The sequence below is a fragment of the Actinomadura atramentaria DSM 43919 genome, assembly GCF_000381885.1.
Lineage (GTDB): Bacteria > Actinomycetota > Actinomycetes > Streptosporangiales > Streptosporangiaceae > Spirillospora > Spirillospora atramentaria.
Map to the genome: position 1 here is coordinate 1 of NZ_KB907224.1, position 114237 is coordinate 114237.

101 protein-coding genes are annotated in these 114237 nt (G+C 75.8%); 34 read left to right on the forward strand and 67 right to left on the reverse strand.

Going from position 1 to position 114237, the window contains the following annotated elements; genetic code table 11:
- Positions 1–215 precede the first annotated feature (215 nt).
- The 6 genes from G339_RS0128710 to G339_RS40950 form a co-directional block, all read right to left on the reverse strand.
- On the reverse strand, positions 216–2333 hold the full coding sequence (locus G339_RS0128710; protein WP_019634517.1) for a glycosyltransferase family 39 protein: 2118 nt from the start codon (positions 2331–2333) through the stop codon (positions 216–218).
- On the reverse strand, positions 2330–4507 hold the full coding sequence (locus G339_RS40940) for an ArnT family glycosyltransferase (RefSeq protein ID WP_084693472.1): 2178 nt from the start codon (positions 4505–4507) through the stop codon (positions 2330–2332). Before G339_RS40940 ends, G339_RS0128710 begins: the two co-directional genes overlap by 4 nt.
- 5 nt (positions 4508–4512) lie before the next feature.
- Positions 4513–5811, reverse strand: a complete 1299-nt coding sequence (locus G339_RS40945; RefSeq protein WP_019634519.1) for a glycosyltransferase — start codon at positions 5809–5811, stop codon at positions 4513–4515.
- A 70-nt stretch (positions 5812–5881) separates the two neighbouring features.
- A complete protein-coding gene (locus G339_RS0128725) occupies positions 5882–7384 on the reverse strand; it encodes a sensor histidine kinase (RefSeq protein ID WP_240489929.1) in 1503 nt (500 codons plus the stop codon).
- A gap of 7 nt (positions 7385–7391) precedes the next feature.
- Positions 7392–8114 carry a response regulator transcription factor gene (locus tag G339_RS0128730; protein WP_019634521.1) on the reverse strand — a complete coding sequence of 241 codons (723 nt, stop codon included), beginning with the start codon at positions 8112–8114 and terminating at the stop codon, positions 7392–7394.
- A 99-nt stretch (positions 8115–8213) separates the two neighbouring features.
- Positions 8214–9482 carry a hypothetical protein gene (locus G339_RS40950; protein WP_019634522.1) on the reverse strand — a complete coding sequence of 423 codons (1269 nt, stop codon included), beginning with the start codon at positions 9480–9482 and terminating at the stop codon, positions 8214–8216.
- Positions 9483–9606: 124 nt separating this feature from the next.
- On the opposite strand from G339_RS40950, the gene G339_RS38250 reads away from it, so the two are divergent.
- Positions 9607–10128, forward strand: a complete 522-nt coding sequence (locus tag G339_RS38250) for a GNAT family N-acetyltransferase (protein WP_019634523.1) — start codon at positions 9607–9609, stop codon at positions 10126–10128.
- A 14-nt stretch (positions 10129–10142) separates the two neighbouring features.
- On the opposite strand, the gene G339_RS0128745 is transcribed toward G339_RS38250, so the two are convergent.
- On the reverse strand, positions 10143–10967 hold the full coding sequence (locus tag G339_RS0128745; RefSeq protein ID WP_019634524.1) for an ABC transporter permease: 825 nt from the start codon (positions 10965–10967) through the stop codon (positions 10143–10145).
- Positions 10964–11941, reverse strand: a complete 978-nt coding sequence (locus G339_RS0128750; RefSeq protein ID WP_019634525.1) for a daunorubicin resistance protein DrrA family ABC transporter ATP-binding protein — start codon at positions 11939–11941, stop codon at positions 10964–10966. Before G339_RS0128750 ends, G339_RS0128745 begins: the two co-directional genes overlap by 4 nt.
- A gap of 101 nt (positions 11942–12042) precedes the next feature.
- Between G339_RS0128750 and G339_RS0128755 the strand changes: the two genes are divergently transcribed.
- The 3 genes from G339_RS0128755 to G339_RS0128765 all read left to right on the forward strand — a co-directional run bounded on the left by G339_RS0128755 (position 12043) and on the right by G339_RS0128765 (position 14247).
- Complete coding sequence (locus G339_RS0128755; RefSeq protein WP_026341867.1) at positions 12043–12762, forward strand: TetR/AcrR family transcriptional regulator; 720 nt, start codon at positions 12043–12045, stop codon at positions 12760–12762.
- A gap of 138 nt (positions 12763–12900) precedes the next feature.
- Positions 12901–13812, forward strand: coding sequence for an RNA polymerase sigma factor SigJ (gene sigJ, locus G339_RS0128760; RefSeq protein WP_019634527.1), 912 nt, complete (start codon positions 12901–12903; stop codon positions 13810–13812).
- 51 nt (positions 13813–13863) lie between these two features.
- The gene (locus G339_RS0128765) at positions 13864–14247 is read left to right on the forward strand and encodes a DoxX family protein (RefSeq protein WP_019634528.1); all 384 of its coding nucleotides are present in this window, start codon (positions 13864–13866) and stop codon (positions 14245–14247) included.
- Positions 14248–14253: 6 nt separating this feature from the next.
- On the opposite strand, the gene G339_RS35665 is transcribed toward G339_RS0128765, so the two are convergent.
- Positions 14254–15402 carry a site-specific integrase gene (locus tag G339_RS35665; RefSeq protein ID WP_019634529.1) on the reverse strand — a complete coding sequence of 383 codons (1149 nt, stop codon included), beginning with the start codon at positions 15400–15402 and terminating at the stop codon, positions 14254–14256.
- A gap of 336 nt (positions 15403–15738) precedes the next feature.
- On the opposite strand from G339_RS35665, the gene helR reads away from it, so the two are divergent.
- Positions 15739–17904, forward strand: coding sequence for an RNA polymerase recycling motor ATPase HelR (gene helR, locus G339_RS0128775; protein ID WP_019634530.1), 2166 nt, complete (start codon positions 15739–15741; stop codon positions 17902–17904).
- A gap of 9 nt (positions 17905–17913) precedes the next feature.
- On the opposite strand, the gene G339_RS0128780 is transcribed toward helR, so the two are convergent.
- From G339_RS0128780 to G339_RS0128795, 4 genes are all read right to left on the reverse strand, one after another.
- Positions 17914–18456, reverse strand: a complete 543-nt coding sequence (locus tag G339_RS0128780; protein ID WP_019634531.1) for a YciI family protein — start codon at positions 18454–18456, stop codon at positions 17914–17916.
- Positions 18457–18549: 93 nt separating this feature from the next.
- On the reverse strand, positions 18550–19323 hold the full coding sequence (locus G339_RS0128785; protein WP_019634532.1) for an ABC transporter permease: 774 nt from the start codon (positions 19321–19323) through the stop codon (positions 18550–18552).
- Complete coding sequence (locus G339_RS0128790) at positions 19320–20270, reverse strand: daunorubicin resistance protein DrrA family ABC transporter ATP-binding protein (protein WP_019634533.1); 951 nt, start codon at positions 20268–20270, stop codon at positions 19320–19322. Before G339_RS0128790 ends, G339_RS0128785 begins: the two co-directional genes overlap by 4 nt.
- Positions 20271–20291: 21 nt before the next feature.
- Positions 20292–20954 (reverse strand): DUF4097 family beta strand repeat-containing protein, encoded by a 663-nt coding sequence (locus G339_RS0128795; RefSeq protein ID WP_019634534.1) that lies wholly within the window; start codon positions 20952–20954, stop codon positions 20292–20294.
- Between the two features lie 225 nt (positions 20955–21179).
- Here G339_RS0128795 and G339_RS0128800 point away from each other — a divergent pair, with 225 nt between their 5' ends.
- The 3 genes from G339_RS0128800 to G339_RS35670 all read left to right on the forward strand — a co-directional run bounded on the left by G339_RS0128800 (position 21180) and on the right by G339_RS35670 (position 23481).
- A complete protein-coding gene (locus tag G339_RS0128800; RefSeq protein WP_019634535.1) occupies positions 21180–21911 on the forward strand; it encodes a helix-turn-helix domain-containing protein in 732 nt (243 codons plus the stop codon).
- A 107-nt stretch (positions 21912–22018) separates the two neighbouring features.
- Entirely contained in the window at positions 22019–22888 is an 870-nt protein-coding gene (locus G339_RS0128805; protein ID WP_019634536.1) for an MBL fold metallo-hydrolase, read from the forward strand.
- Positions 22888–23481, forward strand: coding sequence for a TetR/AcrR family transcriptional regulator (locus G339_RS35670; RefSeq protein ID WP_019634537.1), 594 nt, complete (start codon positions 22888–22890; stop codon positions 23479–23481). The genes G339_RS0128805 and G339_RS35670 overlap by 1 nt, the downstream gene beginning before the upstream one ends.
- A gap of 45 nt (positions 23482–23526) precedes the next feature.
- On the opposite strand, the gene G339_RS0128815 is transcribed toward G339_RS35670, so the two are convergent.
- Positions 23527–24255 carry a dienelactone hydrolase family protein gene (locus G339_RS0128815; protein WP_019634538.1) on the reverse strand — a complete coding sequence of 243 codons (729 nt, stop codon included), beginning with the start codon at positions 24253–24255 and terminating at the stop codon, positions 23527–23529.
- A gap of 174 nt (positions 24256–24429) precedes the next feature.
- Positions 24430–25545, reverse strand: a complete 1116-nt coding sequence (locus G339_RS0128820) for an FAD-dependent oxidoreductase (RefSeq protein ID WP_033324677.1) — start codon at positions 25543–25545, stop codon at positions 24430–24432.
- Positions 25546–25580: 35 nt separating this feature from the next.
- On the opposite strand from G339_RS0128820, the gene G339_RS0128825 reads away from it, so the two are divergent.
- Positions 25581–26267, forward strand: coding sequence for a TetR/AcrR family transcriptional regulator (locus G339_RS0128825; RefSeq protein WP_026341868.1), 687 nt, complete (start codon positions 25581–25583; stop codon positions 26265–26267).
- Here the strand turns inward: G339_RS0128825 and G339_RS0128830 are convergent, their stop codons facing one another.
- Positions 26268–26999, reverse strand: coding sequence for a VOC family protein (locus G339_RS0128830; RefSeq protein ID WP_026341869.1), 732 nt, complete (start codon positions 26997–26999; stop codon positions 26268–26270). It lies immediately after the preceding gene.
- A 61-nt stretch (positions 27000–27060) separates the two neighbouring features.
- Positions 27061–27792 (reverse strand): aldo/keto reductase, encoded by a 732-nt coding sequence (locus G339_RS0128835; protein WP_240489930.1) that lies wholly within the window; start codon positions 27790–27792, stop codon positions 27061–27063.
- Here G339_RS0128835 and G339_RS0128840 point away from each other — a divergent pair.
- Both G339_RS0128840 and G339_RS35675 read left to right on the forward strand, forming a co-directional pair.
- Positions 27748–28644 carry a helix-turn-helix transcriptional regulator gene (locus tag G339_RS0128840; protein ID WP_026341870.1) on the forward strand — a complete coding sequence of 299 codons (897 nt, stop codon included), beginning with the start codon at positions 27748–27750 and terminating at the stop codon, positions 28642–28644. The genes G339_RS0128835 and G339_RS0128840 overlap by 45 nt on opposite strands.
- 349 nt (positions 28645–28993) lie before the next feature.
- Positions 28994–30142: a hypothetical protein gene (locus tag G339_RS35675; RefSeq protein ID WP_157408075.1), complete on the forward strand. Its 1149-nt coding sequence runs from the start codon at positions 28994–28996 to the stop codon at positions 30140–30142.
- A gap of 211 nt (positions 30143–30353) precedes the next feature.
- Here G339_RS35675 and G339_RS0128855 read toward each other — a convergent pair whose 3' ends face one another.
- Both G339_RS0128855 and G339_RS0128860 read right to left on the reverse strand, forming a co-directional pair.
- Positions 30354–30560, reverse strand: coding sequence for a tautomerase family protein (locus tag G339_RS0128855; RefSeq protein ID WP_019634544.1), 207 nt, complete (start codon positions 30558–30560; stop codon positions 30354–30356).
- Between the two features lie 71 nt (positions 30561–30631).
- Positions 30632–31366, reverse strand: a complete 735-nt coding sequence (locus G339_RS0128860) for an SDR family oxidoreductase (protein WP_026341871.1) — start codon at positions 31364–31366, stop codon at positions 30632–30634.
- A 111-nt stretch (positions 31367–31477) separates the two neighbouring features.
- Here G339_RS0128860 and G339_RS0128865 point away from each other — a divergent pair, with 111 nt between their 5' ends.
- Complete coding sequence (locus G339_RS0128865) at positions 31478–32173, forward strand: TetR/AcrR family transcriptional regulator (RefSeq protein WP_019634546.1); 696 nt, start codon at positions 31478–31480, stop codon at positions 32171–32173.
- Between the two features lie 25 nt (positions 32174–32198).
- On the opposite strand, the gene meaB is transcribed toward G339_RS0128865, so the two are convergent.
- From meaB to G339_RS0128960, 19 genes are all read right to left on the reverse strand, one after another.
- A complete protein-coding gene (gene meaB / locus G339_RS40700; protein ID WP_019634547.1) occupies positions 32199–33410 on the reverse strand; it encodes a methylmalonyl Co-A mutase-associated GTPase MeaB in 1212 nt (403 codons plus the stop codon).
- Positions 33407–33814, reverse strand: a complete 408-nt coding sequence (locus G339_RS0128875; RefSeq protein ID WP_019634548.1) for a cobalamin B12-binding domain-containing protein — start codon at positions 33812–33814, stop codon at positions 33407–33409. The genes meaB and G339_RS0128875 overlap by 4 nt, the downstream gene beginning before the upstream one ends.
- Positions 33811–34746 carry an alpha/beta fold hydrolase gene (locus G339_RS0128880; RefSeq protein ID WP_019634549.1) on the reverse strand — a complete coding sequence of 312 codons (936 nt, stop codon included), beginning with the start codon at positions 34744–34746 and terminating at the stop codon, positions 33811–33813. The genes G339_RS0128875 and G339_RS0128880 overlap by 4 nt, the downstream gene beginning before the upstream one ends.
- On the reverse strand, positions 34743–39389 hold the full coding sequence (locus G339_RS37205) for a type I polyketide synthase (RefSeq protein WP_019634550.1): 4647 nt from the start codon (positions 39387–39389) through the stop codon (positions 34743–34745). The genes G339_RS0128880 and G339_RS37205 overlap by 4 nt, the downstream gene beginning before the upstream one ends.
- A 45-nt stretch (positions 39390–39434) precedes the next feature.
- Complete coding sequence (locus G339_RS35690; RefSeq protein WP_157408076.1) at positions 39435–41045, reverse strand: MFS transporter; 1611 nt, start codon at positions 41043–41045, stop codon at positions 39435–39437.
- 46 nt (positions 41046–41091) lie between these two features.
- Positions 41092–41691: a helix-turn-helix domain-containing protein gene (locus tag G339_RS0128895; RefSeq protein WP_019634552.1), complete on the reverse strand. Its 600-nt coding sequence runs from the start codon at positions 41689–41691 to the stop codon at positions 41092–41094.
- Between the two features lie 52 nt (positions 41692–41743).
- Entirely contained in the window at positions 41744–43087 is a 1344-nt protein-coding gene (ccrA, locus tag G339_RS0128900; protein WP_019634553.1) for a crotonyl-CoA carboxylase/reductase, read from the reverse strand.
- Between the two features lie 4 nt (positions 43088–43091).
- Entirely contained in the window at positions 43092–44906 is a 1815-nt protein-coding gene (locus G339_RS0128905) for a condensation domain-containing protein (protein WP_026341873.1), read from the reverse strand.
- The gene (locus tag G339_RS0128910) at positions 44903–46468 is read right to left on the reverse strand and encodes an AMP-binding protein (protein WP_019634554.1); all 1566 of its coding nucleotides are present in this window, start codon (positions 46466–46468) and stop codon (positions 44903–44905) included. The genes G339_RS0128905 and G339_RS0128910 overlap by 4 nt, the downstream gene beginning before the upstream one ends.
- Complete coding sequence (locus tag G339_RS0128915) at positions 46465–46716, reverse strand: phosphopantetheine-binding protein (RefSeq protein ID WP_019634555.1); 252 nt, start codon at positions 46714–46716, stop codon at positions 46465–46467. The genes G339_RS0128910 and G339_RS0128915 overlap by 4 nt, the downstream gene beginning before the upstream one ends.
- Complete coding sequence (locus G339_RS0128920) at positions 46713–47975, reverse strand: condensation domain-containing protein (RefSeq protein WP_019634556.1); 1263 nt, start codon at positions 47973–47975, stop codon at positions 46713–46715. The genes G339_RS0128915 and G339_RS0128920 overlap by 4 nt, the downstream gene beginning before the upstream one ends.
- On the reverse strand, positions 47975–49615 hold the full coding sequence (locus tag G339_RS35695; protein WP_019634557.1) for an acyl-CoA dehydrogenase family protein: 1641 nt from the start codon (positions 49613–49615) through the stop codon (positions 47975–47977). The genes G339_RS0128920 and G339_RS35695 overlap by 1 nt, the downstream gene beginning before the upstream one ends.
- Complete coding sequence (locus G339_RS35700) at positions 49602–50300, reverse strand: FMN-binding negative transcriptional regulator (protein WP_019634558.1); 699 nt, start codon at positions 50298–50300, stop codon at positions 49602–49604. The genes G339_RS35695 and G339_RS35700 overlap by 14 nt, the downstream gene beginning before the upstream one ends.
- A 16-nt stretch (positions 50301–50316) precedes the next feature.
- Positions 50317–50733, reverse strand: coding sequence for a methylmalonyl-CoA epimerase (gene mce, locus G339_RS0128935; RefSeq protein ID WP_026341874.1), 417 nt, complete (start codon positions 50731–50733; stop codon positions 50317–50319).
- On the reverse strand, positions 50733–52031 hold the full coding sequence (locus tag G339_RS0128940) for a lysine N(6)-hydroxylase/L-ornithine N(5)-oxygenase family protein (protein ID WP_019634560.1): 1299 nt from the start codon (positions 52029–52031) through the stop codon (positions 50733–50735). The genes mce and G339_RS0128940 overlap by 1 nt, the downstream gene beginning before the upstream one ends.
- Positions 52028–53884 carry an asparagine synthase (glutamine-hydrolyzing) gene (asnB, locus tag G339_RS0128945; protein ID WP_019634561.1) on the reverse strand — a complete coding sequence of 619 codons (1857 nt, stop codon included), beginning with the start codon at positions 53882–53884 and terminating at the stop codon, positions 52028–52030. Before asnB ends, G339_RS0128940 begins: the two co-directional genes overlap by 4 nt.
- A 38-nt stretch (positions 53885–53922) precedes the next feature.
- On the reverse strand, positions 53923–55368 hold the full coding sequence (locus G339_RS35705) for a methylmalonyl-CoA mutase family protein (RefSeq protein WP_019634562.1): 1446 nt from the start codon (positions 55366–55368) through the stop codon (positions 53923–53925).
- 1 nt (position 55369) lies between these two features.
- Complete coding sequence (locus tag G339_RS0128955; protein WP_084693481.1) at positions 55370–56356, reverse strand: diiron oxygenase; 987 nt, start codon at positions 56354–56356, stop codon at positions 55370–55372.
- Between the two features lie 428 nt (positions 56357–56784).
- Complete coding sequence (locus G339_RS0128960) at positions 56785–57708, reverse strand: zinc-binding dehydrogenase (protein ID WP_240489932.1); 924 nt, start codon at positions 57706–57708, stop codon at positions 56785–56787.
- 97 nt (positions 57709–57805) lie between these two features.
- Between G339_RS0128960 and G339_RS35710 the strand changes: the two genes are divergently transcribed.
- The 6 genes from G339_RS35710 to G339_RS0128990 all read left to right on the forward strand — a co-directional run bounded on the left by G339_RS35710 (position 57806) and on the right by G339_RS0128990 (position 64445).
- Entirely contained in the window at positions 57806–58426 is a 621-nt protein-coding gene (locus G339_RS35710; protein ID WP_019634565.1) for a TetR/AcrR family transcriptional regulator, read from the forward strand.
- 207 nt (positions 58427–58633) lie between these two features.
- Positions 58634–60895: a cytochrome P450 gene (locus tag G339_RS37210; protein ID WP_019634566.1), complete on the forward strand. Its 2262-nt coding sequence runs from the start codon at positions 58634–58636 to the stop codon at positions 60893–60895.
- Between the two features lie 95 nt (positions 60896–60990).
- The gene (locus G339_RS0128975; RefSeq protein WP_019634567.1) at positions 60991–61779 is read left to right on the forward strand and encodes an RNA ligase family protein; all 789 of its coding nucleotides are present in this window, start codon (positions 60991–60993) and stop codon (positions 61777–61779) included.
- On the forward strand, positions 61763–62884 hold the full coding sequence (locus G339_RS0128980; protein WP_019634568.1) for an AAA family ATPase: 1122 nt from the start codon (positions 61763–61765) through the stop codon (positions 62882–62884). Before G339_RS0128975 ends, G339_RS0128980 begins: the two co-directional genes overlap by 17 nt.
- A 72-nt stretch (positions 62885–62956) precedes the next feature.
- Positions 62957–63706, forward strand: coding sequence for an SDR family oxidoreductase (locus G339_RS0128985; RefSeq protein WP_026341877.1), 750 nt, complete (start codon positions 62957–62959; stop codon positions 63704–63706).
- A gap of 154 nt (positions 63707–63860) precedes the next feature.
- Complete coding sequence (locus G339_RS0128990) at positions 63861–64445, forward strand: GNAT family N-acetyltransferase (RefSeq protein ID WP_019634570.1); 585 nt, start codon at positions 63861–63863, stop codon at positions 64443–64445.
- Here G339_RS0128990 and G339_RS0128995 read toward each other — a convergent pair.
- Positions 64429–65115 carry a phosphatase PAP2 family protein gene (locus tag G339_RS0128995; RefSeq protein WP_019634571.1) on the reverse strand — a complete coding sequence of 229 codons (687 nt, stop codon included), beginning with the start codon at positions 65113–65115 and terminating at the stop codon, positions 64429–64431. The genes G339_RS0128990 and G339_RS0128995 overlap by 17 nt on opposite strands.
- 216 nt (positions 65116–65331) lie before the next feature.
- Between G339_RS0128995 and G339_RS0129000 the strand changes: the two genes are divergently transcribed.
- Positions 65332–66351 (forward strand): alpha/beta hydrolase, encoded by a 1020-nt coding sequence (locus G339_RS0129000; protein ID WP_051107994.1) that lies wholly within the window; start codon positions 65332–65334, stop codon positions 66349–66351.
- 123 nt (positions 66352–66474) lie between these two features.
- Here G339_RS0129000 and G339_RS0129005 read toward each other — a convergent pair whose 3' ends face one another.
- From G339_RS0129005 to G339_RS0129020, 4 genes are all read right to left on the reverse strand, one after another.
- The gene (locus tag G339_RS0129005) at positions 66475–68226 is read right to left on the reverse strand and encodes a fatty acyl-AMP ligase (RefSeq protein WP_019634573.1); all 1752 of its coding nucleotides are present in this window, start codon (positions 68224–68226) and stop codon (positions 66475–66477) included.
- Between the two features lie 57 nt (positions 68227–68283).
- Positions 68284–69255 (reverse strand): acyl-CoA desaturase, encoded by a 972-nt coding sequence (locus tag G339_RS0129010; RefSeq protein ID WP_033324691.1) that lies wholly within the window; start codon positions 69253–69255, stop codon positions 68284–68286.
- Between the two features lie 149 nt (positions 69256–69404).
- The gene (locus tag G339_RS37215) at positions 69405–70481 is read right to left on the reverse strand and encodes a hypothetical protein (RefSeq protein ID WP_019634575.1); all 1077 of its coding nucleotides are present in this window, start codon (positions 70479–70481) and stop codon (positions 69405–69407) included.
- A gap of 87 nt (positions 70482–70568) precedes the next feature.
- Positions 70569–71228, reverse strand: a complete 660-nt coding sequence (locus G339_RS0129020; RefSeq protein ID WP_205625659.1) for a TetR/AcrR family transcriptional regulator — start codon at positions 71226–71228, stop codon at positions 70569–70571.
- Positions 71229–71304: 76 nt separating this feature from the next.
- Between G339_RS0129020 and G339_RS0129025 the strand changes: the two genes are divergently transcribed.
- From G339_RS0129025 to G339_RS0129035, 3 genes are read left to right on the forward strand one after another with little or no spacing between them, the layout of a single operon-like run.
- Entirely contained in the window at positions 71305–72306 is a 1002-nt protein-coding gene (locus G339_RS0129025) for an ABC transporter ATP-binding protein (RefSeq protein ID WP_019634577.1), read from the forward strand.
- 32 nt (positions 72307–72338) lie between these two features.
- Complete coding sequence (locus G339_RS0129030; RefSeq protein WP_019634578.1) at positions 72339–73121, forward strand: ABC transporter permease; 783 nt, start codon at positions 72339–72341, stop codon at positions 73119–73121.
- A gap of 53 nt (positions 73122–73174) precedes the next feature.
- The gene (locus G339_RS0129035) at positions 73175–75748 is read left to right on the forward strand and encodes a hypothetical protein (RefSeq protein WP_026341881.1); all 2574 of its coding nucleotides are present in this window, start codon (positions 73175–73177) and stop codon (positions 75746–75748) included.
- Between the two features lie 35 nt (positions 75749–75783).
- On the opposite strand, the gene G339_RS0129040 is transcribed toward G339_RS0129035, so the two are convergent.
- From G339_RS0129040 to G339_RS0129060, 5 genes are all read right to left on the reverse strand, one after another.
- Positions 75784–76806, reverse strand: coding sequence for a DUF5996 family protein (locus G339_RS0129040; protein ID WP_019634579.1), 1023 nt, complete (start codon positions 76804–76806; stop codon positions 75784–75786).
- A 1-nt stretch (position 76807) separates the two neighbouring features.
- The gene (locus tag G339_RS0129045) at positions 76808–77752 is read right to left on the reverse strand and encodes an NADP-dependent oxidoreductase (RefSeq protein ID WP_019634580.1); all 945 of its coding nucleotides are present in this window, start codon (positions 77750–77752) and stop codon (positions 76808–76810) included.
- A gap of 40 nt (positions 77753–77792) precedes the next feature.
- Entirely contained in the window at positions 77793–79295 is a 1503-nt protein-coding gene (locus G339_RS0129050) for an MFS transporter (RefSeq protein ID WP_019634581.1), read from the reverse strand.
- 412 nt (positions 79296–79707) lie between these two features.
- A complete protein-coding gene (locus G339_RS0129055; protein ID WP_019634582.1) occupies positions 79708–79902 on the reverse strand; it encodes a DUF3040 domain-containing protein in 195 nt (64 codons plus the stop codon).
- Positions 79903–79956: 54 nt separating this feature from the next.
- Positions 79957–81516 carry a glycoside hydrolase family 10-like protein gene (locus G339_RS0129060; protein WP_019634583.1) on the reverse strand — a complete coding sequence of 520 codons (1560 nt, stop codon included), beginning with the start codon at positions 81514–81516 and terminating at the stop codon, positions 79957–79959.
- Positions 81517–81720: 204 nt separating this feature from the next.
- Between G339_RS0129060 and G339_RS0129065 the strand changes: the two genes are divergently transcribed.
- Entirely contained in the window at positions 81721–82497 is a 777-nt protein-coding gene (locus G339_RS0129065) for a ZIP family metal transporter (protein WP_019634584.1), read from the forward strand.
- Between the two features lie 5 nt (positions 82498–82502).
- On the opposite strand, the gene G339_RS0129070 is transcribed toward G339_RS0129065, so the two are convergent.
- Entirely contained in the window at positions 82503–83309 is an 807-nt protein-coding gene (locus G339_RS0129070) for an SDR family NAD(P)-dependent oxidoreductase (protein ID WP_019634585.1), read from the reverse strand.
- Between the two features lie 77 nt (positions 83310–83386).
- On the opposite strand from G339_RS0129070, the gene G339_RS0129075 reads away from it, so the two are divergent.
- The 6 genes from G339_RS0129075 (at position 83387) to G339_RS0129100 (ending at position 88903) form a co-directional block, all read left to right on the forward strand.
- On the forward strand, positions 83387–84064 hold the full coding sequence (locus G339_RS0129075) for a spermidine synthase family protein (protein ID WP_019634586.1): 678 nt from the start codon (positions 83387–83389) through the stop codon (positions 84062–84064).
- Positions 84065–84186: 122 nt separating this feature from the next.
- Complete coding sequence (locus G339_RS0129080; protein WP_019634587.1) at positions 84187–84774, forward strand: biotin transporter BioY; 588 nt, start codon at positions 84187–84189, stop codon at positions 84772–84774.
- A gap of 156 nt (positions 84775–84930) precedes the next feature.
- The gene (locus G339_RS0129085; RefSeq protein ID WP_019634588.1) at positions 84931–86166 is read left to right on the forward strand and encodes an isochorismate synthase; all 1236 of its coding nucleotides are present in this window, start codon (positions 84931–84933) and stop codon (positions 86164–86166) included.
- A gap of 194 nt (positions 86167–86360) precedes the next feature.
- Positions 86361–87044, forward strand: coding sequence for a hypothetical protein (locus G339_RS0129090; RefSeq protein ID WP_019634589.1), 684 nt, complete (start codon positions 86361–86363; stop codon positions 87042–87044).
- Positions 87045–87172: 128 nt separating this feature from the next.
- Positions 87173–87655 carry a cation:proton antiporter regulatory subunit gene (locus tag G339_RS0129095; protein ID WP_019634590.1) on the forward strand — a complete coding sequence of 161 codons (483 nt, stop codon included), beginning with the start codon at positions 87173–87175 and terminating at the stop codon, positions 87653–87655.
- 6 nt (positions 87656–87661) lie between these two features.
- Positions 87662–88903 (forward strand): cation:proton antiporter, encoded by a 1242-nt coding sequence (locus G339_RS0129100; RefSeq protein ID WP_019634591.1) that lies wholly within the window; start codon positions 87662–87664, stop codon positions 88901–88903.
- A gap of 4 nt (positions 88904–88907) precedes the next feature.
- Here the strand turns inward: G339_RS0129100 and G339_RS0129105 are convergent, their stop codons facing one another.
- Together G339_RS0129105 and G339_RS0129110 are read right to left on the reverse strand one after the other, a co-directional pair.
- Positions 88908–89717 (reverse strand): Fpg/Nei family DNA glycosylase, encoded by an 810-nt coding sequence (locus G339_RS0129105; protein ID WP_019634592.1) that lies wholly within the window; start codon positions 89715–89717, stop codon positions 88908–88910.
- A gap of 43 nt (positions 89718–89760) precedes the next feature.
- Entirely contained in the window at positions 89761–90831 is a 1071-nt protein-coding gene (locus tag G339_RS0129110) for a fatty acid desaturase family protein (RefSeq protein ID WP_019634593.1), read from the reverse strand.
- A gap of 283 nt (positions 90832–91114) precedes the next feature.
- Here G339_RS0129110 and G339_RS0129115 point away from each other — a divergent pair, with 283 nt between their 5' ends.
- Positions 91115–91933, forward strand: a complete 819-nt coding sequence (locus G339_RS0129115) for a tyrosine-protein phosphatase (RefSeq protein ID WP_019634594.1) — start codon at positions 91115–91117, stop codon at positions 91931–91933.
- A gap of 73 nt (positions 91934–92006) precedes the next feature.
- On the opposite strand, the gene menD is transcribed toward G339_RS0129115, so the two are convergent.
- From menD to G339_RS0129160, 9 genes are all read right to left on the reverse strand, one after another.
- Positions 92007–93677, reverse strand: coding sequence for a 2-succinyl-5-enolpyruvyl-6-hydroxy-3-cyclohexene-1-carboxylic-acid synthase (gene menD / locus G339_RS0129120; RefSeq protein WP_019634595.1), 1671 nt, complete (start codon positions 93675–93677; stop codon positions 92007–92009).
- The gene (locus G339_RS0129125; protein WP_240489933.1) at positions 93674–94702 is read right to left on the reverse strand and encodes an o-succinylbenzoate synthase; all 1029 of its coding nucleotides are present in this window, start codon (positions 94700–94702) and stop codon (positions 93674–93676) included. The genes menD and G339_RS0129125 overlap by 4 nt, the downstream gene beginning before the upstream one ends.
- 90 nt (positions 94703–94792) lie before the next feature.
- On the reverse strand, positions 94793–95692 hold the full coding sequence (locus tag G339_RS0129130) for a 1,4-dihydroxy-2-naphthoyl-CoA synthase (RefSeq protein WP_019634597.1): 900 nt from the start codon (positions 95690–95692) through the stop codon (positions 94793–94795).
- Between the two features lie 105 nt (positions 95693–95797).
- Entirely contained in the window at positions 95798–96223 is a 426-nt protein-coding gene (locus G339_RS0129135) for a hypothetical protein (RefSeq protein ID WP_019634598.1), read from the reverse strand.
- A 1-nt stretch (position 96224) separates the two neighbouring features.
- Positions 96225–97637, reverse strand: coding sequence for a choice-of-anchor P family protein (locus G339_RS35720; protein ID WP_019634599.1), 1413 nt, complete (start codon positions 97635–97637; stop codon positions 96225–96227).
- Positions 97634–98338: an ABC transporter ATP-binding protein gene (locus G339_RS0129145; RefSeq protein WP_019634600.1), complete on the reverse strand. Its 705-nt coding sequence runs from the start codon at positions 98336–98338 to the stop codon at positions 97634–97636. Before G339_RS0129145 ends, G339_RS35720 begins: the two co-directional genes overlap by 4 nt.
- Positions 98335–99147 (reverse strand): ABC transporter ATP-binding protein, encoded by an 813-nt coding sequence (locus G339_RS0129150; RefSeq protein ID WP_019634601.1) that lies wholly within the window; start codon positions 99145–99147, stop codon positions 98335–98337. The genes G339_RS0129145 and G339_RS0129150 overlap by 4 nt, the downstream gene beginning before the upstream one ends.
- On the reverse strand, positions 99134–101059 hold the full coding sequence (locus G339_RS0129155) for an ABC transporter permease (RefSeq protein ID WP_019634602.1): 1926 nt from the start codon (positions 101057–101059) through the stop codon (positions 99134–99136). Before G339_RS0129155 ends, G339_RS0129150 begins: the two co-directional genes overlap by 14 nt.
- A gap of 7 nt (positions 101060–101066) precedes the next feature.
- Positions 101067–102464 (reverse strand): ABC transporter substrate-binding protein, encoded by a 1398-nt coding sequence (locus G339_RS0129160; protein WP_019634603.1) that lies wholly within the window; start codon positions 102462–102464, stop codon positions 101067–101069.
- A 179-nt stretch (positions 102465–102643) separates the two neighbouring features.
- On the opposite strand from G339_RS0129160, the gene G339_RS0129165 reads away from it, so the two are divergent.
- The 3 genes from G339_RS0129165 (at position 102644) to G339_RS40705 (ending at position 106472) form a co-directional block, all read left to right on the forward strand.
- Positions 102644–103825, forward strand: coding sequence for an AMP-binding protein (locus G339_RS0129165; protein ID WP_019634604.1), 1182 nt, complete (start codon positions 102644–102646; stop codon positions 103823–103825).
- Between the two features lie 58 nt (positions 103826–103883).
- Positions 103884–104915, forward strand: a complete 1032-nt coding sequence (locus G339_RS0129170) for a cation diffusion facilitator family transporter (protein ID WP_019634605.1) — start codon at positions 103884–103886, stop codon at positions 104913–104915.
- A 153-nt stretch (positions 104916–105068) separates the two neighbouring features.
- On the forward strand, positions 105069–106472 hold the full coding sequence (locus G339_RS40705; RefSeq protein ID WP_019634606.1) for an RNA polymerase sigma factor: 1404 nt from the start codon (positions 105069–105071) through the stop codon (positions 106470–106472).
- A 63-nt stretch (positions 106473–106535) separates the two neighbouring features.
- On the opposite strand, the gene G339_RS0129180 is transcribed toward G339_RS40705, so the two are convergent.
- Genes G339_RS0129180 through G339_RS41035 form a run of 3 tightly spaced genes read right to left on the reverse strand, consistent with a single transcriptional unit; the run spans position 106536 to position 108384 of the window.
- Complete coding sequence (locus G339_RS0129180; RefSeq protein WP_019634607.1) at positions 106536–107405, reverse strand: ABC transporter permease; 870 nt, start codon at positions 107403–107405, stop codon at positions 106536–106538.
- A complete protein-coding gene (locus G339_RS41030; RefSeq protein WP_338028956.1) occupies positions 107402–107947 on the reverse strand; it encodes an ATP-binding protein DrrA1-3 family domain-containing protein in 546 nt (181 codons plus the stop codon). The genes G339_RS0129180 and G339_RS41030 overlap by 4 nt, the downstream gene beginning before the upstream one ends.
- A complete protein-coding gene (locus G339_RS41035) occupies positions 107833–108384 on the reverse strand; it encodes an ABC transporter ATP-binding protein (RefSeq protein WP_338028954.1) in 552 nt (183 codons plus the stop codon). The genes G339_RS41030 and G339_RS41035 overlap by 115 nt, the downstream gene beginning before the upstream one ends.
- 99 nt (positions 108385–108483) lie before the next feature.
- Between G339_RS41035 and G339_RS35730 the strand changes: the two genes are divergently transcribed.
- Complete coding sequence (locus G339_RS35730) at positions 108484–108999, forward strand: MarR family winged helix-turn-helix transcriptional regulator (RefSeq protein ID WP_019634608.1); 516 nt, start codon at positions 108484–108486, stop codon at positions 108997–108999.
- A gap of 102 nt (positions 109000–109101) precedes the next feature.
- On the opposite strand, the gene G339_RS0129195 is transcribed toward G339_RS35730, so the two are convergent.
- The 4 genes from G339_RS0129195 to nirB are packed head-to-tail and all read right to left on the reverse strand — an operon-like array spanning position 109102 to position 113947.
- Positions 109102–109839: a sirohydrochlorin chelatase gene (locus G339_RS0129195; RefSeq protein WP_157408079.1), complete on the reverse strand. Its 738-nt coding sequence runs from the start codon at positions 109837–109839 to the stop codon at positions 109102–109104.
- Positions 109840–109843: 4 nt separating this feature from the next.
- On the reverse strand, positions 109844–111022 hold the full coding sequence (locus G339_RS0129200) for a uroporphyrinogen-III synthase (protein ID WP_019634610.1): 1179 nt from the start codon (positions 111020–111022) through the stop codon (positions 109844–109846).
- Complete coding sequence (nirD, locus tag G339_RS0129205) at positions 111006–111401, reverse strand: nitrite reductase small subunit NirD (RefSeq protein ID WP_019634611.1); 396 nt, start codon at positions 111399–111401, stop codon at positions 111006–111008. The genes G339_RS0129200 and nirD overlap by 17 nt, the downstream gene beginning before the upstream one ends.
- Complete coding sequence (gene nirB / locus G339_RS0129210; RefSeq protein WP_026341884.1) at positions 111398–113947, reverse strand: nitrite reductase large subunit NirB; 2550 nt, start codon at positions 113945–113947, stop codon at positions 111398–111400. Before nirB ends, nirD begins: the two co-directional genes overlap by 4 nt.
- Positions 113948–114237 lie beyond the last annotated feature (290 nt).

A 114237-nucleotide genomic window follows, 5' to 3' on the forward strand; every position in this document is an offset into this window, starting at 1 on the left:
CGGGGGTGGGCCGGGTGCTCTGCCCACCCGGCCCACCCCCGCAACCCTGCCCGCACCGGCCGCCCCCAACCCCGCACCCAGCCTCGCACCGGCCGCCGCCGGACGCGCCGCCGCGCCCCACGGCAGGTCAGGACCCGATCAGGACCCGATCAGGACCCGATCAGGACCCGATCAGGACCCGATCAGGACCCGATCAGGACCCGATCAGGACCCGATCAGGACGCGGTGAGGTCGTACAGGGTCGTGCCCGCGACCGTCCGGGCCGTGAACGACCGCTCCACCCACTCCGCGATCGAGCGGGCCGCGTCGCTGCCGCTGGACGCGCGCCCCGCCGTCCCCGACCCGCCCACGAAGTAGTGGACCCGCCCCGCGGCGACCAGCCGCTTGAACTCCGCCAGCGTCGGAGCCGGGTCCGTGCCGTTGAACCCGCCGACCGCCATCACCGGACGGCCGCTCGCCAACTGGTACCCCGCCGCGTTGTTCGACCCCACCACCGCCGCCGCCCACCGGAACGACGACGCGTCCCGCCGCAGCAGCGCGGTGACCCGCGCGTCCGGCGTCGCCGCCGACAGCAGGCCCCCGCCGAAACCGCCCGGACCGCCCCGCCCGCCGGCACGGCCGCCCTGACCCGCGCCCGCACCGCCGGGCCGCCCGCCCGGCTGAACGCCCGGCTGGACGCCGGGAGGACCGCCGCCGAACGCCGCGCCCGGCCCGCCCCGCTGCCCGCCGCCCGGAGCACCGCCCGGCCCGCCGCCGAAACCGCCCCGGCCGCCCCCGCCCGCGCGCGGCCCGAACCCGCCGAAGCCGCCGCCGGTCGCCGGGCCCGCCGTCACGATCGACCCCGAATGCGGCGTCGCGGCCGTCTGCACCGCGTACGCCACCGGACCCGCCAGGCACGCCACCGCCGCCAGCGCCGCACCGGCCGCCGCGCCCCACCGCGCCCCGCGACCGGCGCCCGTGCCGCCCGCCGTGCGGGGCAGCGCCACCGCCAGCGCGAGCGCCGCCGCCGTTCCCGCGACCGCCGTCAGCGGACGCAGCCACGGATGCCACTCCGGCGTCCGGCCCAGCAGCACCCACGCCCACGCCGCCGTCGCCGCGACCGCCACCGCCGCCGCCCCGGCCGCGTGCGGGGACCGCCGCCGCTCCCACACCGCCGCGCCGCCGATCCCCACCAGCGCCGCGACCGCCGGGGCCAGCGCCACTGTGTAGTACTCGTGGAAGATCCCCCGCATGAGACTGAACACTCCGCCGGTGACCAGCAGCCACCCGCCCCACAGCGCCAGCGCCGCCCGCACCCGGTCCGTGCGCGACGCGCCCCGCACCGCCCACAGCCCCGCCGCCAGCAGGACCAGCGCCCCCGGGACGAGCCACGACACCTGGCCGCCGACCGCCGGGCCGAACATCCGCGCCCACCCCGCGTCCTGGTCGGTGTTGCCCAGCCCGCCGGTCTCCGCGCCGCTCAACCGGCCCAGCCCGTTGTAGCCCAGCGCCAGCTCCAGCACGCTGTCGTGCTGCGACCCCCCGATATAGGGGCGCGAACCCGACGGGACGAGCGCGACCGCCGCCACCCACCAGCCCGCCGCGACCACCAGCGCCGCACCGCCCGCGACCAGCCGCCCCACCCGGCCCCGCGCCCGCCCCGGCCCCGCCGCCAGGTACACGGCCGCGAACACCGGGACCACCAGGAACGCCTGCAGCATCTTCGCCATGAACCCGCAGCCGACCAGCGCACCGCACGCCACCACCCACCGCGCCCGCTCGTCCTCGCACGCCCGCAGCAGCGCGTACGCCGCCGCGACCAGCAGCAGCACCAGCAGCGCGTCGGGGTTGTCGAAACGGAACATCAGCGCCGCGACCGGCGTCGTCGCCAGCGCCGCGCCCGCCGCCAGCGCGGGCAGGACGCTCGCGCGCGTCCCGCCCAGGACCCGCCGCACCGACGCGTACAGCACGCCCACCGACGCGACGCCCATCAGCGCCTGCGGCACCAGCAGACTCCACGGGTTCACCCCGAACAGCCGCGCCGACAGCGCCATCGGCCACAGCGCCCCCGGCGTCTTGTCGACGGTGATCGCGTTGCCCGCGTCCGACGACCCGAAGAAGAACGCCGTCCAGTCCTGCGACCCGGCCTGCGCCGCCGCCGCGTAGAACGCGTTCGCCCACCCCGACGCCCCCAGATCCCACAGGTACAGCGCCGCCATCGCCGCCAGCAGCACCGCCAGCGCCGGACGCGCCCACACCGGGTCCCGCGGCGCGCCCCGCGCCAGCCGCGCCAGCCGCGCGCGGCGCCCGGGGGACGGGCGGGCCGGGGCGCCGCGCCGCAGCGTCGCCGTCACGACGCCCCCAGCCGGTACAGGCCCGCCGACGAACCCGCCGAACCCGAGGAACCGGTGTCCTGGGAGGTTCCGCCGTACTGCGACGCCGGGACGGCCGTGCCGTGCGCGCGGACCCACGCCGTCACCGCGTCGTTCCCGCCGTCCGGACCGAACCCGCCGCCCAGCAGCACGAACTTCACCTGCCCCGACGCGACCAGCCCCTGCAGCTTCGCGACCGTCATCGCCGGATCGGAGCCGGTGAACCCGCCCATCGCGATCACCGGACGGCCCGTCCGCAGGATCACCGACGACGCCGACTGCGCGCTCGACACCGCCACCAGCCACCGCGCCGAACCCTGCTCCCGCTCCAGATACGACACCATCGCCGAATCCAGGCCGCCGCCGGGACCGCCCCCGAACCCGCCGCGCCCACCACCCGGCCGCATCCCACCGGACGGGACACCACTCGGCGCGTTCCCGGACGCGTTCCCGGAGGCACCGCCGGAAGCACCGCCCGGCGTCCCGGAGGCACCGCCCGGCATACCGCCGGCCGCGCCACCCGGCGCACCGCCGGGCATGCCGCCCGGCCCGCCCGGGAACCCGCCGCGCGTTCCGCCGCGCGACGGGCCGCCGCCGGGGAACCCGCCGCCCGACGACGGCCCCGCCAGGGGATTGGTGCCGTTCACCGGGGACGCCGCCGCCGCGACCGCGTACGCGCCCGGCCCCGCCAGCCCCGCGAACACCGCCGCCGCCAGCGCGCCCGGCACCACGACGTGCCACACGCCCGGCCGCAGCCCCGGCAGGTACCGGCCCGCCAGCAGACCCAGCACCGCCGCGACGGCGGCGGCCGCGACCGCCCACCGCAGCCACGGGTGCCACTGCGGCGTCCGCGCCAGCAGCGCGAACGCCCACCCGCCCGTCACCGCGACGCACACCGGCACCGCCCACGCCCACCGCGGCCGCCGGTACAGCGCCGCCAGCAGCGGCACGCCCGCCCCGCACAGCGCCGCGACCGCCGGGGCCATCGCCGTCGAGTAGTACGGGTGGAACGTCCCCTCCGCGAAACTGAACACCGCGAAGTGGACCGCCAGCCACAGCCCCCACAGCAGCAGCGCCGCGCCCCGCAGGTCCCGGCGGGGCCGCCACGCCAGCGCCAGCGCCCCCACCAGCAGCGACAGTGCCGCCAGCGGCAGCAGCCAGGAGATCTGCCCGCCCAGCACGTCGTTGAACAGCCGGCCCGCGCCCGGCTCCCCGCCGAACCCGCCGCTCTGCCCGCCGCCGCCCGGCCCGGACCGGCCGAAGATCCGGCCGAGGCCGTTGTAGCCGACGACCAGGTCCCACACCGTCCCGTCCGTGCTGCCCCCGATGAACGGACGCGACCGCGCCGGGATCGCATCGACCAGCAGCGTCCACCACAGGCTCGACACCGCCAGCACCGCGCCCGCCGCGACCAGGTGCGCCAGCCGCCGCCAGATCCCCGGCCGCGCCGCCACCAGATACACCGCCGCCAGCGCCGGGACGACCAGGAACGCCTGCAGCATCTTGGTGTTGAACCCGCAGCCGACCAGGAACGCCGCCAGCAGCAGCATCCGGACCCGGCCGCCCGCCACCGCGCGCTGCGCCGCCCACGCCGCCCCGACCAGCAGCAGCACCAGCAGCGTGTCGGGGTTGTTGTCCCGGTCGATCGCGACCGTGATCGGCGTCAGCGTCAGGACCACCGCCGCGGCCAGCGCCGCCGCCGGGCCGAACGCCCGCCGCACCGTCTGGTGCAGGACCGCCACCGACGCCGTCCCCGCCAGCGCCTGCGGCAGCAGCAGCGACCACGTCGAGAACCCCAGCACCCGCGCGAACAGCCCCTGGACCCACAGCGCCATCGGCGGCTTGTCGACCGTGATGAACGACCCCGCGTCCAGCGACCCGAAGAAGAACGCCTTCCAGCTCTGCGTCCCGCTCTTCACCGCCGCCGAATAGTAGGCGTTGGCGTCCCCGCCGCCCGGCAGATTCCACGTGTACAGGGCGCACGCGACCGCCAGGACCGCCCACAGCGCCGGACGCGACCAGCGCGGATCGTCCGGACCCCCCAGCAGCAGCCGCCGCACCCGCGACCCTGGGCCCGCGCCCGGACGGCCCACCGAACCCGACCGCGAACCCGACCGCGCCCCCGACCGTGTTCCTGTCAGCGTTCCCGTCAGCATTCCCGTCACGCCATCTCCCCGGTCTCGTCGCCCTCGGTCCGGGCGGCCTCCGCCGCGCGCGGCCGGAAGATCCACACCCGCATCAGCAGGAACCGCGCCAGCGTCGCCGCCGCGTTCGCCGCGACCAGCGCCGCGACCTCCACCGCCCGCGGCGCGCCCGGCGCCGCCGCGTGCAGCGCCGCCAGCCCCCCGCTGCTCAGCGCCAGCCCCAGCAGGAACGCCAGCCCGCCCTGGAGCTGGTGGCGCAGCGCCCCGCCCGGCCCCCGCACCCCGAACGTGAACCGCCGGTTCGCCGCGGTGTTCCCCACCGCCGTCACCACCAGCGACAGCGCGTTCGCCGCCAGCGGCCCCATCACCAGCCGCAGCAGCACGAACAGCACGAGCTGCGCGGCCGTGCTCACCGCCCCGATCACCGCGAACGCCGGAAGCTGCCGCGCCATCCCCGCCGGCAGACCCGCCGGAAGCCCCGCCCCCGCGGCGGCGTCGGGCGCGGCGGGGCGGCGGCGGACCGGGGCGGCGAACCCGCCCGACGCCATCCGCCGCGCCACCCGCGCCATCCCCCGCAGGTCGTCGCGGGCCGTCCGCCACACGTCCACCCGGCTGTCGGGGTCGTCGACCCAGTCCACCGGGACCTCGTGGATGCGCAGCCCGTTGCGCTCGGCCAGCAGCAGCAGCTCGGTGTCGAAGAACCACTCCTGGTCCTCCACGCGCGGCAGCAGCGCCTGCGCGATCTCCGTCCGCGCCGCCTTGAACCCGCACTGCGCGTCGGTGAACCGCGCCGCCAGCGCCGTGCGCAGCAGCAGGTTGTAGCAGCGGGAGATCACCTCGCGGCGCGGGCCCCGCACCACCGCCGCGCCCCGCGTCAGGCGGCTCCCGATCGCCAGGTCGCTGTGCCCGGAGATCAGCGGCGCGACCAGCGGCAGGAACGCGTCCAGGTCCGTGGACAGGTCCACGTCCATGTACGCGACGACGTCGGCGTCGCTGGCCCCCCACACGTGCCGCAGCGCCCGGCCCCGGCCCTTGCGCTCCAGCCGCACCGCCCGCACGTGCCGCAGCTCGGCGGTCATCCGCTCCGCCACCCACCAGGTGGCGTCGGTGCTGGCGTTGTCGGCGATCGTGATCCGGAACGGGTACGGGAACGACCCGTCCAGATAGGCGTGCAGGCGGCGGACGCTGGCCTCCAGCACCCGCTCCTCGTTGTGGACGGGGACGACGACCTCGACGAGGCGTTCCCGGCGCTCGTGCGCCCGCGGCGGTCCGGGCGGCACGTCCGGCGTGCCGCGCTCGGTGGTCAGGTGGCTCATGGGGACCACGCTCGGCGGCCGGTCTGGGCCGCCCCTGAGCCCCGCGTTAACGCCCCATGAGAATCGGGGATCAGGGGGCGGGTTCGGCCGCCGACCCCGGGAACACCGCCCGCACCAGCGTCCCCCCGCCCTCGGCGCGCTCCAGCGCGACCCGGCCGCCCGCCTCCGCCACCACCCGCGCCACGATCGACAGGCCCAGCCCCGACCCCGGCAGGCTCCGCGCCGACGGCGACCGCCAGAACCGCTCGAACACGTGCGGGAGGTCCTCCTCGGGGACGCCCGGGCCCTCGTCGGCGACGGTCAGCTCACCGCCGTCCAGCCGCACCCGCACCGTCCCGCCCGGCGGCGAGAACTTCACCGCGTTGTCCAGCAGGTTCACCACCGCGCGCTCCAGCGACGCCGGGTCCCCGCGCACGAACCACGGCTCGGCGGACGCGTCCAGGCGCAGGCCCGGGCCGCGCAGCCGCGCCCGCTCCACCGCCCGCTCCACCACCGCGTGCAGCGCGACCGCGCCGCTGGCGGGCTCCCGCTCGGCGGGACGGGCCAGCTCCAGCAGGTCCCCCACCAGGCTCGACAGCTCCAGCATCTGCGCCTTCACGCTCACCAGCAGCCGGTGCCGCGTCCCCGGCGGCAGCGGGCGGCCCGTCTGCTCCGACCGCAGCAGCAGGTCGATGTTGGTGCGCAGGCTCGTCAGCGGCGTCCGCAGCTCGTGCCCGGCGTCGGCGATGAGCTGTTGCTGGCGCTCCCGCGACCCCGCCAGCGCCGCCGTCATCGTGTTGAACGACCGGCTCAGCCGCGCGATCTCGTCCGCGCCGTGCGCGGGGATGCGGGTGTCCAGGTCCTCGGTGCGGGCGATGTGCTCCACCACGTCGGTCAGCTCGTCCACCGGACGCAGCGACGCCCGCGCGATCATCAGGCCCGCGCCCGCCGACACCAGCACCCCGAACGCCGACACCGCGATCAGCGCCAGCGCCAGGTCCTTCAACGGGCGGTCCACCTGGTCCAGGCGGATCGCGTACGACACCGCCGCCCGCGACCCGTCCGACGTCCGCAGCGGCCGCGTCAGGACCCGCACCGCGACCTTCGACCCGTCCGACGTCACGCCCTCCCCGTCGTGGACGGCCTGGTCGCGGGTGCCCGCAGCGACCCGCCGGTCCGCGGCCGACACCGTCAGCGCGCCCCCGTCGGGGACCGTGCAGCGCCGCCCGTCCGCGCGGACGAGCTGCAGGACGTCCGAGGGCACCGGCGGCCGCAGCTCCCCGGTCGCCGCCACCGGATCGGCCGAGCACTGCTCCAGCCACCGCTGGTACAGCAGCAGGCGGCGCTGGCCGCCGCGCAGCGGACCCCCGTCCTGCCCGCCCGGCTCCGGGCCGCCCCGCGCGTCGGGGTCGCCCGGCGGGCCGCTGAACGCCCCCAGCCGCCGGTCCAGCTCCCGGTAGAGCTGGTCGCGGACCAGGAACCACGACAGCGTCGCGCACGCCGCCACCGCCACTGCCACCGCCGTCGCGATCAGCAGCGCCAGCCGGCCCCGCAGCGGCAGCCGCCGCAACCCCATCCGCCCGACCCGCCTCACCGCGCGCTCACGCCCGCGCGCGCAGCACGTAGCCCACGCCCCGCACCGTGTGGACCAGCCGCGGCAGCCCCCCCGCCTCGGTCTTGCGCCGCAGGTACATCACGTACACGTCCAGCGAGTTCGACGCGGGCTCGAAATCGAACCCCCACACCGTCTCCAGGATCTGCTCGCGCGTCAGGACCTGCCGGGGATGCGCCAGGAACATCTCCAGCAGCATGTACTCGGTCCGCGTCAACCCCAGCGGACGGCCCCCGCGCGTCACCTCCCTGGTGACGGTGTCCATCCGCAGGTCCTCGAACGCCAGGACGTCCCCCGCCTCCGCCGCCTGCGGCGCCGTCATCGTGCTGCGCCGCAGCAGCGCCCTGATCCGCGCCAGCAGCTCGTCCAGCTCGAACGGCTTCACCAGGTAGTCGTCGGCGCCCGCGTCCAGGCCCGTCACCCGGTCCCCGACCATGTCCCGCGCCGTCAGCATCAGCACCGGCATCACCTCGCCCTGCGCGCGCAGCCGCCGGCACGTCGTCAACCCGTCCATCCGCGGCATCAGCACGTCCAGCACGATCAGATCAGGCCGCCGCTGCGCGACCCGCTCCAGCGCCAGCGTCCCGTCGGCGGCCTCGTCCACCCGGTAGCCCTCGAACTCCAGGCTCCCCGCCAGCGACTCGCGCACCGCGGGCTCGTCGTCCACGACCAGGATCCGCGCCCCGCCCGCGTCCTGCCCTCCCGCGTCCATGCACCCACCGTAACCAGCGGGGCCCGCGCGCCCGACGGGACGAGGCGATTCTCATGCGGCTTTCAGGAACTTCTGAGCCGCCCCTCACCCTGCGCCGGGCTAGGGCTCGGCGGTCGCCGCCGCCCACGCGTCGCCCGCCGGGGAGCCGGCGGGCGGCGCGTCGCCGGACGGGCGGACCGCCGACTCGAGCCCCGCCCGCGCCGCCGCCACGACCGCGTTCCGCGCCGCGTCCAGCATCAGCCCCCGCAACCGCTCCCGCAGCACCAGCCGCAGCGCCTCGCGCATCAGCTCCGCCAGCACCGCCTCCACCGCCACCGCCGTCGCGCGCGCCGCCGCCCGGCCCGCCAGGTCCCGCGCCGTCCGCGCCACCGCGCTGCCCGCCACACCCCCCGCGATGCCCGCCAGCAGACCGCCCGCCGTCCGCGCCGCGTCGCTGCCCGCCGCGCGCACCACCAGGTCCGCCGCCGGATACGCGCCCGCCGCGTCCCGCGCCCGCTCCCAGGCCCGCCCGCCCCACACCGACGCCGCGTCGCGGACGGCCTCGCGGGCCGTCTCCCGCACCACCTGCGCGACGACGTCGCCGCCGACCTCCAGCACCGCCCGCGCCGCCGCGTCCGCGACCGCGTCCAGCGCCGCGTCCGCGACCTGCCGCGTCGCGGCCCGCACCACCGGGGACGCCGCCACCGTCCGGCCCGCCTCGTTCACCGCGTCCGACACGGCGTCCGACACCGCGTCCAGCGCCGAGGACGTCGCCGCGCGGGCCAGGGGACTCGCGGCCGCCAGCCGCGCCGCGCGCCGCACCGCCGTCGTCGTCAGCTCCAGCGCCGTCCCCGTCACCGGGTTGGACCCGGCCGCCGCGCGCGCCTCGGCGACCGCCCGCTCGGCCGCGGCCACCGCCAGCCGCACCGCCGCCTCGTGCGCGGCGCGCTCCACCGCCCGCATCGCCGGCGTCCCCGCCAGCCGGTCCACCACCCGCTCGGCCGCGCCGCCCACCGCGCCGCGCGCCAGCTCCCGCGCGGCCCCGACCGCGTTCTCCCCGACCACGTCGCGGGCGATGTCGCGGGCGATGTCGCGGGCCGCCTCGCCGGCCGCGCCGCGCGCCGGGCCCGTCAGCTCGCCCGCGCGGCGCGCCGCCGCGCCCGCCGCCGGGGCCAGCCCCGCCCACAGCTCCTCCAACCGGTCCGCCGCCGCCCGGTCCCACCGCGCCGCCAGCTCCCGCACCCCCGGCCACTCGGGACCGGCCGGGGCGTCGGCGGGTCCGTCGATAGGCCCGTCGATGGGCCCGTCGGCGGGCGGGGTGCGCGGCGCGGGCGCCGCGGGCTCCACCGCCCCGCCCGGCTCCGCCCCGCCCGCGTCCGGGCCGCTCATGCCGTTACGCTGTGCGTCCACGCCGGACCCCCGCTCATCGCACCGATTCCCTGTCACGATAACTGCCGTTCGACCGGATTCGGTTCCCGCCGCGGGCGCCGGTCGCCACCCCAGGGGAGGACCCGTGACCCAGCCGTGGGCCGTACGGCCCGAGACCGCCGCCGACCGCGCCGCCGTCCGCCGCGTCGTGACCGAGGCGTTCCCGACCCCCGCCGAGGCCGACCTGGTCGACGCGCTGCGCGCCGACCCCGCCTGGCTGCCCGGCCTGTCCTGGGTCGCGACCGGCCCCGGCGGCGAGATCGCCGGGCACGCGCTCCTCACCCGCTGCCGCATCGCCGAACCCGGCGGGCGCGCGGGGGACGCGGTGGCGCTCGCGCCCGTCGCCGTCCGGCCCGCCCGGCAGCGGACCGGCGCGGGCACCGCCGTCGTCGGGGCCGCCCTGGACGCCGCCCGCCGCGCCGGGGAGACCCTCGCCGTCGTGCTGGGCGACCCCGCCTACTACCCGCGGTTCGGGTTCGTCCCGGCGTCCCGGTTCGGCGTCCGCGCGCCGTTCGAGGTCCCCGCGGACGCGCTGATGGCGCTGCCGCTGCGCGACGGCCCCGTCCCGGCCGGGACGATCCGCTACCCGGCGCCCTTCGGGGTGTGAGGGACGGCGGCGGGTCAGCGGCCGCGCCGCCGGTAGGCGCGGGCCGTCAGCGGGACGAACACCGCCAGCAGCGCCGCCGACCACCCCAGCACCGCCAGCGACGGATGCGCCAGCGGCCACGGCGCGTCCCCCGCCGGAACCCCCGGGTTCCCGAACAGCACCCGGTTGGACGCCGTCAGCGCGCTCACCGGACTCCACTCCGCGACCGTCCGCAGCCACCCCGGCATCCCCGCCGTGGGAACGTAGGCGTTCGACAGCATCGACAGCGGCAGCACCAGCGGCCCCAGCCGGTCGGCGACCTCCTCGCTGCGCGCGACCAGCCCCAGGTAGCAGCCCAGCCAGCTCAGCGCGTACCGCAGCACCAGCAGCAGCGCGAACGCCTCCGCCGCGCGCACCGCGCCCCGGTGCGGCGCCCACCCGACCAGCAGGCCCGCCCCCACCATGACCACCAGGCCGAGGGAGCCGCCGACCAGGTCCGCGCCGGTGTGCCCGAACGGCACCGCCGACCGCGCCATCGGCATCGCCCGGAACCGGTCCATCACCCCCTTCTCGGCGTCGGCGGCGACCTTCTGCGTCACCGCCATCAGCGACGTCAGCGTCACCATCGAGAACAGGCCCGGCATCAGGAACTCGCGGTAGTCCCCGCCGCCCGGCACGCTGATCGCGCTGCCGAACACGTACCCGAACAGCACGACCATCACGGCCGGGAACACCAGCGCCCCGACCAGCTCGCCCGGCCGGTGCCGCAGGTGCCCCAGCTCGCGGCCGACCAGCGCCGCGCCGTCGCTGAACGTCCACCGCAGCCGCGCCAGCCGGCCCGGGACCGCCGCCGCGCTCATCGGGCCGCCGCCGGTGCCGCGTCCGGTGCCGTGTTCTCGGCGGGGCGGCCGGTCAGGGACAGGAACACCTCGTCCAGCGTCGGGCGGCGCAGCGCCACGTCGGCGGCGTCGACCCCGGCGCGGTCCAGCGCCCGCACCGCCTCGGCCAGCCGCACCGCGCCCGCCGCGACCGGGACGCTGAACCGGCCCGGCCCGGCCTCGACGGCCGGGCGCGCGCCCGGCAGCGTCGCCAGCGCCGCCGCCGTCGCCGCGGCCTGCGCGGGGTCGGCGACGACGACGTCCAGGTGGTCCCCGATCCGCGCCTTCAGCGCGTCGGGGCTGCCGGTGGCGATGACGCGGCCGTGGTCGACGACCGCGATCTGGTCGGCGAGCCGGTCGGCCTCCTCCAGGTACTGGGTGGTCAGCAGCACCGTCGTGCCGTCGGCGGCCAGCGCGCGGACCGCGTCCCAGATCCCGGTGCGGCCGCGCGGGTCCAGGCCCGTCGTCGGCTCGTCCAGGAACAGCACGTCGGGCCGCAGGATCAGGCTCGCGACCAGGTCCAGGCGGCGGCGCATCCCGCCGGAGTAGCCGCCCGCCAGGCGGTCGGCGGCCGCGGCCAGCCCGAACCGCTCCAGCAGCTCGTCGGCGCGGGCGCGCGCCGCGCGGCGCGTCAGGTGGTGCAGCCGCCCGAACATGCGCAGGTTCTCGCGGCCGGTGAGCCGCCCGTCGACGGCCGCGTGCTGCCCGGCCAGGCCGATGCGGGCGCGGACGCGGTCGGCGTCGCGGACGACGTCGAACCCGGCGACGCGGGCGCGCCCGGCGTCGGGGCCGGTGAGCGTGGCCAGGACGCGGACGGCGGTGGTCTTGCCCGCGCCGTTGGGGCCGAGGACCCCGCAGACCGTCCCGGCGGGCACCGCCAGGTCCAGTCCGCGCAGCGCGCGCGTGGCGCCGAAGCGCTTGTGCAGCCCCTCGGCCAGGACGATCGGGTCGGACATCGGACCCCCCATTGGGTACATCGTACGCAGTCGGATGCCGCGAGGGTAGGCCACTGGGTACGACGTACGCAACTACACTCCTCCGACGTGAGGTGCAGCAGGTGAGCGACGACCAGGACCAGCCGATCTGGACGCGGCCCGAACGGCCCGCCCGCGGCCCCCGCCCGGCCTACAGCCGCGCGCGGATCACCGAGACGGCCGTCGCCATCGCCGACGCCGAGGGCATCGCCGCCGCCTCCATGCGCCGCATCGCCGCCGACCTCGGCACCGGCGCGATGTCGCTGTACCGGTACGTGCCCTCCCGCGACGACCTCGTCGAACTGATGGTCGAGCACGCCTTCGGCGAACTCGACCTGCCCGACCGGCCCAGCGGCGACTGGCGCGCCGACCTGCGCCTGGGCGCGCACCGCCAGCACGACGCCCTGCTGCGCCACCCCTGGCTCGTCGACGTCCTGCGCGTCCGGCCCGCCTTCGGCCCCCACCAGCTCCGCTACATCGAGTTCATGATGGGCTCGCTGGACGTCGGCATCCCGATCGACGACATCATGACCTATGCCGGACTCGTCTCCTCCTTCGTCACCGACGCCGCCCGCGACGAACTCCAGTGGGCCGAGATCACCCGCCGCACCGGCCGCACCGAGGCCGAGTGGATGCGCGCCAACGCCGCCTACGTCGCCTCGGTCGTCGAATCCGGCCGCTACCCCATGATGACCCGCATCGTCCGCGACGCCCGCCGCCCCCACCTGCCCGCCGGGCAGCGCTTCGAGCACGACCTCGAACGCGTCCTGGACTGCGTCGCCGCCATGCTGCCCCCCGCCTGACGGCCCGGCCCGCGGGTGAGCCCGGTCACCGCCGTTCATGGACCGCGGCGGTGTTCCGTCTTGGTTCACGAGCGACGAACGGAGACGCCATGACCACCCCCACCGCCGCAGCGCCCGGCGCGATCGGCCGCTGACCCGATGCCCGCCCCCGACCCCTACGCCGACCTGCGGCCCCGGGCCTTCGCCATCGCCTACCAGATGCTCGGCAGCGTCGGCGACGCCGAAGACGTCGTGCAGGAGGCGCTCCTGCGCCTGCACCGCGCCCGCCGCGACGGCGAGACGATCACCGCGCCGCGCGCGTACGTCTCCACCCTGGTCACCCGGCTGGCCATCGACCAGCTGCGCTCCGCGCGGGCGCGGCGGGAGCGGTACGTCGGCGAATGGCTCCCCGAACCGCTGGCCGCCGAGCCGTCGCCCGGCGAGCACGCCGAGACCGCCGACGCGCTGTCGCTCGCCGTCCTGGTGCTGCTGGAGACCCTCACACCGCGGCAGCGGGCCGCGTTCCTGCTCCGCGAGGTGTTCCAGTACCCCTACACCGACGTCGCCGAGATCATCGGCACCGACGTGGACACCACGCGGCACCTGGTCGCGCGGGCCCGCCGGCACGTCCGCGAACGCCGACCGCGCCACCGGGCCACCCGCGAGGAGCAGCGGCGACTCGCCGGACGCTTCTTCGCCGCCGTCCAGGACGGCGACCTGCCCGCACTGGAGGAACTGCTCGCGCGGGACGTCGCCATGCACGGCGACGGCGGCGGCCGGGTGCCCGCGCTCGGACGGCCCCTCAACGGACGGCGGCCCGTGGCGCGCGTCCTGGCCCGCACGGCGCCCCTGCTCGCCCGCGCCGGCGGCCTGCGCTTCCACCCCGCCCGGATCAACGGCCGGCCGGGCGCCCTGACCCTGGACGCGCGCGACCTCCTGGTCGCCGTGCTGAGCCTCGACATCGCCGACGGCCGCATCCAGACCATCCACTCCATCGTCAACCCCGACAAGCTCCGGCACCTCGGCCGGGTCGGCGACCTCGGCGCCCTGATCCGCGCCGACGACGCCTGAACCCGCACCGACCAACACCCCGGACCCAAGACCGTCGCAGGAGAACCCCTCATGAACCTCGCACTGTGGATCGGCGCCGGAATCCTGGCCGTGATCGCCCTCGCGGGCGGCGCCGTCAAGACGTCCGCGCCGAAGGAGAAGCTGGCCGCGTCGCCCGGCGGGGAATGGACGCGGGACGTCGGCGCCGGCGCCGTCAAGGCCCTCGGCGCGCTGGAGATCCTGGCCGCCGTCGGCCTGGTCCTCCCGGCCGCGACCGGCGTCGCGCCGGTCCTGGTGCCGGTCACCGCCCTGTGCTGGGTCCTGCTGATGGCCGGTGCGGCGACCGTCCACGGCCGACGCGGCGAACACCGGTTCGCGGCCCTGAACCTGGCCTACCTCGCGCTCGCGGCGTTCATCGCCTGGGGCCGCCTCGGACCGGAGTCCTTCACCGGCTGACGCCCCTCACAGGCCGAGGCGCGCCACCGGGTTGTCCAGGTGGCCGCGCCCCGACCGCCAGTAGTGCAGCACCATCATCAGCCCCGTCCACCGGCCGTGGTCGGCGATCCGGCTCGGCGCCGCGCCCGCCGTCGCCGCGCCCGTCGCGAACCCCGCCCGCAGCCCGTGCCAGGAGTACCGCGCCGGGTCCTCCAGCCGCGCCCCGTCCCGCCGCGCCCGCGCCACCGCCGCCCGCAGCAGGTCGTTGAGCGCCTGCCCGGTGATCGGCGCGGGCACCGGGCCACCCCGCCCCCCGTAACCGGGCGTCCCGGCGATCCGCCCGCGCCGGTCCACGCCCCGCACCAGCGGGCCGCCGCCCACCCCGTGCGCGGCCAGCGTGTCCAGCCACGCCCGCGTGATCCGCACCGGGCACGTCTCCAGATGCGCGCCGTAGGGGACGGGCACGTCCACCCCGCGCCCGTCCTGGTCGGTCTTGGACGCCGCGATCCGCACCGACAGGCCGTGCTCGGTGAACCGCACGTCCCCGACCCGCAGATTCCGCACCTCCGACGCCCGCGCCGCCAGCGCCAGCCCCAGCACCAGCGCGCACTGGTCCCGCAGCACCCGCACCGCCGCCAGCTCACCGGCCGCGACACCGTCCAGCAGGGCGTGGACCATCGGGCGCAGCACGTCCGCCGTGATCGGCAGCGACTGACGGGACCGGGGCAGCGGCACCGGCCCGGCCGTGCCCGCCGTCCCTCCCGTGTCGGCGGCGCGGTCGCGGCGCGCCCTGACCTCCCGCCGGTAGTCGCGCAGCGCCAGCCGCGCCAGCCGCGCGTTGACCGGCGTCCCGTTGAGCTGGTGCGCCGACTGCACGCACCCCAGCACCTGCTCGATCGTCGCCGGACCCGGCGGCCCGCCGTACTGCGTCACCGTCGTGGTCAGGTGGTGGACGTACTCGGCGAGCGTCGCCGCCGTCGCCGGCAGCGCCGACCGCCCCCGCAGCCAGCACCACCGCGAGAACGCCGCCCAGTGCCGCTCGTAGGCGCGGACCGTCGCCGGCGCCAGCCCCCCGCCGACCCGCGCCGCCGCCTCCGGCGACAGCGCGTCGTCCGGCGTCCGCGCGGGCGGCGCGACCGGCCGCCGCGCCGGACCCGGCGCCAACTCCGCGGGCACCGGCGAATCAGGAGGCTGCGCCGAGATCACCACACCGTCACCACACCGTCACCACGCCGTCACCACGCCGTCACCACGCTCCGTTCCATCGCGCCCGCACCGCCGCCCAGTGTGCCGCGCCGCCCGCCCCGCCGCGAACGCGCGGCACCCCGGGAACGCGAAAGGCGAGGGGGAACCCCTCGCCATATCCAACGTATAGCGCACCGGGGGGCTTGCGGCAAGACCCCCCTCGTGCCCCACAATCGTCGACCTCGGGCGCGCGACCTGCGCAAACGCCCACCCGCCAGCACGCACCACGGGCCGCCGCCGCGCGGCCCGAGAACGGAGCCCCTCCACTTGGAACCGCTGACCGCCGGCGCCTTCGACCTCCCCGAGCACCTCGCCGCCAAGGCCGACCCCGCGCTCATCGCCGGCGACGAGCGCCACTTCGCCGCCGTCGCGGACCGCCTCGCCGCGTCCGTCGCCGACCTCGCCGACCGCCTGGACGCCGCGCGCCGCGCCCCCGGCGGCCGCGGCCGGCAGGCGCTGGAGCGCGACATGGAAATCCACCGGCTGTCCGCGCGGCTGCGCACCCTGCGCCGCTTCGGCCTGGACCTGTGCCTGGGCCGCATGGTCGCCGCGGACGGCACCGGACCCCTCTACGTCGGACGCCTCGGCCTCACCGACGCCGACGGCCGCCGCCTGCTCCTCGACTGGCGCTCCCCCGCCGCCGAACCGTTCTTCGGCGCGACCCACGCCGACCCGATGGGCCTGGCCAGCCGCCGCCGCTACCGCTGGACCGACGGCCGCGTCAGCGACTACTGGGACGAGGTGTTCACCCCCGACGGCCTCACCGGCCACGCCGCCCTGGACGACCAGTCCGCGTTCATCGCCGGCCTCGGCGGCACCCGCTCGGCGCGGATGCGCGACGTCCTCGGCACCATCCAGGCCGACCAGAACGCCGTCATCCGCGCCGGATCGAGCGGCACCCTCGTCGTGGACGGCGGCCCCGGCACCGGCAAGACCGTCGTCGCCCTGCACCGCGCCGCCTACCTGCTGCACGCCGACCCGCGCCTGGGCCGGAACCGCGGCGGCGTGCTGTTCGTCGGCCCCCACCAGCCCTACCTGGCCTACGTCGCCGACGTCCTGCCCAGCCTCGGCGAGGACGGCGTCCAGACCTGCACCCTGCGCGACCTCGTCCCCGAGGGCGCCGCCGCCCCGGCCGAGACCGACCCCGACGTCGCCCGGCTCAAGGCGTCCGCCGCGCTCGTCGACGCGATCGAGCCCGCCGTCCGCTTCTACGAGCGGCCGCCCGCGCGCGCCACCGCCGTCACCACCCCCTGGGCCGACACCGAGGTCACCCCCGCCGACTGGGCCGAGGCGTTCGCCGCCGCCGAACCCGGCGTCCCCCACAACGAGGCCCGCGACCGCATCTGGGACGAGCTGCTGAGCATCCTGACCGACAAGCACGCCGACGCCCCGGCCGACGCCGTCCGCGCCGCCCTGGACCGCGACCGCGACCTGCACGCGGCGTTCAACCGCGCCTGGCCGCCCATCGAACCCGCCGACCTCGTCGGGGACCTGTGGTCGGTGCCCGCCTACCTGCGGCTGTGCGCGCCCGGCCTGGACGCCGCCGACGTCCGGCGGCTCCAGCGCGACGACGCCCACGCCTGGACCGCCGCCGACCTGCCGCTCCTGGACGCCGCCCGGCACCGCCTCGGCGACCCGCGCGCGTCCGGCCGCGCCCGCCGCACGCGCGCCGCCGTCGCCGCCGAGCACGCGCGCCGCGCCGGCGTCATCGACCACATCCTCGCCGCCGACGACGACGGCGAGGGCGCGGTCGCCATGCTGCGCGGCCGGGACCTGCGCGACGCCCTGGTCGAGGAGACCGCGGCGACCGCCCCCGACCCCGACCGCCTCGCCGGACCGTTCGCGCACGTCATCGTCGACGAGGCCCAGGAGCTGACGGACGCCCAGTGGCGGATGCTCCTGCGGCGCTGCCCGTCGCGGAGCCTCACCGTCGTCGGGGACCGCGCCCAGGCCCGCCACGGGTTCGCCGAGTCCTGGCGCGACCGCCTCGAACGCGTCGGCCTCGACCGGATCGAGCTGGCGTCCCTGACGATCAACTACCGGACGCCCCGGGAGATCATGGCCGAGGCCGAACCCGTCATCCGCGCCGCGCTCCCCGACGCCAACGTGCCCGTCTCCGTCCGCGAGAGCGGCGTCCCCGTCACGCGCGGACCCGCCGCCGACCTGCGCGCGATCCTGGACGGCTGGCTCGCCGCGCACGCCGAGGGCACCGCATGCGTCATCGGCGCGCCCGACTTCCGGCCCGGGCCGCGCGTCCGGTCGCTGACGCCCGAGCTGGCCAAGGGCCTGGAGTTCGACCTGGTCGTCCTGGTCGACCCCGAGCGGTTCGGCGACGGGACCGAAGGGGCCATCGAAGGGGCCATTGAAGGGGCCGTCGACCGCTACGTCGCGATGACCCGCGCCACCCGGCGGCTCGTCGTCCTCACCACCTGACGGCCGCCCTCACCGCCGGCCGCCGAACTCCCACGCGTGGACCTCCACCGAGGCGTACCGGTCGGCGGTGAGGACGGTCCGCGCCGCGTCCGCGCCGTCGGCGCGCACCAGCGCGGCCGTGCCCAGCCACGCCGCGCCGTCGTCGGACAGCAGCGTCCCGAACGCGATCAGCCCGTCACGGCCCGGCGGCGGGACGAGATCGGCGCCCGGCCCCTCGCCCAGGCCCAGCACCAGGAACCGGTCCCCGCCCGCCGCGCCGCCCGGGAACTCCCACATCGTGCGGCCCAGCGTGTTGCGCCACCGCCGGATCAGCACGTCCCGGTACGCGCCCGCCTGGTAGTTCGGCTCGTCGAACGCGAACGCCCGCGCCGCCGCCGGGCCGGGCAGGTCCGCGATGTGGACGCTGCCGGTGACGGCCTCGCCCGCGAACGTCGGGCCGCGCGCGACCAGCGCGTCGGCGAACCCGTCCATGTAGGACCAGTGCGCCTCCGCCAGCGCCTCGCGCAGGGGCAGCGAGCCGGGCCGGTCGCGGTGGTAGCAGAAGAACTCCATGCCCGCAGTCCTACCGCACCGCAGGCCGCCGCCCGCCCGGTGAACGCGCGAAGGGCCGCCGGACCCTTCGGTCCGACGGCCCCGGCGCGCGCGTCACGCCCTGTCGAACGCGCGCCTCGCCCACAGGAAGGACAGCACCGCGGTGCCCGCGCACCACGCCAGCGCCTGCGCGGCGCTGCCCCCGATCGGCGTGCCCAGCAGCAGCCCCCGCACCGTCTCCATGATCGGCGTGAACGGCTGGTAGTCGGCGAACCACCGCAGCGCGGTCGGCATCGAGTCGGTCGGGACGAACCCGCTGCCGAGGAACGGCAGCAGGATCAGCGGCATCGGCGCGTTGCTGGCCGCCTCCGGCGTCTGCGCCCGCAGGCCCAGCGCCACCGCCAGCCACGTGACCGCCAGCGCGAACAGCACCAGCAGCCCCGCCGCGGCGAACCACTCCAGCACGGTCGCGTTCGGCCGGAACCCGATCGCCAGCGCGACCCCGACCAGCACCGCCATCCCGCAGACCTGCTGCACGACGCTGCCCACGACGTGCCCGGTCAGGACCGACGCCCGCGAGATCCGCATCGTGCGGAACCGGGCGACGATGCCCTCGGTCATGTCCGTGGCGACCATGACGGCCGTCCCCGTCGCGGCCGTCGCCACCGCCATCAGCAGGATGCCCGGCACCACGTAGTCGGCGTACGCGCCGCGGCCGCCGCCCAGGCCCTGCCCGAGCGTCCCGCCGAGGACGTACACGAAAAGCAGCAGGATGATCACCGGCGTTACCACGAGCTGCACCGTCATCGACGGGTAGCGCAGCAGCCGCTTGAGCTGCCGCCGGATCATCGTGGACGAGTCGCGCGCGGCCAGGGTCAGGGCGCTCATCGGACGGTCTCCTTCTCACGGCCGGTCAACGTCAGGAACACGTCGTCGAGGTCGGGCGTGCGGACGCTCATACCCGCGACCTCGACGCACTGGTCGTCCAGGAGGACGAGCAGGTCGCGGACCATCCGCACGCCGCCGTCGCTCGGCACCCGCAGCGTCAGCGCCTCGGGGTCGGCCGTCCCGACCCCGACCGCGCGGACCGCCGCGTCCAGCCGCGCGGCGTCGGCGAAGGCCAGCTCCACGTGCCCGCCGGGGATGCGCCGCTTCAGCTCCTCGGCGGTGCCCTCGGCGATCAGCCGCCCGCGGTCCAGCAGCGCGATCCGGTCGGCCAGCTCGTCGGCCTCCTCCAGGTACTGCGTCGTCAGCAGGATCGTCACGCCGCCCGCGACGAGCTCCCGCACGATCTCCCACATCGCGCGGCGGCTGCGCGGGTCCAGGCCCGTCGTCGGCTCGTCCAGGAAGATGACGCGGGGCTCGCCGACCAGCGTCATCGCCAGGTCCAGGCGGCGCTGCATCCCGCCCGAGTACGTCGCCGCCGGTTCGCGCGCCGCCTCGACCAGGTCGAAGCGCTCCAGCAGCTCGGCGGCGCGGCGGCGGCCGTCCCGGCGCGACAGGTGCCCGAGATCGGCCATCAGCAGCAGGTTCTCCTCGCCGGTCAGCAGCTTGTCGACCGCCGAGTACTGGCCGGTGACGCCGATCGCGCCGCGCACCTCGTCCGGGCTGCGGGCCAGGTCGTGCCCGGCGACTCGGACGTCGCCGCCGTCCGCCGCCGTCAGCGTGGACAGGATCTTGACGGTCGTGGTCTTGCCCGCCCCGTTCGGGCCGAGCAGGGAGAAGATCGTCCCCTCCGGGACGGCCAGGTCGACGCCGTCGAGCACGACCTTGTCGCCGCTCTTGTCGCGGTAGGACTTGCGCAGCCCGGTCGCCGCGATGGCCAGGTTCGTCATGGCGATGCTCCTTCGGGGGGTCTAGAGGCTGCGTGCGGTGATGTCGCCGTGCGCCGTCGTCGCGCGGATGCGCAGGTCCGGCGCGCCGGTGCTCGCCAGGGCGTTGGCGACGCGGCCGCGGCCCGTCCCGGCGTCCAGCGCCGCCGACACGCCCCGGGCCGCGCCGACCGTGATCGACCCGGCGGCGGTCCTCAGCTCGACGTCCCCGGCGGCGGCCTCGGCGATCCGGATGTCGCCGCGCGCGGTGCTGATCTCGGCGGGGCCGGTCAGCCGTCCGACCTCGACGTCGCCGTCGACCGCGGTGAGGCGGACGCTCGACGCCTCGTCCAGCTTGATCCGGCGGTACGCGCCCTCGAACGCGACGTCGCCGAGCCGTCCGACGCCGCGCAGCTCCGCGCTCGCCGCCCGGCCCTCGACCCGCGACCCGGCCGGGAGCCGGACCGTCACCTCGACGGACCCCGACGGGCCGAGGTACCGGTTCGCGGCGGCGCCCTCGATCCGCAGGACGCCGTCGGCGTAGTCGACCGAGACCTGCTCCGCGGCCGTCACGTCGCGGCCCTTGCCGGGCGTGGCGGGCAGCACCTCGACGGCGGTGTCGGGCCGGTCGGCGGCGATGAACCGCACCCGCCCGGCGGGGACGTCCAGGACGGTGGTGATGGGGGCGGGGGTGTCGAAGTTCCGCATCGGGGGGCTCCTTGCGCCGTGTCGTTTCGAACAATGGAAACGCTACGTTGCCTTCACGGTTCACGCAACGAGAACTTTGCACTGGAAACACATCTATGCACGTCAGAGCCAGTTAATCGTTGCATCCACCCTGCGCAAGAATGCAACGATCCACGAGGGTTCGTTGCAATCGAATGAACGTGAACGCTAAGGTGGCACCGTCACGCGACGACGAAGGAGGCCCCGATGCCGGGCGGCAGGCTCACCCAGCAGGACCGTCAGCAGATCGCCGCGGGGCTGGCCGACGGCCTCGCCTACGCCGAGATCGCCCGGCGCCTGGACCGCCCCACCTCCACCGTCACCCGCGAGGTCACCCGCAACGGCGGCCCCACCGGCTACCGCGCCGACCTCGCCCACCGCGCCGCCGAGCGGCGCGCCCGCCGCCGCGGCCGCGCCGCCCCCCGCAGCGCGCACGCGGGCCCGCTGCCCTACGGCCGCGACCCCGACGCGGTCCGCGAGTACGAGGAGGAGTTCACCACCGCGCTCATGGAGTCGGGCGTGTCCAACAAGATGATGGCCCGCGTGATGACCTGCCTCTACACCACCGACTCCGGCAGCCTCACCGCCGCCGAACTCGTCGAACGCCTCCAGGTCAGCCCCGCGTCGATCTCCAAGGCGGTCGCGTTCCTGGAGAGCCAAGCCCTCGTCCGCCGGGAGCGCGACGAGCGCCGCCGCGAGCGGTACTTCGTCGACTCCGACCTCTACTACCAGTCGATGCTCGCCAGCGCCCGGTCCCTCGTCCGGCAGGTCGAGGTCGCCCGGCACGGCGTCGACGTGCTCGGACCCGGCACCCCGGCGGCCGTCCGGCTGGAGAACATCGCCCGCTTCCTGGACTACGTCGCCGAGAGCGTCACCCGCGCCGCCGAACAGGCCTACGAGATCCTCGGCAGCGGCGAACCGCCCGCGCGGGACGGGTAGGCGCCGTCGCCCGCCGAAGTACGACGGCCGCCCGATCGGCCGACCGTCGCGCCGCGACGGGCCCCGCGGGGCTGGACTGTTACTAGACCAGTCTGTAGATTCCGGGCATGCGCATCCATCATCTGAACTGCGGGACGACCCGGCCGCTGGGCGGCCGCCTGGTCAGCGGGGCCGCCCGGCCGCCGGTGTTCGCCCGGCAGGTGTGCCACTGCCTGCTGGTCGAGACCGACGACGGCCTCGTCCTGGTCGACACCGGGTTCGGGCTCGCCGACACCGCCCGCCCCGAGCGGCTGAGCCGGCGGTTCCGCCTCTACGCCCGGCCGGTGCTCGACCCCGACGAGACCGCCGTCCGCCAGGTCGCGCGGCTCGGTTACTCGGCCGACGACGTGCGCCACATCGTGCTCACCCACCTGGACGTCGACCACGCGGGCGGGCTCGGGGACTTCCCGAACGCGAAGGTCCACGTGTCGGCCGCCGAACTCGACGCAGCGCGGCGGCCCCGCACCGCGCAGGAGCGCTTTCGGTACCACGCCGTGCAGTGGGCGCACGGGCCGGACTGGGTCCCGCACTCGGCGGGCGGTGAGGACTGGTTCGGGTTCTCGGCCGTCCGGGACCTGCCGGGGCTGCCGCCGTCGATCCTGCTCGTCCCGCTGGCCGGGCACACCCCCGGGCATGTCGGCGTGGTCGTCGACCGGGGCGGCGACACGGGCGGCGGGTCGCGGCGGTGGCTCGTCCACGCCGGCGACGCGTACTTCAACCACCGCCAGATGGAGCGCGCACCGTCCTGCCCGCCGTTCCTCGCGCTGTTCCAGTCGCTGCTGCAGGCGGACCGGACCACCCGCCTGCGCAACCTGGCCCGGCTCAACGCGCTGGCGCTCAGCGGCGAGGCGGACGTCTTCTGCGCCCACGACGAGTACGAACTCGACCGCGCCTCGCGCGCGACCGGCGCGCTCGCCCAGCCCGTCGCGGACGTGTGATGGCGCCCCGGGGAGAGACCAGGCAGCGGATCCTGGACGCGGCCAGGACCCTTTTCCACCGCCAGGGCTACCACGCCACCGGCGTCAACCAGATCCTCGCCGAGGCCGCCGCCCCCAAGGGCGTCCTGTACTTCCATTTCCCCGGCGGCAAAGAACAGCTCGCCGCCGAAACCGTCCTTCGGTCCGGCGAGGAACTGGGCCGGGCCCTCGACGCCGTCCTCGCGCAGTCCGACGACCTCGCCGCGGCCGCCCGGGGAATCGCCGACCTCCTGGGCGCCGCCCTGGAGGGCACGCAGTTCCGCGAAGGCTGCCCCATCGCCAGCGTCGCCCTGGACGTCGCCGCGGAGAGCGACCAGGTGCGGGCCGCCTGCGCCCAGGGCTACCAGCAGTGGATCGACCTGATCGCCGAACGCCTGCGCCAACGCGGAGTCCCCGCCGGCACCACGCAGGAACTCGCGGTCTTCGTCCTCTCCTCCATCGAAGGCGCGCTTCTCCTGGCCCGCGTCCAACACGACACCGCGCCCCTGCGCAACATCGCGGCCCGCCTCACCGACGTCATCGCGGCCGAGATACGACCCGCGCCGGGCCGGTAGCGGGCGGCCGCCGCCCGGGGTGAGCCGGGCGGCGGCGGGACGGGATCAGGTCAGGTGGCGGGTGAAGAAACGGGCGGCCGGGGGCCCCTCGAATTCGGGAACGCCGGTGTGACCGCCCATGTTGGCGTGCAGCGTCTTCTCCTTGGAACCGAAGGCGTCGAACAGGTTCAGGGCCGCCTCGCGGTCGTTGCCCTCGTCGTCCCACTGCAGGAGGACCTGCAGCGGAATGGTGACCTGGCGGGCCTCTTCGAGGATCGCGGCGGGAATGAAGCTTCCGGCGAACAGCAGGGCCGCCTTGACGCGCGGCTCGACCACCGCCAGCCGGACGCCGATGGCGACGATTCCGCCGGAGTAGCCGACCGGGCCGCCGATCTCCGGCAGTTCGAGAAGGGCGTCCAGGACGGCCCGCGATTCCGGGACCGCGCTCTCGACCAGCGGGAGGACGAGCCGGTCCACGATCCCGGCATCGACCGGGCCGCCGGACTCCAGCGCCCGGTGCAGGTCCGCGCGGGCCCGGTCGGCGGCGGCCGAACGGGGCCGGTCGCCGCTGCCCGGGAGTTCGATCGCGGCCGCGGCGAAACCGTCCGCCGCGCCGCTCCGCGCCCGGCCCGCCAGGCGCGGGTACATCCTGCGCAGTCCGCCGGGGTGGCCGAGCAGGAGCAGCGGCGCCGGGGCGGCGGACTCGGGCGTCCACAGGATTCCCGGAATGTCGCCGAAGGTGAATTCGCGTTCGAGGACGCCGTCGTCGAGGCGTCGCTCAGCGGTGAAATGCATGGTCGTGCCTTTCGGGAGTGCTCGTGAAACGGCGCTCCCGGACGACCTATCGCCCGACCGTGACCCCGGAGGGGAGCACCCATGTCGATACTGCGTTCACGGGTACCACCTCCTCGGTCTCTCGCACGGCCTCCCGGAAGGTAGCAGCCGCCGCCGCGCCCCGCCAACGGGTTTTCACGGCTGGACCTCGTCGAAGACCGCGAGGGCCTCGGCGGGGTCCGCGCTGACCAGGCGCTCCAGCCCGGCCGCGGTGAACTCCGCCCATCTGGCGGCGCGCGGCCGCATCCGTTCCTCGAACGCGCGGACGGCCCCGTCCAGCTCCCCCGGACCGGCGGCGGCGACGGCCTCCGCCAGCTCGGCGCCCTCCAGCATGGCGAGGTTCGCGCCGACGCCCAGCGGCGGCATGAGGTGCGCGGCGTCGCCCATGAGCGTCACGCCGGGGACGTGCGGCCAGGTGTGGGCGACCGGCATGACGTACAGGGGGCGGTGGCTGAACGCGGTCCCGTGGTCCAGCAGTTCCAGGACGGGTTCGGCCCAGCCGTCGAACATGGCCCGCAGGCGCGACCGCACGGCGTTCGCGTCGGCGAAGTCCAGGCCCGCGTGCCAGTCCAGCGGCGCGCGGAACTGCGCGTACACCTTGACGTGGCCGCCGCTGTTGCGCTGGGCGACGAGCGAGCGGTTCACCCCGTACACGGCCAGCGAACCGTCCCCGACCAGCGCAGCGAGCCCGGGATGGCGGACGTCGACGTCGTCCACGGCCGTCTCGACCGCCGTGACGCCGGTGTAGGCCGGGACCGCCGCCGAGACCGCCGGGCGGACCCGCGACCACGCGCCGTCCGCGCCGACGACCAGGTCGAACGCCTCCTCCCGCCCGTCCGCGAAACGGACCAGCGCGCCGTCGCCGGTCGGGACGGCCGCCGCCACGCCCCGCCCCCACCGCACGTCCAGGGGGCCGAGCAGCAGGTCGCGGAGCCGCCCCCGGTCGATCTCGGGATGGGGGGACCCGCCGGGGTCGGCCCGCCAGTCGCGCAGGACGGTCCCGTCGGTGTCCAGGATGCGCATCGACTCCCCCTCGGGGCGCGCCAGCGCGTGGAAGTCCGCCAGCAGGCCCGCCTTGTCGAGCGCGAGCTGGCCCATCTTCTCGTGCAGGTCCAGCGTGCCGCCCGGCGGCCGGGCGTCGCGCGCGGAGTCGCGCTCCAGGACGGTGACGGGGTGGCCGCGGCGGTGCAGGACGCGGGCGAAGGTCAGACCGGCGGGGCCGGCGCCCACCACGGCGATACGGTGTCTCATGGCAATACACTGTATCGCAACAGTACGGTGTGACCATGACTGTGTGGGACCGGCCGGAGCCGCAGGCGCGCCCCGCCCCGCTCGACCGGGCGCGGATCGTCGCCGCCGCCGTCGAACTGGCCGACGAGGGCGGGCTCGCGGCCGTCTCGCTGCGCAAGGTCGCCGCGCGGCTGGGCGCCGGGCCGATGCGGCTGTACGCCCACATCGCCGCCAAGGACGACCTGCTCGACCTCATGGTGGACGAGGTCCACGCCGAGATCCTGCCGGCGGAGCCGCCGCGCGGCTGGCGGGCGGCGCTGGGCGGCCGCGCGCACCGCACGCGGCGCGCCGCGCTGCGGCACCCGTGGCTGGCCGACCTGCTCGGCGGCCGCGCCGTGCTGGGGCCGAACGCGCTCGCGCTGACCGAGTCGACGCTGGCCGCGCTCGACGGCCTCGCCGACCTCGACACCCTCCTGCGCGCCGCCGAGACCGTCAGCGCCTACACGACCGGCGCGATCCGGCGGGAGATCGCGCACCTGCGGGCCGAGCGCGAGACCGGTCTGTCCGACCGCGAGTGGCAGCGCGAGTCCGGCCCGTACGTCACGAGGATGCTGGCCACGGGCCGGTTCCCGATGCTCGCCAAGTTCGTCCACGACGGCGCCGAGGTGGACGCCGAGGAGACGTTCGCGACCGGCCTGGACTGGGTCCTCGACGCCGTGGCCGCCAAACTCGACCGGGCGTGATCAGCCCGCTCGCAGGACGCAGAACTCGTTGCCCTCGGGGTCGGTGAGGACCTTCCACGACACGTCGCCCTGGCCGATGTCCACGCTGGTCGCGCCGAGGGCCTCCAGGCGGGCGACCTCCGCCGCCTGGTCGTCCCCGGCGTAGGGCATGACGTCGAGGTGGACGCGGGTGGACACGGCCCCGCCCTCGGGGACGCGGCGGAACTCCAGGTAGGGGCCGACGCCCGCGGCCGAGCGCAGCACCGCCCGGTCGTCGGTCGTCTCGTGCGTGGTCCAGTCGATCGCCGCGTCCCAGAAGCGGGCCATCGCGCGCGGGTCCGCGCAGTCGACCACGACGGCGGCGATCGGGCCGGTGTCGCGGTAGACCTCGCGGGGCTCCAGGACGGAGAAGACGTTGCCCTCCGGGTCGGCCAGGTCCGTCCACGGGACGTCGCCGTTGTCCACGGGCGTCGCGCCGAGTCGCGTGAACCGCGCGACGAGCTCGGCGTGGTGGGCGTCGGAGGCGCTGGCCAGTTCGAGGTGGACGCGGTAGTCCACGGTCTCGGGGTCGGGGACGCGCACCAGGTCGACGCAGACGGCGGCGGGGCCCGGCCAGGAGAAGCCCGCCGGCACGAGGTTGGTCACGCCCGGGCCCTCGCTGTCCATGTCCCAGCCTAGGGCGTCCGCCCAGAACCGGCCGAGGGCCGAGTCGTCCCCGGCCTTGATGTTCACCTGTACGGGTCGCAGTGCCATACCGCCCACCCTAGGCGGACCTCCGCTCCCGGCCGCCCGCCGGACCGCCGCTCGAAGCGGGTCACATCTCCTGCTCCCACCATCCGCGCGTGTCGACGTTCGCGGCGTCCGCCAGCGCCTCCAGTTCCGCGATTTCCTCGTCGGTGAGGTCGATGCCGCGGGCTCGGACCAATCCGTCGACGTGATCCGCCTTCGTGACCCCGATGATCGGGGTGGTCCCCTTGGCGATGGCCCAGGCGGTGGCGACGCCGGCGGCGGACGCGCCTCGGTTCTCGCCGATCGCCCGCATCCGGTCCGTCAGCGCCTGCAGTCGGGGCAGGATGCCGTTGTAGACGGCCGCCCGGTCGCTTCCTTCCGGCAGCGGATTCGCCGGGCCGTACCTGCCGGTCAGCGCTCCTTGCTCGAGGACCATGTAGGAGAAGAACCGCACGTCGTGCTCACGGCAGTACTCAAGGATGCCTGCGCGCTCGGAGTTCCGGTACAGGAGGCTGAAATGGTTCTGGACCGCCTCCACGCGGAAGCCCGCCTCGCCGAGAATCCGATCGGCGAGAACGATCTGCTCCATGTTGTGGTTCGAGACGCCGACGTGCCTGATCCTGCCTTTCCGCAGCAGCGGGATCAGAGACGGCGTCCACCGCGCCACGTCGGCGGGGTTATGAATCCAGAACAGATCCACGTAGTCGGTGTTCAGCCGGTCGAGGCTCTGCGCCAGCATGTCCGCGACGGGATCGTCGCCGTCTCCCGCGATCTGCGGGGTGAATTTCGTCGACAGCCGGTACTCGCCGCGGTCCAAGCCCGCCAGCGCCCGGGCGAGGACCGTCTCCGAGCGGCCCATGCCGTACGCTCCCGGCGCCGGGTCCCCGGGCTGCGGCGCGAGGAGGTCGCCGTCCTCGCCGGGGTGAGCACGGAGTGGTACACGCGGCTGGAGAAGGGCCACATCGGCGGCGTGTCCGAGGACGTCCTCGACGCGGTCGCCCGCGCCCTGCGACTGGACGACGACGAACGCGCCTACCTGTTCGACCTGGCCCGGTCGTCGCGGCGCGCGCGCCGCACGCCGTCGCGCCGCGGGGACGTCGAGGTTCCGCCCCGGGTCCGGTGGCTGCTCGACTCCATGACGATGTCCTCGGCGTTCGTGCGCGACGGCCGCACGGACATCGTCGCCGGCAACCCCCTGGCGCGGGCCGTGTTCGCGCCGATGTTCGACAGCGCCACCGCCGACGAGCGCGGTCGCCCCAACCTCGCCCGCTACATCTTCCTCGACGTCGGCGCACGCGACTTCTTCGTCGACTGGGACGCCGCCTGCGCCGCCACCGCCGCCCTGCTGCGCGCCGAGGCCGGGCGCGAGCCCCGCGACCGCGCGCTGCGCGAACTCGTCGGCGAGCTGTCCGCCCGCAGCCCCGAGTTCCGCGACCGATGGGCCGCGCACGACGTCCTGATGCGCCACGACGGCGTCAAACGGCTCCGGCACCCCGACGCCGGTCACCTGGAACTGACCTTCCAGTCCCTCGACCTGCCCCTGCCGGGCCGAGCCGTACACGACCTGGTCGTCTACACCGCCGAGCCCGGCACCGCGTCCGAAGACCGACTCAAACTCCTCGCGAGCTGGGCGGCCACGCGCTCCCGGGCGACACGACCCACCCCCTAGCCGTGGGCTGACGGGCCTCGCGCCCCGGCGCCGTCCTCAGCGGGGAGCGCACTTGCTCTGGATCTTCCCCAAGGGCTGCGAATCGCCGTCCAGCTCCGCGCGCGCCGCGAGCCAAGCGCCGTCGTCGCGGCCGAGGGCGCTGCGCAGGTAAGCCGCCGTGGTCGAGGACCCGCGCGCCCAGCAGCATGTGCTCGCCGTCTGCGCTCCCTCAGGAGCGCCCGGCCTCCTGGGCTCGTTGGGTAGGGAGAAGTATCCTTCTCCCTACCCAGCTTTGAGTCTGGGTATCGCGTTCGCGATTGCGCGATACTGTTTCTCGACACGCGAACGTGATTGTGAGACGGTATCCGGCATGAGCGATGGGGTGCTGGAGGACGGGATCGACGTCGGCGCGGCGGCCGGGTGGCGGTGCGGGCTGAACGAGTGGGAGCCCTGCGACAACCCCGCCCCGCCGCTCCCGCTGGACGAGGCCGGACGCCGCAAGGGCGGCAAACCGCCCAAGTTCTGCGGCAAGGCGCACGCCGACCGCGCGTCCCGGCTAAGGCGGCAGGCCGCCGCCGCGACCGCCGACGACGGGCTGGCGCGGTTCGAGGCGCTGGCCGACCGGCTCGCGCCGCGCCTGCGCGAGACCCGCGACGACCTGGCCGCCCTGCTCGGCCTCGCGGACGAGCTGCGCGCGGGCGCGCTCGCGCGGGTCGCGACCGCCGAACGCGCCGAGGCCGAGGCGCGCGGCGAGGCCCGCGCCGCCGAGGCGCGCGCCGGGGACGCCGAGCACCGCGCCGCGACCGCCGCCGCCCGCGCGCGCGACGCCGAGCAGTCCGCGCGCGGCGCCGTCGCCGAGGCCGAGCGGGCCCGCGCCGAGGCCGAGTCCCGGGCGGCCGCCGAGCACGCCCGCGCCGCGACCGCGCAGGGCGCGCTGGAGACGGCCCGGACGGAACTGGACCTCGTCCTGGCTTCCCGCGAGGACCTGCGCGCCGCGCACGCCGAGACGGCCGCCCGGCTGCGCGCCGCCGAGGAGGAACTGGCGCGCGTCCGCGCGGAGGCCGACGCCCGCGCCGCCCGGCTGGAAACGCTCCAGGGGGAGCTGGGCGAGGCGCTGCGCGGCCGCGCCGAGGACCGGGCGGCGCTCGAACGCCTCACCGAGGCCGCGCACGCCGCCGACACGGCCCGCCACCGAGCCGAAGAAGCCCGCGAAGCCGCCGAACGCGACGCCGAAGCGACCCGCCGCGACGCGGCGCAGCGGGTGGAGACCGCTGAGACCGGACGGCAGGACGCGCTCCGCGCCGAGCACGAGGCCCGCGCGGAACTCGCCGCCGTCCGCGCGGAACTCGGCGCGGAACTGAGGGCCGCCCGCGCCGGGCACGCCGCCGAACTGGCCGCCGCGCGCGCCGACGCCGACCGGCTGCGCGCGGAACTCACCGAGTCCCGCGCCGAGCAGGCCAGGCAGCGCGAACGCGCGGCCGTCGCCGAGGACGCGCTGCGCCGCGCGGAAGGAACCTAGCGCCGGTCGCGGCCGGACGGTCGTACGCGCGGGCGCTGCACGTCCTAGCCGTCCACCGCCCGGCCCCGGCCGGACTTCCGCCGGTGGCCGTGGCGCGAGGAGGACGACGAGGGGTCGCAGCGGGCGGTCGAGCCGGAATCCGTCCGGGCGCACGTGGTCGGCGGGCCCGTGCGCCTGCCGGGGCCGGGCGGCCGCCCGGCCCCGGGGCGGGTCAGCTGCGGCCGAGCATCTCGGCGGTGAGGACGTTGCCGCCCAGGCCCCAGCCGCCGTCGGGGACCTCGTCGAGGAGGACCAGGGTCGTGGCCCTGGCGCGTTCCCCGTAGACGCCGGCGAAGGCGTCGGTGACGGCGTCGATGAGCTTCTTCCTGGATTCGGGGGTCAGGGTGTCGGCGGGGACCTTGAGGTTGGCGAACGGCATGCTGGTCACCTTTCGTGGGGATGGTCGGGAACGGGCGGGCGGTGCTGCGGCGGCCTGCCGGGACGCGGCCGTCAGATGATCCCGCCGTTGACGCGGACGACCTGGCCGTTGACCCAGTGCCCGGCCGGGCTCGCCAGGAAGGAGACGACCTCGGCGACGTCCTCGGGGGTGCCGAGCCGCTCCAGCGGCGGTTGCGCGGCGAGCCGCCGGATCGTCGCCTCGTCCTTGCCGTCCAGGAACATCTCGGTGGCGGTCGGGCCGGGCGCGACGGCGTTGACCGTGACGTCTCGCCCGCGCAGCTCGCGGGCGAGCACGAGCGTCATCGCCTCGACCGCGCCCTTGCTCGCGGCGTACGCCCCGTAGCCGGGGAACTGGAGGCCGACCACCGAGGTGGACAGGTTCACCAGCGCGCCCCCGGCGCGGACCCGGCGGGCGGCCTCCCGGGACATCACGAACGCGCCGCGGACGTTGGTGCGGTGCAGGGCGTCCAGTTCGGCCAGGTCCAGGTCGGCGATCGGGGACAGCGACAGCCGCCCGGCCGAGTTGACGACCACGTCGACCCCGCCGAAGGCGTCCTCCGCCGCGGTGAACATCGCCGCGACATCGTCCTCGTCGGCCACGTCGGCCCGCACCGGGATCGCCCGGCCGCCGGACGCGGTGATCTCCTCGACCACCCGCGCCGCGGCCGGGGCCGCTCCCTGGTACCCCACCGCGACCGCGCAGCCGCGTGCCGCCAGCGCCACCGCGACGGCCCTCCCTATTCCGCGGGAGCCGCCGCTGACGACGGCCACACGCTGGTCACTCATAGCTGCCTCCTCTTGTTCGTAACGTCGATACGCGTATCCCGTATCGACGCTACAAAAAGACTGTAGCACGGGTTCGTATCACCGCTAGCAATCGGCGATATCATCGATCTCATGACGGAGACCGATCCGCTTCGCGCGGCGATGATCGAGGCCGCGGAACGGCAACTGGCGTCGTCCGCCGACCACGAGGTCGCCACCCGCGCGGTCTGCGAGGCGGTCGGGGTGAGCCAGCCCGTGCTCTACCGGCTGTTCGGCGACAAGCGCGGACTGCTCGACGCCGTCGCCGACCACGGGTACGAGCGGTACACCGCGCTCAAGGCCGCCCAGGAGCGGACCTGCGACCCGGTCGCCGACCTGCACGCCGGCTGGGACGGCCATCTGGCGTTCGCCCGGGCGAACCCGGCCCTCTACCAGTTGATGTTCACGCCGCGGCCGTGGTCGCGTTCGACGGCGCGCGAGCGCGTGATGGACCTGCTGACGGCGGCGCTCACCCGGTGCGCGGCCGTGGGCGCGTTGAAGACCGAGCCGCCGACCGCCGCTCGGCTGATCCTGTCGGCCAACATCGGGACCGCCCTGGACCACATCGCCCGGCCTGCCCTGTTCGACGATCCCGCGACGTCCCACCGCATGCGCGACGCCGTGTTCTCACACGTGCTCACCGCCACGCCGGCCGAGCGCGGCGCCGACCCCCTGCGGACCGCCGCGCTACGTCTGCGGGCGCAACTCCAGCTCGGCGCCGCCGACGCCCTCGAACCGGTCGAGACCGCTCTCCTCCAACGATGGCTGGAGCGCATCGCGGACGCCTGACCGGGCACGCGGGCGGTGGGTCGGCTCAGAACGCGTCGGGCAGCCAGCGCTCGTACAAGACGACCTCGTCGACCGCCACCTGGATCGCGCTCGGCGCGGGCTCCCCGTCCGCCCCGAGTCCGGCGAGGTAGGGCGCGCGGGCGACGATGCGGGCCCGGCCGCCCACCCGCAGCGCGTCCCGGCGGCCGGGGACCAGGAACAGCAGCCCGACCCGCGGATTGGCCAGGACGTCGCGGTGCGCGTCCAGGCGGCCGCCCGGCCCGTCCGGCAGGACGAGGGTGCGGTCGTCCAGGACGCGGGCCGCGCCGCGCGGCGACACCGCGCACCGCCCGGCCGCGTCGGCGGTGGCCAGCAGGCAGAGCGCCGCGGCGGCGAGCCAGTCGCGGGCGCGGGCGTCGAGACCGGAGTGCCCGTTGTGCGCGGCCGGGGCGGCGGCGTCGCCGTACAGGGCGAGCAGCGCGGCCTCGTCCTCGACGTACTCGACGTCGGCGACGGCGGTCGGGCCGTCGCGCCGGATGCCGCGCGCGACCAGCTCGTCGACGAGGGCCGCCGTCCCCTCGTCCTCGGTCGCGACGGTGGTGATGACGGGCGGCCGCGCGGACGCGGTGTTCAGCGCCGTCATGGCGTTGAGGTCCCGGACGATCCGCGCCGCGCCCGGCCGGTCGGCCTTGTTGACGACGTAGACGTCCCCGATCTCCAGCACGCCCGCCTTGGCGATCTGCACGGCGTCGCCGGTCCCGGGCGCGAGCACGACGGCCGTGGTGTCGGCGAGCGCGGCGATCTCGACCTCCGACTGCCCGACGCCGACGGTCTCCACCAGCACGACGTCGAACCCGGCCGCCTCCATGACCCGCACCGCCGCGGGCGTCCCGGCCGACAGCCCGCCGAGGTGCCCGCGGCTGGCCATCGACCGGACGAAGACGCCGCCGTCCCCGACGTGCCGCTGCATCCGGATGCGGTCGCCGAGCAGCGCGCCGCCGGTCAGCGGCGAGGACGGGTCCACGCACAGCACCGCGACGCGCCGGTCCCGGCGCCGGAACTCCGCGATCAGCGCCGAGGTGAGCGTGGACTTGCCGACGCCGGGCGGCCCCGTCAGCCCCACCACCAGCGCCCGGTCCCGGCGGCGCAGCGCCTCGGCGACGGCGGGGTGCCCGCCGGGCCCGGCCGCGTCCAGCAGGGTGAGCAGGCGGGAGACCGCGCGCCGGTCCCCCGCCCGCGCCCGGTCCAGCAGGCTCACTCGGCCACCTCGAGGGGCCGCAGCTCCGCCCGGGCCCAGGCGATGATCTCCTCGACGGAGCTGCTGGGCGTGAAGATCCGGACGATGCCGAGCCCGGTGAGGGCGTCGATGTCGTCGGGCGGGATGATGCCGCCGCAGAAGACGGCGACGTCCGCCGCGTCGGCGGCGGCGAGCAGGTCCAGGACGCGCGGGACGAGCGTCATGTGCGCGCCCGACAGCAGGGACAGCCCGATCGCGTCCGCGCCCTCCTGGATCGCGGTCTCCACGATCTGCTCGGGCGTCTGGTGCAGGCCGGTGTAGATCACCTCCAGCCCGGCGTCGCGCAGCGCGCGGGCGACGACCTTCGCGCCGCGGTCGTGGCCGTCCAGGCCGGGTTTGGCGATGACGACTCGGACGCGTCTCACCGGTCCGCCTCCTTGGTTCCGGGCGCGAGGGCGCGCACGAGGTCGAGCAGCCGCGTCCGGCCGGGTTCGTCGCGCAGGTAGAAGTGGCCGCCGGGCAGCATGTGCAGGTCGGCGCCGCGCGCGGTGTGCCGGTCCCAGGCGCGCAGCAGGTCGGCGGGCATCGCGTCGTCCGCTCCGCCGACGACGGTGATCGGCACGTCGATCGGGTCGCCGGGCGCGTGCTCGTACTCCTCGAAGATCTGGAAGTCGGCGCGGTAGGCGGGCAGGACGAGCGCGAGCAGGTCGGGGTCCTCGCGCAGCGTCGGGGGCAGGCCGCCGTAGCGCTGCTCGACGGCGTCCAGCAGGTCGTCGTCGCCCATCCGGTGCAGCGGGTCGCGTTCGACGCGGAAGTGCGGCGGCGGCGTCGCGGACACGACGAGCCGTTCGGGGAGCGGGCGGCCGCTCGCCTGGAGCGCGCGGATCGTCTCGAACGCCACCCAGCCGCCGAGGCTGTGCCCGAACAGGACGTACGGGCCGGTGAACTCGACGTCCTCCACGACGGCGGCGACGAGGGCGGCCATGTCGGTGAACGGCGGTTCCTCCAGGCGCGCGCCCCGGCCGGGGAGTTGCAGGCCGAGGACCTCGACGTCGGTGAGCGCGTCCGACCAGCGGACGAACTCGCCGGGCGAGCCGCCGCTGTGCGGGAAGCAGTACAGCCGCAGCGCCGCGTCGCCGCGCCGTCGGCGGCGCACGAGCCAGCGCGACGCGCCGGGCGAGCGGCCCCGGCGGACGCTGCGGGGCCGCATGTCGGTCCACACGCGGGCGACGTGGTCGAGGCAGTCCCGCCGCGACCCCTGGAACCCGGTCGGCGTCCAGCCGGGCGCGGCGGCGCGCCCGGCCGGCCACAGGCCGTACTCGGCCTCGTCGTTGGTCACCACGTCGTACACGGTCATCGGGTCTCCTCCTGGGCGCGGCCGGTGACGAGGTCGGCGAGGCGGGCGGGGGTCGGCGCGCCGTAGATCTCGCGGGCGGTGACCTCGACGCCGCGGTCGGCGCGGATCCAGGCGGCGAGCCGGGTCGCGATCAGCGAGTCCCCGCCGAGTTCGAAGAAGTCGTCGTGGCGGTCGACGGTGTCGAGGCCGAGGATGACGGCGAAGCCCTCGGCCATGCGGGCGGCGTCGGTGCTCCGCGGCTCCGGCGCGGACGCGGGCGCGGGCGGCGGGGCGGGCTCGTCGGCGTCGGACGTCTCCAGCGAGAAGCGCCTGCGCTGGAACGGGTAGAGCGGCAGCTTGACCCGGCGGCGCCGCTCGCCCTCGTGGACGCGCGCCCAGTCGACGGGAATCCCCTCGGCCCACAGCCGTCCGAGGGCCGTGAGCGCGGTGTCGAGCGCGGACGCGTCGTCGGCCGGGTGCGGGAGGCTCTGCGCGATGACGCGCGACGCGGGCCGCTCGGGATGCTGCCGGGCGAGCGTGGCCAGGGTGCGGCCGGGGCCGACCTCCAGCAGGACGGCGTCGGGCTCGGCGAACAGCCGGGACAGCGCGGCGGAGAACCGCACGGGGTCGCGCATGTGGCCCGACCAGTACGCGGGGTCGGTCAGCTCGGCGGGCGCGGCCCAGTCCCCCGTCCGGTCGGACAGGAACCGGACGGCGGGTTCGCGCAGCGGGACGGCGCGGACGGCGGCCTCGAACTCGTCCCTGATCCGGTCGACCAGCGGCGAGTGCCCGGCGGTGGCGATGCGCAGCGGCTTGGAGTCGACGCCCCGGGCCGTCAGCTCCTCGTGGAAGCGCGCGACGTCGGCGGCGGCGCCGGTGACGGTCGTCCGGCCGGGGCCGTTGACGGCGGCGACGGACAGGGCGGGCGGCAGCAGCGGCGCGACCTCGTCCTCCGAGAGCTGCACCGCGAGCATCGTCCCGGTGGGCAGCGACTCCAGCAGCCGCCCCCGCTCCACGACCAGCGGCACCGCGTCGTCCAGGTCGATGATCCCCGCGACGCACGCGGCGGCGTACGCGCCGAGGCTGTGCCCGGTGACGGCGGCGGGCGTGATGCCCCACGCCGTCCACAGCCGGGCGAGTGCGTACTCGACGGCGAACACGGCGGGCTGGCCGACCGAGATCCGCTCCAGCGTCCGTTCCGCGTCGGCGGCGCGCTCCGGCGGCGGGAACAGGATCTCCCGCAGGTCGAGCCCGAGGCCCGGCAGGGCCAGGTCGGCGCAGCGGTCGAACCGGCGGCGGAACTCCGGCTCCTGCTCGTACAGCTCGCGGGCCATGCCGACGTGCTGGCCGCCCTGCCCGGGGAACATGAACACCACCGGCCACTCGCCCGTCCGGCCGGACGGGGCCGGGCGCGGCGCGGTGAGCGCGCGGGCCGCGGCCGCCGCGTCGCCCGCGACCGCGAACGCCCGGTAGGGGTGCGCGGGCCGCCCGTCCTGGAGCGTCCAGGCGATGTCGGCGAGCGACCCCGAGGGCCGCGCCGACACCGCCGCCGCCAGCGACGACGACAGCTCCGCCAGCGCCTCGGGACTGCGGGCGCTCACCACCAGGAGCTGGCTGCCGCGCCCGGTGTCGGCGGGCGGCTGGACGGGCGGCTGCTCCAGGATCGCGTGCGCGTTGGTCCCGCCGATGCCGAGGGCGTTGACGCCCGCGCGGCGCGGCGTCCCGCCGGTCTCCCACTTGGTGAGGTCGGTGGTGACGCGGAACCGGCCGGTGTCCAGGTCGAGTTCGGGGTTGGGCCGGTCGAAGTGCAGCGTCGGCGGCAGCAGGCCGTGCTCGACGGCCAGCGCCGCCTTGATGAACGCGCTGACCCCGGCGGCCGCGTCGGTGTGCCCGATGTTGGTCTTGACCGAGCCGAGGGCGCGGCCGCCCGCGTCGGCGGCGACGGGCCCGAGCGCCTTCGTCAGCGCCCGCACCTCGATGAGGTCCCCGAGCGGGGTGCCGGTCCCGTGCGCCTCCACGAACGTGACGGTGCCGGGGTCGACGCCCGCGCGGTCCAGCGCGGCGCGGATCACCCGGACCTGGCCGTCCACGCCCGGCGCGGTGAACCCGACCTTGCCGCCGCCGTCGTTGCCGATCGCGGTCGCCAGCAGGACGGCGTGGACGTGGTCGCCGTCCGCCAGCGCGTCCTCCAGCGGGCGCAGCGCGACCAGCGCGGCGGCGCTGCCGCCCACGGCGCCGCGCGCGTCGGCGTCGAAGGCGCGCAGCCGCCCGTCCGCGGAGATGATGCCGCCCGGCGTGTAGCCGCCGCGCGGCGGCGGGACGTGGACGGTCGCGCCGCCCGCCAGGGCCATGTCGCACTCGCCGTCCAGGACGGCGCGCGCGGCGAGGTGGACGGCGACCAGGGAGGTCGAGCAGGCCGTCTGCACCGACACGACGGGCCCGCGCAGGCCGAGCCGGTCGGCGGCGCGGGCGGCCAGGAAGTCGGGGCCGGTGCCGAGCCGCATCTGCCAGGCGTCCACGAAGGGGAGGCGGTCGCGGTGGGCGCGGAGCCGGGCCAGGTGCTCGGTGGTCGCTCCCCCGGCGAACAGGCCGATGGTGCCGGGGAAGCGGGCGGGGTCGTGGCCCGCGTCTTCCAGGGCGTGGTAGGCGCATTCGAGGAAGACCCGGTGCTGCGGGTCCATGATCAGGGCCTCGCTGGGCGGGCAGCCGAAGAAGGCGGCGTCGAAGCGGTCGGCGTCGTCCAGGACGCCGTGGACGTCCAGGTGCCCGTCGCCCTCGGCGAGGACGCGGATCGAGTCCACGCCGCCGCACAGGTTCGCCCAGAACTCCGCGACGCTCGGCGCGCCCGGGAACCGCCCGGCCATGCCCACGACGGCCAGCGCCCGCGAGTCGCCGCGCGGCCGCGACGCCGGGACGGGCGCGGGCGCGGGGGCGTCGCGGGGTTCGAGCCGGTCGGACAGGCTCCGGATCGTCGGCGCCTCGAACAGCGCGACGAGCGGCAGGTCGTGCCCCAGGTCCTCGGTGAGCGTCCGGTGGACCTCGACCAGCAGCAGCGAGTGGCCGCCGAGGTCGAAGAACGAGTCGTCGATGCCGACGCGCTCCAGGTGCAGCAGCTCGGCCCACAGCGCGCAGAGCCGCCGTTCGAGGCCGGTGCGGGGCGGGGTGTGCGCGGCCGACGCGGCGGGGCGGCGCGCGTCGGGCTCGGGGAGCCGGGCGCGGTCCACCTTGCCGTTGGCGTTGAGCGGCAGCGCGTCCAGCGCGACGAAGTAGGCGGGGATGAGCGCGCGCGGCAGCCGCTCCGCCAGGTACGCGCGGAGTTCGCCGACGTCGTCCGGGCCTCCCACGACGTAGGCGACCAGGTGGGTCTCGTCGTCGCCGGGACGGGTGTAGGGCGCGACGTGCGCGACGGTCACGGCCGGGTGCGCCGTGAGGACGACGGCGATCTCGCCGGGCTCCACCCGGTTCCCGCGGATCTTGACCTGGTCGTCCACGCGGCCCAGGAACTCGATCTCGCCGTCCGGGCGCCGCCGCCCGAGGTCGCCGCTGCGGTACATGCGCGCGCCGGGGCGGCCGGAGAACGGGTCGGGCGGGAACCGGTCGACGGTCTGCGCGGGGTCGGCGAGGTAGCCGCGCGCGACGCCCGTCCCGCCGATGTAGATCTCCCCGGGCTCCCCGTCGGGGACGGGTCGCAAGTCCTCGTCCAGGATGTGGACGGCGGCGATCGACAGCGGCGCGCCGATCGACGGCGGCCCGTCGCCCGCCGCCGCGACCGGCCCCGACGTCGCGATGATCGTCGTCTCGGTCGGGCCGTAGTTGTTGACGACCTGGAACGGGAGCCCGGCGGGCGGCCGGAACTTCAGGCGCTCGCCGCCCGTCAGCAGCGTCCGCAGCGCGGTGTCCGCCGGCCACGGCAGGGTGAGCAGCCGTTCGGCGAGGGCGGTGGTGAGGAACAGGACGGTGATCCGCTCGGCCACCAGCCAGTCCCGCAGCGCGCGCGGGTCGAGCAGGGTGTCCTCGTCGGCGGCGTGCAGGCAGGCCCCCGCGGCGAGGGTCGGCCAGATGTCCCAGGCGGACGCGTCGAAGCCGGGCGAGGCGATCAGCGCGACGCGGTCGGCGGGGCCGAGGCCGAACGCGTCGGCGTCCCAGCGCGCGAAGCGGGCCAGGGAGCCGTGTTCGAGCAGGACGCCCTTGGGGGCGCCGGTGGAGCCGGAGGTGAAGACGATCATCGCGACGTCGCGGTCGCGGGTCCGGTCGGGCGGGGCGGCGACCGGATCGGCGGGCACCTCGTCGAGTAGGACGGGCCGCAGTCCGCGCGCGGCCAGGCCGTCCGCTAACTCCGCGGTCGTGACGACCAGCGCGGCGCCCGCGCGGGTCATGGCCTGGGCCGTGCGCTCGACGGGGTGGCGGGGGTCCGCCGGGGCGTAGGCCGCGCCCGTCTTCAGGATCGCGGCCTCGGCGACGACCAGGTCCGCGCCGCGCGGCAGCAGGACGCCCACCACGCCGCCGGGCGCGGCGCCGCGCCCGGCGAGGAGGGCGGCGGCCCGGTCGGAGCGCGCGTCGAGTTCGCCGTAGGTGAGCGTCCGGGCGCCGTGCCGCACGGCGGGCGAGTCGGGACTCGCCGCCGCGCGGGCCGCCAGGAGCCGGTGAACCGCCGTCCATGCCATGCTGTCGCCTTCCGATCGTGGTGTGGGGGTCGCCGCCCCGGCGGGTCAGCCGTCGCGGTTCGGCGTGTCGGCGCCCGTGTCGGCGCCCGTGTCCGCGCCCGCGTCGACCGCGACCTTGGGCGGCTCGGGGGCCTCGGCGTCCGGCCCGTCCGCGGCGGACCGCCGCGGCAGGAGCGCGAACGCGATGACGCCGGTCGCCGCGCTGACGGCGAACGCGGTGAAGAACGCCAGGTGCAGGCCGTGCGCGAACGCGCCGGCGACGAGGTCGTGCAGCCGGTCGGCCGCGACGCCGGGCACGCGCAGCGGGCGGCTGGCGGTGGCGTCGTCGACGGCCCGGTCGAGCGCGTGCCCGGTGACGGACTCGCCGCGGAGCCGGTCGCGCAGGTCGCCGGTGAACCCGGTGGCCTGCACGGTGCCGAGCACCGCGATGCCGAGCACGGTCCCCAGCTGCATGGAGGTCTCGACCGTGCCGGACGCCGCGCCCGCGCGCTCGGGCGGCAGCGACGTCAGCGCCTGGGTGGTGTTGGCGGGCAGCGCCAGGCCGAGGCCGACGCCGACGAGCGCGACCGCCCACCAGGACGCCCAGTAGCCGGAGTCCGCGCCGAGCGTCGACAGCCCGAACAGCCCGACCGCGCCGAGCAGCAGGCCGCCGGTGATCAGGGACCGCGCGCCGACCTGCTTGACGAGCTTGCCGGCCAGCGGCGCGCAGAACATCAGGCCGAGCGCGCCGGGCAGGAACCCGAACCCGGCGTCGAGCGCGTCGTGGCCGAGGACCTGCTGGATGTAGAGGGACAGGAAGTAGTACGCCGCCGACAGCGCGAAGCCGAGGACGGCGGCGACGAGGTTGCTGGCCGCGAAGACCCGGGAGGTGAACGACCGCACCGGCATCATCGGGTGCTCGGCGCGGACCTCCACGACGACGAACACCGCGAGGGCGAGCGCGCCGACGACGAACCCGGCCAGCACGCCGGGCGCGGACCAACCCTGCGCGTGGCCCTCGATGAGGCTGTAGGCGAGCGCGGTGGGCCACAGCACGCCGAGGACGAGGCCGGGGACGTCGAGGGAGCCGCCCTCGCCGGGCACGACCTTCGGCGCGGCCGCCAGGATGAGCACGAGCAGCAGCACGCCCGCGGCGATGTTGAACCCGAAGATCAGCCGCCACCCGGACAGGTGGACGAACCAGCCGCCGAGCAGCGGCCCGAGCGCGATGGCGACGCCGCTGAGCCCGCCCCACGCCCCGAGGAGCTTGGCCTTGCGCTCGGGTTCGGGCGCGAGCCGGCTGATCATCGCCATGCTGGCCGGGACGAGCATCGCGGCCGCCGCGCCCTGGACGGACCGGCCGACGATGAGGAGCCACACCCCGTCGGCGGCGACGCACACCACCGAGCCGAGGGTGAACAGGGCGGTGCTGGCGATCAGCCCGGTGCGGTGGCCGAGCCGGTCGCTGATGGTGCCGCCGACCATGAGCAGCCCGGCGAAGGCCAGCGTGTAGCAGTCGAAGATCCACTGCAGCCCGGACAGGGACGCGTGCAGGTCGTCGCGGATGGCGGGCATCGCCACGGCGCTGATCGACAGGTCGACCATCGCCAGGAAGGCCGCGCCGAACACGGCGACGATCGCGCCTGCTCCGTGGCGTGGGGGGCTGTTGTCGGGCACTGCGTGCTCCTCGGGGGGATCGGACCACCCTGTCCGGCGGGCCCGGTCAGGGGGGTGGGGCCGGTTCGGTGCCGGGCTCCAGCAGCGGGAACAGCCGGGAGACCACGGCGACGGGAGCGGCGTCGGCCGGACGGGCGTCGGGCCGGGACTCGCGGTGCCGGTACTGGGCGACCAGCGCCCGGATCACCCGCGCCATCCCGGCCATCTCCTCCGGGGTCAGGTACGCGACCTGGCTGAACGCCTCGTCCTGCCGCCAGCGGGCGGGCGCGGCGTCGCGGTGTTCGAGCCAGCGCCGGAAGCTCTCGTCCTCCAGGCCGCGCGCGAACAGGTCCAGGCATGCGTCGCTGACCGGGCCGGGCTCGGGCGGCGGGGCCGCCCCGGCGTCCGGTCCGCCCGCGTCCGGGGACGGCGGGGTCGCCAGCCGCCAGGGCCGCACCCGGCCGCGCCCGGCCGGGGCCTCCTCGATGAGCCCGCCCTGGGCGAGCCTGCGGAGGTGGAAGGAGTACAGGCCGCTGCTGCCGCCCAGCTCGCGGGCGGCCGTGGTGGCCGTGACGACGCCGTCGCGGCGGAGCAGGCGCAGCAGGTCCCTGCGCACCGGGTGCCCCGCCAGTTCCTCGTTGTCGCCGTCCGGCCGCGCGTCGCTCACTTTGCAAACCATAGTGCTTGCAAAGCAGGGGATCAAAGCGGCCGCCGGGCGGTCAGCGGCCCGCACCGAGCGGCCCTCCCACCATGAGCGGAGCGGTCCCGCGCGCCCCGACGCGCTCGCGCAGCGCGGCGTCGGCGACGCCCAGCCCGGCGCGCGGCGCGAGGCACAGGACGCCGACCTTGCCGATGTGCTCGTTGAGCTGCACGCCGCGCGCGGCCTCGGGCGCCTCGGCCAGCGGGTACACCGCCGACAGCATCGAGGCGACCTTCCCGCGCCGCACGAGCCGGTTGGTCTCCCACTGCTCCTGGAGGTTCGCGCCGTGGCTGCCGATGATCCGCTTCAGCCGCATCCACAGGTAGCGGTTGTCGAACCGGTGGTCGTAGCCGGTGCTCGACCCGCACGTCACGACCGTCCCGCCGCGCGCGGCGACGAACACCGAGATCCCGAAGGTGGCCTGGCCGACGTGCTCGAACACGATGTTGGGGTCCTCGCCGCACTCCCGGCGGATGATCTTTCCGAGTTTCTTGCCCGCCGACTGGACCACGTCCGGGTCCGATCCGATCCGGCCCAGCTCGCGGCGGTCGATGACCAGCTCGCAGCCCAGGTCGCGGGCGATCTCGGCCTTGCGGTCGGAGCTGACGATCCCGATCGGCGTCGCGCCGCCGTTGCGCGCGAACTGCACGGCGTAGCCGCCGAGGCCGCCCGCCGCGCCCCAGATCAGCACCAGGTCGCCCTGCTTCATGTTCGCGCCGCGGTCGCTGACGAGCATCCGGTAGGCGGTCGCCGCGCACAGCGGGTTGCAGGCGGCCTCCTCCCAGGTCAGGTGCTCGGGCTTGGCCAGGAGCTGGCTGGCGCGCACGACCGCGTAGTGGGCCAGGCCGCCGAAGTTGGTCTCGAAGCCCCAGGCGCGCTGGTCGCCGCCGAGCATCCCGTCGGCGTGGGTGGCGGGGTCCTGGTCGTCGACGTAGTTGGTCGCCACGACGACCCGGTCCCCGACCTTCCAGTTCCGCACGCCCGACCCCAGGCGCACGATGACGCCCGACGCGTCCGACCCGAGCACGTGGTGCGGCTGGTCGTGGCGGGTCGCCCAGCCGCCCTGCCGCCCGAAGGACTTCAGGAACGCGAACGTCGGCAGCGGCTCGAAGATCGCCGACCAGACGGTGTTGTAGTTCATGGCCGACGCCATGACGGCGACCAGCGCCTCGTCGGGCGCCAGCTCGGGCATCGGCACCTCGCCGACGCGCAGGGACTTGCGGACGTCCTTGTCCTCGACGCCGCGGAACATCCCCGCGTCCTGCACGCGCGTGTGCGCGGCGGTGTAGGCGTCCGGAACCGGGATGCGCTCCAGGACGTCGGCGGGCTCCCCGGCGACGACGGCCTCGGCGAGAGCGTCCATGCGATCAGTCCTCCTCGGGTTCGGCGGTCTCGGCGATCTCGATGACGCCGGGCAGGTCGTGCCCCGGCAGCCACGCGTGCAGGTGGGCTCGCACGGCCCGGACGGTCGGGGCGGGCGCCCCGCCGCGCGGCCGGACGGTCAGCACGGCCGCGCGGCGGCGGCCCTCGCGGACCTCGATCCGCGCCCCGGCCACGCGCGGGTGGGCGCGCGCCACCCGCTCCACCAGCGGGACGTCGATGACGCCGTGGTGGAGCAGCCAGCGCCGCCCGGCGGGGCCGAGCAGCCGCGCGCGCCCGTCGCCGGCGACGTAGCCGCGGTCGCCGGTGTCGACGGTCTCGCCCCCGGCCAGGACGGCGCGCAGGCGGCCCGGCACGGCGGCCGGGAGCGGTTCCCCGTCCGGGCCGTGCGCGGTGATGACCGCGCCGGGGGCCGGGACGAGGACGGGCGGGTCGCGGGGGTCGCGAGCGGGTTCGACGCGGCCCGCGAGGCGGCCCGCCCGCCGGTACGGCTCGCCGCTCGCGGCGGAACCCGTGCCGACGGCGCGCGCCGCGGCCGGGCCGAGTCCGGCGGCGTCCGGCCGCGTCAGCGCCGCGACGGCCGCGCGGAAGTCGTCCAGGAACCGGTCGGCGGCGGCCGGTCCCGTCTCCTCCTGCCGGTAGTCCAGCCGGACGCGGCAGCGCGGCCAGTCCGCGCGGAGCTGGAGCGTCTGGGCGAACGTGGCCGAGGTGTTGGGCGTGAAGAACTCCCAGCGGGCGGCCAGCCCCTCGACCTCCAGCCGCAGTCCGGCCGGGGGCCGGGGGAAGGAGATCCCGAACTGGGTCATCAGCCGCCCGGCGGCGCGGTCGCCGAGTTCCGCGACGAGCGCGGCGAACGGCACCCGCCGGTACCGGGCGAGCCGGGCCAGCGCGGCGCGCGCCTCCCCGACCGGGTCCTTGTCGGGCGACGCCTCGACGGCCATCGGCACGACGTTGATCTGGAGCCCGGCCACGGCGCGGGTCCGGGCGTCGCTGACGTCGGCGGCGATGCCGAGGATCGGGGCCTCGTTGCCGTACCGCCGCAGTTGCCCGGTGAGCGCGGCGACCAGCGTGGTGAAGGTGCTGACGCCCCGGTCGCGGGCGAGGCCGCGCAGCGCGGCGACGTCGGCGGGGTCGAGTTCGACCGTTCCGGTGGTGGTGACGCCGCGCCGTCCCGTGGCCGCGTCGGCGGGGAGTTCGAGGGGGCCGGCGCGGTCGGCCAGGAGCGCGCGCCAGTGATCGACGGCCTCGGCGACGATGTCGGGACCGGCCTCGGGGACGTCCGGCTGCGGCAGCGCCTCGGGCCGCACTCGCGCGCCGTCCCGGATCGCGCCGAGGTAGCCGGTGAAGTCGGCCGCGACGACGAACTTGCTGCGCCCGTCGAACCCGACGTGGTGGACGGCGAACACGACCGTGGCGCGGTCTGCGCCGTGCCGCAGCAGGTGGAACCGGATCGGCGGCTCGGCCGCCAGGTCCCAGGACCGCCGCCCCTCCCCGGCGGCCATCCAGGCGCGGACGGCCGCGTCCTCCGCGCCGTCCGCGCACGGCACGTCCGCCGTCGCGAACGCCAGCGCCTCGTCCGCCGCCAGGACGACCTGGTGCAGGCGGTCCCCGACCAGCCGCAGCACCGACCGCAGCGGCTCGTGCCGGCGCAGGACGGCGACCGCCGCCGCGCGCAGGTCCGGTTCGGCGACCGCGCCGCGCAGCGTGACGGCGAAGTAGCCGCTGCTGCTGGTCGACGGGTCGGCCTGCGCCTCGGCCCACAGGGCGAGCTGCGCGGCGTTCGCCGGGCGCGTCGCGGTCACCGGGACCGCCCGGCGCGGCGGTCGGAGGAGGTCAGTTCCTTGAGGATCAGCGCGGCGACCGCGTCCCGGTCGATCTTCCCGCTGGGCGTGCGCGGCAGCTCGGGCACGACCGTCAGGGAGCGCGGCACCGACACCTCGGGCAGGGCCGCGCGCAGCCGCTCCAGCGTCGCGGGGACGTCCAGCTCGGCGGGGTCGCCGCGCGTGACGAGCGCCGCGCGCAGGCTCGGCGCGCCCGAGCGGGTGGTGACGATCGTGCTGGCGGCCGCCGCGACGGCGGGGTCGGCGAGCAGTTGCGCGTCCACCTCCAGCAGGTCGACGCGGATGCCGCGCAGCTTGACCTCGTCGTCCAGGCGGGTGAGGAACCGGACCCGCCCGTCCTTGATCTCCACCAGGTCGCCGGTGCGGAACGCGCGGGTGTTGCCCGCCGGGGACTCCGGGATCTCGACGTAGCGGCGCTCGGTCAGCTCGGGCCGGTTGAGGTATCCGGCCGAGACCGGGTCGCCCGCCACCAGCAGTTCGCCGACTGCCGGGTCGTCGGGGTCGGCGGGGTCGACCAGCACCTCGCAGCCGGGCAGCGGGACGCCGATCGGCGGCAGCGCGGGCCAGTCCTCCGGGTCGTCGCCGAGGATGTGGGACGTGACCATCGCCGACTCGCTCTGCCCGTAGTGGTTCACCAGGCGGCAGCCCGGCAGCGCGGCGAACAGCGCCCGGATCTCCGGCGTGCAGACCATCTGCTCGCCCGCGGTGTTGACCTCGACGAGGCGCAGCCCGGCCAGCAGGTCGCCGCGGGCCGCGACGCCGAGCATCTGCAGCGCGAGGTAGGGCAGGAACAGCCGCTCGACGCGGTGCTCGCCCAGCCAGGACAGCAGCTCCACCGGTTCGCGCCGCAGCCGCTCCGGCATGATCACCAGGGTGCCGCCGCCGCGCAGCGTCCCGAGGACCTCCTGGAAGGAGACGTCGAAGTTCAGCGGCGCGAACTGGGCCGTGCGCAGGTCGGGGCGCGGCGAGTGCCCGGCCTGCCAGCCGACCATCGTGTCCAGGCACCGGTGGCCGACCGTCACGCCCTTGGGCCAGCCCGTCGAGCCGGACGTGTAGATGATGTAGACGGCCAGGTCCGGATCGCACGGCCGCGTCGCCGGTTCCGCGCGCACGTCCGGCCCCGGAATCGGGACGCTCTCCCCCAGATAAGGCGTGTCGCCGTGGCTCAGCAGCAGGCGCGGCGTGCAGTCCGCGACCATGTGCTCCAGCCGCCGCACCGGGTACTCCGGGTCCAGCGGGACGTAGGTCGCGCCGCGCAGGATCGCGCCGAGCATCGCCGCGACGGCCGCCGCGCCGCGCGGCGCGCACACCGCGACGCGGTCGCCGGGCGCGACGCCCCGGTCCGCGAGCAGGTCGCGGACGCCCGCCGCCCACGCGTACAGCTCGGCGTAGGTGAACGCGCGGTCCCCGTCGACCAGCGCGGTCGCGTCGGGACGGCCCGCGGCGGTCTCTAACAGGGCGTCGACCAGGCAGGGCGCGGCGGACGGCCCGCCCCACAGCGACGCCGAGGGCGCGGCGCTCACCGGGACACCCCCGCCCGCAGCTCGTCCACGGCCTCCGCGAGCTCCGCGACGGTCGGGTGGTCGAAGATCAGCCGCATCGGGGCCTCCAGCGCGTACTCGCGGTGCAGCGCGGCGATGACCTTGGTGGCGGTCATGGAGTCGCCGCCGAGGTCCAGGAAGTTCTCGTCGGGGGCGATCCCGTCGACGCCGAGCGTCGCCTCCCAGATCGCGGTGACGGTCGCGACGGTCGTGGCGGTCGTGTCGGTCACGGCATCTCCTTGAGTTGCGAGTCGGGCTCGGCCGTCCACGCGGCCGCCAGGCGGGTGAAGCGGTCGCGCAGCGTCCGGGCGGTGTCGGCGGTGAGCACGGCGGGCGAGGCCAGCAGGTGGCCCCGGACGCCCGCGCCGCCGCGGACGAGGTGGAGTTCGAGTTCCAGCCGCGTCGCGGTCGGCTCGATCGGCCGCTCCTCGACGCGCAGGCCCGGCAGCTCGGGGACGCCGGGCGCGGGGCGCAGGTCGAACAGCGCCTGCGCCAGCGGCGCGCGGCCCGGCGGCCGGGCGACGCCGCTCGCGGCGACGACCTGGTCGTAGGGGGCGGCGCCGTGCTCGGACGCCGCCAGGCACACCTCGCGGGCCGCGTCCACCGCCTCGACCAGCGTCGCGTCCGGCGGGCACGCGACCCGCAGCGGCACCGTGTTGGACAGGAAGCCGACCAAATTCTGGTCCTCGGCGCGCAGCCGCCCCGACGCGGCGGTCGCCAGCACCGCCTCGTCGAGTCCGGCGCGGCGGGCCAGGACGGCGGCGTACAGGACGAGCGTCGTCATGTACGCCGTGCAGCGCCGCTCCCTGCTCAGCCGGTCGATGCGCGCGGTCGTCGCGTCCGACAGCGCCACCGGCACCGCGTGCGCGCCGCCCGGCCCCGCCGGGGCGGGGTCGGCGGGCAGCGAGACCGGCGGGGCCCCGGCCAGCGTCCGCCGCCAGAACTCCAGCGACGCCGCGTGGTCGCGGCCCGCCTCCCGGCGGACGTGGTCCAGGAAGCCCGGCGCGGGCGGCAGGTCGGGTTCCTCCCCGGCCGCGAACGCCGCGTAGGCGGCGGCGAACTCGCGGAAGAACACCTCCATCGACCAGCCGTCGAACGCGATGTGGTGGATCGTCAGCAGCAGCACCGCGTCGTCGGCGGCGGTCCGCAGCAGGCGGACGCGCAGGACCGGTCCCGCCGCCAGGTCGAACCGCGCCGCCCGCTCGGCGGCGATCACGGCGTCGACGTCGGCGGCGTCCACCGCGTCGAACACCGCGCCGGGCTCGCCGACGACCTGCTCGATGCCGCCGCGCGCCGCGCGGTACGTCGTCCGCAGCGCCTCGTGGCGGGCGGCGAGCCGGTCCGCCGCGCGGCGGACCGCGTCCTCGTCCACCGCGCCGCGCAGGCGGAACGCGCGCTGGATCACGTACGCGCCCGGCGCGAGCTGCTCGGCGAGCCACAGCCTGTGCTGCCCGTGGGACGCCGGTCCCACGGCTCCGGCGACGGCCATCAGGTCACCGGTCCCAGCCAGGCGGCGCTGATGCGGGCGTGGTCGGGGCCCGCGCCCGCCAGCGCGTCGACCAGGCCGCTCCAGTGCGCGTCCAGCGACCGCCACGCGCCGGTGCAGTACACGTCCGCGAGGTCCTGGGCGTCGGGGGCGTCCCCGGCGGCGCGGGCCAGCGTCAGCGTCACCGTGACCAGCTCTTCGAGGATCGCGCCGAGCAGGGTGAGCGGGCGGCCGAGCCCGGCGCGCTCCGCCGGGTCGGGATGGTTCCGCAGCACGTCCGCGCAGTGCTGGGAGAACGTCCCGATCTGCCCGGCGAGTCGCGCCAGGTGCTCGCGGTTGCGCGCGGTGAGCTCCGGGACGTCCGGGACGTGCGCGCGGGCGTCGATCTCGTCCGGCTCCAGGCACGCCAGCGCGATCCGGTCGGCGAGCCGCCCCTGCAGCAGCACCTCCGTGCCGCCCGCGATGCGCAGGCCGCGCGCGTCCCGGTACAGCCGCTCCAGCGGGGCGGGCGGCGCGCCCCGGGCGGCCTTGCCGCGCGCCGTCTCGTAGCCCTCCCCCGCCATGACCGTCATCGCCCGCTCGACGATCCGCCAGCACAGCAGCGACGTGATGTCCTTCGCCGCGAACTGCTCGGGCATCAGGTTGACGGGATCGGGGCCCTGGTCGCCCAGCATCGTCCAGCGCGCGGTGGCGTCGAGGGCGTACAGGTCCGCCGCCGACTCCGCGACGGCCCGCTGGATCTCGTCGTAGGTCCCGAGCGCCCGGCCGTCCACCGACCGCCGCCGCACGTACTCCCCGGTGTGCTCCAGCGCCCGCCGCGCCAGCGCCAGCGCGGGCGCGGCGATGATGTGGACGCGCCCGCGCGACAGCACCGCCGCCCGCTCCGCCGACAGCCACTGCCCGCCCTGCTCGGCCAGCACCAGCTCGCGCGGCACCCGGACGCCCCGCAGCGCCAGCGCCCCGTTGGGGAACCCGCGCAGGCCCATGAACTCCAGCCGCGCGCGGACCTCGAACCCCGGCGAGGCGGTGTCGACGAAGAAGACGCGGGGCCGCCCGTCCTCCGTCGCCGTCACGGCCAGCAGCTCGGCGATCGGGCCGTTGCCGATGTAGAGCTTGTCGCCGTCCAGGACGTACCCGTCCGCGTCGGCGGTCGCGGTGGTGAACCGCCGCCGGTTCGCCGCGCCCGCCGGCTCGGTGTCGGCCATCCCGGTGACGGCCCCGGCCGCGAGTCTCTTCATGACCAGCTCGCGGATCGGGCCGTCCGGCAGCACCGGCAGGTACGCGGCCGCGCCGATCCCGTTGTGGATGGCCAGCATGAAGCCCGCGGGCAGCGCCTCGCCGCTCGCCTCGGTGATGACGCGGAAGGCGTTGTAGGGCGACAGCTCCCGCCCGCCGACCTCGGCGGGCGCGAGCAGGTGCAGCCAGCCGCCCGCGCGCAGCGCCTCGGCGACCGTCTCGCCGTCCGGCTCGTCCGGCAGCCCGGCCAGCGCCGCGCGGACCCCGGCGACGGCGGCGTCGCCCGCCGCCCGGTCCGCGCCGGCCTGCGCCGGGAACGGGTGGACCAGGTCCCACGGCAGGCGGCCGTGGCAGATCTCCTCGACCACGTTCGGGACGCCGGGGACGCTGAGGCTACCGCGCGCCATCGCCGGCCTCCCGCGCGGCCGGGCACCCGGTGGCCGGTGCTCCCGGGCCCGGGTCGCCGAACCGGTCGATCAGCGCCGACAGCTCGGCGTGCGCGCCCCGGCCGCTGGCCGCGAACGAGCGGACGACGCGCCGCCGGGTCTCCGGCTCCTGCTCCTGGCTGAGCTTGTACATCCCGTCGACGGACTCGACGTGGAACTCGAACGCCCGCACGCCCGGCAGGATCTTGTCGAAGTAGTCGAGCGACCCCTCCGGGTCCCAGCCGGTGCCGTGGGTGCCCTCGTACGCCTCGACGGTCCAGCGCACCACCCGCCGCGCGTCCTCGGGCGTGTCCAGCGGGCGCAGCGTCCCGTGGACGTGGACCGCCACGAAGTCCCAGGTCGGCGCGGCGACGGGCAGCTCGTACACGGTCGGCGAGACGTACCCGTGCGGGCCGGTGAACACCAGCGTCCCCGGGCCGCCCGAGGCGACCGCCGCCCAGTGCGGGTTCGCGGCGTTCATGTGGCCGAGCAGCGTCGCGCCCGGCAGCTCGGCCGGGGGCCGCTCGGGGTGGGTGATGACGGGCAGGTGGGTGATCCAGGGCAGGGCCCGCTCGCCGCGGGTGACGAGCATGGCGAGCGGGTTGCTCCGCACCGTTTCGAGTGTCCAGCTCCGGCCGCGCGGCCGGTACTGGGGGGGAACGAACACTGGTCCTCCGAACGCGTCAGGATGTCACGAGCTCCACCAGGACGCCGTGGCAGTCCTTCGGGTGCAGGAAGGTCGCCCGCGAGCCCATCGAGGCGGGCCGCGGCGGATCGAACAGGACCCGCGGGCCCGCGGCGGGCAGCTCGGCGGCGGCGCGGTCCACGTCCGGGCAGCCGAACGCGACGTGGTGGACGCCCTCGCCGCGCGCGGCCAGGAACCGGCCCACCGGCGAGTCCGGCCGCGTCGGCGACAGGAGCTGCAGGTAGGTGGCGCGGCCGTCGTCGGTGCCGTTGACGCGCAGCATCGCCTCGTGGACGCCCTGCTCCTCGTTGGTCTCGCGGTGGCACACCTCGAAGCCGAAGGAGTCCCGGTAGAACCGGATCGTCTCCTCCAGGTCGTGGCAGGCGATGCCGACGTGGTCGACGCGCGTGAACATCACACCGCCCCGACCCGGGCCCCGGCGATGGACCGGACGATCTCCCCCGCGCGGACGGCGGTGTTCGACAGCAGTTGCGCGGAGATCCCGTGCGTCTGCTCGGTGCCGCCCTGCAGGTAGATCCCGGCGCGGAGCCGGTCGTCGGTCTCCAGCCGGTAGTCGCGGGTGATCGCGGGCCGCTTGCCGGCGTCGCGGCGGCAGTACTCGGCGACCTCGCCCAGCACGTTCGCGGGGTCGATCGGCCGGTAGCCGGTCGCGTACACCACCAGGTCCACGCCGAACGAGCGCTTCTCGCCGGTCGGCAGGTGCTCGACGTCCACGCGCAGGCCGTCGCCGGTGACGTCCCTGCGGACGGCGTGCAGCCGGGAGGCGTTGAGTATCCGCAGCCGCTCCACGCCGCGGACCCGCTCCTGGTAGACGCGCCGGTACAGCTCGTCGGCCAGTTCCTGGTCCACCACCGAGTAGTTCGTGTTGCGGTGGTAGTCGAACAGCATCCGCTTGACGTTCTCGGGCGCGCCGTAGAAGACGTCCACGCTCTCGGGGTCGAAGATCCGGTTCGCGAACGGGGTGTCGTCGGCGACGCTGTACCCGTACCGCAGGAAGATCGCGGAGACCTCCGCGTTCTCGAACCGCCGGTGCAGGAACTCGGTCGTCTCGGCGGCGCTCTGCCCCGCCCCGACGACCACCGCGCGGCGCGGCTCCTCGGTCAGCCGCTCCACCCGCTCCAGGAGCTGCGCGCAGTGCCAGATCCGGTCCCCGAGCTCGATGTCGTCGGGCAGCGCGGGCTCCTGCCCGACGGCGACGACGACGTTGCGGGCCCGCTGGACGCGGTGCTCGCCGCCCCGCCGGACGATCACCTCGATGTGGTCGCCGCCCGGCCCCGGGCGCATCGCCACGACCTCGCTGCCGTACCGGGCGACGTCCTGGAACCGCCGCGCGACCCATTCCAGGTAGTCGTGGAACTCCACGCGCGAGGGGAACAGCGACTTGTGGTTGATGAAGTCGGCCAGGCGGTCGTTGTCGTGCAGGTACGACAGGAACCCGTATTCGCTCGCCGGGTTCCGCATCGTGACGAGGTCCTTGATGAAGGAGACCTGCATCGTCGCGCCGTCGATGAGCATCCCGCGGTGCCAGCCGAACGCGGGCTGCTTCTCGAAGTAGACCTGCGTGAGGTGTTCCGCGGCGGGCCGGTCGGCGTTGTGCTCCCGGACGGCCACGGCCAGCGCCAGGTTGGACGGGCCGAAGCCCACCCCGACGATGTCCAGGATGTCGTCGGCGTCGGTCGCGGGGCCGGTCACAGGGCCAGCCCGACGTCGTAGCGGCCCAGCCACTCGTTCAGGCCGAGCACCATTTCGATGCTGAACCGGTTGACGACCTCGGCGGCCGGGCCGGTCGGGTCCTCCACGAACGACTTGGCGGTGCCGAGGTCCAGCAGGTCGCGGACCGGCGCCTTCGGGTCCGCGACGACCTCGGCGAGGCGGGCGTTGAGCAGCGCGCCGTAGCGGGGGTCGTCGGTGGGCGGGTAGCCCGCCTTCTTGCGGTACAGCACCGAGGGCGGCAGCAGGTCCCGCACGGCGGCGCGCAGCAGGCTCTTCTCCCGGCCGTCGAAGGTCTTCATCTCCCACGGGACGTTGAAGACGTACTCCACGAGGCGGTGGTCGCAGAACGGGACGCGGCCCTCCAGCGCGGCCGCCATCCCCATCCGGTCCCGGCGGTCCAGGATGATCCGCAGGTAGCCGGTCATGTTGAGGTAGGTGATGCGGCGAAGCTCGCGGTCGATGTCGCTCTCGCCCTCCAGGACGGGGACGCCCGCGACGGCCTTCTCGTACTCGGCGCGCTCGTACTCGTCGGCCTCCAGGACGTCCGCGAGGTCGGGGGCGAGCAGGCCGCTGCTGCGCATCTGGTTCTTGCCGGCCATGCGGCGCGCGAACTCCAGCCACGGCATGGTGCCCTCGCCGCGGAACCGCTCCTCGTGGAACCAGTGGTAGCCGCCGAACAGCTCGTCCGCGCCGTCGCCGGTCAGCGAGACGGTGCATTGCTCGCGGAACGCCTTGCACAGCAGGTAGAGCGAGGTGTCCAGGTCCCCGAGGGACGTGGGGTGGTCGCGGGCCGTCAGGACGGTGCTGCGCGCCTCGGCGTCCATGAGCTGGTCGGCGGACAGTTCCACCGCGGTGTGCCGCGTCCCCAGGAACTCGCTCATGATCTTCACGAACGGGAAGTCGGGGGTGGCGCGGACCTCGTCGGGCTTGAACGCGTCGGCGTGGCCGGTGAAGTTCACCGAGAACGTCCGCAGCTTCTCGTCCGAGCCGCCGGTGCGGATCGCCAGCGCGGCCAGGGCGCTGGAGTCCAGGCCGCCGGACAGGAACACCCCGAGCGGCACGTCGGAGACCATCTGCCGGCGGACGCTGTCCTCCAGCAGGTCCCGGACGGTGCGGACGGTGGTGTCCAGGTCGTCGGTGTGCTCGACGGCCTGCAGCGACCAGAACCGGCTCTTGGCGAGCCCGCCGCGCCCGAAGCGGACGATCGACCCGGGGTCGACCTCGAACATCCCCTTGAAGATCCCGTGGTCGGACGACTTGACGAGGGTGACGATCGCCCGCAGGCCGCTCTGGTCGATCTCCGGCCGGATCTGCGGGTGCGCGAGGATGCCCTTGGGCTCGGACCCGAACACGACGCCGCCGTCGATCTCGGCGTAGTAAAGCGGGTAGATGCCGAGCCGGTCGCGGATCAGCAGCAGCTCCTCGGTCCGCGCGTCCCACACCGCGAACGCGAACATCCCGAGCAGCCGCTCCGCGCAGCCCGCGCCCCACTCCAGGTAGGCGCGCAGGACGACCTCGGTGTCGCTGGTGGTCTCGAACCGGTGGCCGCGGGCGCCCAGCTCGGCGCGCAGCTCGGGGCAGTTGAACACCTCGCCGGTGTAGGCGATGGCGACCGGCTCGCGGTCGGGCCGCTCGTCCACCATCGGCTGCTTGCCGCCCGCCAGGTCGATCACCGACAGCCGCCGGACGCCGAGGGCGGCGTGGCCGTGCCGCCAGACGCCGCGCTCGTCCGGGCCCCGGCGGTGCAGGGTGTCGGTCATCGCCTCGATGAGCCCGGTGTCGTCGGTGTCGGCCCGCCGCCGGAAATCGACCAGCCCCGTGATGCCACACATGGTTGTCTCCTCGTTTCGCTTGGTTGCCGGTCGGCCGGTCAGGCCCGGCCGCGGGCGAGTCCTGCGGAAAGTGCTCGGTGAAGCTGGCCGACGCTGGCGCGGGCGCGGACGGCGCGGATCATCGCGGGCATCGCGTTGCGGCCGAGCGCGACGTCGTCGGTGAGCGCGGCCAGCTCGGCGGGGCGGTCGACGCGCGCGAACGGGCGGCGGCGGCCCGCGGCGACGCCGGTGCGGAGCTGCTCGCGCATCAGGCGGCGCTCCTCCGCGGCGTCCTCGGCGTCGGCGACGCCGACCCGCGGGCCGGGCGAGGCGTAGGCCATCTCCTCGATCTCGCCCTCCAGCCAGCCGCTGCGCAGGCACGCCAGCAGGCCGTCGCGCTTGTCGATCTCGGTGAGCCAGCGGTCGGCGTCGGCCTCGATCTCGTCCACGAGCCCGGCGATCACGCCGGACCCGCCGAGCGGGTCGACGTGCCGGGCCAGGTCGGTCTCGGTCAGCAGGATCTGCTGGACGCGCAGCGCGACGCGCGCGGCGAGCCGCCCGGGGATCTGCGCGGCCTCGTCGAACCCGCAGACGTGCAGGGACTGGACGCCGCCGAGGACGGCGGCCACGGCCTGGACGGTGGTGCGGGCGATGTTGTTGAGCGGTTCGGTGGCGGCCAGCGTCGACCCGAAGGTGTTGACCTGGATGCGCATCCGCATGGAGCGGGGGTTGCGCGCGTCGTAGCGCTCGGCCATGCGCCGCGCGTACATCCGGCGCAGCGCGCGGAACTTGGCGGCCTCGGCGAGCAGTTCCATGTGGGTGCCGAAGATGAAGCTGAGCCGGGGGGCGACCTCGTCGACGCCGTAGCCGCGGGCGATCATGTGGTCCAGATACTGCTCGGCGTCGGCGATGCCGAGGGCGACCTCCAGGGCCCGGTTCGCGCCCGCCTCCCGGGCGTGCCCGCCCGATATCGAGATCGGGTTCACCTTCGGCAGGTGCCGGACGCAGTATTCGATGACGTCGAGCGAGAACCGGAAACTGTCGTCGAGGTCGAAGATGACGGCATTCCGCGCGAGATGCTCCTTTAACATCTCGTTCTGCAGTGTTCCCCGGAGCGCCGCCGGGTCGACACCCGATTCCTCGGCCGCCACGATCCACATCGCGAGGATCATCGGCGCGGTCGCATTGATGGTGTAGGCGACCGAGACCTGGTCGAGCGGAATTCCGGTGAACACCGACGCGAAGTCGTCGACGGTCGCCACCGAGACGCCGGCCCGGCCGACTTCTCCCTCGGCCGCGGGCTCGTCCGGGTCGATTCCCATCTGCGTCGGCAGGTCGAATGCCAGCGACAGGCCGGTCTCGCCGCGTTCGAGCAGATAGTGGAACCGCCGGTTGGTGTCCTCGCCGTCGCCGAGTCCGGCGAGCTGCCGGACCGTCCACGGCCGGGTGGTGTAACCGGTCGGATGAATGCCCGCCTCGTACGGGAACTCGCCTGGGCCCGCCATCTCAGATCTCCCCGATCAGGAGCCCGGACGCCTCGAAGGATTCGCGCGCGCCGGGATGGTCGAAAACGTCGTGTTCGGCGAACATCCGCAGGGTGCGCCGCGCGGCCTGGCGGATCTGGTCGGTCTCGAACCGGGGCGTGTAGGTCTCGGCGAGGACCTGTTCGGCCTGCTCGGCGGTCAGTCCGGCGGCGCGCAGCGAGGTCGTGTGCGCGACGGTGTCGGTGGCCAGGCAGGCGCGGACCAGGGCGGGCAGCACGCGGGCGACCCGCTCGCGCACGGCCGGTTCCAGGCCGCCCCACAGGCGGTCGAAGAAGATCGTGTAGAAGGCGTGGTGCAGCCGCTCGTCGCGGGCGTGGTCGGCGACGACGTCGCGGACCGTGGGGACGACCTCGGCGGACCGGGGGATGGTCTCCAGCAGCGAGGTCACGACGGTCTCGAAGATGACCGCCTCCAGCAGCCGGCCGAGGCCGGGCGCGTCCGCGCGCAGCGGCTCGGTGGCGCGGGTGAGCGCGCCCGTCACGGGCGCGAACGTGTAGGGCAGGTGCGGCACCCCGGTCTTGCGTTCGACCTGGCAGACGAGGTCGAAGTTGCTCATCGCGTGGTGCGCCTCGTCGCAGTAGATCTTCCACGCGTCGAGCCGGACCTCCGCCGGGAGGCCCAGGCCGAGGCCGTCGTCGGCGACCAGCAGCGTCGCCCGGTTGACGACCTTGGACTCCAGGTTGGCGACCGAGTCCAGATAGGCGTACAGATGCCAGACGCCGAGGGATAAATGCAACTCGTCCGGTAACTCGGCGACCACGGGGTGGTCGAGATAGGGCATCAGCGAACGGGGGAAGTAACGCATCCCCGCCGGTACCTCCGCCAGCTTCCGGTGCGGGGCGATCCGCACCCCCGCACGTTCGTGCCAACGCGAGAAAACAGCACTGCGATTCAACGTGCCCCCGCCTTCGGACAATGACCCAAATCGCTCGGAGATCCGCCGCCTCATGGCACGGTCCGCCGCGAACGCATCAATGAATAACAGACCGGCGGGAGCCGCCGACAGGGCCGAATCCGTCACCCGGCGGGCACCGTACGTGACGGTTAACCGATGAATGGCGCTTTGTCGTGCGGGAAAGATCAATTCGTGTGATCTAAATCACAGCTTTCGGGCATTACTCGGCGCCGCCGGACAGATCGCCACCGGCGGCCCCGGCGGGCACGTGATCTGTTCGTGATCAGGGTGTCCCGGCGACGGTTCGCCGACCGCCGCCCCCGCGCCCGCAGCGGACCCGGCGACGGCCGGCGGGGCGGAACTCGCCTTTTCGCACCGCGTGCCCATCGCCGCGGCCGCGGGGGGTGAAAAGGGGACCGCCGGTCCGATTCAGAGAAGTCGCGTATTCGGACCGGCGGTCCGATTGAATGCCGGGCGCCCCGTTACGCGGCGGCGGGTTCGACGTCCAGGACGGCCTTGCCCGCGATGCGGCGGTCCAGCAGCGCCGCCGCCGCGTCGGCGACGTCCGTCCAGGGCGCGCGGTGCCCGATCTCGGCGGACAGCCGTCCGGCGGCGAGGAACCCCAGGAGGACGGCGAGGTCGGGGCCGGGTTCGCGGACGTCCCCGAACGTGCTGATCGTCCGCGCCGCGCCGAGCGAGAACAGCGAGTGCGGCGCGACCGCGGCCGGTTCGCCGGAGGCCCAGCCGACGTGCTGCACGTCCCCGCCGGGCGCCAGGAGCGCGAACGCGGCGGTGAGCTGCGGGCCGCCGACGGTGTCGACGACGAGGTCGACGGGCCGGTCCACGCCGTCGAGCCCGACGACGACCTCGCCCGCGCCGAGCTCGCGCAGGCCCCGGGCGCGGCCGGGCGACCCGACCGACGCGACGACGTGCGCGCCGCCGAGCGCGGCGAGCTGGACGGCGAACCGGCCGACGCCCCCGGCCGCGCCGGTCACCAGGACCCGCCGGCCGAGGACCGACCGCGTCCGCAGCGTCCGCAGCGCGGTGAGCCCGGCCATCGGCAGCGCCGCCGCGGCGGCGGGGTCGACGCCGGCCGGGATCGCGGAGACGGCGTCGGCGTCCACGGCCATCCGCTGCGCCCACGCGCCCGCGCCGAACGCGGCGACCGGCGTCCCGGCGGCGGGTCCGGTGCCGTCGTCGGCGGCCCGCACGACGATCCCGGCCGCGTCGTAGCCGTGGACGGTGCCGGGCGGGCGGCGCGCGGCGAACTCGACCTCGCCGCGGTTGAGGGAGATGTGCCGGACGTCGACGAGCACCTGGCCGGGCCCGGGTTCGGGGTCGGGGACGGGCGCGAGGCGGAGCGCGGCGGGGGCCGCGGGGTCGACGACGAGGGCTTGCATGGGCATGGAGCGCTCCAAGCTCGGGGAAAACGGACCGTCAGTCCGATTTGCGGGAAGTTACCATATTCGGACCGGCAGTCCGATTGAGGAGCGTGACCCCGCGATGGCCGAGCGCGCCGACGCCGCCCGCAACCGCCGCGCCGTCCTGGCGGCCACCGAGCGGCTGCTGGCCGAGGGCGGCGGCGACCACGTGTCGCTGGACCGCGTCGCGGCGCTGGCCGGGGTCGGCAAGGGAACGGTGTTCCGCCGCTTCGGCAGCCGGGCGGGCCTGCTGCGGGCGCTGCTGGAGGAGCGGTCGGGCCATCTGCGCGCGGCCATCGCGGGCGGCCCGCCGCCGCTCGGGCCGGGCGCGCCCGCGCGCGAGCGGATGACCGCCTTCCTGGACGTCCTCGCCTCGATCGCCGAGGACAACGCGGTGCTGCTGTCGGCGCACGGGCGCGAGTGCGCGCAGGACCGGTTCACCGACCCCGTCTACCTGCGGTGGCACGCGCACCTGAGCGGCCTGCTCGCCGAGCAGCGCCCCGACCTGGACGCCGGGTTCCTCGCGCACGGCCTGCTGGCGGTCTTCGACGGCGACCTCGTCCGGCACCTGTCGCCGCCGGAGGACCCGCGGTTCTTCCGCCGCTCCGTCCGGCGGATGGCGCTCGCGCTCGTGGACGGGACCGCGCCCGGCGCGCCGGACATTTCGGTGCGTGACGCGGAGCCTGCCGACCGTTCTCTTTAACGGACGACCGAAACCCGCACGGCCCGTCCGGGACCGGCGGCCGCGGGTCGGTAAAGCAAGGGTCAAGTCTGGCGCGGCGGTGGGGTGATGCCCGCGCACTTCCCGGAGATTCGAGGCACGAACGTCTTTTCGATCCGCGGAGGTGGCCATGACGGCCAGCACGACCGAAATGACCGGGAACGACCCGGTCACCCGGGACGACGGCCCGTGACCGACACCGATGACACGCTCGGGTGCCCGGCCGCGTTCCGGCTCCCCGACCTGACCCTGCCCTTCCCCCCGCCGGAGCCGCGGCCCGACGCCGCCCGGCTGCGCGCCGCCGCGTGCGACCGGGCGCTGGACCGCGGCGTCCTCGGCCCGCGCGGCCACGAACGGCTGCTGACCGGCCGCAACCTCGACCTCGGGCTGGCGCTGACCGGGACGGCCCCGCCCGACCGCGCGGCCGTCCCGCTCGACTGGTTCCTGTGGGTCCTGCTGCTGGACGACCGCATCGACGACGGCCCGTGGGCGCACGACGGCACCCTCGCGGCCTTCACCGAGGCCGCGCTGGCGATCGTCCGGGGCGTCCCCGGCACCCCGTTCCCGGGTTTCACGAGCACCGGCGCGGACGCCACGGGCGGCGCGGCCGAGCCGATGCTCACCGACCTGGCCGACGACCTGTGGCCGCGCACCGCCGCGCTCGCGGGCCCGGCGTGGCGGCACCGCTTCGCCGAGCACCTGGCCCGGCACCTGTGGGCGCAGTGCGACCTGGTGGACCGCCGCGCGGCGGGCAAGCCGATGGACGTCCACGGCTACGTCGCGGCCCGCCGCGACCTGTTCGGCGCGGACCTGTTCTTCGACCTGATGGAGGCCGCGGACGGGCGCGAGCTGCCCGCCCGCGCCCGTCCGGCGGTGCTGCGCGAGAGCGCCGCCGACGTCCTGGCCTGGACCAACGACGTGTACTCGCTGGAGAAGGACCTGGCGTTCGGCGAGCCCGCGAACCTGGTGTGCCTGCTGCGCGACGAGCGCGGCGGGTCCTGGCAGGACGCGGTGGACGCCGCGCACGCGATGATCCGCGAGCGCGTCGCGGCGTTCCGCGCGGCGCGGCGCGGCGCCGACCCCGCCTACGCGGGGCGGCTCGCGGACGTCCTGGCGGCGTCGCTGGACTGGCACCGCTCGGTCCCCCGCTACCACTGGCAGGCCGTGCCCTCGACGGGAGCGGGCACGGCCGCCGCGCCGGCGGTACCGGTGGTCGAACTGCTGGCGGAACCGGTGGTGGACACGCGCCGGTCCCCGCCGAGCCTGCTGTGGCCGTCGTTCGAACGCGACCCGTACGCGCTGTACGCGCGGCTGCGGGCCGAGTTCCCGCTGGTGCGCGACGAGCCGCTGGACGCGTGGCTGGTGAGCCGCCACGCCGACGTGCGGGCCGCGCTGACCGAGCCGCGCCTGACGCCCCGCAACTACGCCTGGCAGCTGGAGCCGATGTTCGGGCGGACGGTCCTGCAGATGGAGGGCCGCGAGCACGCGGCGCACCGGGCGTTCCTGACCCCGGCGTTCCGGGGGCGGGCGCTGGAGCGGCTGGCGGGTTCGGTGCGGGCGACCGCCGAGCGGCTGGCGGCGCGGCTGGCCGCCGACGTCGCCGACGGCCGCGACGTGGACCTGGTGGAGGGCTTCACCCGGCGGCTCCCGATCGACGTGGTCGTGCGGGCCCTCGGCCTGCCGCCGCGGGACGCGCCGCTGTTCCAGGACTGGTACCGGGCGGGCTTCTCCTATCTCGGCAACTACCGGCAGGACCCGGCGACGCTGGCGCGCGGCCTGACGTCCCGCGACGAGCTGTACGCCTATCTGGAGCCGCACGTCGCGGCGCGCCGCGCGTGTCCGCGCGACGACCTGCTGTCGGTGCTGTGCGCGGTCCGGGTGGACGGGGAGCCGCTGCCGGACGCGATGGTGAAGGGCTTCTGCGGGGCGCTGCTGGGCGCGGGCGGGGAGACGACCGACCGGGCGCTGGCGTCGCTGCTGGCGAACCTGCTGGAGCATCCGGCGGTGCTGGCGGGCGTCCGCGCGGACCCGGGGCTGCTGGGCGCGGCGTGGGCGGAGTCGCTGCGCCGCAACCCGCCCGTCCACGTGGTGCTGCGGCAGGCGGACGGGCCGGTGGACCTGCCGTGCGGGCGGGTTCCCGACGGCGCGACGGTCGCGTGCCTGGTGGGGTCGGCCAACCGCGACCCCGAGCGGTTCGCCGACCCGGACCGGTTCGACCCCCGGCGGGCCGAGTCGGTGGACCGCGAGTTCACCGGCGCGGCGACGCATCTGGGCTTCGGCGCGGGCCGCCACTTCTGCCTGGGCGCGCAGCTCGCCCGGATGGAGGCCGAGATCGCGGTGGGCGTGCTGCTGGAGCGGCTGCCCCGGCTGCGGTGGGCGGAGGGCTTCGTCCCCGTCGAGACGGGGCTGCTGACGCGGGCCCCCGAGGAACTGCTGGTCACGGCGGGTTGACGGCCGGGCCGGGCCGCCCGGTGCGCACGCGGCGCGGCGGCCCGGCCCGGAAAACCGATTGAGCGCGGTCGGCGCGCCGCGTTACAACGGTCGGCATGCTTCGCAAGTACCCGCGTACGCCGCATCTGGCGGGGTCGCGGCTGCAGCCCGGCGACGAGGACCTGGCCGCGCTGCCGTTCGCCGACATCGCGGGCCGTCACCTGGTGGTGGAGGAGAAGCTGGACGGCGCGAACGCCGGGATCAGCTTCGACTCCGGCGGGACGCTGCGGCTGCAGAGCCGCGGCCACTACCTGGCGGGCGGCCCCCGCGAGCGCCAGTTCGGTCCGTTCAAGGCGTGGGCCGCGTCGGTCCAGGACCTGCTGCGGCCGCGCCTGCGGGACCGGTACGTCCTGTACGGCGAGTGGCTGTACGCCAAGCACACCGTCTTCTACGACGCGCTGCCGCACTACTTCTGCGAGTTCGACGTCCTCGACCGCACGGACGGGACGTTCCTGTCCACGCCCCGCCGCCGCGAGCTGCTGGCGGGCACGCCGGTCGCGTCGGCGCCCGTCCTGTACGAGGGCGCGCTGGCGTCGCTGGAGGAGCTGACGCGGTTCGTCGGCCCGTCCACCTGCCGCACCCCGCGCTGGCGGGACGCGCTGCGCGCGGCGGCCGAGGCGGGCGGCGCGGACCCCGACCGGGTCGCCGCCGAGACCGACGCGGCCGAGGAGATGGAGGGCCTGTACGTCAAGGTCGAGGAGGACGGCCGCACGGTCGGGCGCTGCAAGTGGGTGCGCCCCGGCTTCCTCACGACGATCCTCGACGCGGGAACGCACTGGCTGGACCGCCCCGTCGTCGCCAACGGCCTCGCCGACCCGGAGGCGCTGTATGCGCGCGTTCGCTGAGCTGTGCCCGGCCCCGCCGGACTGGCGGGTGCCGTGGCCGGAGATCCGCGCGGCGTTCGCGTGGGTCCGCGACCTGGCGGGCGTCCCGCAGGACGCCGTCCACCACGCCGAGGGCGACGTCGAGGTCCACACGCGGATGGCGTGCGAGGCGCTGGCGGGGCTGCCGGAGTTCCGGGCGCGGCCGGAGGGCGAGCGCGTCCGGCTGTTCGCGGCGGTGCTGATGCACGACGTCGCCAAGCCGTACACCACCCGCGAGGAGGACGGCCGGATCACCGCGCACGGCCACTCGCGCGCCGGGGACCTGATGGTGCGGCGCGTGCTGTGGGAGCTGGGCGCGGACCCGGCGTGGCGCGAGCACGTCGCGGCGCTGGTCCGCCACCACCAGGTGCCGTTCTGGGCGCTGGAGCGCCCCGACCTGCAGAAGATCGCGTTCCGCACGAGCCTGCTGGCCCGCAACGACGACCTGGCGGTGCTGGCGACCGCCGACATCCTCGGCCGGGTCTGCGGCGACGCCGACGAGGTGCTGGAGAGCGTCGCGCTGTTCGCCGAGTACTGCGCCGAGCAGGACTGCCTGGACCGGCCGCGCGCGTTCCCGTCCGACCACGCCCGGTTCTGGTACTTCCGCCGCGACGGCCGCGACCCGTCCTACGCCGCCTACGACGACACGCGCCTGACGGTGACGGTGATGTCGGGGCTGCCGGGCGCGGGCAAGGACACCTGGCTGGCGCGCCACCGCCCGGACGTGCCGGTGGTGAGCCTGGACGCGCTGCGCCGCGAGCTGGGCGTCGACCCGGCCGGGGACCAGCGGCCGGTCGCGGCGGCGGCGTTCGAGCGGGCGCGCGGGCACCTGCGGGCGGGCCGGTCGTTCGCGTGGAACGCCACGAACGTGTCGCGGCAGCTCCGCGAGCGGTGCGTGGGGCTGGCGGCGTCCTACCGGGCGCGGGTGGAGGTCGTCGCGGTGGAGGCCCCGCCGGGGGTGCTGCGCGAGCGGAACCGGGCGCGGGCCGTCCCGGTGCCGGACGCGGTGGTCGACCGGCTCGCGCGCCGCTGGGAGGCGCCCGACCCGACCGAGGCGCACCGGGTGGAGTGGGTCGCGACGGGCTGACGCGCGTGTGGTGGGATGGCCCCGTCCAGAAGGCGGGCGAGCCGTCCAGAAGGCGGGCGAGGGAGGCGGGCGGTGGCGGGGACGGGCCGGGTGGCGCTGGTGACCGGCGCGGGGTCGGGCATCGGCGCGGGCGTCGCGGCGGCGCTGCTGCGCGACGGGTGGCGGGTCGTGCTGGCGGGCCGCCGCGCCGAGGCGCTGCGCGCGACCGCCGGGGGAAGCGACGCGGCGCTGGTCGTCCCGGCGGACGTGACGTCGCCGGAGTCGGTGGACGCGCTGTTCGCGGCGGCCGCGGACCGGTTCGGCCGGCTGGACCTGCTGGTGAACAACGCGGGCGTGTTCGGCGCGCCCGCCCCCGTCGAGGACTTCCCGCTCGCCGAGTGGGAGACCGTCCTCGCCACCAATCTGACCGGCGCGTTCCTGTGCGCGCGGGCGGCGTTCCGGGTGATGCGCGACCAGGACCCGCGCGGCGGCCGGATCATCAACAACGGGTCGCTGTCGGCGCACACGCCCCGGCCGCGCTCGGTGGCCTACACCGCGAGCAAGCACGCGATGACGGGCCTGACCAAGGCGCTGTCGCTGGAGGGCCGCGCGCACGGGATCGCGTGCGGGCAGATCGACATCGGCAACGCGGCGACGGACATGACGGGCGGGTTCGGGACCGGGACGCTCCAGGCGGACGGGTCGGTGCGCGCCGAGCCGGTCATGGACGTCCGCAACGCGGTCGACGGCGTCCTCTACATGGCGAACCTGCCGCCGGAGGCGAACGTGCAGTTCATGTCGGTGCTGGCGACGGCGATGCCGTCGTTCGTCGGGCGCGGCTGAGCGGCCCGCTCCCCTCCCCCGCCCCTCCCCCGCGCCGGGTTCGCCCGAGTTCGTTCGGGTTCGACGTGCCGTGACGGGGCGTACACCGGCCGTGCCGACAGAGAATTTCCGAACGCGCCGTTGCGTTCCGGAGGCTGAGTCCTAGGATCGTCGTGTGCTGCGCCCCCGATACCCGCTGCGGACCCGCCGCCTGCTGCTGCGCCCGTTCGAGCCCGGCGATCTGGACGGCCTGTACGCCTACCAGTCCCTGCCGGACGTCACGCGGTACCTGACCTGGGAGCCCCGCACGCGCGAGGAGTCGCGGCTGTTCCTGCGGCAGAAGATGGACGCGTCCACGCTGGAGCGGGAGGGCGACTGGCTCGTCGCGGCCGTCGTCCACTCCGGCAGCGGCGAGCTGATGGGCGAGATCAACCTGGGGTGGCGCAGCCGCGAGCACCGGCAGGGCGAGATCGGCTACGTCATCAACCCCGCCTACCACGGGCACGGGTACGCGACCGAGGCGGCGGCCGAGGGGCTGCGGCTGGGGTTCGAGGAGTTCGGGCTGCACCGCGTCGTCGGCCGCATCGACGCCCGCAACGAGGCGTCCGCGCGGGTTCTGGAGCGCCTCGGGATGCGCCGCGAGGCCCATCTGCGCGAGAACGAGTTCGTCAAGGGCGAGTGGAGCGACGAGATCGTCTACGCGATCCTGCGCCGCGAGTGGGACGCCCACCGCGGCACGACGATCATCTCCGGGGAATGACCGCGCGGCCGGCGCAGCCCAGCGCCGCGCCGAGCGCCCAGCCCGCGACGGCGTCGGTGGGCCAGTGGTAGCCGAGCAGCACCGTCGCCGCGCCGACCGCGGCCGCCGCGCCGAGCGGGACGGCCCACGACAGCGCCGTCGCGGTCCGGCTCCGCGGGCGGGAGCCGACCGCCAGCGCGGCCAGGACCGTCAGGCACATCGCGGCGTTCGCGGCGTGCCCGGACGGATACGACAGGTATCCGGCGGCGGCGAAGGCGTCCTGTCCGGTGCGCGGCGGCGTCCGCGCGAACAGGAGCTGCGCGCCCCGCACGGCGGCCTCGGCCGCGACCAGCCACAGCCCGGCCCGCACCGCGAGCGCGACCGACCGCCGCCGCCACGCGGCGGCCAGCGCGGCGAGCGCGGTCAGGCCGCCGACGAGCCAGTACTGGCCGCCGCCCACGACCGTCCGCCAGAACGCGTGCGCCGCGCCGGTCGCGGGCGGCGGCCCGCCCGCGGCGAACCCGGCCAGCGCGCGGCCGTCGAAGGCCCGCAGCGCGCCCCCGGCCAGCACGTCCGCCGTCGCGGCGACCGCGAGCAGCGCGGCGGCGACGCCGATGGACACCTCGGGACGGGTGGCGGCGCGCAGTGCGCGCGGGCCGAGGCGCCCGTCCCCCGAGCGGAGCACCTGCATCCCCCGATCCTGCCGCATCGGGCGGGGTGCCGGTGACGTGGCGCGGCGCGCCGCCCACGACTCGTGACGCCCGGCCCCGGTTGACTCAACACACGACAGGTCGGGGCACGATTCTTGTCACTCTTCCCCATAGATCATTTATCGGACGTTCCGGGAAACTCGGCGCCTAGTCGTGTGGCCGCCGGGGCCGCCGTCGAGCGTCTGCGCAGGAGTGCCATGAACGTCTCCGTCCCCGCAAGAACGACCGTGCGCTGGAGGCGTTCGCTGGCCGTGTCCGCCGCCGCGGTGCTCGCCGCCGGGACGGGCGTCACGGTCGCGCTGCCCGCGCACGCCCAGACGTTCAAGGCCGCCGACACGGGCGCGAAGATCACCGGCGAGCAGCAGATCGCCTCCGGGGAGGTCGACATCACGATCTCCTCGCCGTCGCTCGGCAAGTCGGTGAAGACGCGGCTGCTGCTGCCGCAGGGCTGGAAGGCCGGGTCCACCTACCCGGTGCTGTACGCCTTCCACGGCGGCCAGGACAACTACACCTCGTGGACGAAGAACACCGACATCGAGGCGTGGGCCCGCAAGTACAACGTCATCGTGGTGATGCCCGAGGGCGAGAACGGGTCGTACACCGACTGGTACAACTACGGCAAGGGCGGCACTCCCAAGTGGGAGACGTTCCACACCACCGAGGTCCGGCAGCTCGTGGAGCGCAACTTCGGGGCCAGCTCGGTCGCGGCCGCGATCGGCAACTCCTCGGGCGCGCAGGGCGCGATGAGCTACGCGGCGCGGCACCCGGGGATGTTCAAGTACGTCGCGTCGCTGAGCGGGACGCTGTCGATGCGGTCGCCGGGCATGCCGGCGATGCTGATGTTCACCAACGCGGGCAACGGCCAGGACCCGTACGCGATCTGGGGCATCCCGTGGTTCGACGACGCGAACTGGAAGGCGCACGACCCGGCGTCGCTGGTGGACAAGCTGCGCGGGACGGGGCTGTTCTTCTCGGCGGGCACCACGGGGCGGCCCGGCCCGGGCGACCCGGACGTCGCGCCGTGGGACATCGGCCTGCTGAGCGAGATCGCGATCGGCGCGGACAACAAGGACTTCCAGAAGAAGCTGGACGAGGCGAAGGTCCCGTACACGGCGCACATCTACGGCGACGGGCGGCACAACTGGCCCGCGTGGATCCGTGAGGCGACGTTCATCTGGCCGACCCTCATGAAGTCGATCGGGGCCAAGCAGCTCTGACCTGAAGCACGAGAAAGGGCCGATCCCCCCGCGGATCGGCCCTTTTCGCGTCCTGGACCGTTCCGGCCCGCGCACGCGGAGACGCCGGGGCCGTGCGCGGGCCCCGGCGTCTGCGCGTGCGTCTCAGCCCTCCAGGACCGTGACCGGCAGCGCCCCCTCCAGGTACGCCTTCCGGCACGCGGTGTGGGAGACCTTGCCGCTGCTGGTGCGGGGCAGGCCGCCCGGCTCGATGAGGACGAGCTCGTGGACGCGGACGTCGTGGTGCTGCTGCACGGCGCCGCGCACGGCGTCGGTGACCGCGCCCAGGTCCAGCCGCTTGATCGGCACGCGCCGGTTCCGCTCGGCGACCACGACGAGCCGCTCGGTCTCGCCGTCGTCCACGGAGAACGCGGCGGCGTACCCGCGCCGGACGCCCTCGTGGGCGTGGAAGGCGGTGTACTCGATGTCCTGCGGGTAGTGGTTGCGGCCGTCGACGATCACCAGGTCCTTGATGCGGCCGGTGATCCACAGCTCGCCCTCGTACCAGACGCCGAGGTCGCCGCTGCGCACCCACGGGCCCTCGGGGAAGTCCCCGACGTTCCCGGTGATCTGCTGGCCGAAGACGGCGGCGGTCTCCTCGGGGCGGTTCCAGTACCCGGCGGTGACGTTGGGGCCGTGGATCCAGATCTCGCCGACGTGGCCGTCCTCGCGGCGGACGCCCGTCTCGGGGTCGACGATCGCGACGAGCTGCCCGTAGGGCTGCCCGCAGCCGACCAGGACGGTCGCGCGCTCGGCGTCCTTCGCGCACGGCTCCAGGACGCCCCGGTTGAGGGCGTCGCGGTCGAACGCGCGGACGGTCGGCAGCTCGTAGCGCGACGAGGAGGCGACGTACACGGTCGCCTCCGCGAGCCCGTACGCGGGGACCTGCACCTCGGGCCGCAGCCCGTAGGGCCGGTACGCCTCCAGGTAGCGGTCCAGGCTCTCCTCGCGGATCGTCTCGGCGCCGTTCATGAACACCTGGACGCCCGACAGGTCCAGCCCGGCCTTCTCCTCCTCGGTGACCTTCGTGGCGAGGTACTCGTAGGCGAAGTTCGGCGCGCAGGTGAACGCGTGGCCCTGCTTGCTCAGCAGCTCCAGCCAGCGGATGGGCCGCATGATGAACGCGACCGGGTCCATCAGCACGGCGGGGCTGGCGTAGGCGATGGGCAGGCCGACGGCGGTGACCAGGCCCATGTCGTGGAACAGCGGGAGCCAGTTCACGCCGGTCGACACGCGCGGGATGCCGTCGAACACGCCCCAGCACTGCTCGGTGTTGGCGGCGAGGTTGCCGTGGGTGAGCATGACGCCGGCGGGCGCGCGGGTGGACCCGGAGGTGTACTGCAGGTACGCCAGGTCGTCGGGCGAGATCGACTCGTCCTCCCAGGTGAGGGAGGTGTCGATGGTGTCGACGGTGATGATCTGCTTGGGCCGCGGGACCGGGTTGGAGTTGAAGAACGTCTCGACGTGCGGGAGCGCGGAGGTGATCGTGAGGATGACCTCGGGCTCGGAGTCGGTGTAGACGGCCAGGAGCCGGTCGGCGTGGCCGGGCAGGTCCGGGGAGAACAGCGGGACGGCGATGACGCGCGCGTACATGCAGCCGAGGAACCCGACGATGTAGTCGAGGGTCTGCGGGGCGAGGATCGCGGCGCGCTGCCCGGCGTCGGTGTGCTGGCGCAGCGTGGCGGCCAGGGCGCGGGCGCGGCGGTCCAGTTCCGCCCACGTCATGTCGACGGCGACGCCGTCGACGTCCTCGCTGTAGTCCATGTAGGTGTACGCCCGGTCGTCGGGGTACTGCTGCGCCCAGCGCGCGAGGCGCTGGACGAGCGGGGTCCGGTCGAGATCCTTGAGGATGGTCATGAGGGTGGCGCTCCAGTGGTGCTCTCGGATGCGGGGGGCTCTGCGGTGGGGCGGCGGTCAGGCGGCGGCGGGTTCGGCGTCGGCGTCCGCGCGGCGGGCGGCGAGGCGCTTCTCGTCGGGCCAGCGCACGTCCCAGACCCAGCCGGCCTTCTCGAACAGCCAGATGGTGCGGGCGCTGAGGTCGATCTGGCCCTTCAGGACGCCGTGCCGCGCGCAGGTGGGGTCGGCGTGGTGCAGGTTGTGCCAGGACTCGCCGAACGAGGGGAGCGCCAGCCACCACACGTTGCGGGACTGGTCGCGGGTCTTGAACGGCTGCTTGCCGAACACGTGGCAGATCGAGTTGATCGAGAACGTCACGTGGTCGCCGGCGAAGACCCGCAGCAGGCCGGCCCAGAACAGGGCGGTGACCGCGCCGTGCCAGGACCAGGTGAGCAGCGCGCCGAGGCCCATCGGGACCAGCAGCGTGCTGGCGGCGATGAGGACGTAGACGTCGTTGCGGCCGAGGAACCGCAGGTCGGGGTCCTTGAGCAGGTCGGGCGCGTACTTGGTGCGGGAGGTGCGGGTCTTGCGGAACAGCCAGCCCATGTGGGCGTGGAACAGGCCCTTGGTCAGGCCCCACACGCCGGGCCCGAACGCCCACGGCGAGTGCGGGTCGCCGTCGCGGTCGGAGTACTTGTGGTGCCGGCGGTGGTCGGAGACCCAGAAGATCACCGAGCCCTGCCACGCCTGGCCGCCGAGGATCGCCAGGGCGATCTTCAGCCACCGCTTGGCCTTGAAGCCGCCGTGGGTGAAGTAGCGGTGGTATCCGACGGTGATGCCGAGGGCGTTGAACGGGTAGAGGAACGCGAAGATCGCGACGTCGGTCCAGCCGAGTCCCCAGCCCCAGAAGAACGGGACGGCGGCGAACAGGCCGACGATCGGGGCGACGACGAAGACGACGACGCTGATGCGCTCCACCATCGGGACCGGCTTGGGGGCGATGTCGGGCAGGGGGGCCCTGCTGCCCACATCGGCGACACCCGCTGTCATGAGGGCTCCTTCGCGTTCGCGCGGTGACGGGGCGGCCGGGACGGTCCGGGCTGCGGGGCCGGGCGGCCGCGATCAGGGCACGACCGTACGGTCACACTCGGGGGGCGGTCTTCGCACCGGGCACACCACTTGCGGGGCGTGTTGTGAAGTCAGTTGACAAAGGGGCGCCCGGCGGCGGCGTCGGTGCGGGTTCCGGCGGGCCGGGCGGGCGGCGCGAGGCGGTCGCGCAGGGCGTCGTGGAGCCAGTCGGGGCCGGCGGGGGCGTGCGCGGCGATCCAGACGGCGAGTCCGGGCAGCTCGGCGGTGCGGGTGAGGGCGCGGCCCTCGGCGTCGTCGTCGGGTCCGGTGCGGGGGCGGCAGTGGACGACGGTCCCGTCGCCGCCGGGCTCGACGGTGACCAGCACGCCGCCGCCGTCCGGTACGCCGTCCGACGCGCCGTCCGGGGCGGGCGCGGAGCGGACGGCCAGCCGCGGGCAGGTGCGGCCGAGGGCGGTGCGCAGCGCGGCGGCCAGGTGCCGGGCGGCCGGGTCGGCCTCGGTCTCGTGCAGGACGAGGGTGAGGTCGCCGGGGAACGGTCCGGGCGGGTCGGGCGGCAGCGGCCGGGGCGGGTGCGCGGGCAGTCCCGCCGCGACGCCGGGCGCGGCGTCGGCGGTGTAGAGGGCGGTGACGCGCGGGAGCGCGGCGGCGGGGTCGGCGAGGAACCGCAGCAGGCGGCGGCGCAGGTAGTCCGATCCGGTGTCGCCCGCGGCGACGCGGCGGGCGCAGCCGCGGGCGGTGGCGGTGCCGAGGGCGTGCTCGAAGCAGTCGGCGAGGGCGGCGCGGCGGGCGGCGATGAGGACGTCGGCGTCGGGGTGCTCCAGGACGAAGCGCAGGACGGCGCGGGTGGTGTGCTTGTGGTTGGCGCGCAGCCGCCGCAGGGCGAGCAGGGCGGTGATGACGTGGCCGGGCGGGACGGCGTGGGCGAGCCGGTGCGCGGCGGCGGCCAGGACGGCGCGGTCGTCGTCGCGCAGCCCGGCCTGGGAGGCGGTGAGGATCTGCAGCAGCACGCGGGCGCGCTGCCACGGCACCACGCCCGGGGCGAGCCCGAGCACGGCGTAGCGCCCGGGCGCGGCGGCGCGGGCCGCGGCGTGCCGGGCCGCGTCGTCCCAGTGCAGGGCGCCGCCCCGGGGAAGGGTCAGCGGCCGGTCGTGGGTCTGCAGGTGGGTGAGGAGCGTGGGGGTGTCCAAGGTTGCCTCCGCTAGCCCTGGAGTCTAGGAAGCCCGGAGACCGCTCAGGCACTCATTTTCGGACCTGTGATCCGCGGCGGGGGTGGTTCACCTCACGGCGGCCGCGTCCGAGGGGCGGACGGCGTAGTCCCCGAGGCCGTGTTCGAGCAGGTCGAAGACCCGTTCGGCGTCGGTGCGGACGCTTTCGTGCATCTCGGCGAGGGTCTCCCCCGCGCGCCTGCGGGCGACGACGCCCTCGACCAGGGTCTCGCGCGCGGCGCTGATCATCGCGGCGGCGGCGCGGGGGCGGGGGTCGTCGGGTTCGGCGCCGGTCTCGTCGGCGAGGGCGGCGGCCAGGGCGTCGGTGGCGCGGCGGCCGATCTCGCGCAGCCGGGCGGTGAGGGCGGGGCTGGCGGCGACGACGGCGTACCAGGTCTCGGCGCCCTCGTGGAAGCCGGTGCGGACGTCGCGGGCGGCCAGCCCGTCGAGGAACTCGCGGCGGAACGCGGCGACGGCGGACTCGCCGGGGCGGCGGTCGCGCAGGCAGCGGGCGTAGCCGTCGACGGCGGCGTCCTCCCGGTCGAAGAACAGGTCCTCCTTGGCCGGGAAGTAGTTGAAGACGGTGTTCACCGAGACGTCGGCGGCGCGGGCGACGTCGGCGACGGTGACGCGGTCGAAGCCGCGGGTCATGAACAGGCCGGTGGCGATGTCGGAGATGCGGCGGCGCGTCTGGCGCTTCTTGCGCTCGCGCAGTCCCTCCTCGGTCATGGCGGCCATCGTAGCCGACCGCCTGGTGCCGCATAAATTTTGTAGTGACACCAATTTTGTGGTTACTCTACCCGGCATGGCGACGACGATGATCGAGGCGCGCGGCCTCGCCCGGACGTACCGGGCGAGGGACCGCGAGATCGAGGCCGTGCGCGGCCTGGACCTGGACGTGGCGGCCGGGGAGGTCGTGGGCTTCCTCGGCCCCAACGGCGCGGGCAAGAGCACCGCCGTGCGGATGCTGACGACGCTGCTGGCCCCGACGGCGGGATCGGCGACGGTCGCGGGCGCGGACCTGCGCCGCGACCCGGCCGGAGTGCGGCGGCGCGTCGGCTGCGTCCCGCAGGGCGGCACGACCGACCCGGGCGTCCCGGCGGGCGAGGAGCTGGCGCTGCAGGCGGCGCTGCACCGGGTGCCGGACGCGGCGGCGCGGATCGCGGACGTCGCGGGGCGGCTGGGCGTCGCGGACCTGCTGGACCGCCCGTGCGGGGCGCTGTCGGGCGGGCAGCGGCGGCGGCTGGACCTGGCGATCGGCCTCGTCCACCGGCCGCCGCTGCTGTTCCTGGACGAGCCGACGACCGGCCTGGACCCGGCGGCGCGGGCGGCGGTGCGCGACCACGTCCGCGGGCTGCGCGACCGCGACGGCGTGACGGTGTTCCTGACGACGCACTACCTGGAGGAGGCCGACGCGCTCTGCGACCGGGTGCTGATCCTCGACGCGGGCCGGATCGTCGCCGAGGGCTCCCCCGCCGCGCTCAAGCGCCGCGTCCGCGGCGACGTGGTGGAGGTGGCGGTCGCGGCGGGCGGCGCGCAGCGGGCGCGCGCGGCGCTGGCGGCGCATCCGGCGGTGACGGAGGCGGTGCTCACGAACACGGGCGTGACGAACACGGGGGCGGCCGGGGACCGGCTGCGGCTGACGGTCCGCGACGGCGAGCGCGCCCTGCCCGGCCTCGTCCGCGCCCTGGACGACGCGCTCGGCGACGCGCCCGGCGGCGGGGGCCTGGTCTCCCTCACCCTCGCGCGCCCCACCTTGGACGACGTGTTCCGCGCCGTCACCGGCCGCGCCCTGCACACCGCATGACCCCCGAGCGCATGACCCCCGAGAGGACGACGATGACCGACGAGCGAACCGGCGGAGCGCTGGCGGGCGCGGCCCGCGACACCTGGCTGATCTTCCTGCGCTACCTGCGGCAGACGCTGCGCAGCAGGCCCGCGATGGTGTTCGGCGCGGTGCAGCCGCTGCTGTACCTGGTGCTGTTCGGCCCGCTGCTGACCCGCGTCGGGGAGGCGGGCGGCGCGGATTCCTGGCGGGTGTTCGTGCCGGGGATCGTGGTGCAGCTCGCCCTGTTCGGCGCGGGTTTCGCGGGGTTCGGGCTGATCGCGGACCTGCGGTCGGGGGTGGTGGACCGGTTCCGGGTCGCGCCGGTGAGCCGCGTCGCGCCGCTGCTGGGCCGGGTGCTGCGCGACACGCTGGTGGTGGCGGTGCAGGCGGTGCTGCTGACGGCGGCGGGCGTCGCGCTGGGGATGCGCGCCCCGCTCATCGGGATCGCGGCGGGGCTCGTCCCGGTGCTGGCCGCGGCGGCGGCCATCGCCGCGCTGTCGCACGCGCTCGCGCTGACGCTGCGGTCCGAGGACGCGTTCGCGCCGCTGCTGACGTCGGTGACGCTGCCGCTGATGCTGCTGTCGGGCGTCCTGCTGCCGATGGGCCTCGCGCCGCGCTGGCTGGACGTCCTGTCGCGCGCCGACCCGCTGCGGTACGTCGTGGAGGGGACGCGCGCGGCGTTCGCCGGGGACGTGCTGTCGGGCCGGACGGCGGCGGGCGCGGCCGTGTCGGCCGTGCTGCTGTGCGCGTCGGTGGCGGCGGGCGCGCGCCGGTTCCGCCGCGAGGGCGCCTGACGGGCGTCTTGTCGGATACGGCCGTCACGACCGACAGGACTACTATTCGCGGGGTGAGCGGGCAGGGGGCCGGGGCTGGACCCGGCGCAGGAACGGCAGGGAGCACGGCGGGGGGCGGGGACCTCTTCGCGGCCGTCGAGGCGAACGTCCGGGAGCTGACGGCCTCGGCGTGGTGGCAGGCCGCGCCGCCGCAGCAGCGCGCCGACCAGGTGATGCGGCGGCTGCTGTGGGGCGCGGGCGAGTGGTGGCTGTTCGGGGCGTGGGGCCGCTGGTACCGGTGCGGCCTGGACGGGACGTGGCATCCGTGCCCGCCGCCCGCCGACCCGGCCGAGCGCGCGGTGGCGTCGATGGCCCCGCCGGGCGCGGGCACCCCGCCGGTCCCGCCGCAGCTCTTCCCGGCGGGCCCGGACCTGGCGACGGGCCGGATGTCGTCGCTGGGGTTCCTCGGCCCGCTCCCCGACACCGGCGTGGTGGCGCGGGTGTCGCAGGCGCTGACGACGGCGCTGGCGGTGAACCCGGCGCAGTTCGCGCAGCAGACCCCGACGTTCCAGCCGGGGACGCCGAGCACGGTCGCGGCGGCGTGGGGGGCGCTGCTGTGGTGCGCGGGCGCGCCGGTCGCGCTGACCGAGCACCCGCTGATCGAGTCGTTCACCTACTACCTGACGCTCCCGGCGGAGCGGCTGCACTGGATGAGCCCGCCGGAGTTCGCGTCGCTGGCGGGCTACTACGTCGACCGGCTCGCCAAGGGCGACGGGCCGGGCGCGGCGCACGTCGCGCGGGTGATGTACGAGGTCGCGACGGGGCTGCAGGGCGACGAGCGGTTCCGGCCGGGCGCGGACGCGCTGGCGGCGGTGACGGGCGCGTCGCTGCGGCTGGTGCAGCAGGACCTGGCGACGGTCCGGTACGGGCCGCAGGCGATCGTGCAGGAGTGGCGGCGGCGCTGCCCGCCGGAGTTCGCGGCCCCGCTGCTGCGCGACACCGCGCCGGGCGAGTTCCTGCGGCTGGCGCTGTACGACCTGCAGCAGATCGTGGTGGAGCTGGGCGCGGTCCCGGCGGCGCAGCCGGGGCAGCCGCGCGGGCAGGACCGGGCGCGGCACGCGGGCCTGGCGCTGCTCGCCGCCGATCTGCAGGCCGCGCCGGGCGCGCTCCCGGCGCTGCAGCGCTGGCTGGACCCGGACTCGGGACGGACGCTGCAGGCGGTGCTGACCGATCCGGCGCATCCGCTGCGCGCGCTGTGGCCGCGCGACGGGCGGCTGCCCGACCCGCTGCGCGCGGGCGACGCCGCGACGCTCGGCTCGCTGCTGTCCACCACGTACGGGCTGGGCCTGACGTGGTGCCGCCTGGCGCAGGTCCCGCCGCCCGCGACGGGGTACGCGGTGCCGCAGGCGGTCGCGGCGGAGCTGACGAGCCCGGCGAACTACTCGCCGCCCTCGACCGACGAGCTGAGCGCGTGGGACATCATCTCGGCGGCGCGCGCGCACCTGGCGGCGGGCCGCCCGGCCCCGGCGGCCGACGAGCCGGTCGCCCCGGCCGACCCGCCGGAGGCGGCCCCGCCGCCCCCGCCGCCGCCCGTGCCGGAACCCGAGCCGGAGCCCGCGCGCGCCGAGCCGCCGCGCATCCCGCCGCCGCCCGCGCCGCCGCCCGCCGACCCCCCGCGCCCCGCGCCGGGCCCGGCGCCGGGTCCGCCCGCGCCGCCGCCCGCGGCGGGCACGCAGCTCGACGACCCGTTCCGCACGCACCTCGACCCGGGCCGCGGCGCGCAGCTCCCGCCGCCGCCCGCGCCCGTCCCCGAGGCCCCGCCGCCGCTGCCGCCCGCCCCCGAGGGCGAGGCGCGCCCCCGCGTCGCCGAGGCGTACGGCATCCGCTTCCTGTGCGGCGCCGACGACGTGGAGCGGGTGGTGACCGAGGCGCGGCGGCGCGGCAAGTGGGCGGCGCGGCTGCGCGGCCAGGAGGTGTCGAGCGCGTCGGTCCCGGCGCTGCTGCTGATCGGCGGCCCGTCCAGCGGGCAGCGGCGGCTGGCGCGGATGGTGGCGCGGGCGCTGGCGGAGGTGGAGGTGTCCAGCGGCGAGGTCCGCACCGTCCACGCCGAGGACCTGCGCGACGGCGGCCCGGACGGGCTGCGCGCCGCGCTGGACGCGCACGCCGGGCACGCGCTGCTGCTGGACGGCCTGGACGAGCTGATCCTGGACCAGCCCGACGGCCGCGCCTACGCGACGGCGATCTACCGGGCCCGGCTGGAGGGCGTCAGCGACACCGCCCTGCTGGGCACGTGCGCGCCGGACCGGGTCGGGGAGCTGTCGGCGGCGTCGCCGGAGCTGCTGACGGACCTGCGCGCGGTGCGGCTCCCGGACCTGTCGGTCCCGGCGGTCCGCGAGGGCCTGCTGGGACTTTTGGCCGAGGAGCGGCGGCTGCGGCTGGCCGCCGACGCCTGGCAGGTGGTGCGGCGCGAGCTGCCGTCGCTGCGCGGCCGGGGCCGGCTGACGGGCGCGCGGCTGATCGAGGCGTACCTGGACCGGGCGGCGACGCGGCAGCTCGGCCGGGCCGAGGCGACGCAGGCGATCGGGAACTCGGCGACGCTGGTGCTGACGGGCGAGGACTTCGCGGGGGTCGCGGCCGAGCTGTCGTGACCCCGCCCGTGATCCCGCCCGTGATCCGCCTCCCGCTAGTCGGGGCTGAGGTGCGGGTCGGTGACGCCGCCGGGGCTGGCGAACCGCCCGGTGTCGGTGGCCGAGCGCCGCGCCCCGGCGCGGTAGGCGCTGTCGAGGAACCCGAGGATCGTCGCGACGGGGTCGTCGGTGGTGCGGGCGTCGTCGTACTTCAGGACGGCCAGGTGCCCGTTCCCGCTCTCGACCCATCCGGCCCAGTCGGGCCACAGCGGCTCGTCGGCGAGGCCGCGGGGTTCGGGCGCGGTGTAGGAGTAGAACGCGGGCCAGGGCCGCTCGTCGTCGCCGAACCAGAACCCGGAGCTGATGACCTCGTGGCTGTAGGCCTCGCGGGCGACGGGCCCGGCGGCGGCGTCGACGGGCGCGGGTCGGCCGGTGAAGCGGGTGACGGCCAGGTCGAAGGTGTGCCAGAAGTGGTGGACGGGGCTGGTCTTGCCGCAGAAGTCGGCGGCGTGGCGCTCCAGCACCTGCGCGACCTGCGCCAGGACGCGGAAGTATCGGTTGATGCGGGCGGGCTCGTAGTCGGCGTGGCGGGTGTCGTCGGCGAACGGGGTGCCGTCGTCGAGCCCGTAGGGGCGGGCGTCGATGGCGGGCCGGACGCCGAGCGCGTGCAGGGCGTCGAAGAACGCGGCGTGCAGGGACGCCACGGACCGGCCGGGCAGCGAGATCCGCACCCGCGTCCCGTCGAGGCGGTCCACGACCAGGTCGTGGGAGACCAGGTCGAAGTCGACGCAGAACAGCGGCCACGGGGTGCCCGGCCCGCCCATCGGCCGGGTCGTCAGGCCGCGGCCGGTGAGGTGGAACGGGACGTTCCACCAGTGGTTGCGCCGCACGCTGCACGCCAGCCGCACCTTCCCGACGATCTGGGCGAAGCGGTGGAAGGTGTCCTTGGCGGCGCGCCACTCGTCCAGCGGGATCGACGGGAACGGCTCGGTCGCGGGCCCGGCCCCGGCGGTGATGGCCGCGCCCGCGCCGCCGCCGGGCGGCGCGGGCGGCACGGGCGGCGTGTCGGGGCCGGTCATGTCAGATCCGGAAGACGGTCTTGCCGCGGGCCTCGCCGCGGCGCGCGGCGGCCAGCGCGGCGGGCACCTCGTCGAGCGGCACCTGCCGTTCGATCCGGGCGCGGATCAGACTGGCGTCGACCATGTCGGCGATGGCGGCGAGGCGTTCGGGCGTGGCGCGGTTGGCGAGGTTGACGGCGGTGATCTGCCGGGCGGCCAGCGCGTCGGGGTTGAGCGCGAAGATCGTGGAGACGATCGTCCCGCCGGGCCGGACGAGGTTGGCCAGCGCCTCGATGCCCGAGGTGGGCGTCACCATGTCCAGGATGGCGTCGACCCCGTCGGGGTGGGCGGCGATGACCTGCTCGGGCACGGACCCGGTGGCGTAGTCGACGGTCTCGGCGGCGCCGAGGCGCTCCAGCGCCGCGGCGGTGCCGGGCGCGGCGGTCGCGATGACGTGCGCGCCCTGGTCGGCGGCGAGCTGCACGGCGAACTCCCCGACGCCGCCGGTCGCGCCGACGACCAGGACGACGGTCCCGACGTCGACGCGGGCGGTCTCGACGAGCTCGGCGGCGGTGGTGGCGGGCGTGGGCAGGGCGGCGGCCTGCTCGGGGATCATCCCGGCGGGCATCGCGGCGACGGGCCCGTCCTCGGCGGCGACGGCGTACTCGGCGTAGGAGCCCAGGCCCCGGTCGGGGTGCTGGAACTGCCCGTACACCTGGTCGCCGGGCCGGTAGCGGGTGACGCCGGGGCCGACCGCCTCGACGACGCCCGCGCCGTCGCTGCCGAGGACGAGCGGGAAGCGGTGGTCGACGGCGTCCTTGAGCATCCCGTCGGCGATCTTCAGGTCGACCGGGTTGTACCCGGCGGCCTGGAGGCGGACGAGGATCTCGCCGGGCCCGGGGCTCGGCTGGGACACGTCGGACAGTTCGGGTTCGGCACCGAACCCGCTGATCGTGATGGCGCGCATGGTGACCGCATTCCCCGCCGCCGCCCCCTTCCCAACCGGTTTAGGTAGGTCTTGGGACGTTCTTGCCCGCGCGCGTCCCGTGCCCCCGCCGGGTGCGGGGGTCCTGGCACGCCTGGTGGATTCCGGCGGGCGTGTGCCCGCGGACGGGCACCGAGCGCCGCACCGCGAACCACGCGACGGGCCCGCCGGCGGCGCAGACGGCGGCGGCGATGAGCATGGCGCGGGAGAAGCCGGGCCCGAGCGGCCCGTCGCCGCGCGCCGACAGGCCCGCCAGCGGCGGCAGCACCGCCACGGCCAGCAGGTTCGCCAGCCGCGACACCGCGTTGTTGGTGCCCGACGCGGCCCCGACGTGCGCCTCGTCCACCGACGCCAGCACGGTCGAGGTGAGCGGCGCGACGGTCAGCGCCATCCCGAACCCGAACACCACGACGCCGGGCAGGACGGACGTCAGGTAGCTCCCGCCTGGCCGCGCCAGCGCCATCAGCGCGACGCCGCCGCCCGCCAGGACCGGCCCGGCCGTCATCGGCAGCCGCGCGCCGGTCCGCTGCGCCAGCGCCCCGATCCGGCTGGACAGCGCCATCATGATGACGGTCATCGGCAGCGTCGCCAGGCCCGCGCGCAGCGCCGAGTACCCGAGGGTGTTCTGCAGTTGCAGCGTCAGCAGGAACAGCGCGCCGCCCAGCGCCGAGTACACCGCGAGGGTGACGGCGTTGACGCCGACGAACTGGCGGGACCGCAGCATCCGCAGCGGCAGCAGCGGGTCGGCCTGCCGCCGCTCGATCAGCGGGAACGCGACCAGCCCGGCGACGCCGACCGCGGCGAGGACCGCGGCGGCGGGGCTCCAGCCGTGCGCGGGCACCTCGATCAGCGCGTACACCGCGCCGCCGAGCCCGGCGGTGACGGCGGCCGCGCCCGCGTAGTCCAGGCGGGCCGCGCCGCCCGCGCGGCTCTCGGGGACGCGCCGCAGCGCCAGCATCGTCAGCGCCGCCAGCGGCAGGTTGATCAGGAACACCCACCGCCACGACGCGGCGTCCACCAGCCAGCCGCCGATGAACGGGCCGAGCGCCGACGCCGCGCCCGACGGCGCCGCCCACCGGCCCACGGCCGCGCCCCGGTCGTCGCGGGAGATCGTCGCGTCGATGATCGCCAGGCTGCCGGGGACCAGCAGCGCGCCGCCGACGCCCTGCGCGAGGCGCGCGGCGATGAGCAGCGCCGGGGTCGGCGCGAGGCCGCAGCCCAGGGACGCGGCGGTGAACAGGGCGAGCCCGGCGGCGAACACGCGGCGGTGCCCGTACCGGTCGCCGAGCGCGCCGCCGAACAGCAGCAGCGCGCTGAGGGTGAGCAGGTAGCCGTCCAGGACCCACTGCAGGACGGTCAGGCCGCCGCCCAGGCCCCGGCCGATCGCGGGCAGCGCGACGTTGACGACCGAGCCGTCCAGGAACGCCGCGCCGGACCCGAGGACGGTCGCGCCGATCACCCACCGGCCGGTGCGCGACCCGAGCCGCACCCGCCCGTCCCCGCCCCGCTCGCTGTCGTCGCCCACCGGTTCTCCCCTCGTCCGCTGCGGACCGTGAGTGTTCCCGGACGTGACGTGCGCGACACCGGGGGCCGCGGCGGGGCGGCGTGGAACACGGGGACCGCGGAACCGGTTACAGTGGTCGCGGTCGGTGTGGGATGTGTCCCCCGGGCTCAATTCACAGCCTTCGTGGAATACCGCCGGGCCTCGACGTCCGGGCCGGAGCCGCGTTGTGCCTTTCGCCGTGAGGCGACCAACCACACCGGCCATCCAACGCGGGATCGGGCCCCGGCGCGTCAGCGCCGGGGCCCGATGTCGTTCCGGGGCCCGCCGCGGGAAGCGGGGGTGCCCGCCGCCCGGTCCGGGGCCGCGCGGGCGAACGCGGCCCCGGACCGGGCGAACGGGAGTCGGCGGGGGTTCGGCGGGGGTCCGGGACGTCTCAGAACGCGAAGACGCCCGCGAGCGCCGCCGCGACGGCCACCGCGACGGCCGCGACCGCGACGATCAGGCGGACGCGCCGGCGGCGCCGCTCCCGGCCGAGCCTCGACATGCGGACCGCGAGCCGCGGGTCGTCCGCGGTGAGCCGTACCTCGATCTCGGCGAGGAGCCGCCGCTCCTCCATCGACAGCGCCATGCTTCAACCTCCGGGGGACGTGGGTGCCGTTATCCTCCCCCGGTTACAAGATCATTATCCGTCTCGGGTGGTGGCGGTCACACCCCGCGCGGGAGCGCTCTCATGGTGCAGTCGATCAAGCGCGGTCACGTAGTACGTGTACGTCCGGCCGGGCTTGGCGCCGGTGTCGACGACGCCGCCGCCGCGCACCTCGGCCAGCAGCCGGTCGGCGCGCACCGGCGCGCACGCCGGGCCCGTCCCGTCCACCCGGTACACCGCGTACGACGCGGCGTTCGGCACGGCCTGCCACCGGACCCGCACGCCCGAGGCGTCCGGTTCTGCGGTGACGTGCCGCGTCCCGGCCGGGGCGGGGCCGTCGCCCGCGGGCGGCAGCAGGGCGGGGCGCGGATAGTGGTCGGCGCGCAGCCGCTCGGCGAACCCGCGCCGGTTCGCCGCGACGTCGGCGGCGCTGAAGAACACGTCGCCGCGGACCTGCGGGTAGCGGGCGTTCAGCGCCAGGTGCCGCGACAGCTCCGCCTTGTCGCGCCACGGCCCGCCCTCCCCGACGCGGTAGGCGGCCTGCCCGATGGTGAGCTGCACGCGGGTGCCCTTCACCAGGTTCGCCCACCACGCCACGAGCGTCCGGTAGTCGGCGCGGTCGTCGCCGATCGGCCAGTAGAGCTGCGGGGTGACGTAGTCCAGCCAGCCCTCGCGGACCCAGCGTCGGGTGTCGGCGTACTGGTCGTCGTAGCTCTGCAGGGCGCGGGTGGCGGACCCGGCCGGGTCGGTGTCGGCGTTGCGCCACACCCCGAACGGGCTGATCCCGAACCGCACCCACGGCTTGGCGCGGTGGATGTCGGCCGACAGGCCCCGCACCAGCCCGTCCACGTTCGCGCGCCGCCACGCCGCCCGCGACTTCCCCTTGCCGTACGCGGCGTAGGCGGCCTTGTCGGGGTAGTCCTTCCCGTCCTCGGGATAGGGGTAGAAGTAGTCGTCGAAGTGGACGCCGTCGATGTCGTAGCGGTTGACGACGTCCAGGACCGAGCGGGTGACCAGGTCGCGGACCTGCGGCAGGCCCGGGTCGTACCACAGGCCGCCGCCGTAGGCGTGGACCCAGTCGGGGTGCCGCCGCGCCGGGCTCGACGCCGCCAGCTTCGAGCGGTCGGTGTCGCGCGACACCCGGTACGGGTTGAACCAGGCGTGGAACTCAAGGCCCCGCTCGTGGGCCTCCTTCACCATGAACCCCAGCACGTCCCACCCCGGGTCCTTGCCCTGCGTCCCGGTGATCCACTGCGACCACGGCTCGTACGGCGAGGCGTAGAACGCGTCGGCGTTCGGGCGGATCTGCACGTACACGGTGTTGAAGTTCATCGCCCGCGCCGTGTCGAGCAGCCTGCGGAACCGCTCCTGCTGCTCGTCGCGCGACCGGTCCCCGGCGGGCCAGTCCGCGCCGCCGACCGTCGTGATCCACATTCCGCGGACCTGCCGGGCGGGCGAGTCGCCCGGCGCTGGCATCGCCGGGCACTCCGCGGACGCGCCGCCGCCCGCCGCCGGGGCGCGGGCCGCCTCCGCCGCGGGCTCGTCGGAGCCGCCGCAGCCCGCCAGCGGCGCGCACGCCAGCGCGGCCGCCGCCACCGCCCCGGCGGCCCGCCCCCGCGGGGCGCGCCGCCGGGTACGCCGTGTACGTCGTCGTGCCGTGTCCCGGACCGTCGCTCGCCAGACCATAGCGAGCCATTGTCACCCACCCGCCGGACTGGTCGCGCCCGCTTGGGCGAACCCGGGGCCAAGCGTTCCCGGCGCGGGGACGCGCCCGGCCGCCCGGCGGGTAGGACCCTGCGCATGGCGGTGCTGCTGGCGCTGGTGGCCTCCCTGATGATCCTGGCCGGGGGGACCGTCGCGCTGCGCATCGGGGACCGCCGCCACCTGGTCCTCGGCCTGGCCGGCGGCATCGTCCTCGGCGTCGTGTCGTTCGACCTGGTCCCCGAGGCGCTGGAGGAGAGCGGCGCGGCGTTCCTGCACGTCCCCGCGCCGATGATCGGGTTCGCGCTCGGATTCGGGCTGCTGCACGTCGTCGAGCAGGCCACCGCGATGCACCGCGCCCACGAGCACGAGTACGCCCCGCACCGGCATCCCGGCGCGGCGTCGGCGGCCGAGACCGTCGAGGCCGCCGCCGCGCACGCCTCGACGGCCGGGCGGATCGCCGCGGCCGCCCTCATCACCCACACGTTCCTCGACGGGCTGACGATCGGGCTCGCGCTGGAGTCCTCCACCACGACCGGTCTGCTCGTCCCCGTCGCGATCTTCGCGCACAACTTCGCCGACGGGTTCAACACCGTCACGTTCGCGTCGCTGCGCGACCCCGCCCGGCGGCCCGCCCTGGCCTTCCTGGCCGCCGCGATGCTCGCGCCGCTGCTCGGCGCGGGCCTCACCGAACTCGTCGCCGTCCCGCACGGCGTCCTCGGCCCCTACCTGGGGTTCATCTCCGGCGTCCTGCTCTACCTCGCCGCCGCCGACATCCTCCCCGAGGCGCACAGCAACCACCCGCGCGTCGCCACGCTCGCCATGACCGCCGCCGGGGTCGTCGCCGTCCTGCTCATCGTCGGCGCCGCCCACTGAACCGCCTACCGCAGCGTCGACAGGCCCCCGTCCACGCCCAGCACCTGCCCGGTCACGTACGACGCCCGCCCCGACAGCAGGAACACCACCGCGTCCGCGACCTCCCACGCCGTCCCCTGCCGGCCCAGCGGGATCAGCCGCGCCACCCGGTCCCGGTCGGCGTTGCCCGCCGACGCCGACCGGCCCATCACCGTGTCCACCAGACCCGGCGCGACCACGTTCACCCGCACCCCGCGCGGCGCGCCCTCCGCCGCCGCGTGCCGCGCCAGCCCCGTCAACCCCGCCTTGGACGCGTCGTAGGACGGCGACCGGCTGCCCGGCTTCGCGCCCGCCAGCGACCCGGTGAACACCACCGACCCGCCCGCGGGCAGCACCGGCAGCGCCGCCCGCGCCACCAGGAACGGGCCGCGCAGGTTCACCGCCAGCACCCGGTCCCAGTCCGCGACGTCCGTGCCCGCAAGCCCCAGGCCCACGCCGATCCCGGAGTTCACCACCACGCCGTCCAGACCGCCCAGCAGCCGGGCCGCGTCCGCGACCATCCGCGCGGCGTCGCCGGGGTCGGCGACGTCCCCGGTCAGCGGATGCGCGGCACCGCCCTCGCCCGCGATCAGCGCGGCCGTCCCGGCGGCCGCGTCCGCGTCGATGTCGGCGCAGGCCACCGCCGCGCCCTCCCGGGCCGCGAGCACGCTGATCGCGCGGCCGTTGCCGACGGGGGCGTCCGCGTCGTCGCTGCGCCGCGTCCCGGCGCCGACCACGAGCACGCGGCGGCCCGGCAGCAGCCGCCGGTCGGAATCGTCTGGTTCGAGGGGCATGGCCCCGCACCCTAGCCCGCGCCGCCCCGCCCGGGAATCCCCTCCCCGCGAGGGAAGCACCGGTAATCTGCCCCCTCATGGCCCCGAGCACGGACACCGCCCCCGTCGTCCTCGCCCGCGCGCCCGGCGTCGGCGGCGAACTCGTCCTGCGGCGCAGCGGCCCGCACTACGAGATCATCAGCAACGGCGTGTTCCTCATGGACACCCGCGACGGGACGTCCGAGCGGCTGCTGGTCCGCGCCGCCGTCGACGGCCCGGCCGCGCCCGCGAGCGTCCTCATCGGCGGGCTCGGCGTCGGGTTCTCCCTCGCCGAGGCCGCCGCCCGGCCCCACCTGCGCCGCATCACCGTCGTCGAGCGCGAACCCGCCGTCGCGGACTGGCACCGCGGCCCGCTCGCGCCGTTCTCCGGCGGCGCGCTGGACGACCCCCGCGTCGAACTGCGCGTCACCGACCTGCTCGACTGGCTCGACGGGGAACACGACCGCCACGACGCGCTGTGCCTGGACATCGACAACGGCCCCCACTGGACCGTCACCCCCGGCAACGCCCGCCTCTACGGCCCCGCCGGGCTGCGGCGGCTGGCGGACCGCCTCACGCCGCGCGGCGTCCTGGCGGTCTGGAGCGCCGGGGACGCGCCCGGGTTCGCCGACCTGCTGCGCGACCGGTTCCGCTCGGTGGACGTGCGGGCGGTGCCCGTGCGGCGCGGGGAACCCGACCTGGTGTACCTCGCCCGCGGCCCCCGGCCCGGCGACTGACCAGAGCAACCCGACAAACCCGACAACCCGGCGCGGGGGTTTCTGTCGACCCGGGCCACTCCCCCCATCCGACCGGTTCGCTAGGTTTCGACCAGACAGTAAGAACCGTTTGGAGGTCCCCCGTGGCCACAGCCCACGCCGCCCCGCGCCGCCGCACCGTCCTCGGCGACCTGCTCCCCGGCGCGCTCACCCGCGACGCCGCGCTCGTCCTCGGCTCGGCCGTCCTCGTCGGCGTCGCCGCCCAGATCAGCGTCCCGCTGCCCGGCACCCCCGTCCCCGTCACCGGCCAGACCTTCGCCGTCCTGCTCGCCGGGGCCGCCCTCGGGCCGGTCCGCGCCGCGCTCGGCATGCTCGTCTACCTGCTCGCCGGCCTCGCGGGCGTGCCGTGGTTCACCGAGGGGTCGTCCGGCGCGGGCGTCCCGACGCTCGGCTACGTGCTCGGGTTCGTCGTCGCGGCCGCCGTCGTCGGCCGGCTGGCCCGCGCCGGGGGCGACCGCACGCCGCTGCGCACGCTCGGGACGATGCTGCTCGGCACGGTGATCATGTACGCGGCGGGCGTCCCGTACCTGGCGGCGTCCCTGGGCGTCGACCTGGGCAAGGCCGTCCACCTGGGCCTCACGCCGTTCCTGGCCGGGGACGGGCTGAAGATCGTCCTGGCGGCGGCCCTGCTGCCCGGCGCGTGGCGGCTCGCCGGCCGCGACCGCGGCTAGCCGGCGGTCGCGCGCACCGGTGCGGGCGGGGTCGGCCGATCCCCGCCCGCACCGCCGTTTTCGGGGTACATACCGGACGAGATGTGGCACACGCCTCACGCTGCCCGGCCACCCCGACTGTTTGAACAGGTTCAAAAGTCCCGTACAGTGAGGTTCGTGAAGCTCGCCGCGACCACCACGGACCACCTCACCGTCCACACCGCGCCGATCGCCGACCCCGGCGACCTCATCGCCCGCCTGCCCGGACCCGGCGCCCTCGCCTTCGTCCACCGCGGGCAGGGCGTCATCGGCTGGGGCGAGGCCGCCCGCATCGCCGTGCCCGGCGGCCGCGACCGGTTCACCGCCGCCGCCGCGCGCCTGGCCGAGCTGTTCGCGGGCGCCGACGTCCACGACCCGCTCCGCCTCCCCGGCACCGGGCCCGTCGCCTTCGGCACCTTCGGATTCACCCCCGACTCCCCCGGCAACGCCCTCATCGTCCCCCGGCACGTCCTGGGCCGCCGCGACGGCGCCGCCTGGGTCACCACCATCGGCGCGGACCCCGCACCCCTCGGGCTCGTCCGCCCGCCCGCCGACCCCGGCCCCCTCACCTGGAGCGACGGCGCGCTCGGCGCGGCCGGGTGGCAGGACGCCGTCGCCGCCGCCGTCGCCCGCATCCGCGCCGGCGGCCTCGGCAAGGTCGTCCTGGCCCGCGACCTGTACGCCGAGGCGGCCGCCCCCATCGACGACCGCGTCCTGCTGCGCCGCCTGGCCGACCGGTTCCCCGGCTGCTACACCTTCGCCTGCGACGGCCTCGTCGGGGCCACCCCCGAACTCCTCGTCCGCCGCTCCGGCGGCACCGTGGAGTCCCTGGTGCTGGCCGGAACCTCGGCGCGCGGCACCGACGACGCCGATGACGCGGCCCGCGCGGCGGCGCTGCGCGCGTCGGCCAAGGACCTGCACGAGCACGCCTACGCCGCCGACATGGTGCGGGCCTCGCTCGCGCCGCTGTGCGACGAACTGGTCGCGCCCGACGAGCCGGAGATCCTCGCGCTGCCCAACGTCATGCACCTGGCGTCCCCGATCCGGGGGCGGCTGCGCTCGGAGCGCTCGGTGCTGGACGTCGTCGGCGCGCTGCACCCGACGCCCGCCGTGGGCGGCACCCCGACGGCGGCGGCGCTGGACCTGATCGCCGAACTGGAGGGCATGGAACGCGGCAGGTACGCGGCCCCGGTCGGCTGGATCGACGGGCGCGGCGACGGCGAGTGGGGCATCGCGCTGCGCTGCGCGGAGGTCGGGGGGCGGCGGGCGCGGCTGTTCGCGGGCTGCGGGATCGTCGGGGACTCGGTGCCCGCCGAGGAGCTGGCCGAGGCCGACAACAAGTTCCGCGCGATGCGCTACGCGCTGGAGGGCTGACCGGCCGGGGGGCTTCCGTGCTCGAAGGGAGCCCTCAGCCGTCGTCGTTGTTTTGCCCTGCGACTTGGTGTCCGATTTTCCCGCCTCGCGCCTTTACGTAGTAAATTTCGGGGTAATTCGGACATTCGGGCGGAGGGGGCGGCGGTCCGCTAGCGTGCGGGTCCGGAGTCCCCGACCCCCTCCGGAGCACGACGATGATTCCGCACGACGAACTCCCGGCCCTTCGGGCGGCGGCGGTCCGCGGCCTGCGCGAGCTCGCCGACTTCCTGACGGCCCACCCCGACCTGCCGCCGCCGTACGCGTCGGACTTCTTCAGCCCGTCCCTCCCCCGCACGACCGAGGAGGACGAGCGGGCGGAGGTCGAGCGGATCGCGGAGGTCCTGGGCATCGAGGCGGTCGCGGGCGACGGCGAGTGCTCGGCGCGCCGGTTCTTCGGCCCGGTCAAGTACCGGGCGTTCGCGCTCACCCGCGCGAGCATGGACCGGTACCGGGCGTGGTCGAGCTATTCGGGGTCGGTGACGCCGTGGCCGGGCGGGGCCGCCGGGCCGCCGGCGGACCCCGAGCCCGAGCCGGACCGGGCGGCGTACGTCGGCGGCCTGCGGGAGCTGGCCGCGTTCCTGGAGGCGCGTCCCGACCTGCCCGAGCCGGAGTCGGTGATGGTCCGCCCCGACATCGCGACCGGGGACGAGGCGCGCGACCGCGCCGAGGTGGACCGGATCGCGGGCGTCCTCGGCGTCGAGACCGCCGGCTACCCCGCCTCCCAGTACTTCGCGAGCCGCCGCTTCGGCCCGGTGGAGTACACCGCCGTCGCGATCGGCCACGAGAGCGCGGCGCGCACGGCGGCGCTGCGGACGTACCGGGACGCCGTCACGCCGTAGCGGACCTGACAGTCGAAACGGGACATGGGATACGTGTCGTAGCATCCTTGGTGATCGGTGACGCGCTGGAGCGTTCCGACCGGCGGCCCGGCCGCCGCCGACCCCGTCTCCCGAGAGGACCCGCGACCGTGGACGTCGAGCGGACCGCCCTGCCCGGCATCGGCCTGCAGCATGTGATCACGACCGGGAAGGGCCGCCGGATCGGCGTCATCTCGCACCGCACCGGCCGCCGGGACCTGGTCGTCTACGACCGCGACGACCCCGACTCGTGCGCGGTGACGGCGGCGCTGACGCCGGAGGAGGCCAACGCGGTCGCCGAGCTGCTCGGCACGGGACGGATCGTGGAGCACCTGGCCGAGCTGCACCGGCAGGTGGAGGGCCTGACGACCGAGCAGATCGCGCTCGCGGCCGACTCCCCGTACGCGGGGCGGCCGCTGGGCGACACGCGGGCGCGGACGCGGACGGGCGCGTCGATCGTGGCGGTCGCGCGGCGCGGGGAGGTCGTGGCCAGCCCGCGCCCCGACTTCGTGTTCCAGGCCGGGGACGTGGTCGTGGTGGTCGGCACCGACGAGGGCACCAGCGCCGTCGCCGGCATCCTCGCCGACGGCTGAGAGCGCATGCACACCGCGACGCAGCTCATCGAACTCGGCGGGATCATTCTGGCGCTGGGCGTCCTCGGGGCGGTCTCGGTGCGGTTCTCGGTGTCGCCGATCCCGCTGTACCTGCTGGCCGGGCTGGCGTTCGGGTCGGGCGGGGTGCTGCCGCTGGGCGCGAGCGAGGAGTTCGTGTCGGTGGGCGCGGAGGTCGGCGTCATCCTGCTGCTGTTCACGCTGGGGCTGGAGTACACCGCCGACGAGCTGGTGGGGACGCTGCGGACGTCCGCGCCGGTCGGGCTGGCCGACCTGGCGCTGAACGCGGCGCCGGGGGTCGCGGCGGCGCTGCTGCTGGGGTGGGGGCCGGTCGCGGCGGTCGCGATGGGCGGCGTCACCTACGTCACCTCGTCGGGGATCACCGCGAAGGTCGTCGGGGACCTGGGCTGGCTGGGCAACCGGGAGACCCCGGCGGTGCTGTCGATCCTGGTGTTCGAGGACCTGGCGATGGCCGCCTACCTGCCGATCCTCACGGCGCTGCTGGCGGGCGCGGGCCTGCTGGGCGGCGCGGTGGCGCTGGCGGTCGCGGCGGCGACGATCGCGGCGATCCTGTACGTGGCGCTGCGGCACGGGCGGCTGGTGGAGCGGTTCGTGGCCAGCCCCAGCGAGGAGGTCCTGCTGCTGAAGGTCCTCGGGCTGACGCTGCTGGTCGCGGGGATCGCCCAGCAGTTGCAGGTCTCGGCGGCCGTTGGAGCGTTCCTGGTGGGCATCGCGCTGTCGGGGTCGCTGGCGCACACGGCGCAGCGAATCCTGACGCCGCTGCGGGACCTGTTCGCGGCGGTGTTCTTCGTGTTCTTCGGGCTGACGACCGATCCGGCGCAGCTCCCGCCGGTGCTGGGCGTCGCCGCGCTGCTGGCGGCCGCGGGCATCGCCACCAAGTTCGCGACGGGCTGGCTGGCGGCGCGCCGCGCGGGCGTGGCGGTGACGGGGCGGCTGCGGGCGGGGGCGGCGCTCGCGCCGCGCGGGGAGTTCAACATCGTCATCGCGGGGCTGGCGGTGTCGGCGGGCACCAACGCGCGGCTGGGGCCGCTGGCGGCGGCGTACGTGCTGATCCTGGCGGTGGCGGGGCCGCTGCTGGCGCGGGCGACCGAGCCGGCGGCGCAGCGGCTGCGGCGCGCCCGGGACGCGCGGGCGGCGGGCCGCTCCCCCGCCGCGCCGGAAACGCCGGACGCGCCGGAGATCGTCGCGGGGGACGCGCGGGCCGGGTGACGGGTCAGGCCCGCTGGCAGCCGGGGCACCAGAACAGGTTGCGGCCGCCGACGACGCGGGTGGCGACGGGCGTCCCGCACACCAGGCAGGGCGCTCCGGCGCGCCGGTAGACGTACACCTCGCCGCCGTGGTCGTCGACGCGCGGGGGGCGGCCCATCGCCTCGGGGGTGTGCTCGGGGCGGACGGTGTCGATGCGGCCGGTGCGGACGCCCTCGGCCATGAGGACGCGCAGGTCGTCCCAGATCGCGGTCCAGCGGTCGCGGCCGAGGGCGCGGCCGGGGACGTCGGGGTGGACGCCCTGGCGGAACAGGACCTCGGCGCGGTAGATGTTGCCGGGCCCGGCGACGACGGACTGGTCCATGAGCAGCACGGCGACGGACGTGCGGCTGCGCTCGACGCGGCGGTGGGCGCGGTCGGGGTCGGCGTCGGCGCGCAGCGGGTCGGGGCCGAGCCGGTCGAGCAGGGCGGCGGCCCCGGCGGGCTCCAGGAGTTCGCAGGTGCCCGGTCCGCGCAGGTCGGCGTGCTGCTCGGCGCCGGTGAGGCGCAGCCGGACGGCGCCGACCGGGGCGGGCGCGGGCAGCGGCCCGAACGCGTGCTTGCCGTAGATGCCCAGGTGGACGTGGACGAGGCGATCGTCGTCGAAGTGCAGGAGCAGGTGCTTGCCGTGCGCCTGGGCGTCGGTGAGGGTGCGGCCGTCGACGCGGGCGGCCCCGGCGGCGAAGCGGCCCTGCGGGCTCTCGGCCCGCACGGGCGCGCCGCCGAACACGCGGCGGTGCTCGGCGGCGAGGCGGTGAACGGTGTGTCCTTCGGGCATGATCCGCCAGCATAGGCGCGGCGGCGGGGTGGGGGCGGCGGGGTCAGGCGGCGGCGCCGACGTCCTTCATGTGGCCGAGCGCGAGCCGGTAGGACGCCAGCGCGCCGGTCTCCTCGTAGGGCAGTCCGACGCGGGCGCAGTGCTCGCGGACGAGGGGTTGCAGGGCGCGCAGGCTGGGCCGGGGGACGCTGGGGAACAGGTGGTGCTCGATCTGGTAGTTCAGGCCGCCCAGCAGGTAGTCGGCGACGGGCCCGCCGCGCACGTTGCGGGAGGTGAGGACCTGGCGGCGCAGGTGGTCCCACCGGTCGTCCGGGCCGGGCATGGCCATGCCCTTGTGGTTGTGGGCGAACGCCGAGCCGAGGTGGAGGCCGAACAGGGCCTGGTGGACGGCGACGAGCGCGACGGCGGGCCAGGCGGGCAGCAGCGTGAACGCCAGCGCCAGGTATCCGGCCAGGTGCGCGAGGAGCAGCGCCCCCTCCAGGGCCTGCTGGCGGCGGGGCCTGCCCCGCAGGTACAGGGCGCTGCCGAGCTTGAGGTTGAGCCCTTCGAGCAGCAGGAGGGGGAAGAACGCGGCGGCCTGGCGGCGGGCGAGCCACCGCCCGAACCCGCGTTTGCGGCCGGCCTGCTCGGGCGTCCACGCCAGGACTCCGTCGCCGACGTCGGGGTCCTTGCCGACGTGGTTGGGGTTGGCGTGGTGGCGGTTGTGCTTGTCGTTCCACCACCCGTACCCCATGCCGAGCATCGCGTTGCCGAACAGCAGGCCGAGGGCGCGGTTGGCGCGGTGGGTGCGGGCGATCTGGCGGTGCCCGGCGTCGTGGCCGAGGAACGCGGTCCGCGCCGACAGCACCGCCAGCGGCGCGGCGAGGGCGACCGCGCCCCACGCGGCGGCCGGCCCGGCCGCGCCGAGGACGCCGACCCCGGTCCAGGCGGCGGCGGTCCCGGCGAGGTTGAGGCCGATCATGGCGGCGTAGCGGCCGCGGCGGCGCTCCAGCAGCCCGGCGTCGCGGACGCGGCGGGCGAGCGGCCCGAACGCGCTGGCGCCGCCGGACCGGTCGGCGGGCGGGTCGGCGGGCCGTCCGGCGGCCGGGGGCGGGGCGAGCGTGGCGGTGGTCATGGGCGCTCCGGGTGGTCGGCGCGCCGGGGCGGCACGCGTCGTCTGAGATGGTTCGGCGGTGTTTCTCGGGTGGTGACGACGCTAGGGAGCGGGGGGCCGGGCGGTCGCCCCGCCGGAGAGCCATCCGGTGGGGGCACCCGCAGGTCCCGGTCGGGCGGGCGCGGGTCATCCGGGAGAGTGACGCGGGGGGGGCGACGGAAAGGTACGGTCGCCCTTCCCCGGGCGTAACAAACTGGACCCTCAGTAAAAGAACGGTGTGTATCGCCCGATACAGTTGCAAGACATGAATCTAAGCACGCGGTGGATCGAACTGGACGGTGCCGTCAACGTGCGGGATCTCGGCGGCCTGCCCACCGCCGACGGACGGGCCACGCGCCTCGGGCGGGTGCTGCGGGCCGACAACCTCCAGGACCTCTCGGTGGCCGACGTCCGCCTCCTCCTGGACGACTACGGGCTGAAGAACGTCATCGACCTGCGCAGCGACACCGAGGTGCGGCTGGAAGGCCCCGGCCCCCTCGCCCGGACGCCCTCGGTCACCCTGCACCACCTGTCGCTGTTCGCCGAGGGCGGCCGCAACACCGACGTGGCGGCGGACGTCGCCGCCGGCGCCCCGGACCGCATCGACGCCGACAAGGTGCTGCCGTGGCAGTCGCGGCGGTCCGACGGCAGCGAGCAGGACCGGTCCGTCTCCCACTACCTGGGGTACCTGCGCGAGCGGGGCGACTCGATCGTCGCGGCGCTGCGGGTGATGGCCCGCACGGACGGGTCCTCGATCGTCCACTGCGCGGCGGGCAAGGACCGCACGGGCGTGGTGTGCGCGCTGGCGCTGGAGTCGGTGGGCGTCCACCGGGAGGCGGTCGTGGCGGACTACGTCGCGACGGGCGACCGGCTGGCGGGCATCCTGGCGCGGCTGCGCGGCAGCGGCACCTACGCCGACGACCTGGACCGGCGGCCCGCCGACACCCACCGCCCGCACGCGGAGATCATGGAGAAGTTCCTGGCGCGGGTGGACGAGGAGTTCGGCGGCCCGCTGGGCTGGCTGGCCGGGCACGGGTGGACGCCGGAGGACACCGGCGCGCTCACCGAACGCCTCGTCGGCTGACACGGGCCAGAGACGCGGGCAGACGAACGGGAGCGGGCAACGGAGCCCGCGACCCCCGCCGGAACCCGGGGCGTCAGGACGCGAGGGCGTCGCGGACGGCGTCCTGCGCGGCGGCCCGCAGCCGGGCGTGCAGCTCGGCGTTGACGGCCCGGTCGGTGCGCGCCTCCACGATCCGCAGGCCCTCGCCCGCGAGCGTCTTGGGCAGGTCCGCCGCCGCCTCCAGCCGCCGGTAGGGGACGCGGTGCGCGGCCGCCAGCGCCTCCAGATCCACGTCGTGGGGGGTGCCGAAGACCCGCTCGAACGGTTCGGGCACCGACGCCTGCGGCAGCAGCGAGAAGATCCCCCCGCCCCCGTTGTTCACCACGACCAGCGCCAGGTCGGGCAGCCGCTCCCCCGCGCCGACCAGCAGCCCGTTCTGGTCGTGCAGGAACGCCAGGTCGCCCAGCAGCGCGTAGGACCGGCCGCCGTGCGCCAGGGCCGCGCCGATCGCGGCGGACACCAGCCCGTCGATGCCGCTCGCGCCCCGGTTCGCCATGATCCGCACGCCCCGGCGGGGCCGCATCACCTGGTCCAGGTCGCGGATCGGCATGCTGGCGGCGGCGAACAGCAGCGACCCGCCGGGCAGGGACGCGGCCAGGTCCCGCGCCAGGCGCGGCTCGGACACCTCCGCGACGCCGTCCAGGACGCGGTCGATCGCGGCGGCGGCGGCCAGGTCCGCGCTCCGCCAGGACCGCAGCCACCCGTCGTCGCCGGACACGACGGGGATCTCGACCTCGGGCGCGACCTGCGTCGCCGACCGGACCGGGTCGGGCCACCGCGTCAGGTCGGGGGCCAGGACGATGTGCTCCTCGGCGCGGCGCAGCAGCGACAGCACCGGCCGCGACAGGCCGGGCTTGCCGAGCGTCACCACCACGTCGGGGCGGTGCCGCTCCACGAACTCCGGGACGCCGAGCAGGAAGTGGTGCGCCGACAGGGCGTGGTCGCCGTAGCGGCCGTTGCCGCTGGGCTCCGACAGCACCGGCCAGCCCGCCATCGACGCCGCCGCGACGTACCGCTTGACGTTGACCGCGCCGTCCCCGACGACCAGCACGCCGCGCCGCGTCGGGGGGACGTGCAGCACCGACCCGGGCGTCGCGGCCCGCACGCGCGTCCACGCGCCGGTCGCGTCGCCGTCCAGCGGCTCGCACCAGGTGTCGTCGCCGTCGGGGACGAGGGGTTCGCGGAACGCGGCGTTGAGGTGGACGGGTCCGGGCGCGGGCGCCTGCGCGACGCCCCACGCGCGGCTGACCAGCGACCGCCAGTACGCGACCATCCCGGGCCGGTTCTCCGGGACGCCGATCTCGGTGCTCCACCGCGCGGCGGTGCCGTAGATCTTGACCTGGTCGATGGTCTGGTTCGCGCCGGTGGCGCGCAGCTCGGGGGGCCGGTCGGCGGTGACGACGATCAGCGGGACGCCGGACTCGGCGGCCTCCACCACGGCGGGGTGGAAGTTCGCAGCGGCGGTCCCGGAGGTGCAGACCAGCGCGACGGGCCGCGCGGACCGCTTGGCCAGGCCGAGGCCGAGGAACGACGCGGACCGCTCGTCCACGCGCACGTGCAGGCGGACGCGTCCGGCGCGCTCGGCGTCGTGCAGGGCCAGCGCGAGCGGCGCGGACCGCGAGCCGGGGGCCAGGACGGCGTCGGTCATCCCGCAGCGCAGCAGCTCGTCGACCAGCACGGTGGCCAGCGCGGTGGCGGGGTTCACCGGCCGGGCCCCGTGCTGAGACCCGTGCTGCTGCCCGTGTTGAGACCCGTGCTGAGACCCGTGTCGATGCCGAGGGCGGCCCAGCCGCCGGGCGGGGCGGGCAGGAACGCGGCCGCGGCGGCGGCGCGCTCGCGCCACCGGGCGGTCTCGGGGGCGCCGGCGGCGGGTTCGCGGGCGGCGAGCGCGGTCTCGTCCACCGCGGGCCGCCGGACGGTCAGGGCCCCGCCGACGGCGACGAGCGGGTCGGCGGCGACGTCGCCCTCCAGCAGCGACAGCGTCCCGAGCCCGCACGCGAACGGCAGCTCGGGCAGCGCCGCCGCCAGCGCCAGCCCCGCCGCCAGCCCGATCGACGTCTCGACGGCGCTGGACACCACGACGGGCAGGCCGACGGCCTCGGCGACGCGCAGCGCGGCGCGGACGCCGCCGAGCGGCTGCGCCTTGAGCACGACGATGTCGGCGGCGTCGGCGGCGCGGACGCGCAGCGGGTCCTCGGCGCGGCGGATGGACTCGTCGGCGGCGATCGGGGTGTCCACGCGCCGCCGGACGGCCGCGAGCTCCTCGACGGTCGCGCAGGGCTGCTCGGCGTACTCCAGCTCGTAGCGGTCCAGGGAGCGGATCATCGCGGCGGCGCGGTCGACGTCCCAGCCGCCGTTGGCGTCCACGCGGATCCGCCCGGCGGGGCCGAGGGCGTCGCGGACGGCCTCGACGCGCGCCAGGTCGGCGGCGTCGGACGCGGCGGGGTCGGGCCCGGGTTCGGCGACCTTGACCTTGGCGGTGCCGCACCCGGACTCCTTGGCCATCGCGTACGCGCGGTCGGGGTCCACGGCGGGGATGGTCGCGTTGACGGGCACGGTGTCGCGGACGGGGGCGGGCCAGCCGTCGCGGGCGGCCTCGACGGCGGCCGCGAGCCACCGGCTGGCCTCGCCGGGCCCGTAGTCCAGGAACGGCGAGAACTCGCCCCATCCCGCCGGGCCGCGCAGCAGCGCGCCCTCCCGCCGCGTGATGCCGCGGAACCGCGTCCGCATCGGGATGGCGTAGACCCGCACCCGCTGAACCCCCTGACCTTCCCGCGCCGTATCAGCCGTGTCCGGCGGGCTCGGCCGCCGATCGGATTCCTAGTAGTACCACGGGAAACGCGACCAATCGGGCTCGCGCTTCTCCAGGAACGAGTCGCGGCCCTCGGCGGCCTCGTCGGTGCCGTAGGCCAGCCGCGTGGTCTCCCCGGCGAACACCTGCTGGCCGACCAGACCGTCGTCGATCATGTTGAACGCGAACTTGAGCATGCGCTGGGCGGTGGGGCTCTTGCCGTTGACCTTGCGCGCCCACTCCAGGGCGGTGCGCTCCAGTTCGGCGTGCGGGACGACGGCGTTGACCATGCCCATGCGGTGGGCGTCCTCGGCGTCGTAGGTGTCGCCGAGGAAGAAGATCTCGCGGGCGAACTTCTGGCCGACCTGCCGCGCCAGGTACGCCGACCCGAACCCGCCGTCGAAGCTGGCCACGTCGGCGTCGGTCTGCTTGAACCGGGCGTGCTCGCGGCTGGCCAGCGTCAGGTCCGCCACGACGTGCAGGCTGTGCCCGCCGCCCGCCGCCCAGCCCGGCACCACGCAGATCACGACCTTGCCCATGAACCGGATGAGGCGCTGCACCTCCAGGATGTGCAGCCGCCCGGCGCGCGCCGGGTCGATGGTGTCGGAGGTGTCGCCCTCGGCGTACTTGTAGCCGTCCTTGCCGCGGATGCGCTGGTCCCCGCCCGAGCAGAACGCCCAGCCGCCGTCCTTGGGGGACGGGCCGTTGCCGGTCAGCAGCACGCAGCCGACGTCGCTGGACATCCGCGCGTGGTCCAGCGCCCGGTACAGCTCGTCGACGGTGTGGGGCCGGAACGCGTTGCGGACCTCGGGCCGGTCGAACGCGATCCGCACCGTGCCGTGCCCGACCGCCCGGTGGTAGGTGATGTCGGTGAAGCCGAACCCCTCCACCTCCCGCCACGCCGACGGGTCGAACAGCTCCGAGACCATGACTTCCCTTCCTGGACGGCCGCGCGCGCCCGGCCGCGCCGGCGCGCACCGGGCCGCCCGGGGCGGCCGGTGCGCATATTCAACCGGGCCGCGATGTGAACGCGTTCAGCGGGGTGCCCCCGCGTCGGGGACCTGCCCGTCCCCGCCTGGCGGTGGGCCCCACAGGGCGGGCGTGTCCGGTTCCGCCGGGCGGCGCGGCGCGCGCGGCCCGGCCTCGGCGGCGTCGGCGAGGCGCTCCAGCGCGCCCGCCAGCAGCTCGGCCTGCCGGCGCTGCTGCCGCGCCACCCACGCCGAGAAGAACAGGAACCCCCCGATCACGCAGCACGCCAGCCCCAGCAGGCCGCCGGAGATGAGGTAGGGGAGCTGCTCGAACTCGTACGGGGTGTGCGCCGCCCCGTACCAGCCGAGGCCGATCAGCACCGGGCCGAGCGCCATCAGCACCGCGCCCGCCGTCGACAGCCACCGGTCGGCGGCCCGCTCCACGACCCGGCCGCGCGGCGGCTGCCCGTTCACGCCGTTCACGCCGTTCATGTCAGCGCCTCCCGCGCAGGTCGGGCACGCCGACGGGATGGCCGGACGCGCAGGTGCCGCCGGGGAACATCGCCGCGTCGAACCGCCGCAGGCCCCACGCGGCCGCGAACGCGGCGACGACGCCGCCCGCGACGAGCGCGCCGGGCAGGCCGCCGAACGCGGCGGCCGGGGCGGTGGCGGGCGCGCCGCCCGCGACCTGCGGGAGGCGCACGTCGGGTTGCGCGTCCGGCGCGGACACCGGCGCGGCGCCGTCGGGGGACGGCGGCGAGCCGGGCAGGCCGCCGGCGTCGATGGGCGGGGCGGCGGTCGCGTCGGCGGTGGTGTTGCCGAGCACGATGACGATCTTGGGGGCGAGGTCGAACAGGAACCCGAGATCCTTCAGGTCCTGCGGCGACATGGTCTGCTTCAGCAGTTCCAACGGTCCGTCGAGGGCGGCGCGCAGCGGCCGGGTGTCCCAGACGATCTTGGGGCCGGTGGCGGCGGCGGTGGCGTGCGCGCCGTCCACGGTCCGCTTCACGCCGCCGCGCTGGAAGGTGAAGCCGAGGTCGGCCAGAGTCTTCTTCTGGTCGCCGGGCAGGAACGGCTTCCCGCCGACGCGGACGTCCCCGGAATCGCTGATGGTCACGTCCTGGCCGAGGACCTTCAGGCCCCGGTAGGCGGCCGATCCGGTCGCCGTGCCGTGCCGGGCGTCGCTGGAGGCGGCGGCGCGCGCGGTGACGCGGTCGATGGTGACCAGGCCGCCGAACAGGGAGGATTTCGGCATGGTCGCGGACACGGCCGCGCCCGCCGACGTGCCGGTCACGGTGCCGTCCGCCGAGCACGCGAGGCCGCGGAAGCCGATCATGCCCGCGAGGTCGGGCAGCGGGACGGACGTGGTACCGAGGTTCAGCGTGCCGAGGCTGTCGCGGGGCGGGCCGCCCTCGGTGGCGGCGGTGGCGTGCCGGTCCCGGGCGGCGGCGGCCATGCCGGGGTCCTTGGACGCCTTCGCGGGGCCGCCGGGCGCGGCGGCGCGCGCCCACGCGGGCCAGGCCGCCTTGTCGCTCTTGATGAGCTGCGGGAGTCCCTCGGCGATCGTGGTGCCCGGCCACAGGGCGCTGGAGACGGCCTGCGCGCTGCCGGACTGCATGGTCACGCCCGCGTAGGTGAAGTTGATCTCGACCTGCGGGTCGGCGGGGACGGGGATGGCCTTGTCGTAGATCAGGATCGACAGCGGGGAGGCGCTGCCCGACAGCGTCCAGCCGCCCAGGTCTTTCGGCGCGGCGTGGACGGGCTGGAGCGGGCACACCGACCAGGCGACGGCGACCGCGCCGCCCGCCGCCGCGACCCGGCCGACCCCGCGCCGAACCGTCCGGCCCGTCCGGCCCGTCCGGCAGCGCGTCCGGCCGCGCCGCCGCGTCCCGTGTTCGTGCTTCACGCCGCTCCTCCCAGGTACAGCTCCGCCAGGTCCGCTCCGATGCGGCGCGGCGGTCCGGCCGCCGCGATCCGGCCGTGGACGAGCACGGCCGCGTGGTCGGCGACGGCGAGGACGGTGGCGGCGAACTGCTCCACCGCCAGGACCGTCACGCCGTCGTCGGCGAGCCCGGCGAGGACGTCGTACAGTTCGGCGACGACCATCGGCGCCAGGCCCATCGACAGCTCGTCCACCAGCAGCACCACCGGGTCGGCGACGAGCGCGCGGGTGAGGGCGAGCATCTGCTGCTCGCCGCCCGACAGCGACCCGGCGAGGCTGCGCCGCCGTTCGGCGAGGCGGGGGAACCGCCCGAACGCGGTCTCCCGGACGGCGGCCTCGCGGCGTCCGCCGTAGGTCATGAGCCGCAGGTTCTCCTCGACCGTCAGGTTGGGGAACACCGCGCGGCCCTCGGGGACGGTGACGAGTCCGGCGCGGGCGAGCGCGCCGGGCGCCGCGCCGTTGACGTGGACGCCGCTGAGGTGGACGTGCCCGGACGTGGCCCGCACCAGGCCCGCGACGGTCTTCAGCAGGGTGCTCTTCCCGGCCCCGTTCGGGCCGAGCAGCGCCGTCAGCGACCCTTCGGGGACGTCGAGGTCGACGCCGTGCAGGACTTCGATGCGCCCGTATCCGGCGCGGACGCCGGTCAGTTCCAGGACCGCGCTCACGCCGCCCCCTCCCCCGGCCCGAGGTAGGCGTCCCGCACGCGCGGGTCGGCGCGCACCCGTTCCGGCGGCCCGCCGGCGATGATCCGGCCGGATTCCAGGACGTACAGCGTGTCGCACACGCCCATCACCAGTTCCATGTCGTGCTCGACGAGCAGCACCGCCAGTCCCTCGCCCGCCAGGCCGCGCAGGAGCCCGGCGAGCGCCGCCGACTCGGGCGCGGACAGGCCCGCGGACGGCTCGTCCAGCAGCAGGACGCGGGGTTCGGCGGCCAGCGCCCGCGCGAGTTCCAGCAGGCGGGCGGTGCCGGTCGGGACGGTGTCGGCGCGGTGCGCGGCGTAGTCGGCGATGCCGGTGCGGGCCAGCAGCTCGTCCGCCCGGTCGCGGGCGCGGGCCCGGGCGGCGCGGCGGCCGAGGGCGCGTCCGGCGGTGGCGTGGATCTCGGCGGCGACCAGGACGTTCTCGCGGACGGTCAGCGATCCGAACGCCTCCAGGCGCTGGAAGGTCCGCGCCATGCCGCGCCGGGCCCGCTCGTGGACGGGGGCGCGCGTCACCTCGTCGCCGTCGAGCAGGACGGCGCCGGTCTCGGGCCGCCGCAGGCCGGTGACGACGTCGAACAGGGTGGTCTTGCCCGCGCCGTTGGGGCCGATGAGGCCGGTGACGGAGGCGGGGCGGACGTGCAGGGAAGCGCCGTCCACGGCGGTGATCCCGCCGAACCGGACGGTGACGCGGGAGACGCGCAGGCCGTCCGCGCCGGGCGCGACGGGGTCCAGGAGCTCGGCGGGGTCGGCGGCGGGTTCACCGGGGGGCATGGCCCACCGCCTCCACCGGACCGACGTCCACCGGCTCGGCGTCGGGTGACGGCCCGCCGGACAGGCGGGTCCACCGGGCGGCGACGGTCTCGCGCCCGAACCGGAACACCCAGCCCGCGATCCCGTTGGGCTCGCTGCGCAGCGCGACGGCCGCGACGCCGACGACGAGGAACAGCAGCCCGCCCGCGGCGGGGAACTGGGCCTGCAGTTTCGGCAGCCACGCCAGGGCCGCGCCGCCGAGCGCCGCGCCGGTCACCGACGTCACCCCGCACGCCACCGCGAGCAGCAGCAGCGGGAGGCTGTTGAACACCATGAAGTCGCTGGCGGACACGCTCTGCCGGAGCCCGCCCATCAGCGCGCCCGCCAGGCCCGCGATGCCCGCCGACGCCGCGAACAGCACGACGCGGGCGAGGCGGGCGTTGAGGCCGAGGGTCGCGCAGGCGGTCTCGCTGTCGCGCAGGGCCAGGACCAGCCGCCCGTAGGGGCCGCGCCGCAGGGCGAGCAGGCCCGCGCCGACCAGCGCGAACACCACGGCGGACAGGACCAGGTACGCCTTCTCCGTCCCGAACCGGACGCCCAGGACCGTCAGCCGCCGGACGTCCAGGGCGCCGTTGTACCCGAACGCGAAGTCGGCCTGGAAGACGACCTTGTCCATGAGCTGCCCGAACGCCAGCGTCGCCAGCGCCAGGTAGAGGCCGTGCAGGCGCAGCGCCGGGAGCGCGACCAGCGCGCCGACCGCCGCGGCGACGACCGCCGCCGCCACCAGCGACAGCACCGACCCGCTCGCCCACCGGGCGGCGACGACCGCGCCGACGCCCGCGAAGGTGAGCTGCGCGAGCGACACCTGCCCGCCGTACCCGTTGAGCAGGACCATCGACAGCATGACGATCCCGTACACGACGCCGAGCGCGACGACGAGGGCCTGCTCGGCGGGCAGCGCGGCCGCCGCGACGGCCGCGGCGACGACGAACACCGCCGCCCACGGCGCGGCGCGGCGGGAGGACGCGACGGCGACGCCCGCCGCGCCCCGCAGGCGGCCGAGCCGGGCCTGCGGGGACCGCAGGAACACCAGCACGGCGAACAGGAACAGGGCGGGGATCGCGGGCCGCAGCCCGGTGAACGCCCCGGACGTCGGCAGGTATCCGACGGTGTAGGACTGCAGCAGGCCGAGGGCGAGCGCGCCGAGGTAGGTCATCGGCAGGCTGGTGAGGCGGCCGAGCATCGCCGCGGAGTAGGCGCTGATCACCAGGAGGGTGAGGCCGTAGTAGTCGAGCTGCACGACGGGCGTGAGCAGGATGCCCGACAGGGCGGCCAGGGACGCGCCGATCGCCCAGCTCAGCGACGTCGTCCAGGCGGGGCGGCCGCCGAACAGGGCGAGCAGGCCGGGGTCGTGGACGGTGGCGCGCATGGCCGCGCCGGTGCGGGTGAACCGCAGGAGCACCGACAGCCCGGCCGCGACGAGGAGCCCGGCGGCGACGGTGAGCAGGTCGTGCGCGCCGACGAACGCCGATCCGAGGTGGAATCCGTGGCCCTCGAAGAACGGGCTGACGGGCCGGGGTTTGGGCGGCCAGAGGGTCTGCGCGAGGCCGAGGAGCGCGACCATCAGCGCGACGGTGACGACGAGCGCGACGTCGGAGGGCGCCTCGCCGAGGTCGCGCAGCACGGTCCGCTCGGCCAGGGCCCCGCACAGCGGCGCGACGACGAGCACGACGAGCGCGACGGCGGCCCAGGCGGGCAGGCCGCGCCCGGCCGACAGCTCCCAGAACAGGAACGCCATGACCATGCCGACGGCGCCGTGCCCGATGTTGAAGATCCGCGACGTCGCGTACGTCACGACCAGGCCCCCGGCGGCGACGGCGTAGCCCGCGCCGCTGACCAGGCCGAGGACGGTGTAGGTGAGGAAGGAGTCCATGCGGGCCTCAGCCGCCCGTGCCCACGAGGCCGCCGCACCGGTACCGCGACCCGGTGGGCGCGAGCGGCCGCCAGGTGCCGCCGCTGAGCCTGATCAGGCGCTCGCACGCGCCGGGCTGGCGCGTCCCGACGCCCTGGGGGGCGAGCATGCCGCCGCCGGTGTACTCCTTGACCTGTTTGAGTTTGTCGAGGAACGCCGTCCGCGTCAGGTTCGGGCCGACTTTCGCGGCCGTCTCGGTGAACAGTTTCGCGGCGGCCCACCCGTACATCCCGAAGCTGGTGGGGCTGGCGCCGGGCGCGGTCTTGCGCAGCCATTCGGCGTAGCGCCGCAGTTCGGCGGACTGCGCGGACTCCTCCAGCATCACCGACGCGATGGGGATGACGGTCCCGTCCACGGCCGAGCCGCCCTGCTTGACGTAGGAGGGCGTGTAGGCGGTGTTGTCGGTGTAGAACACCTCGGGGGTGAAGCCCTGCTGGCGCATGGTCTTCTGCATGCGGACGGCGAACTCGCCGGAGCCGAGCCAGAACACCAGCTTCACCCCGGCGTTCTTCATCTTCGTGACGTAGGGCGCGTAGTTGAAGTCGTCGACGTCGATGGCCTGCTTGTAGACGAAGTTCAGGCCGCGCTTGGCGTAGCCCGCCATCCAGTCCTTCGCGGTCTGCTCGCTCGACTCGGCCTTCAGGTACACGAACGCGGCCTTGCGGACGGCGTCGGGGTACTTCTGCTTGAGCAGGTCGGGGGCGGCGGTCGACATGAGGCCGAGCCGGTGGGCGTCCACGGCGTAGGTGACGGGCGACTGCTGGCGCTGGCGGGTGACGGCGACGGCGCGCAGGTCGGGGATCTTGCAGTCCGCGGCGGGGCCCGCGCCCGCCTGGTCGTAGGCGGACATGCCGCCGACCAGCGCGAACGCCTGGCGGCAGCCCTGGACGGTCGCCTGCTGCTCGCCCGCGGCGTCGGTGCGGGCGTCCAGCGGCAGCACCTTCAGTTTCCGCCCGCAGATCGTCTGGGTGGAGTTGAAGTACGCCGCGTACGCCTGGACGGCGTTCTGGACGTCGGTGAACAGGCCGGGCACGGGGCCCGAGCGGTCCACGACGTTGGCGATGGTGATCTCGCCCGGCGTCACGCCGGTGTCGGACTTGCCGCCGCGGCCCTTGCAGGCGGCGGCGTCCTTTCCGCCGCCGCCGTCCCCGGCGTCCGCGGACGGCGCGGACGCCGACGGGAGCGCGCCCGCCGAGCCGGTCGGCGCGGCCGCGGGCCCGGCGCCGTCCCGCCCGGTGCGGCCGAGGGCCGCCGCGCGCTGCGCGGGCGTGAGACGGGACCCGCAGCCCGTCAGGAGTGAGGCGGTCAGCAGGGCGAGGACCGCAACGGTCAGCGGCGCTCGCCCGCGGGGGGAACCAGTACGCATCGCACCTCCCCAGCAGTGTCTGGTCCGGTGCGCGGTGACCGCTTTCCACGATCATCGGCGAACCCACACAATACGGACACCGGGGGCGGGGTTCAACGCCGGGCCGCCCCACGTGACCCGCGGAACACCGGCCGCCCCCACCCCCTCCCACGTGGGACTCCGTACTAGCCTGGCGGATCATGGACCGCCGCCTGCACGCCGTCGTGCTCCCCCCGGGGCCCCGCCTGCTGACCGTCCTGGCCGCCGCCCTGGACGGCTCGGGACCGGCGGTCTGCCCGCTGTCCCCCGACCTGCCCGCCCCCGCGCTCGACGCGCTCGTCGACGCGCTCGCGCCGCACGCCGTCGAGACCGAGGACGGCGTCACCCCCTACCGGGCGCGCAGCGCGTGCGCGCCCGTCGCCGGAATCCCCGTCGACGCCGACACGGCCGTCCTCATCGCGACGTCCGGGTCCACCGGAACCCCGAAGGCGGTCGAGCTGAGCGCCGCCGCGCTGCGGCACTCGGCCGCCGCGACCCTCGACCGCGTCGCCGCCGAACCGGGCGACCGCTGGCTGTGCTGCCTGCCCACCAGCCACATCGCCGGACTGCAGATCCTCGTCCGGTCGCTGCTGGCGGGGACCGAACCGGTCATCCACCCGCGGTTCGACGCCGCCGCGGTCGCCGCCGCCGACGCCGCGCTGGTGTCGGTCGTCCCGACCCAGCTCCGCCGCCTGCTGGACGCCCGCGCCGACCTCGCCCGGTTCCGCGCGATCCTGCTCGGCGGCGCCGCCGCGCCCCCCGACCTGGTCGCCGAGGCCCGCGACGCCGGGGCGCGGATCTTCACCACCTACGGGATGAGCGAGACGTGCGGGGGCTGCGCCTACGACGGCGTCCCCCTGGACGGCGTCCGCGTCGCGGTCGGCGGCGACGGCCGCATCCGCATCGCCGGGCCGGTGCTGTTCAGCGGCTACCGCCTGCGCCCGGCCCTCACCGAGCGGGCCCGCGACGGCGCATGGTTCGTCACCCAGGACCTCGGCGCGGTGGAGGGCGGGCGGCTGCGCGTGCGGGGCCGCGTGGACGACGTCGTCAACACCGGCGGCGAGAAGGTCGTGGCGGGCGAGGTCGCCGCGCTGCTGGCGCGCCACCCCAAGGTCGCGGACGTCGTCGTCGTGGGCCGCGCCGACCCGGAGTGGGGCGAGCGCGTCACCGCCGTCGTCGTCCCCGCCGACCCGGCGGCCGCGCCCGCGCTGCCGGAGCTGCGGGACTTCGTGCGGGCGGCGATGCCCGCCGCCGCCGCGCCCCGCGAGCTGGTGCTGCTGCCGGAGATCCCGCTGCTGGCGTCCGGCAAACCCGACCGGGAGCTGCTGCGCCGCCCGTCCTGACCCGGGCGGCGCGGGAGGGGGCCGCGTAGGACGGGCGGGGCGGGGAACGAGGGAGATCATGACCGAGACCGCCCCCGGCGGGGACCAGCAACGCGACCAGGGCCGCGACCAGGGCCAGGAGAGCACCCTCACGGTGTTCCTCGCGCTGGCCGCCAACCTCGGCATCGCCGTCGCCAAGATCGTCGCGGCGGTCGTGACGGGGTCGGCGTCGATGGGCGCGGAGGCCGCGCATTCGGTCGCCGACACCTTCAACGAGGTGCTGCTGCTGGTGGGGCTGCGCCGCAGCGGCCGCCCCGCGGACCGCCGCCACCCGTTCGGGTACGGCAAGGAGCGCTACATCTGGACGCTGCTGGTCGCGGTCGCGATCTTCGGGATGGGCGCGCTGTTCGCGTTCTACCAGGGGTTCGAGACGATCGTGGCCGGGCACGGCGGGGAGGCCGACCCGCTGGTCGGCTACGTCGTCCTCGGCGTCTCGTTCGTGCTGGAGGGGACGTCGTGGCGGCAGGCGGTGCGGCAGGTCCGCGCGGACGCCCGGGCGGAGAACCTGCCGCTGCGGGTGTTCCTGCGCCGCACCGACGAGCCGACGTCGCTGAGCGTCCTGCTGGAGGACTCGGCGGCGCTGCTGGGCCTGCTGCTGGCGTTCGCGGGCCTCGGCCTGCACCAGCTCACCGGTTCGGCGGTGTGGGACGGGGTGGGGTCGGCGCTGATCGGGGTGCTGCTGACGGCGGTCGCGCTGCTGCTGGGCCGCGTCAACCTGAACCTGCTGATCGGCAACCAGGCCGATCCGCGGATCATCGCCGACGTGCGGGAGCGGCTGACGGCCGCGCCGGAGGTGGAGTGGCTGGTCGACATCGTCACGATGACGGTCGGCGCGGACCGGGTGCTGGTGTGCGCGCGGCTGGACTTCCGGGACGCGCTGCGGGCCTCGGACGTGGAGCACGCGTGCGTCCGGATGGCGCGGGAGCTGCGGGAGGCGCACCCGGAGATCGACGAGGTGTTCCTGGAGCCGGTGCCGCGCGACGACCCGGACCTGCGGGCGCGGGTGATCGCCCGGTACGGGCGTCCGCTGGAGCCTCCCGCCGGGACATGACCGCCCCGCATTATCACGTTCAGCGACCGTACGGCTACCCGAATACGGTTCTGGGAACAACGGTGGCCTGCTCCGACGTTCCGGTTAATGCGTGCGTCACGAGAGAAAACGTCTCCGCACGCACCCACACCACGGAAGGGAGGGGGCGCCGCCATGCCGCGATCCGCCGCCGAGACCCCGCTCACGCCGCCGGCGAGCCGCACGCTGGACGCCCTGTTCGAGCGCGGCCGGTCCACGGGCCGCCTCTCGCTCGACGAGGTCCGCCGGGCGTTCGCCGACGCCGGGATCAGCCAGGCGCGGGGCCGCTCCATCCTGCGCGAGCTGTCGGCGGCGGGGGTCCGCATGACCGACGGCGACGAGCCCGGCACCCGCCCCGCCGCCGGACCCGCCACCCGAGCCAAAGCACAGGCCGAAGCACGAGCCGAGGCACAGGCCGAAGCACGGGCCGACGCGGACGGCGCCCCCGCCCGCCGCTCGACGACGCGCAAGACGCGCCGGGCGGCGTCCCCGGCGGACGCGTCGGCCAAGGGCGCGGTGACGGCCGCGCCCGCCGCCCCGCCCGTCCCCGCCGCCGGTGAGGACGCGGACGGCGACGGCGGTTTCGACGTCGTGGAGGTGGAGGCCGCCCCGGACCTGGACGACACCTCGACGGCGATGGGCGACTCGGTCCACACGTACCTGAAGGCGATCGGCCGCCGCCAGCTCCTGACCGCCGAGCAGGAGGTCGACCTGGCCAAGCGCATCGAGGCTGGCCTGTACGCGGAGTACAAGCTGGAGTGCGGCGACGCCCCGGAGGATCTGCGCGACGACCTGGAGTGGGTCGCCGCCGACGGCCGCCGCGCGAAGGCGCACATGCTGGAGGCCAACCTGCGGCTGGTGGTGTCGGTCGCCAAGAAGTACTCCGACCGGGGGCTGTCGCTGCTGGACGTCGTCCAGGAGGGCAACCTGGGGCTGATCCGCGCGGTGGAGAAGTTCGACTACTCCAAGGGCTACAAGTTCTCCACGTACGCGATGTGGTGGATTCGCCAGGCGATCCAGCGGGGGTTCGCCGACTCGGCGCGCACGATCCGGCTGCCGGTCCACGTGCTGGAGCTGCTGAGCAAGCTGAGCCGGGTCGAGCGCGACATGCACCAGCGGCTGGGCCGCGAGCCCACGCCGGAGGAGCTGGCGGTGGAGCTGGACCGCAGCCCCGAGCAGATCCGGGAGCTGCTGCGCACGTCGCGGCAGCCGATCAGCCTGGACTCCACGATCGGGGAGGACGGGGAGACGCGCATCGGCGACCTCATCGAGGACACCGACAGCCCGGAGGCGTCGGAGCTGGTGGACCGGCAGCTCATGGCCGACCAGCTCCGCCGGACGCTGGACATCCTGTCGCCGCGCGAGGCCAGGATCATGGCGATGCGGTTCGGCCTGTACGACGGGACGCCCCGCACGCTGGACGAGATCGGCAAGGCCCTCGGCCTGACGCGCGAGCGCATCCGCCAGCTCGAGAAGGAGTCGCTGTCCAAGCTGCGGCACCCGAGCAACGCGCGCCCGCTCCTGGACTTCGCCGTCTGACACCCCCCGAAGGCCCGCCGGGAATCCGGCGGGCCTTCGGCGTGCCCGCCACGGCGCGGCCGGTCATTCGCCGTTGCGGAACTCCAGCATCGCCACGCCCATCATGCCGAGCCCCATCGCCACGACGATCAGCACCTCGACGGGGACGGGGACGTGCCACCCGCCCCACGTGACGCCGGGGTTGAACGTCCGCCGCACCGCCTCGCCGACGTCCAGGTTCGCGAACACCGCGTGCCGCATCGGGTCGACGGCGTAGGTGAGCGGGTTGAAGCGGGTGAGGACGCTCAGCCACGCGGGGAGCCCGTTGAGCGGGTACAGCGCGCCGGACAGGAACATCATCGGCATGAGCGCCATCTGGTTGAGCGCGAAGAACGCCTGCATGGTCTTGATGCGCGCGGCCATCATCACGCCGAACCCGGTGAGCGCGAACGCGCACAGGAACATCATGCCGAGCAGTTCCAGCATGAGCAGCGGGTGGTAGGGGACGTGCGCCAGTCCCGCCAGCGCGAGGATCACCACGCCCTGGAGCGTCGCGACGAGCGCGCCGCCGATGCACTTGCCGACGACGATCGACCCCCGGTTGACCGGCGCGACCAGCATCTCCCGCAGGAAACCGAACTCGCGGTCCCACACGATCGACCCCGCCGAGAACATCGCCGTGAACATGACCGACATCGCGCAGACGCCGGGGAAGATGAACGTCCGCAGGTCCACGTGGGAGCCGCCGCCCCCGCCGCGCACCAGGTTCGACAGGCCCGTCCCCATCACCAGCAGCCACAGCACCGGCTGGACGAGCCCCGACACCATCCGCATCCGGTCCCGCCAGAACCGGATCAGCTCGCGGTGCAGGACGATCTTCACCGCCCGCACGTCGTGACGCAGGCTCCGCTCGGGCACCCGCACCCCCGCGACGCCCGCCGTCTGCGCGCTCATCCCCGCCCCCGCATTCGAAGCCGCATCATCTCGTTGGCCGCGCCGCCCTCGGCGTCGCGGATCGACGTGCCGGTGAACTTCATGAAGACGTCGTCGAGCGAGGGCCGCGCCACGCTCACCGCCCCGATCGGGACGTCCAGCTCGGCGAACAGGCGCGGCACGAACTCCCCGCCGGACGCCACGGTGAACGTCACCTGCCCCTCCGACACGGTCGCGTCCACCCCGAACCGCTCCTTCAGCGCCGCGACGGCCGCGTCGTCGTCGGACGTGCGGAGGCGCACCCGGTCCTCCCCCACCCCCGCCTTGAGCACCTCGGGGGTGTCCAGCGCCACGATCCGCCCCGAGTCCATGATCGCGATGCGGTCGCAGAACTCCGCCTCGTCCATGTAGTGCGTCGTCATGAAGATCGTGATGTCCTCGGCGTCCTTCAGCCGCCGGATGTAGTCCCAGATCGACGCGCGCGTCTGCGGGTCCAGGCCCACGGTCGGCTCGTCCAGGAACAGCACGCGCGGCGAGTGCAGCAGGCCGCGCGCGATCTCCAGGCGGCGGCGCATCCCGCCCGAGAACGTCCGCACCAGGTCTTTGCGGCGGTCCACAGCGCGACCATCTCCAGCACCTGCCGGATGCGGTCGGCGGTGCGGGCGCGCGGGACGCCGTACAGCTCGGCGTGGAACCGCAGGTTCTGCTCGGCGCTGAGGTACCCGTCGACGGTCGGGTCCTGGAACACCAGCCCGATGTGGCGGCGCACCTGGTCGCGTTCGGCGACCACGTCGAACCCGGCGACGCGCGCGGTCCCGCCGGACGGCCGCAGCAGCGTGCAGAGCATGTTGATCGTCGTGGACTTGCCCGCCCCGTTGGGGCCGAGGAACCCGAAGATCTCGCCCCGCCCGACGCGCAGGTCGATGCCCGCGACGGCCGTCACCTCGCCGAACGCCTTGACCAGCCCGTCCACGGCGACGGCCGGCTCTCCCTCCCGCATGGGGCCTCCTCGCGGGGTCGTCAAATTGGCCGCGCCTACCGTAGGCTCGACCTATCTCTCAGGTCAAGAGAGATTGGACAACCCCAGAGGAGACGGGCCATGAACGACCGGCCGCCCGAGGCGCTGCTGCGCATCCCGACCTACCTCACGGTCGAGCTGGTGAAGCTGATCCGCCGCGAGATCGGCGACCGGGCCCCCACCCTGTGGAGCGGCCGCGACGCGGCCGCGGCCCGGCCCCCGCGCGACCGGGTGCGCTGGCCCCACCTGCTCGTCCTGGCCTGCCTGGTCTCCGACGGCCCCACCTCCCAGAAGCGCGTCAGCGACCGGCTGCGCATGGACGCCGCCGACCTCGTCGGGATCGTCGACGACCTGGAGGCCGCCGGATACGCCGAGCGCCGCCGCGACCCCGCCGACCGCCGCCGCCACGCCGTCGACGCCACGCCCGAGGGCCGCGCGTTCTTCCACGACGACCTCGGCCGCCGCGAACGCTTCAACGACCACCTGTTCGCCGCCCTCACCCCCGCCGAGGTCGAGCAGTTCCGCGGCCTGGTCCTGAAGGTCCTCGCCCACCACGACCCCCGCTTCGCCGACACCGCCGGCACCGCCGGCACCTGACGCGCGGGTTCCCGGCGCGGGACGGGCGGCGCGGCGGTCCCCCCGGGCCGCCCGCACCGCCCGCCGACCCGAGGGCGGCCCGAGGGCCGCCCGGCCCGCCGGTCAGGGGACGGGCAGCGCCGCGCACGCCCCCAGCCGCGCCTCGTCGTAGCGGCGCAGCAGCAGCCGCGCCACCGCGTCGTGCGCGCCCAGCGGCGCGGTCACCGCGTCCGCGCCCGACGCCGCCACCCGGTCTTGGAAGAACCCCGGCGCCAGCAGGTACGACGCGGCCACCACCCGCCGCGCCCCGCCCGCGCGCAGCGCCGCGACCGCCGCCGGCAGCGGCGTCCCCGCACCGGCCCCGGACCCGCCCACCACGGACCCGCACACCACGGGCCGCCGCAGCCGCCGCCCCAGCAGCCGCGCCGCCGTCCGCGCGTCCGCGCCGCCCGCCGGATCGGCCGACCCCGCCGCCGCCAGCACCACCGCGTCGCCCGGCCCGAGCCCGCCCGCCGCCCGCACCCGCGCCGCCAGCGCGTCGGCCAGCAGCGGATGCGGCCCCAGCGGACGGCCCCGCAGCGCGTCCGGCCGCAGCCGCTCCACCCGCCCCGGGATGTCGACCAGCGCGTGGTACCCGCGCGCCAGCAGCAGCGGCACCGCCACCACCGGCCGCCCGCCCAGCGCGCCGAGGGCGTCCTCCAGCCGGGGCGCGGCGATCTCGGCGTACGCCTCGGCGACCGGCACCCACGGCCGCAGCGCGCGGGCCCGCGCCAGCAGCGCCCGCACCGCCGCGACGCCCGCCGCGCTGCGCGTCCCGTGCGCCACCGCCAGCAGCACCGGCACGCCCTCCGGTTCACGCACCCGGTCACGCACCGTTGAACTCCACCAGCCGCGGGTCGCACGCCAGCCGGTAGCCGCGCTTGACGACCGTCTCCACGATCCCCGACCGGCCCAGGCCGCGCCGCAGCCGCGCCACCGCCATCTCCACCGCGTGCTCGTCGGCCTGCGGCCGCGCGTCCCGCGACCACGGCGCGCCGCTCAGCACCAGCCGGCTCGGCAGCACCCCGCACAGCTCCGCCCGCGACACCACGTGCCCCGGGCGGCGCGCCAGCGCCCGCAGGATCGCCATCGGCGCGGGCGCGATCGGCCGCAACTGCCCGTCCAGCACCACCGCGTGGCCGCGCAGCTCCAGCGACGTCCCGCGCACCTGCAGCCGCCGCGACCGGTGCCGCGGCAGCTCCGACACCAGCGCCCGCACCAGCGCGCCGATCCGCGGCCGCTCCGGCTGCACCGTCCGCACGCCCCGCTCGGTGAGCGCCTGCGCGGTGACGGGCCCGACGCACGCCGCGACGACCTGCGTCCGCAGCGTCTCCAGCAGCGCGTCCTCCAGCCCGTCCTCGGCCGCGACCGCCAGCGTCGCCGCGACCGCCGGGGCGCTGGTGAACGTCACCGCGTCCACCGTCCCGGCCACCGCCTGCCCGACGAGCCGCCGCAGCGGCGTGGAGTCGTCGGTCCGCGACCACCGGTACACCGGCAGCTCCAGAACCTCCGCGCCCGCCGCCCGCAGCGCCTCGGTGAACTCCGGCAACTGCTCGCCGTAGAGCTGCACCGCCACCCGACTGCCCGAAAGATCCCGCTCCAGCAGGTATTTCAGGACCTCCGCGCAACTCTCCGACGACGGCGACCACCGCTCCTGCAACCCCGCCGAGCGGATCGCGCCCCGCGCCTTCGGCCCGCGCGCCAGCACCCCCACCCCCGACAGCCGGTCCAGCAGCCCGTCCCGCAGCCCCCACCCGTCCGCGGCCTCCAACCACGCCCGGAACCCGATCGCGGTCGTCACCACCAGATGGTCGAACGGCCGCGCCACGCACTCGCGCGTCGCCTCCAGCAGCTCCACGTCGTCCGACAGCGGGATCAGCCGGATCGCCGGCGCGTGGACGACCCGCGCCCCGCGCCGCTCCAGCAGCGTCGCCAGCTCCTCATGGCGGCGGGCCGCCGTGACGCCGACGGCGAACCCGGCGAGGGGCTCACTCTCGGTGCCCATCGGTCAGCCCCACCTCCACGCGGTCGCCCGCCGCCGAACGGCGGATCGGGAACGTCGGCAGCGCCACGTCCGGCTCGTCCAAGCACACCCCGGTCCGCAGGTCGAACACCTGCTTGTACATCGGCGACGCCACCGTCGGCGCGCCCGCCCGGGTGCCCAGGATCCCCCGCGACATCACGTGCGCGCCGCTGAACGGATCGAGGTTGGACACCGCGTACAACCGGCCGTCGAAGGCGCGGAACACCGCCACCTGGACGCCGTCGACCATCGCGCACGCCCCGCGCTCGGGCAGCAGGTCGGCGTAGCCGCACACGTCGGTCCAGCGGACCTCCGGCGGCGCGGCGGGCGCCGCGGTCATGGTCTGGGTGGTCATGGTCATCGGGCGGCAACCTCCAAGCGGGAGCCGGCCACCAGGACCGGCTTGATCTGGTCGCGTTCGGACTCGAAGACGATGCTGGGATCGGGCGTCCCCGGCGCGTTGACGAACGACACGAACCGCGCGAGCTTGCCGGGGTCCTCCAGCGTGTCGCGCCACTCGTCGGAGTAGCCCGCCACATGCCGCTCCATCGCGGCGTCCAGCTCGGCGCACAGCCCGAGGCGGTCGTCGACGACCACCTCGCGCAGGTAGCCGATCCCGCCGTCCAGCCCCTCCAGCCAGCTCGCGGTGCGCTGGAGGCGGTCGGCGGTGCGGATGTAGAACATCAGGAACCGGTCGATGTAGCGGACCAGCTCCTCCTCGGTCAGATCGGCGGCGAACAGGTCCGCGTGCCGCGGCCGCATCCCCCCGTTCCCCGCCAGGTACAGGTTCCAGCCCTTCTCGGTCGCGATGACGCCGAAGTCCTTGCCCTGCGCCTCCGCGCACTCGCGGGCGCACCCCGACACCGCCGCCTTCAGCTTGTGCGGCGACCGCAGCCCCCGGTACCGCAGCTCCAGCCGGATCGCCATCGCCACCGAGTCCTGCACCCCGTACCGGCACCACGTCGACCCCACGCACGACTTCACCGTCCGCAGCGACTTGCCGTAGGCGTGCCCCGACTCGAACCCGGCCTCCACCAGCCGCCGCCAGATCTCCGGAAGCTGCTCCACCCGCGCCCCGAACAGGTCGATCCGCTGCCCACCGGTGATCTTGGTGTAGAGCCCGAAGTCCCGCGCGACCTCCCCGATCACGATCAGCCGCTCCGGCGTGATCTCCCCGCCCGGAATCCGCGGCACCACCGAGTACGTCCCGTTGCGCTGGATGTTGGCCAGGAAATGGTCGTTGGTGTCCTGCAGCGCCGCCTGCTCCCCGTCCAGCACGTGCCCGTGCCCCAGACTCGCCAGGATCGACGCCACCACCGGCTTGCAGATGTCGCAGCCCCGCCCCCGGCCGTGCTCCTCGATCAACCGCGTGAACGTCGTGATCCCCCGCACCCGCACGATGTCGAACAGCTCCGCCCGGCTGTGCTCGAAGTGCTCGCACAGCGCCCGGCTCACCTCCACCCCGGCGGCCGTCAGCTCCGCGTCCACCAGCTTCTTCACCAGCGGCACGCAGCTCCCGCACGTCGTGCCCGCCCGCGTGCAGCCCTTCACCGCCGCCAGATCCGCCAGACCCTCGTCGCGGACCGCCGCCCGGATCCGCCCCGCCGCGACGTTGTTGCAACTGCAGATCACCGTCGCGTCCGGCAGCTCACCGTCCGCCGCCTCCACGTCCCCGAACAGCGCCTGCTCGGGCGTCCCCGGCAGCGCCGCCCCGACCCGCGCCCGCAACGCCGGATACGCCGACGCGTCGCCCACCAGCACACCGCCCAGCAGCGTCCGCGCGTCATCGCTGACCACCAGCCGCTTGTAAACACCCGCCACCGGATCGGTGTAGGTGACGCCCAGCGCCCCGCCCGCCGGATCGGCGTCCGCGAACGGATCGCCGAAACTCGCGACGTCCACACCCATCAACTTCAACTTCGTCGACGAATCCGGCGCCTCGAACCGCGCCCCGCCCGCCCCGCCCGACACCCGCGCCAGCAACGCGTCCGCGACGACCTCCGCCATGCTGAAACACGGCGCCACCAGACCGTGGACCCGCCCGCCGACCAGCGCGCACTCCCCGATCGCGAACACCGCCTCATCCGCGGTCCGGCACCCGTCGTCCACCACGATCCCGCCGCGCTCCCCCACCGCCAGCCCGCACCCGCGCGCCAGTTCGTCACGCGGCCGGACACCCGCCGAGAACACCGCCACCGCCGCCGGAAGCACCGAACCGTCCGCCAGCGCCACCCGCGCCAGCGCACCGTCCGCGCCCGCCTCCAACGCCGCCAGCGGCGTCCCCGCGTGGACCGCCAACCCCAGCTCCTCGATCCGGCGGCGCAGCATCGCCCCACCGCCCTCATCGAGCTGACGGGGCATCAACCACGGCGCGACCTCCACCACCCGGGTCTCCAACCCGAGCCCCTGCAGCGCCCGCGCCGCCTCCAGACCCAGCAGCCCACCGCCGACCACCACACCGCCCGCACCCGCGCCCGCCCGCTCGCAGGCCGCGCGGATCGCGTCCAGATCATCGACCGTGCGGTACACGAACGCGCCCGGCAGGTCCCGCCCCGGCACCGGCGGCACGAACGGCGCCGACCCCGTCGCCAGCACCAGCGCGTCGTACCCGATCACCCGCCCCGCCGCCGTCCGCACCGCGCGGCCCGCCCGGTCCACCGCCGTCACCGGATCACCGGCGACCACCTCCACCTCCGCGCCGTGCCCGGGCAGGCCCAGATCCGCGCCCTCGGTCAGGTAGGACGTCAGCGCCACCCGGTCGTACGCCGGCCGCGCCTCCTCCCCCACCACCGTGATCCGCAGCGCGCCCGCCGCGTCGCCCGCGCGCAGCGCCGCCACCAGCCGGTGGCCCGCCGGTCCGTGCCCGACGACCACCACGTGCATCCGTGCGTCCCCTCCGTGGTTCATGGGCCGATCCTCAGCAGGGGCCGTTTCGTGATTGCGTCCCCTTTGTCACCGGCGTGTTAAAAGCCGCTCACTCTGAAACCGAAACGTGGTCATAACGCAATCGGACCCATGCGAATTACCGCAACTTTTCCGCGCTGCGAAAAATGCGCACCACCCAGCGGCACCCACCGCCGCCACCCTTGACGATCACGGGTCAAGCGTTGTCGAACCCCGCCATGCCCCATTCGCCGCCCACCGCCCCGCCCCCCGCGCGAATCACCGGACACCCCCCGCCCCCCACCGGCGAACCG

Coding starts and splice junctions, on each gene's coding strand:
- G339_RS0129160 (WP_019634603.1), bottom strand. CDS start 102,464: ATGCGTACTGGTTCCCCCCGCGGGCGAGCGCCGCTGACCGTTGCGGTC.
- G339_RS0129110 (WP_019634593.1), bottom strand. CDS start 90,831: ATGACCACCGCCACGCTCGCCCCGCCCCCGGCCGCCGGACGGCCCGCC.
- G339_RS40950 (WP_019634522.1), bottom strand. CDS start 9,482: ATGAGCGGCCCGGACGCGGGCGGGGCGGAGCCGGGCGGGGCGGTGGAG.
- G339_RS0129150 (WP_019634601.1), bottom strand. CDS start 99,147: ATGCCCCCCGGTGAACCCGCCGCCGACCCCGCCGAGCTCCTGGACCCC.
- G339_RS0129170 (WP_019634605.1), top strand. CDS start 103,884: ATGACCGAGACCGCCCCCGGCGGGGACCAGCAACGCGACCAGGGCCGC.
- G339_RS40940 (WP_084693472.1), bottom strand. CDS start 4,507: ATGCTGACGGGAACGCTGACAGGAACACGGTCGGGGGCGCGGTCGGGT.
- G339_RS40945 (WP_019634519.1), bottom strand. CDS start 5,811: ATGAGCCACCTGACCACCGAGCGCGGCACGCCGGACGTGCCGCCCGGA.
- G339_RS0129065 (WP_019634584.1), top strand. CDS start 81,721: ATGGCGGTGCTGCTGGCGCTGGTGGCCTCCCTGATGATCCTGGCCGGG.
- G339_RS0129165 (WP_019634604.1), top strand. CDS start 102,644: ATGGACCGCCGCCTGCACGCCGTCGTGCTCCCCCCGGGGCCCCGCCTG.
- G339_RS0128800 (WP_019634535.1), top strand. CDS start 21,180: ATGCCGGGCGGCAGGCTCACCCAGCAGGACCGTCAGCAGATCGCCGCG.
- G339_RS0129155 (WP_019634602.1), bottom strand. CDS start 101,059: ATGGACTCCTTCCTCACCTACACCGTCCTCGGCCTGGTCAGCGGCGCG.
- G339_RS0128880 (WP_019634549.1), bottom strand. CDS start 34,746: ATGACCGTGTACGACGTGGTGACCAACGACGAGGCCGAGTACGGCCTG.
- G339_RS0128790 (WP_019634533.1), bottom strand. CDS start 20,270: ATGACGAACCTGGCCATCGCGGCGACCGGGCTGCGCAAGTCCTACCGC.
- G339_RS0128785 (WP_019634532.1), bottom strand. CDS start 19,323: ATGAGCGCCCTGACCCTGGCCGCGCGCGACTCGTCCACGATGATCCGG.
- G339_RS0129135 (WP_019634598.1), bottom strand. CDS start 96,223: ATGAACGGCGTGAACGGCGTGAACGGGCAGCCGCCGCGCGGCCGGGTC.
- G339_RS0129130 (WP_019634597.1), bottom strand. CDS start 95,692: ATGGTCTCGGAGCTGTTCGACCCGTCGGCGTGGCGGGAGGTGGAGGGG.
- G339_RS41035 (WP_338028954.1), bottom strand. CDS start 108,384: ATGCGGGAGGGAGAGCCGGCCGTCGCCGTGGACGGGCTGGTCAAGGCG.
- G339_RS40705 (WP_019634606.1), top strand. CDS start 105,069: ATGCCGCGATCCGCCGCCGAGACCCCGCTCACGCCGCCGGCGAGCCGC.
- G339_RS0128980 (WP_019634568.1), top strand. CDS start 61,763: ATGCGCGCGTTCGCTGAGCTGTGCCCGGCCCCGCCGGACTGGCGGGTG.
- G339_RS35710 (WP_019634565.1), top strand. CDS start 57,806: ATGGCCGAGCGCGCCGACGCCGCCCGCAACCGCCGCGCCGTCCTGGCG.
- G339_RS0128820 (WP_033324677.1), bottom strand. CDS start 25,545: ATGAGACACCGTATCGCCGTGGTGGGCGCCGGCCCCGCCGGTCTGACC.
- G339_RS0129070 (WP_019634585.1), bottom strand. CDS start 83,309: ATGCCCCTCGAACCAGACGATTCCGACCGGCGGCTGCTGCCGGGCCGC.
- G339_RS0129005 (WP_019634573.1), bottom strand. CDS start 68,226: ATGACCATCCTCAAGGATCTCGACCGGACCCCGCTCGTCCAGCGCCTC.
- G339_RS0128860 (WP_026341871.1), bottom strand. CDS start 31,366: ATGAGTGACCAGCGTGTGGCCGTCGTCAGCGGCGGCTCCCGCGGAATA.
- G339_RS35675 (WP_157408075.1), top strand. CDS start 28,994: ATGAGCGATGGGGTGCTGGAGGACGGGATCGACGTCGGCGCGGCGGCC.
- G339_RS35730 (WP_019634608.1), top strand. CDS start 108,484: ATGAACGACCGGCCGCCCGAGGCGCTGCTGCGCATCCCGACCTACCTC.
- G339_RS0128995 (WP_019634571.1), bottom strand. CDS start 65,115: ATGCAGGTGCTCCGCTCGGGGGACGGGCGCCTCGGCCCGCGCGCACTG.
- G339_RS0128730 (WP_019634521.1), bottom strand. CDS start 8,114: ATGGACGCGGGAGGGCAGGACGCGGGCGGGGCGCGGATCCTGGTCGTG.
- G339_RS0129115 (WP_019634594.1), top strand. CDS start 91,115: ATGAATCTAAGCACGCGGTGGATCGAACTGGACGGTGCCGTCAACGTG.
- G339_RS0128960 (WP_240489932.1), bottom strand. CDS start 57,708: ATGCCCATGCAAGCCCTCGTCGTCGACCCCGCGGCCCCCGCCGCGCTC.
- G339_RS0128865 (WP_019634546.1), top strand. CDS start 31,478: ATGACGGAGACCGATCCGCTTCGCGCGGCGATGATCGAGGCCGCGGAA.
- G339_RS0129075 (WP_019634586.1), top strand. CDS start 83,387: ATGGCCCCGAGCACGGACACCGCCCCCGTCGTCCTCGCCCGCGCGCCC.
- G339_RS0128830 (WP_026341869.1), bottom strand. CDS start 26,999: ATGGCACTGCGACCCGTACAGGTGAACATCAAGGCCGGGGACGACTCG.
- sigJ (WP_019634527.1), top strand. CDS start 12,901: ATGCCCGCCCCCGACCCCTACGCCGACCTGCGGCCCCGGGCCTTCGCC.
- G339_RS0128750 (WP_019634525.1), bottom strand. CDS start 11,941: ATGTCCGACCCGATCGTCCTGGCCGAGGGGCTGCACAAGCGCTTCGGC.
- G339_RS0128765 (WP_019634528.1), top strand. CDS start 13,864: ATGAACCTCGCACTGTGGATCGGCGCCGGAATCCTGGCCGTGATCGCC.
- G339_RS0129180 (WP_019634607.1), bottom strand. CDS start 107,405: ATGAGCGCGCAGACGGCGGGCGTCGCGGGGGTGCGGGTGCCCGAGCGG.
- G339_RS0128920 (WP_019634556.1), bottom strand. CDS start 47,975: ATGGCCGTCGCCGGAGCCGTGGGACCGGCGTCCCACGGGCAGCACAGG.
- G339_RS0129100 (WP_019634591.1), top strand. CDS start 87,662: ATGCACACCGCGACGCAGCTCATCGAACTCGGCGGGATCATTCTGGCG.
- G339_RS0129200 (WP_019634610.1), bottom strand. CDS start 111,022: ATGGGCACCGAGAGTGAGCCCCTCGCCGGGTTCGCCGTCGGCGTCACG.
- G339_RS0128805 (WP_019634536.1), top strand. CDS start 22,019: ATGCGCATCCATCATCTGAACTGCGGGACGACCCGGCCGCTGGGCGGC.
- G339_RS0129045 (WP_019634580.1), bottom strand. CDS start 77,752: ATGCGCGCCATCACGATCAGCGGGTTCGGTGCCGAACCCGAACTGTCC.
- G339_RS37205 (WP_019634550.1), bottom strand. CDS start 39,389: ATGGCATGGACGGCGGTTCACCGGCTCCTGGCGGCCCGCGCGGCGGCG.
- G339_RS0129010 (WP_033324691.1), bottom strand. CDS start 69,255: ATGACAGCGGGTGTCGCCGATGTGGGCAGCAGGGCCCCCCTGCCCGAC.
- G339_RS0129105 (WP_019634592.1), bottom strand. CDS start 89,717: ATGCCCGAAGGACACACCGTTCACCGCCTCGCCGCCGAGCACCGCCGC.
- G339_RS0128975 (WP_019634567.1), top strand. CDS start 60,991: ATGCTTCGCAAGTACCCGCGTACGCCGCATCTGGCGGGGTCGCGGCTG.
- ccrA (WP_019634553.1), bottom strand. CDS start 43,087: ATGGACGCTCTCGCCGAGGCCGTCGTCGCCGGGGAGCCCGCCGACGTC.
- G339_RS0129125 (WP_240489933.1), bottom strand. CDS start 94,702: ATGCGGACGCGGTTCCGCGGCATCACGCGGCGGGAGGGCGCGCTGCTG.
- G339_RS35705 (WP_019634562.1), bottom strand. CDS start 55,368: ATGGCGGGCCCAGGCGAGTTCCCGTACGAGGCGGGCATTCATCCGACC.
- G339_RS0128815 (WP_019634538.1), bottom strand. CDS start 24,255: ATGCATTTCACCGCTGAGCGACGCCTCGACGACGGCGTCCTCGAACGC.
- nirD (WP_019634611.1), bottom strand. CDS start 111,401: ATGACCATGACCACCCAGACCATGACCGCGGCGCCCGCCGCGCCGCCG.
- G339_RS0129000 (WP_051107994.1), top strand. CDS start 65,332: ATGAACGTCTCCGTCCCCGCAAGAACGACCGTGCGCTGGAGGCGTTCG.
- G339_RS0129025 (WP_019634577.1), top strand. CDS start 71,305: ATGGCGACGACGATGATCGAGGCGCGCGGCCTCGCCCGGACGTACCGG.
- mce (WP_026341874.1), bottom strand. CDS start 50,733: ATGTTCACGCGCGTCGACCACGTCGGCATCGCCTGCCACGACCTGGAG.
- G339_RS0128855 (WP_019634544.1), bottom strand. CDS start 30,560: ATGCCGTTCGCCAACCTCAAGGTCCCCGCCGACACCCTGACCCCCGAA.
- G339_RS0129040 (WP_019634579.1), bottom strand. CDS start 76,806: ATGACCGGCCCCGACACGCCGCCCGTGCCGCCCGCGCCGCCCGGCGGC.
- G339_RS0128825 (WP_026341868.1), top strand. CDS start 25,581: ATGACTGTGTGGGACCGGCCGGAGCCGCAGGCGCGCCCCGCCCCGCTC.
- G339_RS0128745 (WP_019634524.1), bottom strand. CDS start 10,967: ATGAGCGCGGCGGCGGTCCCGGGCCGGCTGGCGCGGCTGCGGTGGACG.
- G339_RS0129055 (WP_019634582.1), bottom strand. CDS start 79,902: ATGGCGCTGTCGATGGAGGAGCGGCGGCTCCTCGCCGAGATCGAGGTA.
- G339_RS0129090 (WP_019634589.1), top strand. CDS start 86,361: ATGATTCCGCACGACGAACTCCCGGCCCTTCGGGCGGCGGCGGTCCGC.
- G339_RS0129030 (WP_019634578.1), top strand. CDS start 72,339: ATGACCGACGAGCGAACCGGCGGAGCGCTGGCGGGCGCGGCCCGCGAC.
- asnB (WP_019634561.1), bottom strand. CDS start 53,884: ATGTGTGGCATCACGGGGCTGGTCGATTTCCGGCGGCGGGCCGACACC.
- G339_RS0129020 (WP_205625659.1), bottom strand. CDS start 71,228: ATGACCGAGGAGGGACTGCGCGAGCGCAAGAAGCGCCAGACGCGCCGC.
- G339_RS35670 (WP_019634537.1), top strand. CDS start 22,888: ATGGCGCCCCGGGGAGAGACCAGGCAGCGGATCCTGGACGCGGCCAGG.
- G339_RS0128955 (WP_084693481.1), bottom strand. CDS start 56,356: ATGAGGCGGCGGATCTCCGAGCGATTTGGGTCATTGTCCGAAGGCGGG.
- nirB (WP_026341884.1), bottom strand. CDS start 113,947: ATGAACCACGGAGGGGACGCACGGATGCACGTGGTGGTCGTCGGGCAC.
- G339_RS0128795 (WP_019634534.1), bottom strand. CDS start 20,954: ATGCGGAACTTCGACACCCCCGCCCCCATCACCACCGTCCTGGACGTC.
- G339_RS35695 (WP_019634557.1), bottom strand. CDS start 49,615: ATGGCGCGCGGTAGCCTCAGCGTCCCCGGCGTCCCGAACGTGGTCGAG.
- G339_RS0128780 (WP_019634531.1), bottom strand. CDS start 18,456: ATGGAGTTCTTCTGCTACCACCGCGACCGGCCCGGCTCGCTGCCCCTG.